The following is a 115,343-nucleotide window of genomic DNA, read 5'->3' on the forward strand; positions in this document are numbered from 1 at the left end:
TCGATTTAGTTGATGGAACTTACTCATTAGCTTTAGCTAAGGAGTTTCCTTGAGTTTAATCTTACTCTAAGAATTACGTTGACTTTAAGTAGTTGTTTCAAACTTTACATTTGTTACAATTACTTACTCACAACTTTCGTTGTGTAAGTTTTATTCAAAACTTCTTAAGTTTCCTCTGTTTAATTTTCAAAGATCTAATAAAACTTGCTTTCACAGTTTAACACTATCAACATCTTTATGTCAACATGTTTTTTTCAACTGTTCTTTGTCTTAGCGACGAATAAAATAGTAACACGATATTTATATTGTAACTCTCTATAATTATATTATTATTCTATTTTAACTTTATATTTCTTAATCTTTCTTTTAATTTCTTAATTTTCCTATTAAAGATACACTAGGTAATGTTTATATTAATCTATTTGTTATTTGCTCAATAATTAACTATAATATAATCATAATAATTACATAACTTACTGGAGGTATTTACTTTGATAAAAAAACTTATGCTCTTTTTATTATGTTCTTTTTCTATTACTTTGTTATCTTGCAGTAATAAATCAACCAATTCAGATAATACTACTCAAAATAACAGTAATACTATAACCATAAAGTCTCCACAATCAAATCAAAACAGTATAGTATTTTTAGGAGACACTTCTTTATCGCCAAATATATTTTATCCTTTTTTAGATAAAAATATATTTGTTGATTGGAGAGATGGAAATAAATTAGCAACTTTTCCTAAAGTTCTTACTAAAGATATGTTTCCTAATTTAAAAAATGAAAATACATATAACATAACATCTTCTTCATCTTCAATAGCTGTTTATGGTGATAAAATAATTTACAGCGATAATATTGGAAGTCTACATACTACATCTCAGGATTTAAAAAGTTCCACTAAATTATCTGATGATTATGCTTATAATCTTATTTTATCTGGTGATGATTTATATTACATAAATAAAAATAATAACAATGTAATTACTAAATATAATCTTAAAAACAATACAAAAACAGCTTTAACTCAAGATAATGCTGGTAAATTCATTATAGTTGGGGATTGGATATTGTATCAAAACCTATCTGATTACTCTAAAATATACGGAGTAAAGTCAGATGGAACTTCCAGAACTAAATTGTCTAATTCATCTGTAGAATCTTTTGCTTTATATAAAAATAATATTATATTTGTAAATTCCTCAGATAACGATAATCTATATTTACTTCTTATAGATAAGTCAGAAGAAAAAAAGATTCTTGATGTAACAGCTCAAGATCTACATTCAATCAATAATACTGTTTTCTTTATAAACAAAAATGACCTTAATTATCTTTACAGTTTAAGTGAAACTGGCGAGCTGAAATTCTCCTCAACTAAGATATCCAAAGATTCAGTAGTAGATTATTATCTTTTTGAAAACTCTATTTTTTATAAGAGAAGTCTTTCTACTGATTCTGAAATACATAGGATAGAGAATGCTTATAAATAAAAGTTTTATTAGCTTTAAATATAAACACCTCAAAGTTCAATATTAAAGAACTTTGGGGTGTTTTACTTTATATACTATTAACAATATCCCTAAACTTATTACCTCTTATTTCAAAGTTAGTAAACATATCAAAACTTGCACAAGCAGGTGATAACGTTACTATATCTCCATCCTTAGCTATATCTTTAGCCTTTTTTACTGCCTCTTCTAAGGATTCTACTATATTTACTGGAACATTTATTCCTTTATCCTCTTTTATCTTATCAAAAACTTCTTTTATTTTATATTTTGTTGCTCCTAATAATATCAATTCCTTGATATACTCATGTCCCTCTTGCGCAAGTGGTTCAAATGGTATATGTTTATCATACCCACCTGCAATTAATATTACTTTTTCGTCAAAAGCCTTTAATCCGGCTAATGTTCTAGTTGGGCTAGATGCTATTGAGTCATTATAGTATTTAACACCTTCAACTTCTCTTATTAGCTCACACCTATGTGCTACTCCCTTGAAGTTTCTTGCTACATTTACCATGCTTTCAATAGATACCTCATCTTCAGTCACTAAAAAAGCTGCAAGATAGTTTTCTATATTATGAGTTCCCTTTATTACAATTTCATCTTTATTTATGATTTTTTTATCCCTTATATAAAGATATCCAGCTTTTAAATACGCTCCATCTTTTAATTCTTCTTTAGAAGAAAATGTTTTTACATGCCCTTTAGCTTCACCTATAAAGCTTTTTGTAATTTCATTATCTATATTTAATACTAATAAATCTTCTTTTTCCTGGTATTTAAATATATTCTTTTTAGCATCAACATACTCATCCATACCCTTATGCATATCTAAATGGTTAGGAGTTATATTAGTTACTATTACTTTATCTATCTTTTCTTTCATTGTCATAAGCTGAAAAGAAGAAAGTTCTAATACTACTCTATCTTTAGTAGTAATCTCTTCTATATTAGAAAAAAGCGGAGAACCTATATTACCACCTACCCATGTCTTAAAACCTTCCTCAATTAGAAGTTTAGATACAATAGTTGTTGTTGTAGTTTTTCCATCGCTTCCTGTTATTCCATAAATCTTAGCAGGACAATATTTTACGAACTCTTCCATTTCTGATGTTATGTGAGCACCCTCATTCTTTGCATTTACAAGTTCAGGTAAGTCTATTCTCATACCTGGTGTTTTAAATATAACATCAAAACCTTTCAGTCTACTTAAATAGTCTTCTCCCAAAGAAAGCTTAACCCCTTTATTTATGAAATCTTTCCCTATATCCCCTAATTGTGTTTCATCTTTTTTATCAAAAGCCGTTACTTCAGCCCCTAATTCTAGCAAAAAATTTATTAATGGTATATTACTAACACCTATTCCTAAAACTCCTACTTTTTTACCCTTTATAAAAACTTTAAATTCATTAAAATCACTTTTCATTAAATATGCCTCCAAAACTATACTCTACTTTAAATCTTTGCCCATTTGCTTTTAATTATAACATTGGTTATATTATAATTCTACTTAGGACGATACTAATTTAAAAAGGAGATTTTACATGTATTATTATGATTTCTTAGAAAGCCCCATGGGTTTAATCAAAATAACTGCTTCTGAGTCAGCTCTTGTTTCTCTTTCTCTTATAATTCAAGCTGACATCATAGCCACTCCTAACATCATAACTGATTTATGCAAAACTCAACTCAATGAATATTTTATGAATCAGAGAAGAGAATTTACACTACCTTTAGAATTTAATGGTACAAAATTTCAAAAAAGTGTATGGAATGAACTATTAAAAATCCCTTATGGTAAAACTGCTAGTTATAAAGATGTTGCTGTCTCTCTTGGAAATCCTAATGCATCCAGAGCAGTTGGCGGTGCTGTAAATAAGAATCCATTATTTATAATTGTTCCTTGTCATAGAGTTATTGGTTCTAATGGTGCACTAGTAGGTTTTGCTTTGGGAATTGATAAAAAAACTTATTTACTAGATATAGAAAAAAATCACCCGGGTAAATAAATCCCAGGTGATTTTTATTAAAATTCTAATTTTTTGCTTATATATGCTTCTAGTTCATCTATCTTAATTCTGATTTGATTCATTGTATCTCTATCTCTAACAGTTACTGATTCATCTTCCATAGTATCAAAATCAACTGTTATACATAATGGAGTACCTATTTCATCTTGTCTTCTATATCTCTTTCCTATACTTCCAGCTTCATCATATTCTATATTAAAGTTTTTAGCAAGTTTTGCATATACTTCATCTGCTTTTTCTGATAACTTTTTAGATAATGGAAGTACAGCAGCTTTAAATGGTGCTAGTGCTGGATGTAATCTTAATACTGATCTTACATCTCCACCATCTAATTCCTCCTCATCATATGCATCGATTAAAAATGCTAATGCAACTCTATCTGCTCCTAATGAAGGTTCTATACAATATGGTACGTATTTTTCATTAGTAATTGGATCTAAATAATTCATATCTTGACCAGAATGTTCTTGGTGTTTTTTAAGGTCATAGTCAGTTCTATCAGCTATTCCCCATAATTCTCCCCATCCAAATGGGAATAAGTATTCTATATCAGAAGTTGCATTTGAGTAGAAAGAAAGTTCTTCCGCTTCATGATCTCTCATTCTTAAATTACTTTCATTTACACCTAAGTTTAATAAGAATTTCCAACAATATTCTCTCCAGTAACTAAACCATTCTAAATCTGTTCCTGGCTTACAGAAGAATTCTAACTCCATTTGTTCGAATTCTCTTGTTCTAAATACGAAGTTTCCTGGTGTTATTTCATTTCTGAAAGATTTACCTATTTGAGCTATTCCAAAAGGTACTTTCTTTCTTGAAGATCTTTGAACAGCTTTAAAGTTTACAAATATACCTTGAGCTGTTTCTGGTCTTAAGAATATTTCTGATTTAGCATCTTCTGTTACACCTTGGAAGGTTTTAAACATAAGATTAAATTTTCTTATATCAGTAAAGTTTTTCTTTCCACATTTAGGACAAACTATATTGTTTTTATCTATATAATCTTTAAGTTCTTCATTGCTCCATCCATCAGCTGTAGCAACTTCTGCTCCATTTTCAGTCATATGATCTTCTATTATTTTATCTGCTCTGAATCTTGATTTACAATCTTTGCAATCCATTAAAGGATCTGAGAATCCACCAACGTGTCCTGATGCAACCCAAACTTCTCTATTCATTAAAATTGCACAGTCTACTCCTACATTGTATGGACTTTCTTGAACGAATTTTTTCCACCATGCTTTTTTTACATTGTTTTTAAATTCAACTCCTAAAGGACCGTAATCCCATGAATTCGCAAGTCCTCCATATATATCAGAGCCTGGGAATATAAATCCTCTATTTTTACAAAGAGCCACTATTTTATCCATAGTCTTTTCTACTGCCATTTTAATACCTCCAAATATTTTTTTATAATAAAAAAAGACCTCTTACCATAAAGGGACGAAAATATCTTTCCGCGGTTCCACCCTTCTTGGCAATAGCCCTACTTTCAAAGTTTAAGCACTCAAAAGCTCCCTTCATCTTAACCACATAATAGCTTTCACCATCCGCTATCTCTCTAAAACATAATTAAGAATACTCCTCTTTATCATCATGCATATTTAATTATATAATAATTTTATCAGATAATACTTTATTGTCAATTTAAATCTGAAATAAAAAAAAGCAGCCTATAGCTACTATTTAGAAAATTTGGCTCCGTGGAGAGGGCTCGAACCTCCAACCTATCGGTTAACAGCCGAGTGCTCCACCATTGAGCTACCACGGAACATTAATCACAAGTATTATTATATCAAGTTATTTGTAAAAATCAATAGCTTTTTTGAAAAATTTTAATGTTTTTTAATAAATTTAATTAAAAAACCGCCGTTAATACGGCGATTTATTAATTTACGATTTATTGTAGTGGCTTCATTGTTGGGAATAAGATTACGTCTCTTATAGACGCTGAATCTGTTAAGAACATTATAAGTCTATCTATACCTATTCCTAAGCCACCAGTTGGAGGCATACCTGTTTCTAAAGCACTCATGAACTCTTCATCTATCATGTATGCTTCGTCATCTCCAAGCTCTCTTTCTTGTTCTTGTTGTTTAAATCTATCTCTTTGAACGATAGGATCGTTTAATTCAGAGTATGCATTACATATCTCTCTTCCAAATACAAATCCTTCAAATCTTTCAGTAAATTCATCATTTCCTCTCTTCTTTTTAGTAAGAGGAGAATTTTCGACTGGATAATCTATAACAAAAGTTGGTTGTATTAATTTTTCTTCACAGAATTCTTCATAAAGAGCATTAAGAACTTCACCCTTAGTAACTTTATCTAACGGTTTCTTAAACTCTAAGTGTTTTTCTTTAGCTATAGCTTGAGCTTCTTCATTTGTAGCTACAGCATTATAGTCAAAGCCAGTATGCTCTTTTACTATATCAACCATAGTTACTCTTCTCCAAGGTGGCATAAATTCTATTTCTGTTCCTTGGTAATTTACCTTAGTTGTTCCATTAACCTTTTGACAAACGTAAGCAACTAAGTTTTCAGTTAGTTCCATCATGTCGTTATAGTCAGCATAAGCTTCATATAATTCTATAGTTGTGAACTCTGGATTATGTTTTACTGACATACCCTCATTTCTGAAGATTCTTCCCATATCATAAACTTTTTCAAAGCCACCTACTATACATCTTTTTAAATGTAGTTCTGTAGCTATTCTTAGATACATGTCTATATCTAAAGTATTATGATGAGTTGTGAATGGTCTAGCAGCTGCTCCACCTGCACTTGTTTGTAACATTGGAGTATCTACCTCTAAATAGCCCTTTTGATCTAAGAATTCTCTTATTCCAGAAACTATTTTTGATCTTTTTATAAAAGTTTCTCTTACTTCTTGATTCGTAATTAAGTCAAGTTCTCTTTGTCTATATCTTAAATCTGGATCTTTTAATCCATGCCATTTTTCTGGAAGTGGTTTTAATGACTTAGATATAAGTTGGAATGCATTAACCTTAACAGAAATTTCTCCAGCCTTAGTTCTAAATACTTCACCTTCTGCTGCTATCCAATCTCCTAAATCATAAGTTTTAAACTCTTTAAGATTTTCTTCTCCAACAGCATCTAATTTAATAAATAATTGCATTTTCCCATCTCTATCATGGATATCTGCAAAAACAACTTTTCCTTGCCCTCTTTTAGACATTAAACGTCCAGCTATAGTTACAGTTTTTCCTTCAAGAGTCTCAAATTCATCCTTTACTTGAACTGAAGTATGAGTTCTTTCAACTTTATATACATCAAAAGGATCTTTTCCTGCCTCTTGTAGTTCTACAAGTTTCTGTCTTCTTAATCTTTCCTGCTCATTAAATTGAGCTTCCAACTGGTTTATACTTATCTCTTCATTTGACATTGGTGGTCCTCCATTAATCTCTTCTAATTCCTAATACTTCAAACTTATTTACCCCTTCAGGTACTGTGATTTCAACAACATCTCCAACTTTTTTACCTAAAAGCCCAGCTCCTACAGGAGATTCATTTGAAATTTTATAATTTATTGGATCTGCTTCAGCTGATCCTACTATTACATACTCAACTTCTTCATCAAATTCATAGTCTTTTATTTTAACTTTAGATCCTATTGATACTCTATCTGTTGATATTTCAGACTCATCTACAACAACTGCATTTTTTAACATGTTTTCTAATTGAAGAATTCTTCCTTCTGTAAAAGCCTGCTCATTTTTAGCTTCATCGTATTCTGAATTCTCACTTAGATCCCCATATCCTAGTGCAACTTTTATTTTTTCAGTTATTTCTTTTCTTTTTACAGTTTTAAGGAACTCTAGTTCCTCTTCTAATTTTTTTACACCTTCATAAGTTAATATAACTTTTTTTTGTTCGCTCATGTCTTTCTCCCCTTCTATATGGTTCATCATATAATATATCATATTTTATCTTTAATTTAATAGTTTTTCCTATATGATTATTTAAAATATTATAAAGCTTACGCTATTACATGTCAATAAGAGTTGATATCAATTTCTTTTTTGCCAAATCTAATCTCTTCTATATTAACTTTATTACTATCAAAAAAATCTTCTACTCTCTTACTAATATTAATATCTGATTTAAGCAAGGCTCCTAGAAGTTCAGGTGAAACCCTTTCTTCATAATCATTTATTGATAATAACACATCATTAACCACTAAATTACCGAATTGTTCTGGCTCATAAAAACTATCTAAATACCAAACTCCTATATCACCATAACTTTTAGCTTTATCACTTATAATAAAGTCTATCCCTTTAGTATCATTAATATTAGTTGTGAATTCAGGTGAAACTCCGTAATTAAGCAGTATGTGACTTCTTATATTATTGACATTTTTAAAATTCCTAGTAACTAACACTATTCTCTTGGTATATTTTGCACATTCCTCAATAAGTGATAGATTATTAGTATTTCCACCATCTTCGATTGCTATAACGGAATTTTTTACAGTTTTTTTATTATTAATTAGTATTATAGACATAGATCTAACAATACAAAATGAAAGTACATTTTTTTGAAAACTATCTAAATAGTCTAAATCGTATAATCTATTACCTCTAACACTAACTGAGCTCCATGTTGCTCTTCCTATAGCTCTCAATATATTATAAGAGTAAGCATCCTTATTATAATTAGGCGGAATACTTACTCGAGTTATTTCTTTATCTAATAAACCTAACTTTTTAGGAATATATGTTTTTGTTTTTAATTTATCTAGTATTTTATTTATAGAGTTATACTTAAAGTATGGATCTCCTTCTCTAAGTCTTATGTCTAAGATAGATTTCATAAATGAACGCCACCCTCAATTACAAATACTCTTAAAGTATATTATTCTAAACTTTTACTTTAAATACCTGCAATTTCGAGTATTTTTATATAATCTTCTAATATAGCTATAGCTTCATTGGAACTTTCCACAGTATTTATTTTGTCTTTTATGTCCGTACAATGAGGCAAACCTTTTATATACCATGCTGAATGTTTTCTCATTTCGCGTATAGCTTTATATTCACCTTCATATTTTAACGCTATCTTATAGTGCCTAATGCACATTTCTATCTTCTCACTAGCTTTAGGGTAAGTTACATCCTCTCCTTTTAGCTTTTGAGAAATAAGCTTAAATATCCATGGATTCCCCATGCTTCCTCTTGCGATCATTATACCATCACAGTTACTTATCTTTTTAATGTTCATTGCATCTTCCGGAGTAAATACATCCCCATTTCCTATAACAGGAATAGATACTGCTTTTTTCACCTTAGATATTATATCCCAATCAGCCTTACCTTCATACATTTGAGTTCTTGTCCTACCATGAACTGCTATAGTATCTGCACCTGCATCCTCCATCCATTTAGCGAACTCAACGGCATTAACATTCTCATCATCAAAGCCTTTTCTAAACTTAACTGTAACAGGGTGCTTGGAACTTTTTTTAACTGCCTTTACTATCTCAGCTGCTAGTTTAGGTTCTTTCATAAGTGCTGAGCCCTCTCCATTTTTAACTATCTTGGGAGCCGGACATCCCATATTTATATCTATTATACATATGTCATCTCTATTATTTAAATACTTGTCTACTACTTCTGCCATTATATTTGGTTCTCTTCCAAATATCTGTACTGCTGCAGGCATTTCTTCTTCTGCTATTCTCAAAAGTTTCTTCGTATTTTCACTACCATAATAAAGAGCTTTAGCGCTTATCATTTCTGTATAAACAAGTTCGCAACCCATCTCTTTACACAGGCCCCTAAAGGATATATCTGTTACCCCTGCCATCGGTGCTAAAAATACAGGATTTTCGAAACTCATTTTTCCTATATTCACTATTATCTACTCCTTATTTTTTTCATAGATTATCTTTAGTCCTTCAAGAGTAAGTTGAGATTCTATTTTATCTATAATATTTGTTCCTTCTGAAATAAGTGAAGCTAGTCCTCCTGTTGCTATAACAAATGGCTCTTCTTCATCTAGTTCTTTCATTTCATTTTTCATCATATTTACTATATATTCAACTTGACCTATGTATCCATAGATTATTCCCGCTTGCATACTTGTAATTGTGTTCTTACAAATTATACTTTTAGGTTTCTCAAGCTCAACTCTAGGTAATTTAGCTGCTCTTTCAAACAAAGCCTCTGAGGATATTTTTATTCCTGGAACAATATTCCCACCTAAATAATTTCCTCGTTTAGTTATAGCACAAAAAGTGGTTGCTGTTCCAAAGTCTATAATTATTAAAGGTCTTTTATACTTTTCATGTGCTGCTACAGCATTTACTATTCTATCTGCACCAACTTCTTTTGGATTATCATACTTGATATTAATACCTGTTTTTATGCCAGGACCTACAACAAGTGCTTCAGTATTAAAACACTTTCTTATCATATGCTCCAAAGAATACATTATATTAGGAACTACAGAAGATATAATTATTCCGCTTACTTCTTTAGGATCTAAAGAGTTTTGATTAAATAGCTGCATAACTTGTATTCCATATTCATCTGAGGTTTTATTAGCATCTGTAGATATCCTCCAGCTAGCTATAAATTTTTCCTCTTTACTAACCCCTAATACAATGTTGGTATTCCCCACATCTATTAATAGTATCATAATTGCACCGCCTTAATATAATTAAAAGTAGCTTTGAAGCTACTAAGATTCTTAAATACTTTTACAATTTAACAATTTAATTTTAGCAATTAATTTTGATTTGTCAAGTTTTTAACATTGTTTTTATATTAACAAAGAATTACATTTTAAAAACTTTTTAATAAAAGAATAATAAAAAAATTAACTTCTCAAATTAATCGAGAAGTTAATTTTTTAGATTATATTTATACATCCAAATATCTGAGTACTTGAGTACTTGAGTGATCAGGTACTCAAGTACTCAGGTTTTTCTTCTTTTATTTTTTAAAACAATCCTAATATTTCTCCATTTTCTAATATATCCATTCTAGCAGCTGCTGGAACTTTAGGTAATCCCGGCATTGTCATTATATCACCAGTTAAAGCTACTATAAATCCCGCACCTTTAGAAACTTTAATTTCTCTAACTGTAATATCAAAATTACTTGCTCTTCCAAGTAATTTAGGATTATCAGATAATGAATATTGAGTTTTCGCCATACATATAGGAAGTTTATCGCATCCTATTCTTTCCAATTCTCTAATTTGATTTAAAGCTTGAGTTGTAAAATTAACACTATTTGCTCCATATATCTCTTTAGCTATTTTAGATATTTTATCTTCAATTGAATCTTCCACATCATATAATACATCAAATTTAGATTCTTCTTTTTCTATTATATCTAGAACTTCATTCCCAAGTTCCATGGCTCCATCTCCACCTTTTGCCCATACTTCTGAAAGTGATACCTTAACGCCAATGGAATGGCAATAATCTTTTATTGCCTTTATTTCATCTTCAGTATCAGTTACAAATTTATTTATAGCAACAATCATAGGAACACCATATTTTTTTATATTTTCTATGTGTTTCCCTAAATTTTCCATACCTTTATCTAATGCTTCTATATCTTCTATATTTAATTTATCCTTAGCTACTCCACCATGATGTTTTAATGCTCTAATAGTCGCAACTAAAACTACACAGTTAGGTTTAAGTTCACCATATCTACATTTTATATCGAAGAATTTTTCAGCTCCAAGGTCAGCTCCAAATCCTGCTTCAGTAACAACTATATCTCCTAATTTTAACGCAGTTTTAGTAGCTATTATAGAATTACATCCATGTGCGATATTAGCAAAAGGTCCTCCATGAATTATTGCTGGAGTATTTTCTAGAGTTTGCACTAGATTAGGTTTAATAGCATCCTTCATTAATAATGTCATAGCTCCATGTACATTTAGATCTTTAGCATAAACAGCATCGCCATCTAAATTATAAGCTACTAATATATTTCCCATTCTTTCTTTAAGATCAGCTAAATCCTTAGCTAAACATAATATAGCCATAATTTCTGAGGCAACAGTTATCATAAAACCATCTTCACGTACAAAACCATTGGCTTTTCCGCCCATACCAACAACTATATCCCTTAAAGCTCTATCATTCATGTCCATGACTCTTTTGAATAATATCCTTCTTGAATCTATTCTTAAATCATTACCTTGGTGTATATGATTATCTATAGCCGCTGATAGTAAATTATTAGCTGAAGTTATAGCATGCATATCTCCAGTGAAGTGAAGATTTATATCTTCCATAGGAACTACTTGAGCATATCCACCACCAGCTGCCCCGCCTTTTATTCCAAAAACTGGTCCTAAAGAAGGTTCTCTTAATGCTATTACAGCTTTTTTCCCTAATTTACAAAGCCCTTGACCTAATCCTACTGTAACAGTAGACTTCCCTTCCCCTGCTGGAGTTGGATTTATCGCTGTTACTAAAACAAGCTTTCCATCTTTATTATCTGATTTATTTAATATATCTAAGGAAATTTTGCATTTATATTTGCCGTATAACTCTATATCATCCTCACTTAAATTTAAATCCTGAGCTATTTTAACTATTGGTAGCATTTTTGCTTCTTGTGCTATTTCAATATCACTTTTCATAAGTAAACACCTCTTTCTTATATTAATAAACACTCTGTAATTCATCTATATTATATCATTAAATATATTTTTTTGAAGCTTTATTGCAATTTTAAAGATATTTTTCGCCTCATAACGAATTAATAATAAAAAAAGCCGTATATAATACGGCTTTTTAATACTAATTATGCATTAACAAATACTTCTTGGAATTCATTTGCTTCAAGTCTTTCTTTTTCAAGAAGAGCTAAAGCTACTGCATGAAGCTTATGAATGTTTTCTGTTAATAACTTTTCTGTTCTCTTATATGCTTCATCTACTAATTCTTTTATTTCTCTATCTATTCTAGAACCAATTTCTTCACTAAAGTTTCTAGATCTCCCTAAATCTCTTCCTAAGAAGACTTCATTTTGATCTGTTCCATAGGTTATAGGTCCTAAGTTATCACTCATACCATATTCCATAACCATTGCTCTTGCTATGTTAGAAACTCTATCAATATCATTTTTAGCTCCAGTACTTATATCTCCAAGAATTAACTTTTCAGCTACTCTTCCTCCTAAAAGACTTACCATATCATCTTTTAACTTTGATTTTGATGTATATGATCTATCTTCCTTAGGTAAATGCATTGTATATCCACCTGCCATACCTCTTGGTATTATACTTATTTGGTGAACTGGGTCTGAATTTTCTAAATACATAGCTACTACTGCATGACCTGCTTCATGATAAGCTGTAAGTTTTTTATCATGTTCACTAATAACTCTGCTCTTCTTTTCAGGACCAGCAATTACTCTTGTTATAGCCTCTTCCATTTCTTCCATAGTGATTCTCTTTTTAGATTTTCTTACTGAAAGCAGTGCAGCTTCATTAGTAAGATTTTCTATATCAGCTCCAGTAAATCCAGGAGTTCTTTTTGCTAAAACATCTAATTTTATATCATCTGATAATGGTTTATTTCTTGTATGAACTTTTAATATATCTTCTCTTCCCTTAACATCAGGTGCTCCAACCATGATTTGTCTATCAAATCTACCTGGTCTTAATAATGCTGGATCTAATATGTCTGGTCTGTTAGTAGCAGCTATCATTATTATTCCTTCATTAAGTCCGAAACCATCCATTTCAACTAATAATTGATTAAGTGTTTGTTCTCTTTCATCATGACCTCCGCCAAGACCTGCTCCTCTTTGTCTACCTACAGCATCTATTTCATCAATAAATATTATACATGCTGGATACTTTTTTGCTTGTTCAAATAAGTCTCTAACTCTAGATGCACCTACTCCTACAAACATTTCAACAAAGTCAGATCCCGATATGCTTAAGAAAGGTACTCCAGCTTCACCAGCAATAGCTCTTGCTAATAAAGTTTTACCTGTTCCTGGAGGTCCAACTAACAAGACTCCCTTTGGAATCCTAGCGCCCATATCTGTATATTTTTTAGGATCTTTTAAGAAATCAACTATTTCTGCTAATTCCTCTTTTTCTTCTTCAGCTCCTGCCACATCTTTAAACGTAACCTTCTTTTTATCTGGAGCTGCCATTTTAGCTTTACTTTTGCCAAAATTCATTACTCCTCTATTTCCGCCTCCGCTTTGTGATTGCTGCATTATTATGAATAAGAAAATTAAAAATACTACTATAAGTAATACTGTAGGGATTAATTGAACCCACTCTTTTGTACTTGTTGGCTGATCAAATAATATATCTACATTTTGCTTAGGATTTTCTGTAAGTAATCCATTAAGAATAGTTAATGGCGCGTATACAACAAACGCCTTTCCATCATTTAAAGTACCTTCTATTGTTATATTATCTTGTTTAACTCTTATTGATTTTACTTCATCTTTAATATAACTTTGTTTAAAATCACTATAGTGAATTGTATCCTTATTTTTACCGCCTTCCCATAGGGCAAATGAGGTTATCATGACCATAACAGTTATTATTAACCAAGTTGCAGTGCCAGAAAATTTTTTCATTCAAGGCCCCCCTCTCTTTCTAGTTATTAAAAATTTTATCACATTTAATTGTATCTAATCAATAGTATTATGGTATATATGCTTATATTACTTTCTATATACCTTTGGATCAAGAATGCCTATGAACGGAAGATTCCTATACTTCTCAGCATAATCTATACCATATCCCACTATAAATTCATCTGGAACTATAAAACCTTCATACTTAACATCCACGTCAACTGCTCTTCTAGCTGGTTTATTAAGAAGTGTCGCTATGCTTATACTATTAGCTCCTCTCCCTTGTAAATACTTAGACAAGTAATTTAAAGTTATTCCTGTATCTACTATATCTTCAACTATTAAGATGTTTTTTCCTTCAATTCCATGGTCTAAATCCTTTAATATTCTAACAACACCAGATGTTTCAGTGGAATTGCCATAGGATGAAACTGCCATAAAGTCTATTTCACATGGTATTTCAATGTTTTTTATAAGCTCTGATGCAAATAAAACTGAACCTTTTAAAACTCCTACCACAACTAATTCTTTTCCCTTATAATCTTTATTTATCTCATCAGCAAGTTCCTTTACTCTTTTAGTGATAGCCTCCTCACTAAACAAAATCTCTTTTACATCGTCCCTCATTCTTACTGTTCCTTTCTAATCAATTTAATTTTTAATATTTTTTTTGTACTTTTATTAATTTTAAATTCTTCAGAAGTTTTGATTCCAACAACCCATGCTATTTCATCATCAAAACAAACTATAGGAATAAAATCTCTATTATCTTTAGGTATCTTAAAATCTATAAAAATATCTTTTATTTTTTTTCTTCCGCTCATTCCTAATGGCTTCATTCTATCCCCATCTTTTCTGAGCCTCACTTCTATATTTTTAGATATTTTATCATAATCAAAATATTTTACAAGGGAATCATCTGAAAACATCAAATTTCCTTCATTACTAGAAACAGTAAATTCCATATCATATTCATTAAATCTTATGATATTATTATTCAACTCTTCCTTTTTCAACAATATATTTGCTTTTTTACTTTTCTCTTCATTATAAGTATTTACAAATCTAATTATTACATTCTTATATACATTTACAGCTTCCAAATTATGCGGAAGTGATAATCTTGTTCCAGTTTTATTTCTTTGTAATGTTATAATATCATAAATATGTTTCATTTCAAAATCAAAATGTTTTTTTGAAAATACTACTAATGCTGATTTTAGTGTCCTTGTAAGTAATGCTTCCTTTTCTAAAAATAGTTTTTCACCTATTTTTAGTTCATCTTTAAAATCACAATATTTATCCAAGCTCTTTTCAACATATTCATTTATAAATTCTTCATCCTTGCTTAAAAGTATACCTAATCTATTAATAGTATTTATAATATCAGAATTAAAATTCTCCTTAATATATGGTATCAATTCTAATCTTACCTTATTCCTAGAATATATATTTTCTAAATTAGTTTTATCAACTCTTGGCTTTAATTTTTTTTCTAAGCAATATTTCTCTATCTCATTTCTTTCTATACACAATATAGGTCTTATGTAAATATCATCACGTTTAGCTTTTATACCAACTAAACCTTCTAACCCAGTTCCTCTCATAAGCCTCATTAAAATAGTCTCTGCCTGATCATTTAAATTATGGGCTAAGGCTATTTTATCATAAGAGTGTTCTTTTTTTAATTCCTCAAAGAATTTATACCTTTCTTCTCTGCCAGCCATCTCAGAGCTTATTCCTCGCTCTTTAACAATCCTATTAATATCAACTCTTTTTACAAAACAATCTATACCAGCTTTTTCACAAAAACTTCTAACATAAGCTTCATCCTCATCTGCTTCTTTTCCTCTAAGCATATGATTTATGTGTGCAGCTGCTATCTTAAGATTATAGTTTTCACTAATCTCTATTAAAATATTAGTCAAAAAAATTGAGTCGGGACCGCCAGAAAGAGCAACTAAAATCCTATCACCAGATTTAATAAGCTCTTTATCTTCAATATATTTAATTATCTTATCTTTCAAATTCAAATCCACCTCAATGTATTAATCAATCTTATTATACTTCTACAATTTAACATTTACAATTATTAAAATCAACTATATATAATAATGTGAAAGAACTAATTTATACTGTTTTTTTAGGTGCAGGAACTAGTATGTCCTGTTTTTTAATGTGAAGGAACCAATTTGTTCTTTCATTAATGTGCATAAATAAAAAACCTGGTGTTAGCCAAGTTTTTTATTCAATAACTTAATATAAAGAATATACTTTTGAAGCCACAACTGTCATATCATCTTTACTTTTGCCTCCAGATAGTTCTTTTGCCTTTTCTAATATATCATGAACCATCTCTTTAGGATTAGTAGACTTACACTCTCTTAGATAGTTTACAAGCCATCCAGTGCTTCCACTCTGATCCTTATTTATTTCTAATATACCATCACTTAAGGTTATTATTATATCTCCGCTCTTAACCTTTCTATTTATAATATCAACATCAACCTTATCTAGCACTCCAAAGGGTAACGTTTTAGAACTTATTTCTTCTACACTATCTCCACTCTTTATAAAACTAGCAACAGCTCCTATCTTCATAAAACTTATATCTCCAGAGTATAAATCAACAGTATTCATATCTAATGTCGCATATTTCTCATCTTCTGCGAATTTCATATTCATTATAGAGTTAACAGCATTTATTGCTGTCATATTGTTAAATCCTGCTTCAGTAAATTTCTCTATAAGTTCCACAGCTGCCTTTGATTCCTCTCCTGCACCTGGTCCTGATCCCATCCCGTCACTAACTAAGGTCATATAACAACCGTCTTTTGTTTTATTGAAAGAATGGCTATCCCCTGTGTACTTTTCTCCCTCCTTACAACTTAAAGCTACATAACTTGCTATATGATATTTAGGTGTTTCTTCTATCAGCACCTTACATTGATTACTCTTTGGGTCAATACTACATCCATCCCCTCCTATACTCATCGGTCTTCCTATTACCTTATTTATTATTGGTAAAGCTTCTTTAACACAATACTGTGCTCCATGACAATTCTCTAAAGTGATTTTTATGTTAATTCTTCCTTTTTTATCTTCATAGCAAAACAAATCTAGGTATTTAAAGTTATTTCTGTTAAGAGTCCTTTTTAAACTTCTTTCGAATTCACCACAGAGTTCCATATCTCTATCTAAGTCTGTTAAAATCTCATCAACAGTATCCGCCATATTTCCTATATGATTTGCTAAAAGCATCCTTCCTTCCTCTAATCTTTTTTTCCACATTTCATTTAATATATGCTTTTCTACTATTTCTTCAGTACTTTTAATAAGTGCATGTTTTTTTACACATTTCTTTTCTAATTCTTCTGGAAATACTAAAACACCTTCTTCTGATGACTTAATTAATTCTGAGAAACTTCCATAGGTACTATATAGTTCCCTTTTCCAACACATGTATTTCATGTCACAATTACTGCAAACTCTATCTGCTAAATTTTCTATTAATGCAGCACTTTTATTTTTTAATAACAGTTTATTATTATCACCAAAACCCTGCATCACCTCTGACATATCTCCTAATAGTTGCGTAAAATCTCTAAATCTTCTTGTAAATTCCTCCTTTATTTTTGACAAGTGAAACTCTGTATACTTATCTTCTTTTTTCTCTGCATCTATTTCTAACATCAATTTATTTATAAAAGTATTTGGTATAGCTAAAAATATGAAAACAGAGATTAAAGCCTCCACAATCATATATACATCAAATACTTGAGCATAGAGATTTAATATAGAATACATTATCACAAAACATACTGCCGAAAATATTTTTCCTATATCCTTAAATACTCCAACCACCAATCCACATACTCCATATAGTGTTACATAAAGCAGCATCTTATCCATGGTTATTCCTATTACAAGTCCCATACTTATACCCATTGCTGCCCCCAAGGCTCCCTGAGATGTATAGGCTATAATTAAAATAAATACAAGGGCAATTATATTTCTTATACTTATGTTAAGTATAGACATTCCCCCTATTCCAGCAACAGATAAAGAAATTAATATACTTATGCTTATAAGTTCCTCTGAAATAAATATATGATTTGTATTAAATTCTTCCAAGCAGCTTACGCTATACTTTACTATATACGATATACCTTCGATTATTATTGTTAATACTCCTGATAAAACAATTGAACTTATTATCCCATTTCCGTCAATAAAATAATTAAAGATCATCATTGAAAGAAATAAAACAACCCCTCTTCTTATCCCCTCACTTTTACCACCTATCTTTATATTAACTAAATCAGTGGATACCAATATACATGATGTTATTATATACATCGAAACATCTTCAACCCTATATACTAAAGTTAGGTACCCTAATATAACTCCTGAAGACCCTAATAATTTATACATTTTATCTTTACTACTTTGTAGTGCTAATATATATGCAATTCCAAAAGGAGCTATACTTTCTAACGTAGAGAGATTTAACACCAAGGATATTCTACTAAGTAATATCCCAACCGAAAAAAATATCCCTAACTTTAAGGGAGAATATACAACTCTTAAATCTTTTTTGTTTTTATTCTTGTTCTCTATTCTTTTATAAGTATCTACTTCTAGTCCATACTGCACGTCTACCCCTCCATCCTATTTTTCCAATAAATGTAATTAGATTATAGCAAGGTTTTTTTGCAATTTGTGTCATTATGTGTTCTACTTAATGATTTTCGTTGGACAAAATTACTTATAATTCACATTATTTATATAAACTCAGCAAAAATCTGTGGATAATATTTAAAGACTTGTGGATTGTTTTATTCCTTAGAAAGACTGGCTTTTCAAAGATTATTTTATCTTTTGAAAGGATTTAATTTTTTGTCGTGTTTTTATTATATTTGAATATTTATATCATACGAATTTAGGAATAAGTCATATTTGTGCAAATAAGAGGAATCTAATTAATTAAGTTTCTATAGTAACACAAACAAAAAAACCTACAATATATTGTAGGTTTTTGGTGCTGAAGACCGGAATCGAACCGGTACGGTGTTTAAGCACCGCAGGATTTTAAGTCCTGTGCGTCTGCCAGTTCCGCCACTTCAGCATGTTATATAATTTTGCGTGGTAGCGGGAACAGGAGTCGAACCTGCGACACTTCGGGTATGAACCGAATGCTCTAGCCAACTGAGCTATCCCGCCACATTATGGTTGCGGGGGCAGGACTTGAACCTACGACCTTCGGGTTATGAGCCCGACGAGCTACCAACTGCTCCACCCCGCGATATTATATTCAGTTTACTCAAAACTATCCCATTACTCATTATATAAATTAAATGGTTGCGGGGACAGGACTTGAACCTATGACCTTCGGGTTATGAGCCCGACGAGCTACCAACTGCTCCACCCCGCGATATTGGTGCTGAAGACCGGAATCGAACCGGTACGGTGTTTAAGCACCGCAGGATTTTAAGTCCTGTGCGTCTGCCAGTTCCGCCACTTCAGCATTTTCTTTTATATAGTTTGTATGGTAGCGGGAACAGGAGTCGAACCTGCGACACTTCGGGTATGAACCGAATGCTCTAGCCAACTGAGCTATCCCGCCGTATTATGGTTGCGGGGGCAGGACTTGAACCTACGACCTTCGGGTTATGAGCCCGACGAGCTACCAACTGCTCCACCCCGCGATATTGGTGCTGAAGACCGGAATCGAACCGGTACGGTGTTTAAGCACCGCAGGATTTTAAGTCCTGTGCGTCTGCCAGTTCCGCCACTTCAGCCTATATTGTCCTATGCCATTCAGCCGGGACAACAAAATTAATTATAATCTAGGATATGATTTATGTCAACACTTTTCGCAAAAAATTTAATTCACATGTTATTATGGCGTAAACAAAGGCTTCTAGTGCACCTAGAAGCCTAATTTAAACAATACTATTTAACCTGAATTTTTTCTTCCTCTACCTTTAAATTCTTGATTTTTCTTAACGTCTTGAAGCCTTTCTTCGCTATCCTTTAAAAACTTTGACATAATATCTTCAAAGTTTTCAGTAGATTGAGATGGCTTCTTTTTATCTGACACCCAATCAATTTCTACTGGTTTTACACTTTTCTTTTGAGGATTAGCTTGTTTAATAGATAAGCTAATTTTTCCATTATCATCAATTGAAATAACTTTAACTTTAACTTTATCTTGTTCTTTTAGATGTTGTCTAATGTCTTTTACAAAAGAATCAGCTACTTCTGATATATGAACTAATCCTGTTTTTCCCTCCACCTCAACAAATGCGCCAAAGTTTGTGATGTTTACTACTGTACCTTCTAAAATGTTTCCTGCCACTAAGGTCATGTTTAAAAGACTCCTCCTTAAAATTATATATATGTTATAAAATAATAACCTTTATTTTGAGCTTGAACTTCCATTACTATTATTGACAACTTTTTCTCCATCTTTAACTAATCCTAGTCTTTCTCGTGCCAATTTTTCTGCAAATTCATCTGTATTTATACTATCCACTTTTTGTTGAAGTAATTCATTCTCTTTTTCTAAAGCTTCAAGCTTATTCTGTCTTTCAGATACCTGCTTACTTAGTTTTTTAATAGCATTTTCTTGTCTTACTACACTAAAACAAAATATAGCAAGCAAAAAAACTATTACTATGTTTTTAAGGGTAATTCGTTTTGCCATACATATTCCCCCGATTTAAAATAATAATGAATCTTATACTCTATTTTAAATACAATGAGGTATATATTCAAGCTATTTTTAAATTTATTTACTTTTTTCAAATATTTTATAAATAATTATCTTACAAATATATATGAAATTTTTTATAATTACTCTCGAGCCTTTACCTGCTTTTCTTGCGCTACTTCTCTCAACTTTCAATATATAGGAGCTTAAGGTTTTCATATACACTATAAACCCCAATACAATACCTATATATACATATAATCCTAGGAAGGCATAATTTGTATATAACAAAAAGGTGAATACTATTAATCCACAAAGCCCTCCAAAAAGCACATCTTCTATAATCACAATAGCCCTAGGAGCCCCAACTCCTCTTATCAGCCTATATCCATCAAATAATACTCCAGTTAAAATTCCGCCCAATATACTAAATAAAACTATATTATATTGGATACTAGTAGGTAATAACATGATCTCCTCCTACTTAAAAAGCCTTTTTAATAAGGCTTCCTTTTCTTTTTTTGCCTCTTTACTTGAATATACTATACTATAAACTAACCCTATTATCATTACATCTCCATTTTGTACATCAAGTTTATTCATTTTAAGCCCTTGTCCTTTTATAATTAACATTCCCCCGTTTGTATTTAGCTCTATTTTTTCTTCATCAAAGCTTAATACTTCCATTACCCCTGTCAAATCTAATCTTTTTCTATTTTCAAGATGTATAGAATTCTTATTTTCTTCAAGATTTAAATCTTTTCTACTTTCCATAATTTCTCCTCTTCATAATATTTCTATAAGAATATATGACTTTCATCTAGTGTATATTCTATTATAGTCATCTTTTATATGTGAAAATTTATAAAAAATAAAAAAATGACCGAATACTAACTTTATATTAAGTCAGCACTCAGTCTATAATTTTATTCTTTATCTTCTTCACCTTCTAATATCTCATACAAATCTCTTGCTTCATCTTTTTTTACATGTTCAGAAACATTCAATATTTTAGCTTTTAACTTTTTATTTGCAAAAGTTATTTCTATAATATCTCCTTCTTTTATGTCAGTAGATGGTTTAGCTACTTTTCCATTAATAGAAACTCTTCCACTTTCACAAGCTTCCTTTGCAACTGTTCTTCTTTTAATTATTCTAGAAACCTTTAAATATTTGTCTAATCTCAAAATTAAATTCCTCCTATAATACAAAAACCCGAGAAATTCTCGGGTTCACAAACTACTATTTGCTAACTGTATCTTTAAATTCTTTTCCAGCTTTGAAAACAGGAACTGTAGAAGCTGGAATTTGGATAGTTTCCTTAGTTCTAGGATTTCTTCCTTCTCTTGCAGCTCTTTCTCTTGTTTCAAAAGTTCCAAATCCAACTAATTGGACTTTTTCTCCGTTAGCTAATGCTTCTTGAACACTTTCTATGAATCCCTTTAAAGCTGCTTCTGCATCTTTCTTAGTTAGTTTGCTTTTTTCTGAAATACTAGTGATTAATTCTGCTTTATTCACGATTACATCCTCCTTAAACATAGAGATATTTAATTATTACTGTAGTCTTTTTTATGTACAATACTACATTATCATATTATATACCTAGTTTTATACCTAGTCTATAGAATAATAGATATTTAATACAAAAAAGGCATATTTATGATTAAGTAGCAATACATTTATTTATTTTAATATATATATTCTCCTTAAAAGGCGGTTTTCCTTCACTATTATACTACTTTTTTAGTTTTTTTGCATCTTCCCACAACTTATTCATTTCATCTAAAGACATTTCTTTCATATCTTTGTTGAGTTCTTTAGCTTTTTCTTCTATAAAAGAGAATCTTTTAATGAACTTTTCTGTGGTTTTATTTAATGCAAGTTCTCCGTCTATATCAAGGAATCTACATATATTTACACAAGCAAATATTAAATCTCCCACTTCTTCTGTTATTATTTCCTTATTTTGCCCATTATATACTTCTTTTATTTCATTTAATTCTTCAATTACTTTATCCATTGCTTCTTCAACTTCATCCCAGTCAAAACCAACTTTTTTAGCTTTCTTTTGAACTTTATTAGCTCTAATTAATGCTGGTAGACTTCTGGCTATAGCTCTCATCTCTTCTGTAATACTATCTATTCCTTTTTCTTTCTTCTTTAGTTCATCCCAATTCTCTAAAACCTTGCTAGAAGTATTTATACTTTCTCCTCCAAATACATGAGGGTGTCTGTATATCATTTTATTACAAATTCCTTCTATAACATCATTTATAGAGAAAAACTCTTCTTCCTTTCCTATACTTGCGTGAAAAACTACTTGAAGAAGCACATCTCCTAATTCTTCTATAATAGCATCATCATCTTCGCTTTCTATTGCATCTATAACTTCATAACTTTCCTCTATTAGTGCAGATTTTAGACTATCATGAGTTTGTTCTCTATCCCAAGGGCATCCATCCACACCTCTTAAAGTTTCTATTATGTTTACTAAATCATAAAAATCTTTTTTGTTGCCTAAATCTTTTGGTATATATATTGAAGTCAAATAGTCTATATCTTCCTGCCTATCTAATTCGTATAAAGGTATTTTTCTTATACTCTCCATACCCTTAATTCCAGCTGCTCTTACAAAGAATATCTGAGTATCATCATTATAATACTCAGAAAGTTTTAATTTAACCTCTGAAGCTATAAACGGGTTATATACTTGAGTTATTATGGTCCCTATTCTCTTGTCAAGAATTTGGCTATCAAGTTCAAAGGCATCAAGAATTTTTAAGCCTTCTATTGGATCTATCTTTAATGCTTCCATCATAACGTCAACAAAGCTTACTGCTGGTATAATCTTGTATTCAATATTTCTTTCTTCACAAATATTTATAATATTAAATACGGACTTTTCTGCAACTAATGGATGCCCTGGCACTGCATAAACTAAATCTCCAATTTTATCATGCTCTTCTATTAAATCTTTAGCTATATTTTCGTATACTTCATCAAAAGATGATCCTTCTTCATATTTTGAATCATAGGTTTCAAACAAAAAATTTCTTTTACTTAAGTATTCTACTGTAGGATGCTTTTCCGTCCTTAGAAATATTCTATTACCATTTTCTAGCACATCTAATGTCCCTAATGTTAAGGCTTCTGGTGCTCCAGGCCCTAATCCAACTATTGTTATCATTAAATAATCTCCTCTTTTCCCTGTATATATTAAATTATAACTTAGGTATTTCTATTTAATCTACTCCTAATAATATCATAATTAAATACTCCAAAAATAATTATTAGTGTTATATATATAATAATACCTAAAAATATTGAAATTAAGCAAGCGAGAGAAGAACTCTTTAAAATATATGCTAAAGGGATATAACTTCCCATTACTCCAACACTCATTATGATGGTTGCAAATGCTGGTTTTACCAATATCTCATAGAATGGAATTTTGACTGACATACTTGTCTTTAATGTAATTAAGTTTAATATAGAGGATATTAAATATGCAGATACACTTGCAATAACCGCTCCATATATATTTATTTCATTTATAGAAACCAAGGTATTGGTTATTACTATTTTAATAACACATCCTATGAATAAATTAATTACAGGCAATATATATCTCCCTATCCCTTGTAATATGGCTGTTGTTGTCTGTGCTAAAATAATAAATGGTATTGATATAGAAAGATATTTTAATATCTCATAACCTTCATATTTTCCTGGAAACAAGATCTGCATTATTGGCTGCGCTAAAAAAAATAATCCTGCAAAACACGGTAGTCCAATTGCAAAAGATAGCTTTAATGACATGTTTACTTTTGATTCAACTTCTCTCTTGTTTTTAAGAATAAAATTTTCTGCTATTATTGGGACTAAAGAGGCACATAAGGCTACAGATAAGGTTAATGGTATATTTGTTAATACAGCAGCCTTGCCCGTTAACTGTGCATATAATATGGTAGCACCCTTTTTATCAAATCCTGCCTCTAATAACCTCTGTGGCACTAATACAGAGTCTATTAAGCCCATCACGCTTCCTACAGTTGCCCCAAGAGATATAGGAATAGATATCTTTAGTAGTCTTGTTAGTATCTCTGGATTAAAGTTAACCTTTTTTACTCCACTTTCTTTCCTAATCTTTCTATATTTGAAGAATAAGTATCCTCCCCCTAAAATCCCTCCAGCTGTGGCTCCAAATGCTGCTCCACCTGCAGAGTATTCTATTCCTCTAGGAAGTAACAATATAGCTAGTCCAACTCCAACTAAGATTCTAGTGATTTGTTCTATTAATTGTGATATTGCTGATGGGGTCATATTCTGAAGTCCTTGGAAAAATCCTCTGTATATTGTCATAAAAGACATAGCCATAGGTGCAAATGCTATTCCCATTAAGGAGTAGTAGGCATTATCTTCCCATTTTAATAATGTTATAAGAGGTTTCGCTCCAAAGAATAAAAACAAGCTAGTACCAACCCCTAAAATTATCATTAACAAAAAGGCTTCCTTTATAATCTCAAAGGCTGCCTTATCATTTCCAAGTGCATTATTCTCAGAAACCATTTTAGATATAGCAACAGGCACACCAGATGCTACTGCTATAAAAAACATATATAAAGGATATGACATTTGATAATATCCTACACCTTCGTCTCCAATTAACATAATTAATGGCCATCTAAAAAATATCCCTAAAAACTTTGCTAATATTCCTGCCATGCCTAAAATAATACTTCCTTTAATAAGGGATTGTTTCTTCATATAAAAACCTCCACATTGATACTATTACTAATAATTTTTATTTCAATGGTGGAGGTATTATTCTACTTTAACATAAATAAAATTAATTTTTCTATTGTTCCATTTGTTTTCCTAAAAACGATGCAGCTGTTTCTGCTATTTTCATTTCTAAATCTCCTAGTTTTTCAGAACTATCTTTAGAAAGAATGATTACGGCCCCAATAGCATCTCCCTCAGCAATTATAGGAGATATAACTTGATAATTATATTTACCTTCTTCTTCGTCATTGTAAAGCGGTATTACCTTACCTCCTTCTCCTAATAGCACTGGCTTTCTATCTTCCATGATTTTTTCTAAATCATTAGATATTTTCTTTTCTACATATTCTTTCTTTGAACTACCACTAACTGATATAAAAGCATCTTTGTCAGCGATAAGTATTATATGACCTATAGATTGTTGTAGTGATTCTGCGTATTCCTTTGAGAAGTCTGTTAATTCCCCAATAGGAGAATATTTTTTTAATATTACCCCACCTTCTCTATCTGTGAAAATTTCAAGAGGGTCTCCCTCTCTTATTCTCAAAGTCCTTCTTATTTCTTTTGGAATAACTACTCTACCTAAATCGTCAATTCTTCTAACTATGCCTGTAGCTTTCATCCTTAGCGTCCCTCCTATTTATATTTATATTTTTTATTTACAATACTATTATTTTTCTAAATGAGATTTTTATACGTAAAAATGGTTATATTTATTTTTATTTACAGTGCTCATTGAAATTTGTCAATTATGGAATATAAAAAAAGGCATAATTAAAGAGCCCATGCAAATAATTACAATGAGCTCTTGATTATTAATTTTATAGTTTATCTTCATAAGTTTTAACGTTAAGTTCTTTTTTCCACTCTTCTAACTTACTATTGTATGCTTCAGTCTGTTTTTGTTGAGTTAATGTTTGGGTTATCTTATCTTTCACTGCATCAAATTCTTGAACTTTATCTTCACTTTGAACATTAGTTACTTTTATTATATGATATCCAAATTGACTCTTAACAGGAGCTGATACCTCTCCTTCTTTTAAGTTCTTAAACCCTTCCATAAATTCTTTAACATATTGAGTTGAAGAATAATCAATATGACCTAAACTTCCTCCTGAAGTTGCTGAGCCAGTGTCATCTGATTCAGTTTTTGCAAGCTCCTCAAAATTTGCACCACCATTAAGCTTAGCCTTTATTTCATCTGCCTTAGCCTTAGCTTTAGCATCTTCTTCTGCAGTTGCTTCCGCATTGGTATCATTAAACTTAGCTAATATATGAGCCACAGTAGCTCCAGCACCTTGTGTATAAGTTGCTTTATTTGCTTCATAGTATACTTTAGCATCGTCTTCAGTTACTTTTACATCTTTAGTTATCTCATCATAAACCTTATTCATTGTTTCATTTTCTTTAATCATCTTCTTAAGAGCATCCATATCTAGTCCATAAGCTTTAAGGGCTTCATTTAATTTATCTTCTCCACCATAAACTTCTTTATATTGTTCTAATTGCTCATCTACCGCTTTACTTAATTCATCTTCTGTTGGAGCGACACCTAGTTCATTAGCCTTATTTAATAGAATTTTTTGTTGAACTAATTGCTCTAATGCACTTTTTCTTTGTTCAGTTAAAGTACTTTTAGCAGTTTCATTGTTCTCATAATCATCCCCATACTGTTCTTTAAGTTGAGTGATTACAGATTGAATTTGCTGATCTACATCCCCTAGTGTTATCTTTTCACTTCCTACTTTTGCTACAACTGTCTTCTTTATAGCCTCTGGTGTTTTCTGTATCATGCTACATCCAGCTACAGATACACCTATAACTCCTACTATTAAAAGTCCTAATATTTTTCTGAATTTTTTCAACTTCTCCCTCACCTTTCATTATATAAGTTAAAGTAAACATAACCTTAGTATAACAATATTATGTGTCAAATTCAAAACAATAAGAAAATATTTCTTTATCCTAAATCTTCAGTTAATGAATTTAATAACTCTTTTATATCTAACAACATGTTTTCATTTTTAGCTTCATTAACTTTATACACAAAAGATGGTTTTTCTCCTAAGCGTATATAAACTTCTTTTTTGTAATTATCAAGTATTCTTTTGTAAACTGAGCTTTTAATCCTATCTCTGTTTTGGAACATGAAATGAATATCTTCATTTTTTTCCTTAACTTCTTCAACCCCTAAAGATTTAGCTTTGCTTTTTATATATGCTATATCCATTAAATTATATACAGGTTGTGGAATAGCTGAATATCTATCCTCTAATTCTTCTTTAATATCATCATAATCCTCTTGATTTTCTATAGCTGCTATTTTCTTATATATAGATATCTTTTGTATCTCATCCTCTATATATTCTCCTGATATAAAAGCATCCACCTTCACATCTACGGTTGTTTCAATAGGCTCTTGTTCTATATCGCCCTTAATTAACTTTATAGTATCTTCAAGCATTCTGCAATATAAATCATATCCAACTGATGCCATATGACCATGCTGAGCTGATCCCATCATGTTTCCAGCTCCTCTTATCTCTAAATCTCTCATTGCAATCTTAAAGCCTGAACCTAATTCTGTAAAGTCTTTTAGCGCTTTTAATCTCTTTTCTGCCACCTCAGTTAATACTTTATCCTTTTTATAAGTAAAATAAGCATAAGCTATTCTATTACTTCTTCCAACTCTTCCTCTTAACTGATAAAGCTGCGATAAACCCATTTTATCTGAATCATATACTATCATGGTATTTACATTTGGGATATCAATTCCTGTTTCAATAATTGTAGTACACAAAAGTATATCATATTCTCTATTCATGAAAGCAACCATTTCTTTTTCTAATTCTTTCTCTGTCATCTGTCCATGAATTATTGTCACCTTGCCTTCCGGCACAAGATCAGCTATATATTTAGCCATTTTTGATATATCTTCAACTCTATTATAAACAAAGAAAACTTGCCCTTCTCTATTTATTTCTCTAAGTATAGCATCTCTGATTAACTGATCATTTTGTTCAACTACATAAGTCTGAATAGGATATCTCTCCTCAGGAGGTGTCTCTATAACAGATATATCTCTTACTCCAGTTAAAGACATGTGAAGTGTTCTTGGAATTGGAGTTGCACTTAAAGTTAATACATCAACATTTTTTTTCACATTTTTAATTTTTTCTTTTTGGGTAACACCAAATCTCTGTTCTTCATCTACTATTAATAAACCTAAGTCTTTAAACTCTATATCTTTAGAAACAAGTCTGTGTGTACCTATTAATATATCTACATTTCCTTCTTTTAAAGCTTTTAAGGTTTCCTTCTGCTGCTTAGTAGTTCTAAATCTGCTTACCATATCAATCTTTATAGGAAAATCCGAAAACCTTCTCTTCATATTATTATAATGTTGATCTGCTAAAATTGTTGTAGGAACCAAAAAAGCAACTTGTTTCCCATCCATAACCGCTTTAAACGCTGCTCTTATAGCTACTTCTGTTTTCCCATATCCAACATCTCCGCAAAGAAGTCTGTCCATAGGTTTATCTGATTCCATATCCTTCTTTATCTCCTGTAATGATGTTAATTGGTCAGGTGTTTCCTCATATGGAAATTCTTCTTCAAATTGATTTTGCCACTGTGTATCCTTAGAATACTTGTATCCCTTAAGGGTAGATCTTGCAGCATAAAGTTTTACTAATTCTTGTGCTATATCATTAATTGAATTTTTAACCTTAGCTTTAGCTTTTTGCCACTCATTTCCCCCTAACTTATTTACCTTAGGAGATTTACCTTCACTACCGATATACTTTTGTATCATATCTAATTGATCTACAGGAACATATAACTTGTCACCTTTGTCATAAAGTATATCTAAGTAATCCCTTTTATGCCCACCTACTTCTATTTGTTTGATTCCCTTATATACACCAATACCATGATTTACGTGAACTACATAATCTCCTGGTTTTAAATCAGCAAAACTTTTTATTTTGCCTATACCTTTCTGTTTAGAAGGTCTTTTGGTAAGTTTTCTTTTAGCCTCTCCAAATACTTCTTTATCAGATATAACACATATTCTAAGGTCGGGATATTCAAATCCTTTTATAAGGTTTCCAAAGGTTATAACAACTTCACCAAATTCTATAGAAGATATATCATCTTTATACACACTCTCTATTCCTCTATCTCTAAGAGTTTGTACCAAACGTTCTCCTCTACTTCTTGTGCCTGATAAAATAACTGTTTTATATCCCTTTTGTTTTTTATCTTTTATATCTTCAATTAAAAAATCTAATTGCCCTTGATAATTGTGAAGTGTAATTTGTGAAATATTTTTTATATCTAAAGGCGCCAAAAATGTTCTTCCTTTAGTTAAAGCATCTATAGTAACAACCTTACTATTTTCAATCATACTATTAAGGATATCTTTTCCTAACAGTAAATTCCCTTGTGATGGTAATATATCTCCTCTATACAAGAACCCCTCATAATTCTCTTTAAACTCAAAATATAAACTTTCTAATTTGCCTTCACACCTCTGAGTATCATCCATAATAATTAAATAATCTTCAGCATATTGGAATAGATTCCACGGTTTTTCATATAAAAAAGGCAAATAACTCTCGATAGTCTCAAAGCTATACGATTCCTTTAAACTCTCAAGATTACTTCTAATTATTCCTGTTAATTTCTTTACTATATCCTTTTCTTCTTTTCTATTTCCTACAACACTTTTAAACTCTGTCTCAATAGCCTCAACAGCACTATTTAAGACCTCTGAATTCACAATTATCTCTTTAGCAGGAAACACTTCTATCTCTTTAACCTTAGAAATACTTCTTTGTGTTTCTATATTAAAACTTCTTATAGATTCTATCTCATCTCCAAAAAACTCTACTCTATAGGGGATTCCATATTGAGGTGGAAATATATCTAATATTCCTCCTCTTAATGAGAACTGCCCTTTTCCTTCTACTATATCTACTCTTTCATAACCACTTTCAATTAAAAGGTTTACTAGTTCATCTGTATTTACTTCCTCTGAGGTTTTTAGTTTAATAAAATGTTTTAAATATAGTTCCTTTGGAGTATACAAAGCAGCAAGACTATCCACAGATGTTACTATGATTTTCTTTTTGCTATCTAACATCTCTTTTATAACCTTGAGCCTTGCCCACCTTAAGTCACCTGAAATAGCATCTATATTATAAAAAACTACTTCTTTTGCAGGCAAATAGAACACATCCAGTTGAAAAAGATTCAAATCTTCATATAAGTTTCTAGCTTCAATATCGGAATGTGTTACCACTAATAGTGGCTTATCTTGAGTTTCATATATTCCATTGATAAAATAACTTTTTCCTGATTCTCCTAATCCATATACTCCTATAGGGTAAATATCTTTCTCTATACTTTTTATAATACCTTGAAAATCCTTATAGGATTTCAGAGGTTCCATTAACCCCCCTAATCGCATGTCACTACACCACCATTCAAATACTTCTATATAGAAAAACTATTATATTTGTTCATAGCTTCAACTTCGTCGTTTTTAATTATCTCTTCAGTTGCTAAAGCTGATACTTCTATGACTTTTTGTAATTTCTCCATCTCTTCTTGAGAGAACTTTCCTAATACATGAGATACTAAGTCTCCTTTAGGTTGTCCTACACCTATTTTAATTCTTGGGAATACATCGCTATTTAAGTGTGCAACTATGCTCTTTATCCCATTATGCCCACCAGCGCTACCTTTTCCTCTTATTCTGACTCTTCCAACTTCAAGACTTATATCATCATATATCACTATTACCTGTTCATTAGATATCTTATAAAAATCTACTACTTCTCTAATACTCTCTCCACTTAAATTCATGTAAGTACTAGGTTTTAAAAGTATAACCTTTTCTCCGGATATCCTACCTTCCCCATACTCACCTTTAAATTTTTTCCTATTAATCTCTATATTATACTTTTCTCCTAAATAATCTATAGCATTAAATCCAATATTATGTCTTGTATTTCTATATTCTGCTCCTGGATTACCTAATCCAACTATTAAATACATGTAAATATCCTCCAAAATAAAAAATCAACTATATCTATAATATAATATTCATAGATAATAATAAAGAGACTTCATTCAAAGTCTCTCATAAAACTAATTTGTATTTTACAAGTGTGAGTACTAAATCTATGTTCTCAGCACCTCTTAATACTCTACAGCTAATATTATCTCCAATATTATGTTTTTTTATTATATTGTCTATATCATCAATACTTCTTATTTTTTGATTATCTAGCTCTATTATTATATCAGTTGGTCTTATACCAGCATTAGCAACACTACTTTCGGGATATACCCATTCAACATATATTCCATTAATTCCTTCTTCATTTAATGAACTAGTTGCTCCTCCAATAAAGCCTAAATCCATTTTCTCAGCGTTACCAGTATCAATTATAGATCTTACTATAGATTCTAGCTCGCTTCCTCCAACTACAACACTTAATCCATACTTTGAATGTTTATCTATAAAGTCCAAAGAATTAATCCCTATTATGTCACCATTTAAGTTACAAAGGGGACCTCCATTATTCTCTTCATTTACAATTGTGTTATTTTGGATGCTTTTAAATATCTTTTGTTCTTTGCTACTGCTTGACGTATCTAGAGTTAAGCTGGTTGAATTAATTATTCCAGAGCTAACAAATCCTACATAATCATTTGCACTAGCATTTCCAAGAGAAACTACCCTGTCTCCTGCTCTTATATCCTTATCATTTGCAAATTTACTAACTGGATAATTACCGCCTTCAATTTTAATAACAGCTATATCTAATTGTTCATAAGAACCAATTAACTTAGCCACTTGTGTGCTAGAAGCCACTGAAGAAAGCTTAACATATATGTTACTAAAACTTTTTATAGAACTATAGCTTGTGACTATATACCCCTCATTATCTATAATAACTCCAGTAATATTTTGTTGATTATAGCCATTTTTCTTCAATTTATCAGTATCGTCTGATATGCTAACTAAAGATGGTCCAACCTTAGATATTATTTCAGATAAATAGACATAATTTAAGTTTTGTTCTTCTACTGTAATATCCTTTTTAATTGAACTAGTTAATCCTAATTCCTCAATTTTTTTATCAACTATCACATTCGATGTAATAATTCCTGTTGCTATAGAAACAGCTACAAGAGCTGCACTTTTAGAAAGTAATTGTATTGTATGCTTCTTTTTATTTCTTTTGAAACTTATAGGTGCTTCATCATTCTTATTAGCATAAGTATGTGAATATTTTTCATCTTTAGACATTTAGCACCTCACTTTAATTAGATTTTGATAGTGTAAAAGTAAAAACTACACCAGAATTATCTTTTTCGTTTTCCACCCATATATCTTGACCATGTTGAGTGATTATTTCTCTTACTATAGATAATCCAAGCCCTGTACTCATTTTGTTAGTTCTAGATTTATCAGCCTTATAAAATCTATTCCATATATTATGTATCTCTGAATCTTTTAATACAATACCTTCATTCCCTACACTTATATAGATTTTATTTCCTTTACTTCTAGTAGTAATTTTAATATTTCCACCTTCATTAGCATACTTTATTGCATTATCAACAATATTAGTTATAACTTGAATTATCCTATCTAAATCACCTAAAACGAAATCTCTTTTTCCTTCAAAAACAACTTCAACTTTAACCTTCTTCTCCAAAATCTTACTTTCAAGATTCATGACTACAGTTTTTATAATATCATTAATCTCAATTTCTCGTATTTTAAGTTCCATCTTTCCAGCTTCCATTGCTGATAAATCTAATAGCTCATTTACTAATCTTGTAAGTCTTTGTATTTCATCATAAACAATCCTAAGATAATAGTTTTCTTTATCTTTAGGTATTACTCCGTCTAAAATCCCAGCTATAAATCCCTTTATTGAGGTTATAGGTGATCTAAGTTCATGGGAAACATTAGATATAAATTCTCTTCTATTATTATCAACCTTTTCTAAAGACTCAGCCATAAAATTGAAAGATTCGGCAAGTTCCTGCATCTCATCTTTAGACCTTATATCAACTCGCTGTCCAACCTCTCCTTTTGCTAGTCTTTTTGCTGCTCTATTTATTTCATCCAATGGATCTATTAATATTTTCTGTGCTAACATATTTATGACAATTGCTGATACGGTTACTGCTATTATTGCAGATAGCCAAATTATAAAATAGAACCTATTTAGTGGAGCTTTTATTTTCTCCAAAGGTGTTACCATTGCAATAAATCCATAATAATAGTTATTACTTATTATTGGCTTATAATAAATATAATCTGAAACATCGAGAAACTTGTTAGAATTAGTTCTATCCTCAATAGAATTTCCTTGCTTTAATTGTTCAATCTCTTCTGATGATAAATACATCTGTTGATACTTCATATTGATATAATTATCGTTTGAAACCTTATAAATATATCCTAAACTATCAACTAAAATTATGTCTATTGACAAAGTATCTGAAACATTAGTAATAGCATAATTTAAACTGTTCACAGAATCTGTTTTATTATTTGCATAATAATCTGTAACAGCTGAAGAAATACGTTGAGCTTGCTTATCTAATAAGTCCTTTCGTTGATCAAAATAATATCCTTTAAACCAAAAGGATAAAACTGCCGCAATTATTGTAAAGGATAATGCTACAATTAGAGTTACTGTCACAAGTAGTTTAGATACTAAACTATTTTTCTTCATCAATTATTTCACCTCGAATTTATAGCCAACCCCCCAAACAGTTTCTATCTGCCAATTAATACCCTCTGGAAGTTTTTCTCTTAATCTTTTTATATGAACATCTACAGTTCTAGAATCTCCTGGATAATCATATCCCCAAACTTCACACAATAACTGTTCTCTTGTAAAAACCTTATTTTTATTTGATGCTAAATAATATAATAATTCAAATTCCTTAGGAGGCATTTTTATCTCTTCTCCTCTATAAAGAACATTATAAGAATTAGCGTCAACATTTAAATCACTATAATCAATTACCTCTTTATTAGTTGAGTCAGTATTGTACCTTCTCATTACAGCCTTTACCCTCGCTAATAATTCCTTAGGTTCAAATGGCTTAACTATGTAATCATCTGCTCCAAGTTCTAAAGCCAAAACTTTATCAAAAGTATCACCTTTTGCTGTAAGCATTATTACTGGTACTTCACTTTCTTTTCTTATCCACTTAAGAACATCTATACCATCTATATTAGGTAGCATAATATCTAGTAGTACTAAATCTGGCTTATACTCTATAAAAACATTCTCTACATCTTTCCCATTGTTTACTATTCTATTATCATAATTTGAACTATTTAAATACATTCTTATAACTTCGCAAATATTCTCATCATCATCGACAATTAAAATTTTACCTATTGTTCCTTCCATTAAAAACACTCCTTTCATATTATTAATTTACCACAAGCTAAAATAATTAAATATAGATTTTAATAAAAGTTACAATTATTTAATGATGTTAGAAAAAATCCCCTTAGAAATTTTCTTCTAAGGGGATTAATTTTATACTTCAAATAATTTACTTAATGGCTCTTCATCGTATATTCTCTTTATTGCTTCTGCAAATAAAGCAGCTACTGATAAAGACTTGAATTTATGTAAGTCATCTCTTTCAGGTAATTCTATTGTATTTAGCATTACTAATTCTTCAATTGCACTAGAATTAATTCTATCTAAAGCTGGTCCTGAAAGAACTCCATGTGTACAGCATGCATATACATTTTTAGCACCTAAATCTTTTAATGCATTTGCAGCATTAGCTATAGTTCCAGCTGTATCAATCATGTCATCGATAAGTATGCAAACTTTACCTTCAACATCACCTATTATGTTCATGATTTCTGAAACATTTGCTTTAGGTCTTCTTTTGTCAATTATAGCTATTGGTGCATGTAATCTATCTGCAAATTTTCTTGCTCTAGTTACACTACCTAAATCTGGAGATACTACCACTACGTCTTCTCTCTCATCAAAGCCTTGTTCAACAAAATAGTTTGCTAAAATAGGTGCACCTAATAAATGATCAACTGGGATATCGAAGTATCCTTGTATTTGTGCTGCATGTAGGTCCATTGTTAATACCCTATCAGCTCCTGCTGTAGTTAAAATATCAGCAACAAGTTTTGCAGTTATTGGATCTCTAGATTTTGCTTTTCTATCTTGTCTTGCATATCCATAGTAAGGAATAACAGCTGTTATTCTACCTGCTGAAGCTCTTTTTAAAGCATCAATCATTATTAATAATTCCATAAGGTTATTATTAACTGGAGAATTAGTTGATTGAATAATAAAAACCTCTTGTCCTCTTACTGTTTCATTAATATCTACTGATATTTCTCCATCACTGAAGGTTCCTACCTTCGCACTACCCACTGGGACCCCTAATATGTCTGCTATTTCTTTGGCTAATTTTGGATGCGAGTTTCCAGTGAAAATTTTAATATTTCTTCCATGGGTAATCATTTTTTAGAAAACCTCCTTATTTAATTAGAATACCTCAATTTATTTCAAAAAGTGCTGTTATATGTTACTTTTTTAAGCCCTTTTTATTGACCCAACCTTCGATATTTACTTGTTTTGCTCTTGCAATAGCCAAGCTACCTTCTGGAACTTCTTTAGTTATAGTAGATCCAGCCGCTATGTAAGTATTGTCTTTCACCTCAACAGGTGATACTAGATTTGTATTACAGCCTATAAATGAATTATCTCCAATTATAGTTTTATTCTTATTTTTTCCATCATAATTAACCACAACTGTTCCACAACCAAAGTTGCAGTTTTCACCAACTTCAGCATCTCCTATATATGTTAGGTGAGATACCTTAGTATTGTTTCCAATTGTAGATTTCTTTATTTCAACAAAGTCACCTATTCTAACTTTATCACCGATATTTGATTCAGGTCTTACATAGGCAAAAGGTCCTACAGTAGTATTGTCTCCTATTTTACTTTGTAAAATAACTGAACTTTGAATTTCTACCTCATTACCAATAACTGAAGAATCTATTCTAGAATTCGGGTAAAGTACACAATCAGTACCTATTTCGGACTTTCCTTCTAAAACATTGCCTGGATATATTATTGTATCCTGTCCAATAACAACGTCTACTCCTATATATGTATTACTAGGGTCTATTATAGTAACTCCATTATCTAAATGTTTTTTATTAATTACTTTTCTCATAATTACTTCTGCTTGAGCTAACTCAGCTCTTGAATTAACTCCAAGAGTCTCGTCGAATTCAGTAATAACTGCTCCAAGTTTTTTACCTTCAGACTTTAATATTGAGATTACATCTGTTAAATAATATTCCCCTTGAGCATTATTATTAGATAACTTTTCTAAAGCTCCTAAAAGGGCTTTAATATCGAAACAATACATACCTGCATTTATCTCATTTATCTTAATCTCATCTTCGTTACAATCCTTATGTTCAACTATTCTCTCAATTTCATTTCCATTTCTTATTATTCTTCCATATCCTGTTGGATCTTGTATTAATGAAGTTAATAAGGTTCCAGTATTCCCATTTTCTATGTGATTATCTAAAAGTTTTTTTACTGTTTCTTTTCTTATTAGAGGTGCGTCTCCAGTAAATATTGCAACTACGCCATCCTTGTCCTTCAAGAATTCTTTAGCACACTTTACCGCATGACCTGTACCTAATTGTTCTTCTTGTAGTGAATACGATACATTTCTACTTTCAGTAGCTTTTTGTACTAATTCAGCACCTTTACCTATAATTATATTTACATCTTCAATGTTTGCTTCTCTCATGGTGTCTATAACGTGATTAATCATTTCCTTACCACATACTTTATGAAGTACTTTAGGAAGATTTGATTTTATTCGCTTTCCTTGTCCTGCTGCTAATATTAAAGCACTTTTAAACATCCATTCCACCTCAACAATTTTTGCATATTAAAATAAAATTTTAATAATTTCTAAATGCATCTATTACATTATAGGGTATTAAAACTACTATTTCAACCTAATAAATATAATTAGAATTATCCCTAATTTTCTGAATTTTCAATAACAAACCACACAGTAAAAAAAGGAAGCACTGCCTCCTTTTTTACACGTAATTATTCCTCTACGATTTCTTCTACTTTAGCTTTTTCATATTCATCTAAAATAGCGTTTTGGATCTTTTCTCTGGTATCTGTATTTATTGGATGCGCTATATCCTTAAATTCTCCATCCGGAGTCTTTCTACTAGGCATTGCAATAAATAGACCATTTTGGCCTTCAATAACTTTAATGTCATGTACAACAAACTCATTATCAAAGGTCACAGAAACTATAGCTTTCATTTTGCCTTCAGCAGCTATTTTTCTTATTCTTACGTCTGTGATTTGCACTTCACTACACCTCCAGTTGTTTATTGTAGTTAATATTCTATAAAAGTTAGTAAAATCCTCTTTTTTGTAGAAAAATTAATATTTTTTTAACATTAATTTTAATTTTTCTATTTATATATTTTTATTAGTCGAGGGTTGTAAATCAACCACGCCATTTTTGTCTACATTTTTTAAATCTATAATCGAATAATAGTTTTCTACAAGCTTTGTTTCAGCACCAGTATGATCAACTAGTACCCCAATACCAACAAGCTCACAGTCAAACTCCTTAAGCAAATCATTAATTCCTTTTGCAGTTCCTCCACCTTTTAGAAAATCGTCTACAAAAATACATTTACTTTCTTTCTTTAACGACTTTTTAGAAAGAGACATTTGTTGAATTTTGCCACTGCTTCCAGAAACATAATTTATGGTAACTGTTGGTCCTTCTGTGACTTTATTGTTATCTCTTCTAGCTATTACTAGCTCAACCCCTAAATTTTTAGCAACTTCATATGCTAAAGGAATCCCCTTAGTTTCAACAGTAACAACATAATCAACTTTTTCTTTTCCTAAATACTCTGATAATATAACCCCAGCCTTACCTATAATCTGTGGATTATACATAAGATCTGTCATGTATATAAAATTACCTGGAACAATTCTAGATGGATCTCTTAAAAGTTCACATAATTGTTCTCCAAAGTTGTCCTTATTTTCTTCACTGATTCCATTTATAAATCTTATTCCACCAGCTGCTCCTGAAATAGTCTCAACTCTACCCATGTGTAACTTTTCTAAAACTTCTCTAACTATTACTATATCTTCACTAATAGTCGACTTAGCAGCATTTAATAAATCCGAAAATTTATTAAGTCCTATCACTTTATTAGGATTTTCTATTAACGATTTAGTAATAGCTACAACTCTACTATTTCTACTTAATTTTTCCACTCTAATCACCTACAATTTTTAATATAATTAACGAATTTTCTCTCTCTTAAACACTCTTAATATTCATATTTTATTCCATATTATATCCTTTATCAATACAATTTAATCAATTATTATGGATATTTCATAATTTATATAAAATTTCTTTTAATGTGATTATTTTTCATAGGTATATGTTAATACTTTCTCATATAAGAATTTATTCCAAATAACGAAAAAGAACACTCTTACGAAACATAGACGAACTTTTTTCATGGATTTTGCATATAAATACATGTAAAGGTGTGTTCAATTCTGTAAAAATGTATATAATTAAATAATGTAGTTAACAAAAGGAGTTGATATTAGTGTCTTTTGATTTTTTAAAGGATAAGCATATGAAAGTGCATTTTATAGGTATAGGCGGAATAAGTATGAGTGGTTTAGCTGCAGTACTTTTAAACGGAGGATATAGAGTATCTGGTTCTGATGCAAAAGCATCTAAGATAACTGAGTCATTAAAGAGTAAAGGCGCAGAAGTATACATAGGCCACAATAGTGATAACATTAAAGATGCTGACCTAGTTGTTTATACAGCTGCTATCCCAAAGGATAACCCTGAATTACTAGAGAGCATATCAAAAAATATACCTTTAATGGATAGAGCTGAGTTCTTAGGGCATATAATGAATGGTCATAAATATAATGTAGCTGTAGCTGGAACACACGGTAAGACTACAACTACATCTATGATATCTCACATTACATTAGAAGGTAACTTGGATCCAACAATTTTAGTCGGCGGAGAATTGGACATCATAAATGGTAATTATAAAGTGGGAAATTCCGAATATTTCATCACAGAAGCCTGTGAATACAAGGAATCATTTTTAAGTTTTTATCCTTATATAGGAATAATATTAAATATTGATGCTGACCATCTAGATTACTATAGAGATATAAATCACATTCAAGAAACTTTCGAAAAATTTATAGATATTATACCAAATGACGGTTATGTAATTGGTAATGCAGATGATGAGAGAGTTAGAAAGGCAATGTCTAAAGCTGAATGTAATGTTATAGGTTACGGAATTGACAATGGAGATATTTTGGCTAAAAATATCAGCTATGATAATAAAGGTTGTGGAACATTTGATGTTTATAAAAATGATACTAAATTATTCACTTTATCTTTAAGTGCTCCTGGTAGACACAATGTATTAAATGCCCTTTCAACAGTAGCTGTAGGTCTAATATTTAACTTATCAGATGATGCAATCATAAATGGTTTAAAAGCCTTTGGGGGTGCCCATAAGAGATTTGAATATAAAGGTGTTAAAGATGGAGTTACTGTAATAGATGACTATGCTCATCACCCAGTAGAAATACAAGCTACCTTAAGCACAGCAACTAAAATTCCTCATAATAAAACCTATTGTGTTTTCCAACCACATACTTATACTAGAACAAAAACATTATTTAAGGAATTCACAGAATGCTTCGACCATGCTGACGAAGTAATATTAATGGATATCTATGCTGCTAGAGAAAAAGACCTAGGAGAAATAAGTTCTAAAATCCTTGGTGATGCTTTAAGAGAAAAAGGTATAAAATGTACCAATGTATCTTCTCATAAAGAAGCTTTAGATTACGTTAAAACTATAGTAAAAGATAAAGATCTTCTTTTAACTGTAGGTGCAGGAGATGTAGTTCAAGTTGGAGAAATGTTTTTAAATGAATAACCCTTAAATAATAAAACAGCTGTTTTTATACAGCTGTTTTATTATTTAAAAATATCTTTCATTAAACCTAATATTTCTCTCAATCCACCATAAATTTCAGTATACCACTTATCTTTTACAAAAATGCCTGAGAAACTTGCTTTCAAACCTAATTTATCACTAATTAACTTTGCTCTTCTAAGATGGAACTTGTTAGATACAATAAGAACATCTTTAAAATTTTTATCCTCTACTATCTTCTTTGAATTAACCAAATTTTCATAAGTATTTGTAGATTTATCTTCTAGTATAAGTTTTTCACCATCTATTCCTTCATTTATAAGTATTCTTCTCATACATTCAGCTTCTGATATATTCTCACCCTGCCCTTTACCACCAGAAAGGATTATATACTCTGAGTATCCCTCTTTATAAAGCCTACTTGCTAACATAGTTCTTTCATATAAAAATCTAGTAGGATTTTCTCCATTAACCTTACAACCTAAAACTATAATAGCATCGCTCTTTTGTGGTTTATTAAAATAGTCTGTTGAGAATATAAAGGTTTCAGTTAAAATCAATAGAACTATTAAAGATCCAATCATTTTAAAAATTCTCTTCCTCATAAAGTTCTCCTCAATAAATATTATTTTTTATGCTGGTTAATTGTTACCATTTAATTATACTTAATTTTTAAGGAATATCATAATATCTATTGATTTTTACATAGAACTATTGTAAATTGAACTTAAAATAAAACCATTTTTCCATGGTCAAAACTTAGGAGGAGTTTAGATGGCAGCAACAATTAGTGATATAGCTAAGGCAGCAGGAGTTTCTTTAGCTACCGTATCAAGGGTTTTGAACAATTCTGGATATGTAAAAGAGGAAACGAAAGAAAAAATACTTAAAGCCATTAAAGATTACAACTATACACCATCTGCTATAGCTAGAAGTTTATCAAAAAAACAAACTAATACTATAGGAGTAATTGTTCCTGATATCACTAATCCCTTTTATGGCGAGATGATACGTGGAATTACAAAAGTGGCAGAAGAGCACGGATTAAATATACTTTTATGGGATTCTCATGAATCAGTAGAGAGAGAAATTAAAAGCATTCAAGCCCTTAGAGAACATAGAATTAGAGGAATATTAATTACACCAACTTCTTCTGAAGATGATAGAAATGCTGAATGCATTAAAAATCTAGAAAACTTAGGGATTCCAGTAGTTTTAATAGATGGTCATTTAAAATATTCTAACTTTAGCGGTATATTTGTGGACAACATTCAAGGAAGCTACGATGCTGTAAATGCTTTAATTAAAGAAAATCATAAAAAAATAGCCATAATTACAGGTAGAATGAATTCTAAAACAGCTCAAGAAAGACTTGAAGGTTATGAAAGAGCCCTTTTAGAAAACAATATTTCTGTAAACAAAAATTACATATTATATGGTGACTATAGCCTAGAGTCTGGTTATAATTTAACTAAGGATATACTTTCAATGAAAGATAAACCTACAGCTATATTTACTTCATCAAATCAAATGACAGTAGGTGCTCTTAAAGCCTTGTCGGAACATAATCTTAAAACCCCTGAAGATATTTCTTTAATTGCTTTTGATAAAGTTGATATTTTTAATATATTGGGGTTAAATATTAGTTATGTAGATGGGCCAAGCACTGAATTAGGTGAAATTGGTATGAGTTTACTATTAGAATTTCTAAATTCTGAATATAATAATAAAGAAGAGAAAAAAATCACTCTAACACCCACTTTAATTTTAAAAGGATCAGAGAAGCTAATAAAAAAATAGAGATTTATTCTCTTTTCTTTTTAGAAAAACAGTAAAGCGTTTCCATAAAAAAATAAAAACTTACGGAGGTATTTTATGATAAAAAGAGTTATTCTAATAATCCTAGACAGCGTAGGAATGGGAGCACTTCCAGATGCTGATAAATACGGAGATGTAGGTGCAGATACCATAGGTCATGTTGCTAAATTTAATGGTGGTTTAAAACTTCCTAACATGGAATCTATAGGACTAGGCTCAATTGAAGGAATACAAAATATAAATAAAGTTAGTAATCCTTTAGGCTGCTATGGTAAATTCTATGAAGCATCTAATGGTAAAGATACTGTAACAGGTCATTGGGAAATGGTTGGAGTAAAATCTGAAATCCCACTACCTACTTATCCAAATGGATTTCCAGCTGAAATCATTAAAGAATTTGAAGAAAAAACAGGTAGAAAAGTAATAGGTAATAAACCTGCTTCTGGTACAGAAATATTAGATGAATTAGGAGAAGAGCAATTAAAAACTGGCTCACTAATAGTTTATACTTCTGCTGACTCTGTTTTTCAAATAGCTGCTCATGAAGATATAATTCCTATTGAGGAACTATATAAATATTGTGAAATCGCTAGAGAAATGCTTACTGGTGATAATGCTGTAGCTCGTGTTATTGCTAGACCATATCTAGGCGAACCTGGAAACTTTATCAGAACTTCAAACAGAAAAGACTATGCTTTACTACCACCTCATGCTACTGCTTTAGATAAGTTACAAGAAGCTGGCGTTAAAGTAATGGCTGTAGGTAAAATTGAAGATATCTTCTCTGGTAAAGGTATCTACTCTGCTGTTCATACCAAAGACAATATGGATGGCGTAGATAAAACCCTTGATTATATGAAAACTGAAAAAGAGGGTCTTATTTTCACTAACTTAGTTGATTTTGATATGAAATGGGGACATAGAAATGACCCTAAGTCTTATGGTAAAGGTCTAGAAGATTTCGATGTTAGACTTAAGGAAATCATGCAAAACATGGAATCTGATGATATACTATTTATAACAGCAGACCATGGATGTGACCCCACATATCCTGGAACAGACCACACCAGAGAATATGTACCTTTCTTAGCTTATGGAGAACCACTTAAAAAAGGCTATAATTTAGGAACTAAAGTAGGATTCTTCAATATGGGGCAAACTATTTGTGATATCTTTAATAGTGAAACAATAATAAACGGGGATAGTTTCCTTGGTGAAATTTTAAAATAATAGGGAGATGTTAAGATGGATTTAGATTTAAGAATAAAGGAAGCCGCTGAATATATATTATCAAAAAGTAAATATAAACCTGAAATTGGTCTTATTCTTGGTTCAGGACTCGGTGCAATAGCTGACGATATAGAAGATGCTGAATACTATGACTACAATGATATACCTCACTTTCCTGTTTCAACAGTAGAAGGTCATGCTGGAAGATTAGTAATAGGAAAACTTCAAGGTAAAGACGTATTAGCTATGCAAGGAAGATTTCACTTTTATGAAGGCTATAAGATGCACGATGTTACCTTTCCAGTAAGAGTAATGCATTTATTATCAGTAAAAAAATTAATTGTTACAAATGCTGCTGGTGCTGTTAATACATCCTTTACTCCTGGAGATTTAATGTTAATCACAGATCACATTAATCTATCTGGAGATAATCCTTTAATAGGAAAAAATCTTAAAGATTTCGGAACTAGATTCCCAGATATGTCGACTGCCTACGATGTTGACTTAAGAAATACAGTTAAACAAATAGCTACTGACTTAGGAATAGATCTTAAAGAAGGAGTTTATTGTATGATGAGTGGTCCAACTTATGAAACTCCTGCTGAAATTAGAATGATTAGAATAATTGGTGGAGATGCTGCTGGAATGTCAACAGCGCCTGAGGTTATAGTTGCTAAACATCAAGGTATGAAGGTTTTAGGAATATCATGTATGACTAATATGGCTGCTGGTATATTAGATCAACCATTAAGTCATGAAGAAGTTATGGAAACATCTGAAAATGTAAAAAGTAAATTTATAACTTTAATGAATAATATAATAAAAACAATTTAAAACATTTGCAATTTTCCACATATGAATTTATAATATTTTTATGTGGAAATTTAATGCCAGATCGTCTAAGGGTAGGACAGCAGACTCTGACTCTGCACGTGTGGGTTCGAATCCTACTCTGGCAGCCAATTATAAGCTATTACAGTTTTGTAGTAGCTTTTTTATTTATACAAACTATAATTAAAAATACAGCGGCTCGTAGAGCCGCCTGTATTTTTATAGAAAAGTCATAAAGTCATACAATCTAATCCTGTTAGTCTCAACAGGACAGAGGTCTATAAAACTATTAACTCCTTAGTAACTTTATTTAAAACTTCTACTCCATCTTCAGTTACTAAAACTAAATCTTCTATTCTCACGCCTACATCTCCAGATAAATATATACCTGGTTCTACTGAAAATATATTTCCTACTTGTAACTTATCATTGTTCACAGAGCTAACATCACCGTAATCATGAACTTCTATACCTATTGAGTGCCCTGTTCTGTGGGTAAAATATTGTCCATATCCATAAGATTCAATTGTACTTCTAGCACCTCTGTCTACCTCACTGAAAAGTGCTCCTGGCTTTACAGCCTTTATTCCTTTTTCATTTGCCTCTTTTACTATGTTATATACTTCTCTTCCCTTAACGCTTGGTTCTCCATAAAATACTGTTCTAGTCATGTCAGAACAATAATGGTTATATAAGCACCCTATATCTATTACAACCCCTTCCCCTTTCTTTAAAAAGGATCTATCAGGTTCATGGTGAGGGTCAGCAGCGTTAGCTCCATAAGCTATAATTGGAGAAAAAGAAAAACCATCTGCTCCTTCCTTTTCATAAAGTTCTCCTAAAAGACTACACATTTCTTTTTCTGTTTTTACTTCCCCGACACTTCTCCATATTTCTTTCATAGCTCTATCATTAAGTTCACTTGCTTTTCTCATTAATTCAATTTCTTCTAAGTCCTTAACTGCTCTAGCCTTATCTATGATTACGGAGCCATTAACAAATGCTTTACCTCCACCTAACTCCATAAGCTTAATTAAAAAATGAGCTGGCCAATTTTTATCTATTCCAACTGCGCTATTTTTGTTGATAAATTTACTTAATAGAAGTACAGGATTTTCTATATCCTTATACCAAACTATATCTAAACCTAAATCCTCATTAACTGGAAACAATTCATTTATAATAAGTTTAGGTGATGATTTTGTACTAATATAAAGAGCAATCATTCGCTCTCCTGGCTCAAACCACTTACCAGTTAAATAAAATATTGCCGCTGGTGATGAAATTACCATCTGCTCTAAACCTTCAGCATTCATCTCTATAAGAATCTTTTTTAATCTACTATCTTTCATGGATTTTCCTCCTTAAATATTTACTACCTCAATATTACTACTACATGAAATAAAAATCAAAAACACATAATATTTTGTCATTATAAGCCTGACTGGGTGTTATAATAATATTATTAGCTAGATTAGGAGGATTAATATAAATGAGAATAGCAGTTATATCCGATATACATGGGAATATTTATGCACTAATGAAAGTTTTAGAAGAAATTGATAGCGAAAATATAGATTTTATAATGTGTTTAGGAGATCTTGTGGGGTATGGTCCTCATCCTAACGAGGTTATAGCTTTAATGAAAAGAAAAAGAATTCCTTGTCTAAAAGGAAACTATGATGCTTCTGTAGTAGACAATGAATATAGTTATATAAGAAACACCTCAATAAATTCATTTTCACTCCCTTGGACTGTAGATGAACTTAGGGCCTCCAATAGGCACTATTTAAATAATCTACCTTTATCTATGAGTATGGAATTTGAAGGCAAGAAAATAACTTTTGTACATGGAAGTCCAAGAAAAATAAATGAATATCTATTACAAGATGGTGAAAACACCAAAGAGATTATGGAAACTTTTGATGGAGACATTCTAGTGTGTGCTCATACTCACATCCCATCCTATAAAGAGTTTGGAGATAAGTTATTTATAAATGGTGGTTCTGTTGGAAAACCTAAAATAGGCAATCCTAATGCAACTTATGCAATACTTGAACTTGAAAATGGCAGTAAACCTACAGTAAAGTTTAAAGAAGTTCCTTATGAATATAAGCGTATTATTAAAGATATGGAAATATTAAAATTCCCTTCTCAGCTTATATATACTTTTGAAACGGGAAATGAATAAGTGGATTATAGAGAATTGATACCTTATATCAATTCTCTATTTTTTATCTATATTTTATTCTTCATTTCTTCAAGATCATTTAATCTCATTTCTAGTAACTCCATGATTACCTCCCTAGAATCAGGAGCAACCATTAGCATTGCTTTTATAAGTTCTACTTCCTTTAATAACTCCTGTACAATATCTTGATTCGTCAATATCCTCTCCCTCCTTAAAATAACTGTATGTCCATATACATTATTATGAGATAATGTTTGCAAATATTAAATTTTTGCGGTAGAATCATTATGAGTTTATTATAATTTGGAAATTATTCTTTCATCATTTTTGATGAAGGCTTTTTTTATTTTAAAATATTAAGGAGGTTCCTTATGAATAAAGATGTTTTAGTGAAATCTTTATATAGAGATTCACATGAATTTATTAACAAGCAAGTTACAGTAAGTGGATGGGTAAGAACCCTTAGATCTTCTAATGCATTTGGCTTTATTGAACTTAATGATGGTTCTTTTTTTAAAAACTTACAAGTAGTTTTAGATGCTACTAAACTTGAGAACTTTAAAGAAATAGCAAAACTACCTATAAGTTCATCAATATCCGTTACCGGTACCTTAATAGAAACACCAGAGGCTAAACAACCTTTTGAAATTCAAGCTGAAGTGATAACGATTGAGGGTATGAGTTCTTCTGATTATCCACTACAAAAGAAAAGACACACGTTTGAGTACCTAAGAACTATAGCTCATTTAAGACCTAGAAGTAATGCTTTTTCTGCTGTATTTAGAGTTCGTTCTGTAGCAGCTTATGCTATACACAAGTTCTTCCAAGAAAGAAACTTTGTATATACACACACACCAATAATAACTGGTTCTGACGCTGAAGGTGCTGGAGAAATGTTTAAAGTTACTACTTTAGATTTACATAACATACCTAAGACAGAAGAAGGTAAAATAGATTACTCTGATGACTTCTTCGGAAAAGAATCTAATCTTACAGTATCAGGTCAATTAAATGGCGAAGCTTACGCTTTAGCTTTTAGAAATATATATACCTTTGGACCAACTTTTAGAGCAGAAAACTCTAACACTGCAAGACATGCAGCAGAGTTCTGGATGATTGAACCAGAAATATCTTTTGCAGACCTTAAAGATGATATGGAACTTGCTGAAGATATGCTTAAGTATGTTATTAGCTACGTAATGAATGAATGTCCAGAAGAAATTGAATTCTTCAATCAATTTATAGATAAAGGTTTATTAGAGAGATTAAATCATGTTGTAAATTCTGATTTTGGTAAAGTGACTTACACAGAAGCTGTAGAATTACTACAAAAATCTGATAAGAAATTTGAATACCCAGTTAAATGGGGAATAGATCTTCAAACTGAACATGAGAGATATTTAACTGAAGAAATCTTCAAAAGACCTGTATTTGTAACAGATTATCCTAAAGAAATAAAAGCCTTCTACATGAGACTTAATGATGATGGAAAAACTGTTGCAGCTATGGACTGTTTAGTTCCTGGAATAGGAGAAATAATAGGTGGTTCTCAAAGAGAAGAAAGATTAGAAGCTCTTAAGAACAGAATGTCTGAACTTAATCTACGCGAGGAAGATTACTGGTGGTATTTAGAACTTAGAAAATACGGAGAAACTCCTCATGCTGGATTTGGTTTAGGTTTCGAAAGACTTATAATGTATATAACAGGAATGTCCAACATAAGAGACGTAATACCATTCCCAAGAACTACAGGGCAAGCAGACTTTTAATAGGCTAATGGCTTAGAAGTGGCTTATTTTAAGGATATATTAATTAATCTATCTTTAAATTTTAGTAAAATAACATAACCTGAAAATAATAAGAGGAATAGCTTTATATTTTGGCTATTTCTCTTTTTTTACTTCATTTATTACATTCCTTTTAGGTAAGATAAATACAATTTGTTTCCTTTCCTATTTCTTAGGTTTAAAATTACTCTTATATAAAGCATAAGCAAGTGCAACTAAATTTAAGCCAATAAAAAATATTATAATTATTGATAAAAATAAAGGTTTATATCTACTTGCAACTTCTGGATATTGACCATCTACTTGTACAAACATAATAATAGTTCCTAATAATAAAGTTGTCATAATTACCAATCCATATAGGTACGATATCTCCTTTTTACTTCCTTTATATTTTTTAACAATTATAAAACCTATTATCATGCATAACCCTATTATTCCCGTAATAACAGGCAATGGTATTCCTTCTATTCCTATTGTTCTAATAGCGAATAATGCTATTGATATTAGAACAACTGCCCAAGCATTTTTATTTTTCATTATTTCTCCTTTATTTTTATACTACTTCATCCAAATACTTCTGAGTAACTATATTACTATTAAAGCTATTATATCACCTAGTAAGCTTCTTATATAGTTAAAAGCATCCTAATGAAATTCTTCGAATTTCTATAAAGCATAGGTGTACTATTTTTCGACTTTATGGTTAATCTACTATACAGCTAGTCGACTTTATGGTTGTTCTACTATATGGTTAGTCGACTTTATGGCTTTCCTTTTTCTCAACTAAATGATTAGACTGGCGCTGAAAGACACGCCTACCGATTAGGAGTGTATGGTTTTTCTACTATACAGCCTAAAGTTTAGCAGGATTCTAATGAAGTTCTATAGGACAACTCTCCAATGAATTTATGGATAAAAAATAGCACTGACGCCATTTAATAGCTCAGTGCTTATATACTATTTGCTATATTAACTCAAAAGCCTTCATAGCATTATAAATTCCATCATCAAATATATTTGAAGTTATGTAGTCAGCTACTTCCTTAAGTTCTTCTACTGCATTTCCCATTGCTATTCCTGTGTTTACCTTCTTTATCATTTCTACGTCATTATGTCCATCTCCAAAGGCATAGGTGTTTTCCATAGGTATCTCTAAATGTTTGGTTATATACTCTATAGCTTCTGCTTTTCCCCAGTCCTTAAGGGATACGTCTGCTGACATATCTGCTCCATGTGCATTGAAGATGAGCATGTCCTTAAAATATTCACGGCATTTTTCTAATACTGAATCATCCTTATAAAATATATCTAAAGAACTTGCTTCTACATCTTCTAACTTCCACTCTTCTAAAATATATGCTTCTCCTGGGAATTGTGAATTATATCTATCAATTCTTCTTCTATCCATCTTATAAGAATATCCTTTATAGCCTCCAGCAAAATTACAAGAAACACCTAGCTCATCAAAGGATTTTATAAGAGATGTTAACATATTCTGAGATAAATTTCTCCCATAAACCTTCTCCCCTTTAAAAAATATCTCTGTTCCATTTCCAGATATATAGCCATCAAACATATCTGTTCCAAATTTATCATTTATAAATCTTATTTGTCTTCCACTGCATATAAAAGCTAAATTTCCTTTTTCTCTAAATTTTTTTATAGCTAGTTTTGTACTTTCTGGCATTATTAAAACATTTTCTTTATGTTCAACTAATGTTCCATCTATATCAAAAAATGCTATTTTGTTTCTCATAAGTTCTCCTCCTCTTATATAATTAAAATCTTCTCTACCTATAAAGTATATCATAGTTAAATACAGCCTTAAATTCCTTAATAAATACTTTGACATAAAGCAATATTTTCTTTAAAGTATAAGTAATAATAATTCTTAATTGGGAGGTATTAATGAAAAATCAAGCGCAACAGCTTACATTAATTGCTATAACCATAGCCCTACTCATAGTTGGGGGTGGGGTTATCTACTCAGCTAGCTACCTTTTAGGTGGTTCACAAATAATCAAAATACTTCTAATGTCGCTTTATTTTAGTGTTCTTTTATATTTACTTATTCTTAGATGTAGTGATATTGGAACTTTAACTACTTTATCAATAGTATTAGGCCTTATTCTATCTGTATTTAGTCCATTAATGACTTTAGCAATAATTCTTTCTGGAGTTTTTACTGATTTGACTAGCTATTTAATATTTAAGGGATATGGAAAAGGCAAGCAAAAAATTATAAGTATCGGTTTTTACCCTTTATACTCTGTAGTATTTTCCTTATTAGCTACTTCTGCTTTAACAATTAGATTTCATAACACTATGATCGTTTTTATAGTCTATGTCTTAGGTGGACTAGCTGCATTTATACTAGGGATTATTGGTGGCTACTTAGGCTATTATTTAAATAATAAATATATACATGTTGAAAAACAATTTAACATACAAAAATAAAAAGAGGCTAAGCCTCTTTTTTTATTAAAACATATCTTTTTTCTTTAAGTATAAAGTTGAACCTACACATAGAAGAACAATAAACAACACTACAGATAAAAGACCATATGGACTTTCTAGAAGAGGGTTCCCCCCTACGTTCATTCCAAATATTCCTGATATCATATTAGGAATAGACATTACTATTGTTACAGATGCTAACACCTTCATAACTATGTTAAGATTATTAGCAATTACTGATGCAAATGCATCCATAGTCCCTGCTAATATATCACTATATATCCCTGACATCTCTATGGCCTGTTTATTTTCTATAATAACATCCTCTAAAACATCATTGTCTTCAGGATACTTTTGCATGATCTGCATCTTAAGCATTTTTTCTAGAGTTATTTCATTAGACTTTAATGAAGTTGAGAAATAAACCAATGACTTCTCTAAAGATAATAACTGAATAAGTTCTTTATTTTTCATGGATTTATGAAGTTTCTTTTCAACCATTACACTCTTTTTATCTATTTGTCTTAAGTAAAGTAAATAATATGTTGATATTCTATTTAATATTTGAAGTATAAATCTAGATCTCTTAAAGGTATAAAAACTTCTAATATCACCTTTCGCAAAATCAGTTAATATTTTTGAATTCTTTAAACAAACTGTTATAATTTCTTTTTCTGTATGAATTATTCCTAATGGATAAGTATCATATGTTAGCGAATTATCTTCCATCTCCGTAAAAGGTATATCCACTATAACTAAAATATTATTATCTATTATATCAATTCTTGAAGTCTCCTCATCATCTAGAGGCGCCTTTAAAAATTCAAGAGGTACCCCAGTTTTCTTAGACAATAGTATTATTTCCTGTTCCGTGGGAGCTACCACATTAATCCAGCATCCTGGTTCTATATTTTCTAAGGCTCTTAGGGTTGTATTAGTTTCATTAGTAGTTCTATATATGTTTATCATAATAACTACCTCCTCTCTTTTTTCCACATTCATTATAACAGGTAATAATTAAAAAGAACATGATAACTATAAAAAAGCTATCATGTTCATAAAAATTTATTTTTTCTCTGTACTTCTTCTCTTAACTAATTCATATATTGTTCTTACTGGTTCTCCAGTACCACCTTTTGGAGAATATTCTCTAGGGGAATCACACCATGCTGTTCCAGCTATATCCATGTGTAACCAAGGTTTATCTTCCACAAATTCTCCTATAAATAATCCAGCTGTTATAGTGCCAGCCATTCTTCCACCAGTGTTCTTTAAATCCGCTATATCTGATTTTATAAGTTTCTTATATTCTGGGAAGCTTGGTAAGTTCCATACTCTTTCACCAGTATATTTAGATGCCTCTTCTAACTCTTTATAAAACTCTTCATTGTTAGTGATTACAGCTGTAGTTGTTCCACCTAATGCTACTAAAGCAGCTCCAGTTAAAGTTGCTAAATCTATAACTTCTTTAGCTTTTTCTTCTCTTATAATATAAGTTACTGCATCAGCTAAAGTTAATCTTCCTTCTGCATCTGTGTTTAATACCTCAATTTTCTTTCCAGCCATAGAACCTATTATTTCTCCTGGCTTATAGGCATCTCCAGATATTAAGTTTTCGCAGGCTGCAACTACTCCAACTACATTTATTTTAAGCTTGCTTTTTGAAATAGCAGCTAAAGCTCCTATAACAGCTGCTGAACCACCCATATCTGATTTCATAGTTACCATTCCATCATTTGGTTTAATAGAATATCCGCCTGAATCATAAGTTAATCCCTTACCTACAAGTCCGAATATCTTATCCTTATCTTCTTTGTTTCCAAAGTATCTCATAACTATTAATCTTGGTTTATTTGCTGATGCTTTAGCAACTTGTAAAAATGCTTCCATACCTAAAGCTTTTATTTCTTTTTCTTCTTTAACTTCAACCTCAAATCCATACTTTTCTCCAACTTCTTTAGCAGCCTTTGCTAAAGTTTCAGGATATATAACATTTGATGGTTCATTAACTAAATCTCTAGCGATAATAGTAGCTTCAACTAAAAGCGATCCTTCTTCTAAAGCTTCTTTAATCTGACTTGAATTTTCTTCATTTATTAAAGCGCCCCCTATAGAAAATGTTAAACATTCAGTTTTGCAATCACTTTTATATTTATCAAAAGAATAACAACCTAATCCTAGACCTTCTACTACTGCTCTAGTAGTATCATATGGACTGATTTCCTCATTTAATGGCAATCTTACAAATATCTTTTTGCATTTTAATTCCTTTGCCTTTTTAACCCCACTAGCTAAAGCTACTCTTACAACTTCTTCGTTTAACTCTTTTTCTTTTCCTAGCCCCACAATAACAGCATCTTGAAGACTGCTATTAGTTTTTCTAATAAAACTGAAAATCTCGCCTTTAGCACCTTTAAATTGCCCTTTAGATTTCATACTTTGTATATAATTATTAGTTTCTTCATGATGTACCTCTGCCTTTTCTTCAAAAAGTGGTATTATAACTAAATCTGCTTCTTGGCAGGTAAATCCTTTTAATGTTATATCCATTTTATCACCTCGTTATTTTTAATACTTCTATAATTTTCCCCAATTAATACTTACAATATAGCACATTTCTTAATTAAATACTAATTGCTACCCAAATTAAAATAAACAGTTATAAATTTGTATAACTGTTTATTTATAAAGTTATATAATTATAAAAAGTTATAAAGTTATAAAAGTTGAGAACTTACTAAAGATTTTGTATATTCTTCCTTAGGATTATTTAAAATCTTTGAGGTTTCCTCAATTTCCATTAAGCTTCCCTTATACATAACTCCAATTCTATCACATATATGTTTAACAACTTTAAGATCATGAGATATAAATAGATATGTGAGATTCAATTCTTTTCTTAAATACATTAAAAGATTTAATATTTGACCTTGAATAGAAACATCTAGGGCAGAAACAGGTTCATCACAAACTATGAAGCTTGGCCTTGTTGAGATTGCTCTAGCAATACCTATTCTTTGTCTTTGACCTCCACTTAACTCATGGGGAAGTTTTTTCTTAGTACTTTCAGTCATTTCTACTAAACCTAAAAGTCTTTTAACTTCCTGATCCAATTTGCTGTTATCAACAACTTTATGAAGTTTCAGTGGTTCTTTTAGTAGTTCTTCTATTGTCCTCTTTGGATCTAAAGCTCCTTGATTATGTTGAAAAATTATTTGAAGTTCTTTTCTTAAATTTCTCATCTCATATTCTTTTAGGTCTATTAGATTTTTTTCTTTATAAAATATACTTCCTTCATCAGCTTTTACAAGATTTAGAATTAAAGAAGCTGTAGTAGTTTTTCCACATCCACTTTCTCCTATTAATCCTAAAGCCTCCCCTTTATTGATATTAAAGCTTATATTATCAACAGCTTTAATTACAGTGCTTTTAGAGAAAATATTTTTCTTTACCACATAATGCTTAGAAAGATTTTTAACTTCTATAAGTACATCTTTATTCAAAATCTTCACCAACCTTCTCTAAAACACATCTGAATTTTCTATTCCCTACTATTTTAAAATCTGGTATCTTTTCTAAGCACTTATCATTTCCATACTTGCATCTATCATAAAAAGGACATTTATTCTTAAATTCCTCTGGAGATGGAGCTTTACCATCAAGAGAGTATAACTCTTTCTCATTTTTATTTAGCGACTCTACACACTTAATTAATTCCTTAGTATAAGGATGTTTAGGAGATTTTAAAACCTCTTCTGTTTCTCCTTCTTCCATAACCAATCCCCCATACATTATAACTACTTTACTACATGTATATTTAACCACATCAAAATCATGGGTTATTATTATAATAGAAGTATTATTCTTTTTGTGTATATCTTTAAATAAATCTAATACCTTTTTTTGAAGAGAAGCATCAATAGCTGCCGTAGGTTCATCTGCAATAATTATTTCTGGAGAACATAAGGTACTCATGGCTATAACAACTCTTTGACAAAGACCTCCGCTTAACTGCCATGGATACATATTATAGATAACTTCTCCATTATCAATTCCAACTTTTTTTAATCCTTGGATAATTTTCTCCTTACTAAAACTTTCTCCATGAACTTTTAGCACCTCTTTTAACTGCTTTCCTATACTCTTATAAGGATTTAATGCGCCAGTTGGGTCTTGAAAAACATAAGATATTTTTCTTCCTCTTATATCTCTCATCTCTTTATCATTTAACCCAATAAGTTCTTTATTATTAAATACTATGCTTCCTGAATCTATTCTATAGGTATCATCTTCTATTAACCTTAATATAGTAGAAGCAGTTACTGTCTTTCCACTACCTGATTCTCCTAATATTCCAAGTATTTCTCCTTCATTAAGTTCTATATCTACACCTCTTATTACTTGAAGAAATCCTCCATTATTTCTAAAGGATACCTTTAAATCTTTTATATTAAGTGCTGAATTATTCTCCATATTCTCACCCCCAACTAATAATTTGTTTTCGAAATTGAAGATACTAATACATCTACAAATTTTTTCTCTATAAGATTCTTGTTTGTATTATTCTCTTCACTGCCTAACATTGATATTGTAGGTACTGCCCCCACATAATACATTACCTGCTGAGAATTAGGATTTTTAACAATTTCAGCTACCTTTTTCTTATTGACATATTGATTAATATTAAATCCTTTTTCCTTAAGATTTAATTGGAATTGATGGTTAAATCCCCATGAAGAATACTTAGTTACTGGAACCTGAGCTTCATCAAAGGTTAGTGTATCTCCTTTTACATCCATATTGGTTAAATCAACATTAATATTTGCAAATCCTAATGATTGAGCTGGCTTCGCTACATACTTCTTTACTCCAGAATATTCTTCTGTTAAATTACCATCCCAAAAGGCAAACATTATACTTCTTCCTTGATTCTCTTTATTATCATATAATCTTTTAGCTATCTCTAGCATCATGTCCATCTTTTTAGCTGAGGACTCCTTATCAGAAGCTAAATAATTATAACCCATGCTAATAATTATTACCTGCTCAGAAAGATTTTTATTACTGCCTGGAATCATTGCTAAAACATTTTTTCCAGAGCCTTCTAAAGTTTTAGTTTTTATAGATATAGAAACATTCCTATCATGTTTTAACTTTTCTCCTGAGTCCTTAGTTAAATATATTACGTTATCCTTACTTTCTTCACCAGTAATAGAATTCGGTAATTTTTCATTTTTTGATATTACATCTATTACCCCTAGTGCCTTTGACTTCTCTTTAATTATGTTTGAAAAATCTGCTATAGTTTCTCTCGAATAAACATCCTCATCTAAAACTAATAGCTTTCCATCAAATATGCTAAAATCTTTTATAGTAAATAAGTCTAGAGCCTCATCTTTATAAACTTTTCCTTCTATTGAAAAGTCTTTATTGGAAATGACAGAAAAATCTTTTCCTAATACAAAACTATCTGAATCTACTTTAAAAGAGTAACTATCTATAACTTTTAACTTATCAATATCATATTTACTTATATACTCTTCACCCACCGGACTTAATCCTATTTCTTGTAGGGAATTTTTAAGATTATTAGCTGTATACTCCGCTTCTTCACTTCCTATAACTACCTGATCCTTAAACTCCCAATCCATAATAGATGAAAGTTGTTTTTTAACCTTTCCAGTTTTATAAGTATTAACTCCAAAATTAAATATACCTACTATTAATATTGCTGCCATAAATGCTGCTATAGGTTTATAAACTTTCTTAGGAATATTTCTTATCCCAACTTTAGAATTTTTTCCTTGAAGTTTTTCCCTAAGACCCTCTCCAAAGAGATTAAATCCAAATATACTTATAAAGAATGTTAATGCTGGTGAAATTACCATCCAAGGGAATTTAGTTATATATGGTAAAGAAGTTGATAGCATGCTTGCCCATTCTGGCTCAAAGCTTATATTTATAGGTACATTTGTATCCTGAAATACTCTTAAGTTACCTACATATATTCCAAAGTAACCAAGCTCCATTATCATTGATAGGGCTAATGCCATTTCCATAAATACTAGGACCATTATCTCTGCTGAAAGATGGGGTAAAACATTTTTCATAGCTATAGCTAAATTGCTTTTACCTATAGCTTTTTCTCCATCTATAAATGATTTTGACAATATTCCTTGTACTCTTTCTCTTATAAGTTCAGCTAACTTACCAAAACCAACAATAGTAAGAACTACTACAAAGGCTAATATTGACTGATTTTTATCTAAAGATTTAAAGAAACTTATATTAAGGACAAAAAGACTTATAATTAATGCCGGTATAGCACTAAATATTAAGCTAAAGAAATTTATTATGGATTTGCATAAGTTATTGCCAAATCCAGCTGCTATACCTAATGGTATTGCTACTAAAAATCTTCCTAATACTATAAAAAATCCTAATTCTAAAGTTAGTCTTGTCCCATAGATTATAAGACTAAGTATGTCCCTTCCAAGCTGATCTGTTCCTAATAGATTTTCTTTAGATGGTGCAAAAGGTGCTCCTTGTAATGATAATCCAACATTTTTTTGTATAGTAGCCCTAACTCCTTCCATTACATAAGGATTGTCACTTGTAAACCATCTTGGAAATACTACTACTACTGCTAAAATTACTATTATAAAACCTCCAAATATAAGAGGTAGATTACGCTTTTTCATTTTGCTTACCTCCAATCATAGCACGTCTTTTAAATGGATTAATTAATATGGATAAACCTTTAAATATAGCAGTTAGAATAAAATAGACAACTCCTATTCCAATTATTAATCCAACACAAGTCCTAATATCATAATCCTTAAAATAACTAAATAACTGATATACTATTCCTGGATATGAAAATACATACTCAACAATTATTACATTTGATACTATGATATTTAATACTGAAGGTAAAGTCTCAACAACCTTTATAGCTACACTTATTAACAAATGATCCTTTAGAATATTAAAAGTTGATAGTCCTTTGGCCCTAGCTGCCATTATATAATCTTTAGTTATTTCTTCCTTTACTGCAATCTGAGCAATTCTCGATATATATGCTGTTGGAATTATTGCTAAAGATATAAATGGAAGTAAAAATTTGGTTATCTCACTACTACCTGAGTGCAGTATGTTGTTCTGACGAAGTATTATAAATAAAAGCTGAACAGATATAGCTATTAAAACATCAGGTAAAGACAACATTGCTATTGGACCTATAAAACTTATATTTCCTCTTTTTTTGTTTTTAAAAGAACTTATTATCCCTATGGAAGTTCCAACTATAAAAGCTAATATTACCGAACTTAATATTAAGCCTATACTTTTTATTATTGAAAAGCTGATGATAAATGCTACAGAAAAACCACTATCTGTTTTTCCTAAACCTTTTTCAAAGAAATTTCTTATATATTCAATAGTACTTTCAAAAGAAAAATATATAGAATGATTTGATATATAGCTCCCATTGTATTTAACCAAATCAAAGCTACTTGGAATATAAACAATAAATGCAGTTATAAATATTATTACCCCTACTAGAGCAGCCCCATTTACTATTTTATCTATAACATTAAATATACTCGAATAATAAATATTCTCTGCGCTTATTCCTAATAACTTGATTGAGGGCTTAGTTTTATATACAGATTTAAATAGGTACATTATTAAAAATACTATTACAAATGTTATTATATAGCTTTTTTCTTTGCTTTGAATCATTCCCTGTGACCAATCTTTATATATATCTCTTTGAATATAGTTTAAAAGTACTTGTCCTGCATCCGCAAAGTCTCCTTGCTGAAAAAATTCATAACTACTAACTTGTCCACCTGATCTATCTCCATTTATAAGAACAGCTGGAGTATCTTTTAATAAAAAAGTCTTGCTATCATTATATAATATGTCATTTGTCACATTGGGTCTAATCCCCCTATGCATTGCATAATCTGATAATTTGTTCATTATGAATTGTCCGGCTTTCCCATAAGTAGAGATATTCATTACTCTACTGTTAAGTGAAGCAACATCATCTAAAACAAATACTTCTGTTTCCTTTAATGGATATATTGGATTTTCTACATAATAATTAGAGCCTTTCATTCCTTCATCAAAGCTATTCCAAACAGCAAAAACAATAGTTTTCTCAGGAGTATTATCCTGCATCTTAAGTACTCTTGCATATTCCATTAATAATGCTATCCCTGAATTATCATCAGATATATGAGCTGATATTATACTATACCCAGCACTTTTGCTCTTTCCTTGGATTTTAGAGAGAATATTAGGAGTACTCTCCATCTTAAAAGAAACATCAACCTTTAAGTGAGCATCTAAATTATTTATATAGTTACTACTAAGCTCACTAAATAATCTTTGTGATACTCTATAAATAATAGTAGACTTGGCTTGCTTTAACCTTGTATCTACACTCTCTTTTTTACTTACATCTGGATCTATCATCATTATTGCCTTACATCCATTATTAACAGCATAATCTATATCTTCATCTGTTAGCGCTCTACTACTAAGGATTATGTTATTTTTTAATATATCTTTAGACAATGAAGACATATTATCTTCAAGTAAATATATTTTCCCACTAACATCTCCATTTCCACCAAAACCTAATAAAGATTCCCTGAAATCCTCACCATACACAAAACTTCTAACTACAGAATCATTATTTTTTATATAAAGTGATGGTGTAGAATTATATACTGGAATCATTGTATTAAAATTCTGAACATAACTCCCTTCCTCACCACCAGGAGATGTACCTAACTTCTCAAAATAATTTTCTATATATTTAACCTTATCTTCATTAGTTTCTAATTTTGATAACTCTTCTGTATTTTTAGCTACATTATTTACTTCAAATGCATTATTAAACTTATGTATATTTATTTGAACCAGCACTACCGCAACAATAATTATACATGCAAAAAATCCTGCTAGCCCTCTGCCCCACTTTAACACAATATCTCCTCCTAATTAGTCCTATATTTCTATCTCTATTATCTCACCTATCTTTAAGCTTTTTTTCACATCTATTATCCTTTGATTTGATGACCCTTTAAATCGCAATCCATCTTTCTTATTCTCAAGTTCAAACCTTCCATCTACAAGCACATCTAAACTGTTAATTAAATCTCTCCACCCTTCTCTCCTATCTAAGCGGGCTAATATGTATTCAAATTTATAGCCCGTATAAGACCATATATTTAATCCTAAATCTCTGAATTCCTTAGCCATATATGAAAATTTATCTGCTTGCTCAAAAGGATCTCCCCCTGAGAATGTAATTCCTTTTATCATAGGGTTCTCTTTTACATCTTGTATAAGTTCATCCATATCTCTAAGTTCTCCACCTGTGAAAGGATGAGTATCTGGGTTAAAACACCCCTTACAATTATGTATGCACCCCTGTGAAAAGAATACTCTTCTAATCCCAGGACCATTAACTAATGACTCGTAGGCTATGCCTGATAATCTTATGTTTTTATCCATTTTCTTCACTCCATGCTCTAAATTGTATTATTTAATTTTAGCATAAATTTAAATAGAAAAGAGAATACCCTAGAAATTTTAGTTTTGGCATTCCCTTAATTATCTTAAAGTTTTTTATCTATATGCTTATCTAACTCTACGGTTTGTATATCCTCTTTTTCTACGCCGTCTATGGTGTAATTAAATTTTACTTGAATTTCTTTGGCTTTAGTTATTTTTTCTTTTGTTGATGATAATTTATCGCTAAACAATTCATAATAATCGTCTCCACGTTTTATATCAGTCATCACTACATTTTCTTTTTGGAAACTAAAACCTGAACTCATTAATACTTCAGTATCTCGATATATCTCTAAAACACAATTATTTATTTCACTTTTTGACACACTTCTCTTCTCTATTCTAGTATCACTCGTAATATAATACTTATTTTCAAATGTAACTAAGGTAAAGTTCCTAAGTATTAAATCTTCTCCTATTACATCAAAATTATAAGTAACTACCTCATTATTCCTTGCTCCAATATAACTTCCTACAATTATACCCGTAATAAATACTAATATAATTACACATATCAACCGCATTCTTTTACCCACTAAAAATCCCCCTCATAATTATATTCCCCTCTAAATACAACACTACCAATATTATACTATATTTCAAAACAAAAGAACCTAGATTTCTCTAAGTTCTTCTTAAATATTAAAGCAGCGCTTCTAATCTAGCTCTTACTTCTTTTATAAATTCTTCTGTGTTTACTGTTTTTATGTTTTCTATAGAAGATAATGATGCTAAATCCTTAGTCATTACTCCTTCTTCTATCGTTTTTATTGAAGCTTCCTCAAGTTTATCTGCAAAACTTATTAACTCTGGAATATTATCAAGCTCTCCTCTTTTTCTTAAAGCTCCAGTCCATGCATATAATGTAGCCATGGAGTTTGTTGATGTTTGTTGCCCTTTTAAGTGGTTGTAGTAATGTCTTTGAACAGTTCCATGGGCTGCTTCATATTCATAATAGCCTTCTGGTGATAATAAAACTGAAGTCATCATAGCTAAAGAACCAAAGGCTGTAGCTACCATATCACTCATAACATCTCCATCATAGTTTTTACAAGCCCATATAAATCCGCCTTCTGATTTCATTACTCTTGCAACTGCATCATCTATTAGAGTATAGAAATATTCTATCCCTGTTTCTTCAAATTTAGCTTTATACTCTGCTTCATAAATCTCTTCAAATATATCTTTAAAAGTATGGTCATATTTTTTAGATATAGTGTCTTTACTTGCAAACCACAAATCTTCTTTTCTATCTAAAGCATAGTTAAAACATGCTCTAGCAAAGCTTTCTATAGATTCATTAGTATTGTGCATTCCTTGAAGAACTCCAGGTCCTTTGAAGGTATGAATTACTTCTTTAGTCACCTTTCCATCTTCAGATGTAAATACCAGCTCAGCTGTTCCTTTTCCTTCTGCCTTTATTTCAACACTTTTATAAACATCTCCATAAGCATGTCTAGCTATAGTTATAGGTTTTTCCCAAGTTCTTACGAAAGGTTTTATAGAATCAACTATTATAGGACTTCTAAATACTGTTCCGTCTAAAATAGCTCTTATAGTTCCATTAGGACTCTTCCACATTTCCTTTAAGTTATATTCCTTAACTCTAGCTGCATTAGGAGTTATTGTTGCACATTTAACCCCTACACCATATTTTTTTATAGCTTCAGCAGCATCTACTGTTACCTTATCATCAGTTTCATTTCTATATTCTAAACCTAAATCATAGTATTCTGTCTTTAAATCTATAAATGGAAGTAAAAGTTCATCCTTTATCATCTTCCATATGATTCTTGTCATTTCATCTCCATCCATCTCAACTAATGGAGTTATCATAGCTATCTTTGTCATTAATTTATCCCCCACTTCTATGAACTCATTTTTACGTAGTTAAGTCTTCCGCCTGCTTCAATTACTTCTATTTCTTTTGGAGTTAATTCTACATTAACCTTAAAGCTGTAATCTCCAGTCTTATTAGTGATTTCTAGTACTCCGGATTTTAATCCTTCTTTAACATTTTGTATAACAAATTCATCAAAGTGGTTTATTTTATCATAATCCTCTTCATTAATAAAAGTCATAGGAACTATTCCGTTATTTATTAAGTTAGCTTTATGAATTCTAGCAAAACTCTTAACTAAAACTCCTTTTACCCCTAGATAAAGTGGTGCTAACGCAGCATGTTCTCTAGAAGAACCTTGACCATAGTTACTTCCACCTACTATAAATCCACCATTATTTTCTTTCGCATACTTAGGGAAATTTTCATCTACTGTATTAAAGCAGTAGTCTGCTAAATATGGAATATTAGATCTATATGGAAGTAGTTTAGAGTTTGATGGCATAATATGATCAGTTGTGATATTATCTTCAACCTTTAATATAGCCTTTCCTTCTAAAGCTTCTCCTAATGGTTTGTTAACTGGGAATGGTTTAATATTAGGTCCTCTTAAAATCTCAACCTTACTTCCATCCACTGCGGGTGGGATTATCATACTGTCATCTATTAAAAATCTTTCTGGTAATTCTACATTTATATCAACATCATAGGTTGAAGGATCTGTTAAATATCCCTCTATAGCTGATACAGCAGCCGTTTCAGGTGATACTAGATATACTTTTGCTGTTAAGGTTCCACTTCTTCCGTAGAAGTTTCTGTTAAAGGTTCTTAAAGAAACCCCATTAGTTCCTGGCGCTTGACCCATACCTATACATGGTCCACAAGAATTTTCAAGAATTCTAGCTCCTGCACTTATTATATCTCCTAAAGCACCATTTCTAGCAAGCATCTCCATAACTTGTCTTGAACCTGGAGCTATTACTAAACTAACCTCTGGATGAACTTTTTTGCCTTTAAGAATCTTAGCTACTTTCATTAAGTCTTCATAAGAAGAGTTTGTACAGCTTCCTATAGCTACTTGATCTACTTTTATCTTACCTATAGTTTCAACTTCTTCAACATTATCTGGTGAATGAGGTTTAGCTGCAAGTGGCTTAAGTTCATCTAAATTAATAGTTACTTCTTCATCATAAACGGCATCCTCGTCTGGTTTAAATTCTATCCAATCTTCTTCTCTTCCTTGAGCTTTGAAATACTCTAAAGTTCTCTCATCACTTGGGAATATAGAAGTAGTTGCTCCAAGTTCAGCTCCCATATTAGTTATAGTTGCTCTTTCTGGAACAGATAGATTTTTAACCCCTTCTCCAGCATATTCAAACACTCTTCCAACTCCACCTTTTACAGTAAGTTTTCTAAGTACTTCTAGTATGATATCTTTAGCAGCAACCATTGGGTTTCTCTTTCCAACTAAATTTATCTTACATACTTTAGGAGTGTTTATATAATAAGCTCCGCCGCCCATAGCTAAAGCTACATCTAATCCACCAGCACCCATAGCAAGCATTCCTACTCCCCCTGCTGTTGGTGTATGAGAATCTGATCCTGTTAGAGTTTCTCCTGGTGTTGAAAATCTTTCTAAAAATACTTGATGGCATATACCATTACCTGGTTTTGAAAAATGAACCCCATATTTTGAAGCTACTGTTTGAATAAATGCATGATCATCTGCATTTTCAAAACCTTGTTGAAGCATGTTATGGTCTATAAAAGCAACACTTCTTTTAGTTTTTACTTTATCAATACCCATAGCTTCTAGTTGAAGATATGCCATAGTTCCTGTTGAGTCTTGAGTTAATGTTTGATCTATTTTAAGACCTATCGGTTCACCTACTACTAAATTTCCTTCTACTAAATGTGATTTTAGGATTTTATAAACTAAATTGTCCCCCATTTTCATTCCTCCTTGCTTATTGCTATTTTGTGACTTTTTTGTATTCTCTATAAAGCTGAACTAACTCCTTATCAAAAAGACTTCTCTTAAGATTAACAGAAGTTTCTCTTACCTTTTCTAAAAGCCAATCAGCAGCTTTATTGTCAAGCTCTTCACCATACTCTTCAAACTTCTTTAATATGCTAGCTCTACCTGAATGTTTACCTATTACTAATTGTCTTGCAAGACCTACTTCATCTGGTGAAAAAGCTTCATAGTTCTTAGGATTCTTTATAGCTCCATCTGCATGTATTCCTGATTCATGAGCAAACATATTAGTCCCAACTATAGCCTTCCATGATGGAAGTTCTCTTCCTGAAGCTCTTGATACATACTCTGAAAGTTCTCTAAATCTCTTAGTATCTACATCTAATTCATATCCATAAACATGTTTAAGTGCCATAAACACTTCTTCTAATGCAGCATTACCAGCCCTTTCCCCAAGTCCATTAACAGTAACCCCTACATGAGTAGCGCCTCCAAGAATTCCTGCAATAGCATTAGCAGTTGCCATACCAAAGTCATTATGAGTATGCATTTCTATATCAAAGTTTGTAGTTTCTCTTAAGTCTTTTATTACATTATTTATTTTAAATGGCTCCATTATTCCTACAGTATCACAATATCTAAATCTATCTGCTCCCGCCTTTTTAGCCTCAGTTATAAATTGAACCAAAAAGTCTCTGTCTGCTCTTGAAGCGTCTTCTCCATTTACGGATACATATACACCATTTTTCTTTGCATATTCTACAGATTTAAGCATACTTTCTAAAACCCATTCTCTAGAGGTTTTAAGCTTATGCTCAATATGAATATCTGAAACTGAGATAGAAATTGCTACTGCATCAGCTCCACAATCAATTGATTGCTCTATATCTGATATTACAGCTCTATTCCAAGCCATAATAGAAGCTTTTAAGCCTCTTTGTGCTATTTTCTTTATGGCAGCTTTTTCATCTCCACCCATAGTAGGAATTCCTACTTCTAACTGATCTACTCCGATTTCATCTAATAAATCGGCAATAGCTATCTTTTCATGATTAGAAAAAACCACTCCTGCTGTTTGCTCTCCATCACGTAATGTAGTATCAACAACAATAATCTCTTTTCCTGTCCTTGGATCTTTAATAGGCATTTTAATCCCCCTCTTTTAAATAATTACTAAACCCCAAATTTGTAAATAATGTAATTTCCAGTTCCCCAAATGCAATAAATATACTTTTTCTTTCATTATATTCAATTCTATCATAACTAATAATCAATAACAAGATTTTTTATTTTCGCCCTAAGGCCTTTGTTTTCAACGTTTTCAAGCATTGTTTATAGTTTTTTAATAATAAACAACTCCATTTTTTTTGCAAGTTTTCATTTATTTCTTTCAGTCATTAGAATTTTTATGTGCACAAATTTTAATTTTTTTATAATAATATACTTAACTTATTATAATAACAAAAGGCTAAATCTACATAAATGTACATTTAGCCTTTTAAATCCACTATACTCGATGATAGTTCTTGTTATGTTTTTCTGTATGGGTTATTCTGTCTTCTCTTTCATCATATTTTCCAGGACCAAATCTTTCATCTAGGCTCAAGTAACCTGTAACTCTAGATACTCCTTGAATATCAGTTGAACCACATTTAGTACATGCTCCCTCATTACTATGAAGATAAGTTCCACAGCTCTTACAATATCTTATATGAAAGTTAATTCCTAGATAACTTATATTAGTGTTTTTATAAGCATAATCAAGTATATCCATAATAGCTTCTCCAGTCGGACAATCATCAACTTCAAGATAACTTATATGTCCCCCATTACAAAGCTTATGGTATGGAGCTTCTATATCTATTTTAGATTTTATAGAAATAGGATGATAAACAGGTACATGATAACTGTTAGTATAATAATCCTTATCTGTAACACCCTTTATCTTACCAAATACTTTTTGATCTTGTTTTATAAATTTACCACTTAGTCCCTCAGCAGGTGTTGCATAAGCACTCCAGTTTAATTTATATTCTTCACAATATCTATCTACAGTTTCTCTTAAGTGAGTTATTATTTTAACTCCAAGCTCTCTAGCTTCTTCACTTTCTCCATGATGTTTTCCTGTTAATGCTATAAGTGTCTCAGCTAAACCTATAAATCCAATTCCCCAAGTTCCTTGTTTTAGTATAGGTTCTATAGAATCATCTGGCGCTAATCCTTCTGCACCTTTCATTAGGTTTTGACCAGCTACAAAAGGTAGATCTTTAACCTTTAGGTGTTTTAATACATTATATCTATGAAGAAGAGATTCCTTAGCTAATTCCATACGTGCATCGAATATTTCAAAGAATTTATCAATATCACCTTTAGCAAGAATTCCTATTCTAGGAAGATTAATTGTAGTAGGTGCTATATTTCCTCTTCCTTTACAACCTGGTTCTCCATTTACATTCTTCATTAGATAAGTTCTACATCCCATAGTAGCAGGCATATGTCCTTTATCATAATATTCTTTATTAAAGTCTGCATCTATATTCATAAAAGTAGGATTCATTCTCTTAGCTGCAACTCTACAAGCTACTTCATATAAATAATGATAAGGATCATTTTTCTCCCTATTTACGCCCTCTTTAACTCTAAATATTATATTAGGGAATATAGGTTGTTCTCCCTTACCTAATCCTTTTTCATATTCTAATAAGAATATTTCACAAACTAATGCTGCATCATGATTAGCAGGTATTCCTAAGTTTATAGATGAGAAAGGTACTTGTGAACCAGCTCTTGAATGCATTGTATTTAAGTTATATACAACACCTTGCATAGCCTGATGTACTCTTTCCTTAAGTTTCTCTTCAGTAACCTCTGCTAACTTATCCCCTTCTAAACCATATCCCATCAACTCTTCTTTAATTTCTTGTCTTGTAGGGTCGACAAAAATAGACATATCGTTGTCAAAGTCTGGATGTGATTGGCCTCCAAACATATCATTTTGAGTTGATTGTAATAATATACATGAAAGTTCTGCAGCTGTCTCAATTCTTCTAGGTTTATTTATAGTTCCATATCCAGTATTGAAACCATTTTCAAGCATTTCCCTAGTAGGAATATGAAGACAGTTTGTAGTTAAATTATATGAATCTAAATCATGATAATAAACATCTCCATTTTCATGAGCCTTAGCTAAATGCTTAGGCATGTTTGAAAGATTATGCCACTTGTTAGATTCTGAAGCAATCCTAAGAAGCTTAGAGGAAAAGTTATTACCAACATTGGCGTTATCTCTATCAGTTTCTATTCCTATTCTTTTTATAGCATTCATTAAATCTGATTTTATTTCTCTAACTTTAGTTCTTTCATTTCTATAAGTTGAATAAATACTTGCTATATCTTGAAGTCCACTATCCTTTAGTGCTCTTTCCACAAGATTTTGAATTTCTTCAACAGTTACCTTCTCTTGTTGTGACATTTCTATGTAAGTTATAACCTTTTGAATAAGATCTATAACTTGACCTTCCCTTAATGGGCTTCCTAGTTCTTCAGCCGCTCTCTTAATCGCATTAGATATCTTCTCAGTATTGAATTTCACTTCTCTACCGTCTCTTTTCACAACATCTAGCATTCTTTATACCCCCGTTACACTATATCTTGTACCTGGTTTATTATATATTAGGAAAAATTTATTTACAATTTTAAAATTTACCCTTTTTAGGTTATAGCATTTACTATATTCTATTTACTCTCTTTTTTAAGTTTTTTTATAGTTTTTCACACATTGACATTTTAAAATTATGAGAGTAAATGCTAGCAAAAAAATGAAACATTTTTCTTTTATACCACACTACATATACTCGAAAAGTATCGTATAAAATTAAATTCTCCACTCTACCTATGCATAAATAAATATAATTACAATATTATTGTAATATAGATTATGTAAATGCATTGTTATAAGGAGAGTACTATGATTAAGAAATTGTTACCACTAATACTACTAGTCATTATTCCACTTACAGCGTGTTCCAATTCATCACCTAAAAAAGTTGAAGAAGAAAATACTTCTACTGACCCTGTAGTTGCTGAACAAAAATACTATTCTCCATATACAGGTGAAGAAGTATCTGAACAAGTTTTAAATAATAAACCCTATATGGTTATCGTAGAAAATTCATCTTCCTCAAGACCCCAAAGTGGATTAAGTGGTGCTGATATAATATACGAAACCATGGCAGAAGGGGGAATCCCTAGATTCATAGCCCTATTCCATAAAAATTCTGTTGAAAAAATAGGTCCAGTAAGAAGTGCAAGACCTTATTTTATTTCTATTGCAAAAGATATTAATCTCCCATTTGCTCATTGTGGAGGAAGTCAAGAAGCACTAGATACCATAGCGAAAGACTCCACCTATATGAGCATAAACGAAATGGCTCAAGGCTCTTATTTCAGTAGAGACAACAAGAGAAAAGCACCTCACAATTTATATACCTCCTCAGAAAAACTTTTGAAATATATAAATGATAAAAAGTTGTCCTACACTCCAAATAATAGTCTTGTTTTTAGCAACGAATATTGGGATAACTCCCTTTTAGACCCACTTGATAGGATAATTTTGAAATTAAATAAATACTATTCCACATCTTATGTTTTTAAAGATGGCTACTATGTAAAATCAATGGATGGAACAGAAGCCATAGATACAAATACAAATCAAGCTTTAAAATTTACTAATATAGTGATACAAAAAACAAATATAGTAACTAGAGAAGATGGTCGCTTAAATATAAAATTAGATGGCTCAGGTGAAGCTTATGTACTTTCTAAAGGGAAAATAGTAAAGGGTACTTGGAGGAAAGATTCTTCTAAAACTATGCTTTTAGATTCAAACAATACAGAGATTCCTCTTTCAAAAGGTAATACTATATGGCATATAATTTCTAACGATGTCACTATCCCAATTGAATAATTTTTTATTATAAACTCCTTAATTATTAGGAGTTTATTTAGTTTACTATAAAGAATTCCATAATTTTTAACAATTATCAATGCAGAATTTATAAATAACTTTCACCTCTATAAGAGCTTATACATATAAAGATTTTCTATATAGGTTAGACATTTTCCTATAATATCTATATAATATTATTAAAAAAGAATTGCAGAAAACGTATTTTACATATCTAAAACTTTCAACTATCAGACCTGGTCTTATAGGAATAACTTTGGAAAAGGAATAATTTAATGAAAAATTCAAGCTTTAATACTAAAGAAGATATTAGAGCAGAAGAAAAGCGGCTCTATAATGAGTATAAACAAAAGCTATCTGAATTAAAAAAAGTGCATAAAGAAAATAATGCTGTTGGGCAAGTTTTTACTAAAGGCCTTTTACCTATCTATGTACTATACATCTTAAGTGAATCTCCTTCTAACGGAAATGATATATCTCATAAGATTGGTGACAAAACAAAAGGTTTATGGGTTCCATCAACCGGAGGAATATATCCAATATTAAAAAAATTCGAAAAAGAAGGTCTTATAGAGGGTCAATGGGATGATCCAAAAAAGAAATTTCAAAAGATATATACCCTTACCCCTTTAGGCGAATCAGAGTTTTTAGAAAGAAAAGAATTGCTTAAGCCCAAAATTCAAGAAGCTTTAAAAGTATTTAAAATAATTTACTCAGATTTATATTAAATGTATATAAAAGTCTCCTAAGATAAAGAATATTAAATGTATATTCTTATTTTAGGAGGCTTTTATTATGAAAGGTAAAATTATTGATATGAGTTCCAATGATGCTGTAATTCTACTTGAAGATGGCACAAGCGTTAATGTATCCATTTCTCATCTTCCTTACGGAAGCAGAGTTGGTTCTGAAGTTAACCTAAATCCATCAAACATTTACGGCATAGAGGAAAGTACTGTATCTCAAAATAAAATAAGTAATGATAAGTTAGTTGATTTTTTCTAATTTCTATTATATTATAAGCATATAATAAAATAATATGTGCTAGGGGTGCCTTAATGGCTGAGAGATGTCTTACATTAACCCTTTTACCTGATCTGGTTAATACCAGCGTAGGGAAGCGATAGTATCTAAAGTATAATATGCCGCAACCTTATTAGGTTGCGGTTTTTTGCTTCTTCGCTTTAAGCACAAAAAGAAGGAGGTTTTTATGAATTATTTATCTGATGCTTTAACTTATGTTAAAGATATATTTACAGAATTTTTTCAAAGCTTGGCAGAAATTTTTATTAATCTACCAGCAAATACTAGCGAGATAGTTAAACATCCGCTATCTTTAGTTGCACTTATAGGGTGTGTAATTATTTTAATAGTACTTATAAAGGCTAAAAAAATCGAAATAACTACACAATTAATAACGAGGATTGGAATAGCCTTGGCTCTTGCAACTGTTCTTAAGGTATTTAGGCTTTATCACTTCCCTCAAGGAGGTAGCGTAACCTTAGGAAGTATGGTTCCAATATTAATAATAGCCTTTATGTATGGTCCTTTAGTAGGATTTTTGACTGGATTCTTATATGGAATAATAACCTTGTTTATGGATCCATATATCCTACATCCTGTACAAGTCCTATTTGACTATCCACTTCCATTTTTAGCTCTAGGACTAGCTGGATTCTTTAAGCAAAATAAGCTACTCGGAACTTCTGTCGCCATATTTGGCAGATTTTTATGCCACTTTATATCTGGCGTTGCTTTCTTTGGAAGCTTTGCTCCAGAGGGAATGTCTCCAATAGTCTATTCACTTTTTGTAAATGGACTACTAGTAGGGGTAGAAGGTATCATATGTTTAGTTATAATAAAATTTTTACCTATAGACAGAATAGTAAAAGCAACTAACAAAAACTACCTAGCATAAAATAGCAAAAAAGCAACCTTACGGTTGCTTTTTTATTATTCTATGCTAATTGCATTAACTGGACAACTTTCTTCAGCTTCTTTTGCGCTATCTTCTGCACCTTCTGGAACTGGATCTGAGATAACTCCTGCCTTTCCATCATCCTCCATATCAAAAACTTCTGGACAAATTGATGGACATAATCCACAACCTATACAAGTATCTTTATCTACTATAGCATTCATATTTTTCCCTCCTGTGATATTACTAACAAAATTAGTATGTCATCATAAAGGAAATATTATTCAATAATTTTAATATAATCCTTGGAATACCGATGTATAAAGTGGATCTTCCTTAACATACTCTTCAGCTGTACCATTCTCCAAAGCCTCTGTTAAATCTAAATTAATAGGAAGCTCAGCTAAAAGTGGTAGCCCTAAATATTCTGCATGTTCTTCAGCAGACTTTTTGCTAAATATTTTTATTTTATGATCACAACTATCACAATTAATATAAGACATATTCTCTACTACTCCCCTTATGCTAATTCCCATCTTTTGTGCCATAATAACTACCTTCTTAACTATCATAGAAACCATATCCTGAGGCGTAGATACGATTATAATTTCTTTTAATGGGAAACTTTGCATTACAGTTAATGCTATATCCCCTGTTCCTGGAGGCATATCTATAAGTAAATAATCTAAATCCCCCCACTCTGTATCAGTATACATTTGGTTTAATACTCCCGTTATAACAGGCCCCCTCCAAATAACTGGTTGATCTTCTACTGGAGTAAGTAAATTCATAGATATAACCTTTATTCCTAATTTACTCTCTACAGGCTTAAACTTAAAGTTTGAATTATTATCCAGCGGAATCATCTCTGCTCTTTTATCATTTATACCAAAAAATCTTGGCATAGATGGCCCTGTTATATCTCCATCTAAAACACCAACCTTATATCCTCTATTAGCTAACTGAGTTGCAATAAGTCCTGTAACCGTAGATTTACCTACTCCACCCTTACCACTTATCACTCCGATAATATTCTTTACTTCTCCATATTTAGGTAATACTTTCATACTCACTGTATTTGTTCCACATCCTTTGTCTTTTGTATTGCAACTATCCTTGCTTGCACAACTTGAACAACTTGACATAAAAAAACTCCTCCTTAGTCTATATACTACCAATCTTTCGGTTTTGTAGTGCTTGTTTGAATGCTCCATGCTTTAAGGTCATAATCTCCCCAAACATAATAAATCTCATAGCTATGGTCATTCTTATTTTCAATAGTTATGTTAGTTTTGAATTTTTTTGATGTATACCCTTGATTTCTAACGGTTATTATCACATCAAAATCCTGCTTATTCCCATTTATTATTTTAACATTATTAGTTATCTTAGCCATATCGCTATTAAAAGACTCTATATCCCTAGATAATATGTATTTAGTACACTCTACATCTCCCAATATATCTATACCTATTTTTTTGTTGCCATCATTTAAATAACTCTTCTTCTCTTCAAGAACTTTCAATATGCTTCCATAATATATGGTGCTAAAATCTCTTGGTTTTCTTACAAAAGATAGATTTTGAATTATGTCATTATCGATTCTACTAGAAACATAATATACTTTATTCTCATCATAAAAATTCCCTTTAGATTTTTCATCTACCCCTACCACATAGTTAAACTTTTTTACCTCTTCACCTACATATACTTCAAAAATGTAATCTGATTCAAGGTCCACCTTTTCACTCATCTCTTTTGCAGAAGAAAGTAGATTATATACATCCTTAATAGTTTTATCATCTGTTACTACAAATCTAAAACCCTTATCTCTAGTACTTTGTATTACTATTTTATCAACCTCATAATTTTTTATATACTCGAAGTCCTCATTTTTAAGTCCTAATTTAAGTTTCCCTTTATCTACTATAGAACACCCCGTAAATAGGGTTAATATTACTAACATTAACAAACTAAACTTCGTGATAGACTTTCCCATACCTAAACTTTCTCCCTCTTAACTTATTTAATTATGTTAATAATAACAATAAACATAATTCTAAATAAGGAGAAGCTAAGCTTCCCCTTATCATAAATAAATTATAATACTTAATACTTTTTATATCAAATTTATTTCACTGAATCCACCAAAACCTTAAAAATATCTTGATAATTAGTTTTGTAATACTTGCCATCTACCATAAAGCTAAGCTTAACTAATTTTTCACCTTTTATCTTTAAATAATATACATCATAAAATGTCTCTCTTTTATTTTCACCCGTAACTATAAAAGAAGTCTTATAACCTTTATAGTTTTTACTTTGATAACTATCTAAACTATAGTTCCCTATCTCCCCTTCTATATATTCCTTATCTTTTTCTATAAGAGCTTTATCATCCCCCTTATAGTTTATTAACTGCACATATCCTGTAATACCTAAAGAGCTGTCAGAAAAACTCTTATAATATGTTATATAATTCCCTGGTAAGCTTCTATCACTGTTTTCCCATTGACTAGGTAACTTAAAAGAAATTTCCTTATCCTTGTCTGTATACTCTGTGAAATCTGTTATATTATTATTCATTAATGAAATCGACTGAAATCTTTCATTGAATATCCTTTGTCCTACAAACAATAGCCCCATTAAACATATAAGTACTATAGTAACGCCTAACTGCTTTCTATTCATAAAAACCTCCTAGATAATCCTTAATAATTTATTTATACTCTCTTTAACATAAATCTATGATTAAAGATTTATAAATAAATTATGATCCTAGAAATAAATACATACTTCTAGGATCGTATCTTATCTTTCTGCTGGTATTACAATAACAGAGTTTCTGAAATCATAGAACATTAACCAATAACCCATTCCATCTCCTAGGGTTTCATCTTCCATCCATGTTACAAAACCTGTCTTTCCTCCATATGGTTGATCTCCCTTATCCTTTTTACCTGGAATTCCATATACTATATATTTCATCTTTCCTTTATCATTACATTTATAGCCTATACAATAATGTTTATGTTTTTTAAAGTAAGGATAATAATTTATCATTGGATAGTATATTACTGTGTACTTATTATAATCAGCTATATTACACATCTCATCTAGATTATCTACAGGTACTTTATACCATTTACAATGTTTTATATCCTTCTTTTTGTTCTTGTGTCTATCAAGTTCGAAGTCTTCAGCCAAAGATTCAAAAAATTCTCCAACAGATCCTCTAATCTTGAAGTTTTCTTCACTATAATCATCTACTATCTTGTTTTCATATTCGTCAAACTCACTTCTTACCTCAATAGTATCCTCTTCAACTATCGGCGGCTTAGCCCCTCCAATATTTCTTCCTATTGTGGTATAAGAACTATCATATAAAGGTTTATTATCAATTTCTACATTTCGTGGTGAAGTAGTGTTATACATATTTCCACCTTGAGTTCCTGGTGTACTATATATTGGCTGATTTTGCATATTTCCTGTGCCATTCATCATACCACCTTGGTTTCCCATAGTACCTACTTGCCCAGTTGTCATTCCTCCTTGGCCTCCCATGGTGCTTCCTGGACCATTCATTGTAGTTCCTGCTCCCATGGTAGGAACTGCATCTTCATATAAAGGTGCCTCTCCCATACCATCATATGGAGTTTCATAAATACCATTTCCTACTTCAGGTGTTGTTCCATTTTCTTCAGTCATTGTTCCTGGTGATTGCATTGCTCCTGGTGTTTGTGTAGGAGCTTGTGCAGCTGTTGGTGATGTAATTTGTGAATATAGGGTTGAACCTGTAAACTTACCTAAATCAACACTATTAACCACAGGGTACTGTTTCCAATCATCCTTTGGCATTTCATTACTCATAAAGCCACTTATTAAAAATTCTAACTTATCCCCAACTTTTTTTACTATAGCTGCCCCTGATATTTTGTCATAACCTAGTCCCATACCTCCAATGTTATTAACGCTAAATTCTTTATAACCATCTACCTTTCCTATATCAGTTATGTTCACTTCTCCTAAATTCATAAGCTGTCTCATGTCTTTTTTTGCACTCACTATCATCATGAAGTGTTTATGTTCATCTTTTTTAAGATTCTGTGCGTAAAAAGATATTTTACATTTATCGTCTTTAGCCTCAACCTTTGCATAGCCTGATAGAGGTTTATCTTGAGCTGTTGAGTGTCCCCTTTCATCCTCTTGTAATATTATAAAGTTTCTATATAATTTTCCATGCGCCAACTCTACGGTCCCTCCACTTATATTTATTCGTTACATTATATGATTAAATAGTTAAAATATGTTCAAAAGAATTTCCTTTAGACGAAATAAAAAAGTGGCCTAAGCCACTTTTTACTTGAAATAATTATCTATTAAGTTTTTCATACAGAGAATTTGCCAAAGCACCAAACTCTTCTATGCTTAAGGTTTCTCCTCTTCTCTTTTGATCTATACCAGCCTCTTTAAAGACACCTTCCATACTTTCCTTATCTAATCCAAAAGATTTTAAAGCATTCCATAAGGTTTTTCTTCTCATATTAAAAGAATTTCTAACTATATCAAAAAATAGTTTTTCGTCTTTTAGTTCAACTCTAGGTTGCTCTAATCTATCTAGTCTTATAACTATAGAATCAACCTTAGGTCTAGGCATAAAACTTGAAGGTGCTACTTTTCTTATAATTTTAGTTGTGCAGAAATATTGAACTAAAACAGATATTGAACCATACTCCTTGCAGTTTGGCTCAGAGTTCATCCTTTCTGCAACTTCTTTTTGAATCATTATAGTAAGAGACTTAAATTTATAACCTCCATTTAAAAGCTTAGCTATAATAGGTGTAGTAACATAATAAGGTAAGTTTGCTACTAGTTTAACACTTTTCTCTCCAGCCATTATTTCATCAAAATTTACTTTTAGTGCATCATTATGTATAAGAGAAAACTTCTCTTCATTTCCGAGCTCTTCAGTAAGTATAGGTATTAAATTTGAATCTAATTCTATAGCTACTACTCTCTTTGCCTTCTTAATGAGCTCTCTAGTTAACGTCCCTACCCCTGGACCTATTTCTATTACTAAGTCCTCCTCAGATACCTCTGCACCTTCCACTATATCTTCAAGTACGCTATCATCTATTAAAAAGTTCTGACCTAAACTTTTAGAAAACCTAAAATTATATTTTTTTACTAACTCCTGTGTTTTTACATCCATAATATTATTCTTCACTCTCCATGATTTTCTCTACATTTTTTACAGCATGTATAAATTCTTCTCTAGATATTCCATAATTATTCAACCTTGATATTAATTGATTTGTGTTACCATAACCTACTCCTAATTCTTTCCCTAAAAGATGTCTTCTCTCTTTAGACTTTATATCTGCTGTAAGTTTAAAAAAGAGCATATCTTCTACATTAAAAAAGTCTCTTCTCTCTGTAACTGTTGCCTTAGCCCTGTTTAATGCTCTTAATATAGACTCTGGTGTAGCATTTTCAACCCCTATGTCCCCGTCTTTTGTACCTTCATCTCGTCCTATATAAGCATGTTTTATCCCTGGAACTCTTTTAGCTATTATATTTCTTATACGCTCTCCAGCAAAATCAGGGTCAGTTAATACTATAACCCCTTGTCTCTTTTGAGCCTCTTTAATTCTTTTTATTACTTTATTATTAATTCCAAAACCTCCAACAGGTATTACCTCTGAATCCACTGCTTTCTTAACAGCAGTAACATCATCTCTACCCTCAACTACAATAACTTCCTTTATCACAAACTTTTCTTCCTTTCACATTATACTCATATATGTAATCTAAATAATACTCTTCCCTAAACGATAAAAAGATGACTCATTATCTGAGTCACCTTCTTATTTTACCACTGTCCTGGATACGCTACAACATAAAGATTAACTGTTCTTACTCCCCATTGATAACACTCTTTTGTGGAATTCATAAAAATATCTATTTTGTTATTCTTTATTGCACCGCCTGTATCCTCTGCAACTGCGTAACCATAGCCTTCAACATAAACCTTTGTTCCTAAAGGAATGACCCTTGGGTCAACAGCTATAGTACTCAATCCAGATGGATTTCTCTTAGGCACTGTTCCTGTTGCAGTTATACCATCACCAGCATAAGCACTCGCTTTAACAGAAAGAGCTTGTTTGTAGTAAAGTTTAGAATCTCCACCTCTGGAGAGAGCAACGTAGCTAAGAGTTCCCTGATGAACCACTTTACTAGTAGGTTCCTTAGTTATCTTTTCACCAACAACTTTTCTCTCAACTTCTACGCCATCTTCATATATCACCTTTACTGTAACTTCTTTTTCTCCTTGAGTACCCTCCTGAACAACTTTTGACATCCCCTTATCCATACTATCATCATTTTTAACAACAGTTTGATAATCTAATGCCTGAGTTTCAACAATATCTTTTGTTTCTACTCTTGTTACTTTAAGTTTTAAATCTTCTGTTATTAGGGTATCTGCTGAAATGCTTAACTTGTCATCCTCATTAAGAGTGATGTTTTCAGCTTCTAGCATATCCTCTATGTTGCTCTCTGCAGTTTGTATCTCTAGGGTCTCACCATCTACATAGACCTCAATAGGCACAGCTCTTTTAATTGAAATGATATCATCATCATTAATTCTATCTTCTAATTGAGGGGATACCTTATCCTTTTCACCTAGAGTTATGTCGTTACTTTGCAACGCCCCTTTAACAGTCCCTTTGTATGTCACTATTCTTTGTTCTTCATTATCTATTCGAACAATCACTGTCGTTCTCATGTTGTAAATTGTAAGTATTAGCACTGATGTTACTATTGAACACAACACGATTTTTGCCTTAGGACCATTAGAAAAAACTCTTTTAAAATGCTGTTTGAATTTTTCTACCATTTTATTCCCTCCTTTGGCAAGAGTGTCTTTTGCATTATAAACAAAATATTAAAGCTTGTCAAATTGACATCTCCTGCATTTATTGTAACTGTTACGAAATGCTCACTTGGCATAAGTTAAAATTATATTGAATGATAGCTTTAATCCATTAACAGTCACTACTGGGAATATGTTTTCTGACTCCTATCCTAATTCTTAACTATCCTTTGTTGTATACCACCAAATTAAACTTGCAAGAACTATTTTACCTTATTTTTCCATTTTAAACAACCTTACAATATTATCATTAATCTTCTTATTTGCCTCAAAAGGGTCGATTTCCTTGATTTCTGCCAATTTTTCTATTATATATTCTATATAGTCTGATTTGTTTCGTTTTCCTCTATAAGGTGTTGGTGCCATGTATGGGCAATCAGTTTCTACTAACATTCTATCTAAAGGTACATCTTTTGCTACTTCAAGAATCTTTTTTGCATTTTTGAAGGTTACTACTCCAGTAAAACCTATGTAATATCCTAATTTTAAACATTCTCTTGCAAATTCCACACTACCAGAAAAACAATGTACTACCCCTGTAACCTTTGGAAATTCTTTTAGTATATCTAAAGTATCTCCATGTGCATCTCTGTCATGAATTACTACAGGTAAATTCAGTTCTTCAGCTAACTTCAGCTGTTGTCTGAACACCTTTTTTTGAACTTCTCTAGGCGGATTTTCCTCCCAATAATAATCCAGTCCTATTTCGCCTATTGCCTTAACTTTAGGATTTTTGCTTTTCTCTCTTATGAAGTCTATTACCTCATCAGTTAGCTCATTAGCATTAGATGGATGGATTCCTAAAGCTGCATAGAAAAACTCATATTTATTGGCTAATTCATAGGAGCCAACTAACCCCTCATAAGAAGAGCCACAATTCAAAACTCCCGTTACTCCATTTTCTTGTATCTGTTTTATTACTGTATCTCTATCCTCATTAAAAGACTCATCATCATAATGAGCATGAGAATCTATTATGTTATATTTGTTACCCAATACGTCCACCTCTTATCTATAAATTATTGCATATTTTTTACATTTTATTCACATAATGTAATATTATTTAAACAAGCTTGATAATACAGGGGTTAGAATCCCCATAATTCCACCTAATAAAGCACCGAGCCAAGTAATAGCTTTAAGTTCTTTATTTGCAATTTCTATAATTAATTCCTCTGCATATTCAACAGGGAAAGACATTATTTGCTTCTCAACTATTTTAGCTATATTTAGCTTCTCTATAAAATCTCCTCCACTGCTTTTTAAAAGGTTTCCTGCTAACTCTTGAAGTTTGTTAAATACGGCATCTAAGCTCTCATTATTACCCTCTGGTATTACTTCTTTTAATCTTTTATTTTCTACAGAAACCACCAATTCATCTATAATTTCTTGTATTTTTTCCTTTAAGGATTCACTATTTACTAAAGTCTTAATTGCGCCTTTAACTTCTATGGATATTTTTAATTCATAATCTGGATTAAAGAAGGTTAATAACTCATCTATAGTAGTGAATTTTTCTAACTTTCCATTTGTAAAGTTTATTATTTTATTAGTAAACTCTTCTCCATTTAATAAATCTACTATTTTTTTCTGTAAATCTTTTATTATTTCATCTTTAGCATGCTGAGGTATTCCTTGAACTATAGAACTTATCTCTTTGTTGCCAAAGTTTTTTATCATATTTCCAATCATCATAGCTATTTCTTGTTTATTTTCTTCTTTATTTAAATAATCATCTACTATAGTAGTAAATTTTGCATAAAGCGACTCAGTACTCATAAACATAGAAACTAAGGGATTCATATTACTAATAACATTTTTCTCTATTATGTCTTTTATTTTATTAGCAGCTTCTTCTTGTCTTAATAAACGTCTTAAATAAAAAGAAATTTCATTTCTTTCATTATATGTATAAACTTCAATCCCTTGAAAAAATCCTTTTGGTATTACGTCATTTAATGTTTTACCTTCTTGTCCTAAACTATCTATACCATAGTTTAATACATTACCTATATCATTTTTCAAAGCTTCAGACTTCAAAGTTTTATCTAATATATCTTTTATAGGAAGTTTATTAAAAACATCCACTGGACTTTTTTTGAGCATATCTTTTAATACTAGTTGTATTTCTTTAGTTACTTTATCAATCATATCTTCGCTTGAAATTTTATCAATTAAATATGTGGATGATTTTTCTTTTATAGAATATGTAAAAATTTCATATTTTCCTTCTAATAATTCTTGTCCTAATGTTTTTATATTTTTATTAGATTCTCTAGCAGTCTTAACTTTTTTTATAAATATATCATGTAAATAGCTTTTCATCTCTTGAGATTCCATAGCTTCCATCATATTTTCTCCAGTCACAAGATGACGCCCAACAGTATCTCCAACACTTTTTGCTATTCTATCTCTTTCCTTTGGTATAAGTCCTGGTGTAAAAGGTAATTTAATCCCACCAATTCTTTTTTCAGTATGTGGTTTAAAAAGCATCTTTATAGCTAACCAGTTTGTTATATATCCTATTACAGCTCCTATTAATATACTTATGGATAAATTCATTTTATCTCCTCCTGATAATATATGTAGTCTATACTAAATCTCATTATAAATTTACCATATTGCTTTTTCAATAAATATTAAGGATAATAATTTAAAGGCGGTGTTTTTTTATGAATAATTCTCATGCTCTTGAAGGAATAAGAATGTGTAAGTTATTTAAATCTTTTTCTGATGATGAAGCCTCTGAATTGTTTAATGCTAAAAATAATTCAACTAAAACTTATTCAGCTGGAGATATTTTATTTATGCAGGATGAATCTTGTGATTATCTTAGTGTGGTGTTAGATGGTGTTATAGAAATCCAGAAGCTTGATGCTGATGGCAATATATTAATAGTTGCCAGTTTAGAGAAGGGAAATGTTTTTGGAGAAAATCTTCTTTTTGGAGATAGGCAATTTTATCCCATGTCAGTTGTTTGCAAAAATTCATCCACAGTTTTACATATACATAAATCTTATGTGGAGACCTTGCTTCAAAAAAATCATGAGTTTCTTGTAATTTTTTTAAGAATCTTATCTAATAAAGCAATGGCTTTAAGTTCCAAACTTAAGCAAGTAAGTATGAAGTCCTTAAGGCAAATGATATGTAATTATATTTTATCATTATATAAAAAAGATAAGTCTTTAGAGATAAACCTAAATATGTCTAAAAAAGATTGGGCTGATAAGTTAGGGGTTCAACGTCCATCTTTATCTCGCGAGCTTATTAATATGAAGAAAGATGGATTAATTGATTATGACAGGTCTAAAATAATTATTTTAGATTTAGAAGAAATAAAAGATAATGCTTAATTAATTTCTTTTTAATAATGTTTATAATTTGTTTCGTATTTTGTCATAGAACTGACATATTGGTTCTATATACTTAATCTTGTAAAGTTGTTAAAGCATTATTATTTACCCCTAAAAACCATCATGTAAAAGGCCCTTGTTGTTATCTCGTCCCCCTTTGACTAAGATAAACAAGGGCCTTTTCTATTTATATTTTTTCTTCTTTAAGTTTAACAACCTCTTCTACAGCCTTTTTCTTATCAATTCTTTCAAAAAGTATTTCTAAGTCTCCTATTTTAGGATTTTTAATCTCAATAAAACTCCAAGTTCTCTCCTCAATTCCTAAAAAAACCTTTATCTTATCACAAGAGTATGGAATAAAAGGTTCTAGTAGGTTAGATAAATTAGCTATTATTTGAACACAAGTGTATAAAGTTTCTATGCACTTATTTTTATCTTTCTCTACTGTAATCCAAGGTTTTTCATCATCAAAAAACTTATTTACTTTTTTGATAAATATAAATATATCCTCTAAGGCATCCTTAAATTCTCCTGACTCTATTTTATCTCCAACCTCTACATATAAATCAAAGAAATCCTTCTTCCATCTAGGATTTAATCCACAATTAGGCAGACTTCCATCAAAGTATTTGTGGATAAAAACTAAAGACCTGTTGACAAAATTCCCAAAACTTCCGAGAAGATCATTATTAGTTGAATTTATAAATCCCCTCCATGAAAAATCAGAATCTTTTTTCTCTGGCCCATTTATAGTTAAATAATATCTTATAGCATCAGGGTTATAATTTTCTATCATATAAGGCATCCATACTGCCCAATTTTTTGTAGTTGAAAACTTTTTACCTTCAAGGTTCATGTACTCTGAAGAAATCATTCTTAAGTTAGGGTTTTTAATGCCTATTCCACTTAATAAGGCAGGAAATATTACAGTGTGGAAAGGAATATTATCTTTTCCATGGATAAAGTATACTCTCGAATCTTCATCTTCCCAGTACTCTCTCCAATCTTCTCCTCTTTCTTCACAAACTTTAATGCTAGCTGTAATATAAGACATAACAGCCTCTATCCAAACATATATCCTCTTATCCTCATATCCCTCTAAAGGAACATCAACTCCCCAAGAAATATTTCTAGTTACTGCCCTATCTCTAAGACCTTCATCTAAATATCTCTTAGTTAACTTTATAGCATTATCTCTCCAACCATCTTGCTTTATCCATATCCTTCTTACATCATTTTCAAACTTTGATAAAGAGAAAAATAAATGCTTAATCTCCTTAACTTCTGGTTCCTTGCCACAGTTTTTACACTTCTTATCTATTAAATCCTCTGGATCTAATATTTCTGCACACTCTTCACATTGATCTCCCCTAGCTGCTCCATGACAATGTGGACATGTACCTTCAATAAGCTTATCTATTAAAAATTCCCCACATTCCTCACAATAATATTGAGTAACTAATTTCTCATAGATATATTTATTATTATAAAGTTCTAAAATAAACTTCTTAACAGTTTCATGATGATGTTCTGAACTAGTCTTTCCAAACAAATCATAAGAAAAACCTAACTTCTCAAAACATTCCTTAAATTCTTTATGATACTTTTCAGATATTACCTCTGGGGTTGTTCCCTCTTCTTTAGCCTTAATTAATATAGGGGTGCCGTTACAGTCACTTCCAGATACAAAAATAACTTCGTCACCCATTAGTCTATGGTATCTTGCCAAAATATCACCTGGCATTAAAGAAGATAATCTCCCAACATGTAATGATCCATTTGCATAAGGCCATGCATTACCTATTACTACTTTCATATTGCCCCTCGCTTCCTGAAATTTAAAGCTAGTAATAAATTAAATTATCACTAGCTCTAAATCACTAAAAATTATCTAACTTCACTTCCAGTTGGTAGTTCACCTGGGTTTACTAAAAATAATTGAGCATCATCATCACTTGAAGCAGCTAAAAGCATACCTTGTGATAATTCTCCTCTTAATTTAACAGGTTTTAAATTAGCAACAAGTACTACATACTTTCCAACTAAATCTTCTGGTTTATAGTACTTAGCTATTCCTGAAACTACCTGTCTTTCCTCACCATTTAAATCTACCTTAAGCTTTAATAACTTCTTAGCTCCCTTTATAGCCTCGGCACTTAATACCTTAACTACTCTTAAATCCACTTTTTCGAAGTCTTCTATAGTTATTTCCTCTTTAATAGGTTTCATAGTTTCTTTAACTTCTTCTACAACTGGTTGTGGTTTTAAAGCTTCAAGCTCTTTAAGCTTAGCTTCAACATCTATTCTTGGGAATAAATTATTTCCCTTAACTACCTTAGTTCCAGCAGCAGTTCCATCAAAAGCTGATAAAGAATTCCAAGTAGTTATCTCTGTATTAATCTGCTCATTTATCTTGCTAGCTGTATCAGGTAAAAATGGTGATATAAGTACAGCTATAAATCTTAAACTTTCAGATAAGTTATATAATACGGTACCTAATCTATCCTTCTTACTTTCATCCTTAGCTAATATCCATGGAGTTGTTTCATCTATATATTTATTAGCTCTACCTACAAGTTCCCATACTTCTTCTAAAGCTTCTGGAATCTTAAGATTATCTATGGCTCTCTCAACTTTTACAGGAGTTTCTAAAGCTAATTTAATAAGCTCATCATCAACATCCTCTTTATCAAGAGGTGCTGGAATCATTCCTCCAAAATATTTTTCAATCATAGCTACAGTTCTAGATAAAAGATTTCCTAGATCATTACAAAGGTCTGAATTTATCTTCTTTATAAATATTTCATTATTAAATAATCCGTCAGCTCCAAAAGGAATCTCTCTTAATAAGTAGTATCTAACAGCATCAACCCCAAATTCGTTAACTAAAACTACTGGGTCTACTACATTTCCTTTAGATTTAGACATCTTACCACCATCAACTAAAAGCCATCCATGCCCAAATACTTGTTTAGGTAGTGGAACATCTAAAGCCATAAGCATAATTGGCCAATAAATAGTGTGGAATCTTAATATATCCTTACCTATTAAATGAACATCTGCTGGCCAATATTTTTTATAAAGCTCTGTGTCTTCACTTCCATAACCTAAAGCTGTAATATAGTTAGATAAAGCATCAATCCAAACATAAACTACATGTTTTTCGTCAAAAGTAACTGGAATTCCCCAGTTAAAGCTTGTTCTTGATACACATAAATCTTGAAGCCCTGGTTTTAAGAAATTATTTAACATTTCATTTTTTCTTGATTCAGGTTGAATGAAATGTGGATTATCCTCTATGTGTTTTATTAATCTATCTGCATATTTACTCATTTTAAAGAAATATGCTTCTTCCTTAGCCTTTTCAACTGGTCTTCCGCAGTCTGGACAATTTCCATTAACTAGTTGAGTTTCAGTCCAAAAGGATTCACAAGGTGTACAATACCAACCTTCATAAGAATCTTTATATATGTCTCCTTGATCGTAAAGTTTTTTAAATATATCCTGTACAGCCTTTATGTGATAATCATCAGTAGTTCTTATAAATTTATCATAGCTTATATTCATAAGCTCCCAAAGATCCTTTATTCCAGCCACTATTTCATCTACAAATTCCTTTGGAGTTACACCCTTCTCCTCTGCCTTAAGCTGAATCTTTTGTCCATGTTCATCTGTACCAGTTAAGAACATAACATCATAATCAGTTAATCTCTTAAATCTTGCTAATGCATCTGCTGCTACTGTTGTATAAGTATTACCTATATGTAAATTAGCAGATGGATAATATATTGGTGTAGTGATATAATATGGTTTTTTCTCGCACATAAAAATCTTCCTCCTAAAATAAAAAAAGCCTCTACATAGGGTATCCCCTATATAGAGACGTATTATACGTGTTACCACTCTATTTTATGCCATTGTTACCAAATAGCACCTCATTAAGTACTTAATATACTTTGCAATATAACGGTTGCCACCGTATTCTCCTAACCCTAAGGCTCAGAAAACCCGCTCCAAGACCATCTTCATAACACTTTCAGTTACTGGCTTTCACCTATCCCAGCTCTCTATAAACTTTCCATATTATTACTCTTCTTTTCCTCGCATTTAATTATAATATTATTCCAAAATCAATTTTCTGTCAATATTTATTAATAGTTTCCTAGATTTGATCATTTTCTTTTAAAATCTTTTCTATAAATGTGTTTGTAATATTAATATCAAATTTCTTGCCACGATACATCTTTAACTTTTCAATTGCTTCCTCTTTACTGTAGACTTTTTCTCCATTACGTGGATTTATTAGATTATCATAATAATCTACTATACTAAGTATTCTTGATTGAATAGGAATACTTTCACCTATTAAACCTTTGGGATATCCGTTACCATCTACACATTCATGATGATACAATATGTATTCAGCTATATTACTAAACTCATCAGAAGATTTTAGTATCTTATATCCGATTTCAGAATGTCTCTTATATTCATTATTTTCTGCTTGAGTCAACTTTTCAGACTTAGAAAATGCCTTTTCTCCAACAGCTATTTTACCTATATCATGAAGCAATCCAGCAGTTATAATCTCATTAACTTCATTAACATTCATATCAAGTAAATCTGCAACTTCCCCACAAAGTTTACTTACTCTTTTACAATGACCTTCTTCTTGATTATTTTTTTCATATAAGGTTTTAATTATAAATTTTACTGTTTTACTTCTATTACTTCTACTATCTATTAACTTATTTTTATACATATAATTTTCAGCTTCAATAAAAAGATCAATAATATTTTGGTCTAAATGGCTTTTCACTGCATATCCAAAAGAAGTTGATAACTCCATATTTCCTATCTTTTTAGCGGATAATTTCTTTTTAATATCATCAATAATTTTTTTTGCTTTTCTATTATCGGTTTTAGCAAGTAAAAGTACGAATTCATCTCCACCAATTCTAGCCACAATATCATTTTCCTTAGTTACGCTATTTAAAACCTCAGCTGTATAAATAAGAAGTTTATCTCCAACTAAATGTCCAAAAGCATCATTAGTAAGCTTAAGTCCGTTTACATCTGCTACTACCAAAGTCATGGGCATATTTTCAGCTTTATCTATTTCTGTGATTTTTTCTTCATAATATCTTCTATTATAAATTCCTGTTAGCTGATCATGGTAACTTAGATAAATTATCTTTTCCTCTGCTTTTTTTCTCTCACTTATATTTCGTGACACTCCTACAATTTCTATTTCATTTCTATTGTTTAATCTATATTTTCCAGCGGTTTCTACCCATACTAAATCCCCATTTTTATGAATGCTTTTCATTTCTAAGATATATGATACATCTTGTTTTGAATCTTCTAGAAAAACTTCTATCCTTTTATTAAAGCGCTCATCTAAATCACCTAAAAAATCTTTAGTTAAAAATTCTTCTAAAGTAATATCCAAAGCTTCTTCTTGAGTATATCCTAATAAATTTTTAATAGATGGACTCACATATGTAAAACAATATTTAGTATAATTAAAAACCCATATTACATCGGATGTTGATTCAGTAATCAATCTATATTTTTCTTCACTTGCTTTTAATGCATTTTCTACTTCTTTTTGTTTACTTATATCTAAAAAATTTACTGCAAAGTAATATTTTTTGTCAGAGTAAACTTGAATCCTATACCATTTATCTAAAGCCTTAGAATATTCTTCATACTCTACTATGCCACCATTTAAAGCTACCGATCCATAAGAAGAGATATAGTTTAAATTGTCTTCTTTTATATTAGGAATAACTTCTGTTAAAGATTTACCTATGATGTCCCTACTTTTTAAACCAGTCATTTCTTCAAAAGCTAAATTAACTTCTATAAATATATAGTCGCAAGGTAACCCTTTATCATCTAATATTATTTTATGATATGCAAACCCAACTGGAACATTTTTAAGTATTGATTCATAAGAAATATTTGTCATAAGTTATAAAACCCCATTCTCTAAAATTACTTTATATATTCTACTATAACAAATAGAATAACTTTATTAAAATAATATTACACTATCTAAATATATTATCCCAAAAATAATTTTAAAAAACTTGAACAATAATTCCCCTTTAAATTATTACTATAATATTTATGCTCTAATATTTTATACTCCTCTAAATATTTATCTATAAGCTCCTGAGAAATTTTTTCTGACTTAGTTTCATTATATAAAAACCTCTCTTTTAATATTGCTATATATAAACCACTCTCTTCGTAAAAATCACTCATCTTCACTAAATCAGTATGGAAATCATAAGAGGTCATTATTTTAATGTTATTATTACTTAAATATCTCTTTTTATATCTCAACAAATTATCTTTAACTTGCTCATAATAACAATCCTCTTCATCCAAAGCAACATAAACCTCGACATTTGTAGTTATAACAGCATCTACTACACTATCTGTTAGTAGAACACCATTACCCATAATATTAAATTCAATATTACTACCTTTAGGATTAAATCTATTTATTATCTTAATGATATCTTCAATATGATTTAATGCATCTTCACCACAAAAAGTAATTACTTGCTTTTGAAACCTATTTTTATATTTATCTAAAATTTTATTTAGTCTATAGAATATTTCATCGCTATTTATATTGTAACCTTCGTTAATACTATTAAATATTATATGTATTGTGTCTCTACTGCTTATGATATTAATATCCCTATCATCTGTTTCTGAAAAACAAACTTCATCTTCATTTTTCATGATTAAATTTATAAAATCATCCATATATTCATAAATAAAATAACTATCTTTATCAGCCTCTGTTTTTAATACTTCAATACTTAAATTCATTTTTACCTAAATAGTAAATTTTTGTGATAGTTCATTTAAGTTTTGAGATATCTCAGCTTGTCTTTGAGAAGCTTTGGCTGCATCTACTATCGCTTCTGTTACTTCATTTATACTTACTGTTATATCTTCTGAATTTTGAGCTGATTCTTCTGCAGTAGAAGATAAATTTTGTATGGCACTTCCTATCTGATCTATAACTTGACTTATTTGCGTCGATGATTTTAATACATCCTCAGCCATTTCATTTATAATTTCTGAATCCTTCTCATACTGAATTCCTGTATTCATAAGTAATTCGTAATTAGGTTTAACGCTATTTTCGATATATCCTAAAATATCTTGTCCACTTTTAGATAAATCTTTAAAAGCATTTTGAACCTGCTGAACCATTGATTGAATGTCATTAACTGCATTAGAAGAATCCTCTGCAAGTTTTCTTACCTCTTCAGCTACTACAGCAAATCCCTTTCCAGCTTCTCCTGCTCTTGCAGCTTCTATAGCAGCATTAAGTGCTAATAGGTTGGTTTGTTCAGCAATTGATCCTATTGAGTCAGCCATGATTTTAACATCTTCAACTACTCTACCATTCTCTATTGCTACTAAAATATTACGCTTATTCTCCTCATATATACTATTTCCCTCTCTTATACTATTATCAGCCTTTTCTTTTACTTCTATTGCTCTGCTCTTTATTTTACTAACAGCTTGTAAGCTTATACCACTTCTATTAGCTAATTCTGTTGTAGATGCTCCTATCTCTTGAGTTGATGCACTTACTTGTTCACTTGTTGCACTCAAGTCTTGAACTGCCCTATCTATCTGCTCAATTGCAGCATTAACAACTTCAATCTTCCCAGATATTTCTTCCATAACAGCAGATAATTCTTCACTTCCAGAACTAATCTCCTCAGAGCCATTCATTATTTCAGAAATTAGTAGCTTAGTACTATCCTTTGCTTTATTTAAAGATTCACCCATTTCTCCTATTTCATCTTGTGAACTTACAATTATCTCATTGGTTAAATCTCCATTTTCCAAAGCCTTAGCAAAGTTAACCACCTTGGTTAATCTCTTTGCAATAGATAAGGATATACTTATACCTATTATTATAGCTGCTATAAACCCAATTACAGTTACACCTATACTCATATTCGTAGCATATGTAAATTGATCCATATTTTTATCATTAGCTTCTTTTGCCTCTTCAACGTTATGGTTTACAAGTTCATCTATATTACTATATGTTCTCTCTCTTATAGCCCCTAACTCTCCCATTGATTTAGTTGCGTCTTCCTTATTTCCTTCTTTATTATATTTTATAACCTTCTTTAAACCATCATAATATGTACTAGTATCTTTTTGGATATTACTAAAAAAATCTCTTTCATCTTGATTATCTAAAAAACTTTTTTCATATTCACCTGAAATTTCATTACTTTCATCTATTAACTTAATAATTTTATTTTCAAGTTCCACATCAGTTTCTACTTTATCATCTTGATATACTAATATTATAGTATTAGCTCTTAAATCAGCTATCTTTTCTTTTAGATCTTCTATCATTTCAACAGATTTAAGATTCTTATTATACATAGCTATAGCATTGTCATTTATCCCTCTCATACTATTGATTCCTATAAATCCTACAATAATTATGAACATAGCCACAGTGATAAATAATGCTACTATTTTAGGTGCCATTTTTAGATTGTTAAAAAATTTCATAAAATTACCCCTTTCAAGTATGATTTTTAAAATATCCTACAAAATGAATATTTTGTTGTATATTGTCATAGATAACAAGTATTTTATTTAATCAAAATCCTTAATAATTATATTTATCATTATTTTTACACATAATAAGTGCTAAAAAATGAAATAATTTGTAATTTAATTGGAAACATGATAGAATAAATGAAACAAAATATTCATATTGTTTTATTTTATATATTTAACTCTCGCAATACACATGCCAAAACACTAATAATGCCTATATTGGCTTTTTTAGCCAGTATATTTGCTTAGTGTTTAACAAATATATTAAGTGTTTAAATATATTAAACGCTCACTATAATTGTTATAAGTATTTAAAAGAAAAAAACAGAGCACGACCAAAACTTATCATACTCTGCTTTTTAAAAATATTATTTATTCTATCCTTTAAAATATTCTTCTATTTTAAGGTCTAACTCACCATTTTCCTTAATGTCTAATATCTCTTTATCAAGGGATTTTATTTAATGCTTCCTTTATCTTATTATGATTTGATATCTTTCTCTTAATATCTATAGCTTTATATTTAGTTATAGAAACAATCCAAGATTTTAGGCTTCCCTTTTTATCATCAAAACAATCCATATTAAACCATAGAGATATAAAAACATCATCATAACACTCATCTAAATATCTTTTCTCATGTGACTCAGTAAGTATACTATTAGCTACATAATAAACTAACTTTCCATATAAGCTTATAAGTTCATCTAGTCTCTCTTTATCCCCTTTTAAAATTCCCTCTATAATTTCCTTTTCATTTATCTCATTTACCATATCTCCTCCATAATAATTTCAAAATTGAAGCTTCTATCTATAGTTCGTTCTAATCCCTCAATAACTGTCACTTATTTTTTGTTTTTTATACACAATAATCTAATTATGTAAATTAACATAAAAAAAAATTATATTAAAGAAAATTTCCTATCATAAGTTTACTTTATGGTGAATAACTTTATTACGTGTATAAAACTTAACTAGAATAATTTTAATTGGTACAAAAAGAGAATAAAAAAATAGCACTAATTAAAGTATATGGAAATAATACATAATTTTCATAAGAATAAGGGGGAAAAATAATGTCATTATCAAAAAAAATTTTAAGCTTTCTATTACCATTACTCATGCTGATCTCATTTATAAAATTACCAGCAAGTGCAACAGAAGTATCAGCTAATTGTCTGCCACCAGAACCAACAACAAGGGTTACAATTCATAAAGTTGTAGGTACATCAGAATTTACTTTGAGAGATCACAATGGATCACAACTTAGTACTCAGCAGATAGCTGCTTTAGGTACAAATGCTGTTGAAAATAATACAGGAGTTGAATTCACTATTTGGAAAGTTCCAGCTGGAACACTAGTAACTGACCTTAATGGCAAGGAAATTAATGAATTAAATAGTATTTACACAACAGCACGTCCACAAGTAGTTCAAGCAGGTAGAGAATATTCTATTGTAAATGGAACTTATTATGTAAGAGAAACCAAGCACCCAGCTACACTTAAATCCTCATCTGGTGTTCCATTTATCATGGAACTTCCAGCACTTAATGTTAATAGTAATGGATATCTTTCCGATTTACATCTATACCCTAAAAATGTAATAGAAAATGATATGCCTGAGATTGATAAAGATGTGCAAACAAAAGATAACGATCATGCTAGTTACGATGTTGGTGCTAGCTTTGATTACTTGATTTATCCTAAGGTACCAAAAGGAATAGAAAGTTATACTAAATTTGAAATCAGAGATACTTTAGATTCTAAATTAGATTATTTAGACAGTATAACAGTAACTTACAATAATATTACTCTCTCTAAAGGAAGTGATTATACCCTTACACAAAGCAATAGCGGTACTGCAGGTGGCAACTTCACTTTAACATTTACGGCCACAGGATTACAAAAATTAGCTAAAAATAGACCAGGCACCGAAACCTTAAAAGACTTAGAAATTAAATATAGAGCAAGAATAAATAATACTGCAACTATGGGTGAAAATATCTATAATAACGCTACGTTGATATATAACAATGGATATAATTCTTGTGAAAAAGATGTTCCTGATATTAAACGTCCAGAAGTTCATACAGGTGGACGTCAATTTATTAAGGTTGATAATATAACACAAACTTATCTCGAAGATTTAAAAACTGCAACCTTTGTCGTTAAGAATTCTGAAAATAAGTATATGAAAGTATATCAAGGCAAGGTAAGCTGGGTACCAAACATTTCAGATGCAGCTAAAATCTCACTTAATCCCACTGATGGTAGCTTTGAAGTAACAGGACTTGCTTATGGTAACAATGGTGAAGAGTTTACTTATTCACTAGTGGAAGTAGACGTACCTGTTGGTTATATCAAAATGAATGATTTTAGTTTTAAAATCAGCGCAAGCTCATATGGTGATGGGACAAGCATTTATGATAACACTAAGGTTACTAATACTAAAAAACCTAATATACCTCAAACAGGCGGTATTGGATCAATTATTTTCTTAGCAGCAGGTTTACTAATAATGGGAAGTGCTGTAGTAGCTTTAAAGAGAAAAAAGAAACTTGAAAATTAACTTTACCTAAACAGTGTAAAGGGTGAGAATAATCTCGCCCTTTTATTCCTTGAAAAATACATAAAACTTAGCTTAACCATATCAAATTATGTCCTATCTTTCGTTAAAGGAGTAGATAAAATTATGGATAAGAACGATAAACATGTCAGTACCATTAATAATTGCAAAAAAAATGGTGTGTTCAAAACTATAATTATTTCAATAGTCTTTATTCTAGGTCTAGGGATTTTTTCCTTTCCTATTGTAAGTAATTTAATATATAAAAATGCTGCTAAAAGGGTTGTTCAGAATTTTGATGAAGAAGTTAATCAAATTGAAGATACTGAAATCAGTAAAAAACTAAATCTAGCCTACTCCTATAATGAATACCTATTTGGAGCAAATAATATTAGCTCATTAGAAGACCCCTATACTCAAGAAAATTTAAGTGCTGGAGTAGAAGAATATGCTAAAATGCTTAAAGTCAATGAGCAGATAGGTTCTATTATTATTCCTAAAATATCTATAAACGACCCTATTTATGCAGGAACATCTGAAGTTGTTCTTCAGAACGGAATAGGACACTTAGAAGGAACTTCTCTACCTGTTGGTGGTAAAAATACTCATACTGTTTTAACTGGTCATAGGGGATTGCCTACTGCTAAGTTCTTTACTGAACTAGACAAGCTAGTGGTTGGAGATAAATTTTATATCAAAAATATAGGAGGTACTATAGCTTATGAAGTAGATCAAATTAAGGTAGTAGAGCCAACAGACTTTAATGACTTAGTAATAACTCCTAATGAAGACTACTGTACGCTTTTAACTTGTACCCCCTACATGATTAATTCTCATAGACTTTTAGTTAGGGGCCATCGCATAGAATATAAGGAAGAAGTGCTGAATACAGAAATAGAAGTTAGTAATACTACAAACAAAAATAATAAAATACTCTTTATATCTATTACTTTAGTTATCATTGTTTTGATCTATACATCATCTAAATATATTAAAAAGCGAAAAAGTTTGAAGGAGAAGATAGTTTTCACCGAAGATATTAATCAAGAAAAAGAGGGGTTTGATTAAAATGAAATCTAATAAACTCTTAGGGAAAAAGAGATATATCTTCATATTTATATTGGGTATGATTATATTTCTATACCCAACCTTATCAAATCTCTACTATAACTATACAGCTGTTAGTTATACTTATATGGAGTATTCTTTAAATAATCAAACCTCTAAAAATGAAGATTTGAAAGATGCTCCTAAATCAGAGCTTTATTTAGAAAATAATGATGATACAATATTTGCTTATATTAATATAGATAAAATCCACCAAACCCTTCCCATTTATTTAGGAGTCACTGAGGAACATTTAAATAATGGAGTAGCTGTAATTAAAGGAACAAGCATACCAGTTGGTGGGGAGAATACTAATTCTGTTATAGCAGGTCACACTGGACAGGTGAAAAAGCTTTTCACTGATTTACCTGAACTTGAACCTGGAGATGAGATCACAATTACAAATAAAATAGAAACACTTTATTATAAAGTTACAGGAAATAAGCTAATAATGCCTGATCAAGAGGAATATCTTTCAATAATTGAAGGCAAGGATATGATAACTCTTCTTACCTGTTATCATGGTACCCTTGCAAATGATCGTCTTTTAGTATTTGCTGAAAGATATAATCCAGACAACAAAACAGATTCTATAAAAGAATCCATAATTAATCAGGATAAATACTCCTACCTGTCAAAAGTAGAGCTGGAGGAAAAACCAATACACAAAATGGTAGATCCAGTTGTTATAGCTTGTGCTATAATACTTATCATACTTTTTGTTTATACCTTTAGTAAAAAGAAAGATAATAGCAAGTGAGTCTTAAGGAAACTCACTTGCTATTCTTTAATTCCACCACTTTCTTTTGTTGCTTCATAATAATGTCTTATAGCGTTATCTACTATTTCACTAGCACTTACACTAACATTGGGATGCATTAATTTAATCTCATTAAGAATTCTTGCTGTAGAAATTTTTATCTTATAAGTTTTAGTTATCTTCTCTTCACTTATTTTTTTCATATATACTAATCCTCCAAATAATCATTTTTATATTTCCTCCTCTTGTGAGGCCCCATCTTCAATAATATGTTTATAATAATACCTTATCGCCCGGTCTATTATCGTATTTGCTCTTATATTTACATTCGGATGTACAAGTTTTAATCTAACAAGCAGTCTAGCTGTTGATTTTCTCATAGTAAATGTCTTTCTTATAGAAAAATCTTCTTCTTTTTTAAAGACTTCGCTGTAGGTAAAGGTATCTACTATCTTCTGACCTTCTACTTCGTCTTCTGAATAAACTCTAATATTTCTTTCCTTTAAATCTTCAACAATATCAAATTCCTTAATTACAACCTCATCTAATACATCTCCATCTGTCCAAATTGCACCCTTAGGATATTCTTCCTTCTTTCTCCTTGTTATCTCTTCATTTTCTTCCATTTTACTCATATAAAAACCTCATAATTTTATCTTATGCATAATTATATGAATCTGTTTCTTCACAAATGCATATTTGCTCAAATGTTTAATTGATTACCTGCTTAATTGTTTATTTGCTTATTTGCACATTTAAATACTTATTTATATATTTAAATATTTATTTTAACTTTTAGGTTATTCTTCAGTATTAAAGAATAAACAACCATTTTTTCAACAAATATCATCACAATTCTTGGTTGTTTTGTATATTCTAAATAACATAGGTGCAAGCAAAAAGTTCTTAGAATGAGCGTGTCTACCTATAATAAATTTAGGAGGAAAATCACATGGCTGTCATTAAAAACTTGCGGACAAAATCCCTAATTGTAGAGATGGAGTCCGGAGTAGATAAAAACGGTAAAACCACTTTTAGAAAAAAGACTTTTTCTAATATAAAGCTCGATGCTACTGATGAAAGCATATATGCTGTAGCTAATGCCATTTCTAAGATTTTAGCTCCAGAAACAAATGAGTATCTATTAGACGAACTGTCAGTATTATCAAAGAGTGAATAGCATGAAAAATCTTTTAGCAAAGGTGGTGAAAATATGGATTATTCCCTTAGCCTTTCTTTTATAACTGAAAGTGGGGCTAAAACCAATATAACAATTGCAGATGTTAGAAGCGATGTAACTAAGGAGGAAATAACAGAGTTGGTTACAGAAATATTGAGACAAAATATATTTACCAGTAAAAATGGATCTTTAGTTTCCTTCTACTCTGCTAAACTCACAGAGAAAAATGTCAAAGAATTTGACATTACCTTAGAATAAAATATTAGGGCTCAGCATTTTTTGCTGAACCCTTTTGTAATCTTATCAATTCTCTTCATAACCCAATAGTAAACTATTAAAGACTTCTCTATCTAAATTATCCCTTATAGTCCTTAATCTTAAAGATTTCCTTCGCATAGTTTCTATATAAGGAAGCATAAACAGTATACCAATAAAGGTTACTAGAGAATATAACTCTTGAGTCATAGGAACAAATGAAAAGATCAAACATATTAAATATCCTATAGATACAAATATAATATCCCTTTTAAAGATTCTTTTACCTTCTTCTTTATCTAGAAAATAAGCCTCGTAATTTTTGTGAGCGGTTTTTATAAACCATCTAAATACTAATAACGAAATAATAACAGGTACAAAACTCAACTTTGTTGTTCCTTCCATGTTTTTAGTAATAGGTACAGACAAAGCTCCACCTGAAAATGCCAATATAGAAAACATTCCCGAATTTATTGCTAAAGTAAAATTCCTAAGATTTTTCTTCTCTTCACCACTCAAAACAAGTTCTTCTTTAACAAACTCTTGATGAGTGTTCATTAATTTCTTATTCATTTTGTATTCAATAATAATATTGACTACTAGTGCTATTAGTACTAAAAATTTCATGTAATGCTTGTCCATATTCATTAATGTAATTCCAAAGGCTGCTATTCTTACGACCCAATCCACTATAGCTTCCTTCTTAATAATTTTAAACTCTTTAAAAATATCAGTTACAAGTATAAATGATGTACCCGCAATTAATACTAAAGGCATATTTCCTAAAACAAATTTAAATCCATTATCTAAGTATCTAACCAAATCAGTAATCCTTATGTAGGTTAATAATCCCATTACTACATAGCTGATTATATTCAATATAGCTAATATCTTTATCTTCTTATTCATATTTTCTCCTTTTCTACTTACTGAGCTCATACTCAACTTATCCCTGCAAAAATTAATTTCACTATCATAATAACTATGGTAATTGAATTCCAATATAAATGACTAAGTATAGCTCCTAATATGGATTTTGTATAAATATATGACATTCCGAAAGAAAAACCTAAAACTACAAATACAATAAAGTATACAAATGATCCAAGCCCAAACTCATATCCTTTAACATGTCCTATACTAAAAATTACCGATATAATTAAAAGAGAGAGGTACTTGTTTTTAAATTTCATTACATTTAACATAGCACCACGAAAAACCAATTCTTCAACTACAGGCGCATACACAATTGCTGAAAATATAGTTAAAAATATATTTCTCGCTTCATATTTCTCCATCATGTTTAAAGATATTTTTATATCTAATACCCAAAATATAAAGAAAATTATTCCTATTACCATTCCTGCAACTAATAAGATTGAATACGCGTCTTTAAAATGCTCTTTCTTAAAATTATAAAAACCTTCTTTAATCAAGGGATACATTCCCCATACTGAAATAGCTATAATGACACAATATAAAAGATCTGTATAAAAGGATTAATATAAGTTCCTCCACTATCCTCTAGCTTAATGGTCAAATATATACCTAACTTTTTATATCCCCCAAGAACTGCAATTAAATAATTTATCAGTACAATTCCAACCTTTATGCTGGATAAATTCTGCTCCTCCAAATACTCAGTGTCCATTTTTCTCAACCTCATGATTTATTTCAAACTTTAATATATTTTATCACGTTCTTTATATTTTCAGTTACTTATGTAGTGAACGTATTAAATTTACGATTAATCGTTAAAAAAGAAAAACAGAAATAGCTTCATACAAAATCCATGAAGCTACTTCAAACGCTCAACCTTTTGGTTGAACCCTTAACATATTATTTCTATTTAAAATTAAATTCATCTTCCCAGTTAAAGAATGCTGATTCTTCTAAACTCTTTGGCCAGTGTGAGCACCACTTAGGTACTTCTGGAGATTCCACTCTATCAAGGCTTGGAGTATAAGGTTTTATATCTATAACTGGAGTTTCATCATAGGCATCAATATATGGAATTCTAATAATTCCTTTTTCATAGTCAATGCTTAAAATACTAACTACAGTTAATGCAATTGGATTAGGTCTAAGTGGGGATCTAGTTGAGAATACTCCCATAATATCTGGTGATTTTTTATAAGGTTTTTGTGTTTCAATTGTTTCCCTTGCTTCTTTATTATCAAAATCACTAAACCACCATATAACATCAATATGGCTAAATCCCTCTAAGGCTTTCAGCCCTTCGCCATACTGTTTGTCAAGTTCTATAAACGTTCCTTCTTCTCCTACTTTAACCTTCCCAATAGAATTCACTTCAAATAATTTCATAATACATACCTCCCAAATAATGTTTATTTATATCACAAGTTCAGTGTATAACCTACCATTATGTGAGAGTCAATAAAAAACACTTATATTTTTTCTTCTAATGCAATTTGAATTTCTATTAAGTAATCCTTAGGATTTTCTTCATTCCATGGACCTCTATGAACTATTTGTCTACTTTCTCCTGTCATTTTATATTTTTTATGCTCTTGAAGCCAATTCCCAAAAGAAAGGTATGCTTTGCCAATGTTTTTAAAATCTCCATATACCATGGTAGAAGCCATTAATGGAACTGCTTCGGTATGTCTATATACAAATCCATCTTTATCTTCTCTAAAATTTTCAACAACTGCACAAAGTTCAATATCTACTTCTTTTTCTTTATATTCAGTATCATGATAAATTGAAAAAGTGTTCTCAGATATTGATATATTATTTTCTTTTGCAAAGTTACTCATCTCAATCCACATATCGCCTTCTGAATAATAGTTTGGGACAACTTTTCTTAAGGAGAGTACCTTATAACTAGGGATGTTCTTAATTAAAACACTATAGTTAATATGGATTTTTTCTCTTTTTATATCTTCCATTGCTATTTCAATTTTGGACAGTTTATCCCTCTCTGCCTCAATGATGTCCATTATTTCTTTTTGTTTCTGTTGCAGCTCATTAGCTATAAAATTATCATCCCATTTATTAATAGCCGTTGTGATCTCAGCGATACTAAAACCTAAGTCTCTTAGAAATATTATCTTATTAACTTTAGGTATCTGATCTATTGAGTATAATCTATAAGAAGAAAACCTATCTATTTCTGCTGGTTTTAATATACCTATTTCATCATAATATCTAAGCATTCTTATGGAAACCTGTGTTAGTTTTGAAAACTCACCTATTTTAAACATCAATATCCCCTCTTTAACTCCCAATAATTTCATTAAGTATATTATAACATTATGTTTTCACTTTAGTCCCAAGGGTGTATTTTAATATGGATTTATAGTATTATTTAACTATAACTTTGTAACTAATGATTTTCTTTTTTAGGAGGTAAATATGAACTTTAAGATAAATAAATTGCCTAAAATAGGACTTAGAAATCTTAAAACTGCTCTATCTGTATTAGCATGTATTTTATTATTTGAGATTTTAAATAGAGAACTTCCTTTTTATGCTTGTATAGCTGCTGTTATTTGTACAGGAGATTCTGTTAAGAATTCTGTACTCGCAGGAAAAAATAGATTAATTGGAACTTTGATTGGTGGTTTACACGGAATACTTTTCATTTTTATTGAACCGTATATTCCTATTCCCACTTCTGTTTTAATAAGCCTTGGAATAGTAATTGTAATATATACGGGAGTGATATTAAAAAAACAGCCTTCTATATCTATTAGTTGTGTTGTTTTTCTAGCTATAATGATAAATATTAGAGGTGGTGTAACCTATCTTTATGCAATAAATAGAATTATAGATACCGCTATAGGAATCGTTATAGCTGTTTTGGTTAATAAATATTTTAATCCAACCTTAGATACGGATGGGGATTTGGATGAAGATAATTAAAAAAGAACTATTGTACATTTTAATCTTAAATTAATCTATTATAAAATATAAACTAAAAAAGAGACTATCATTAACAGAATTTTAATCTGCTAATTCAATAGTCTCTTTTTATTTCGCTCATATTCTTTTAAGCTTCAATATCTGCAATAACTCTAAAAAATTTATCTCTAGCCCATAAGGTCTCAATTACCTTGTAATCAAAATTCTGTTCATATTTATCTAGTTCTATGGTTATCTTACCTGTTAATTGATTATATATCATCCTTCCATAATCATATATACTTAAATCCATAGCTTCATCTTTGCTTAACTCTAACCCCTTATTTATGTGATATAAATTTTCTTTGTCTATCCTATAGTGTAAGTACATTTTAGTTTCTATCCCATTTACTTCTACATCTTCTCCTGAAAAATAAATTACATTTTTCATCTACTAATCCCTCTTTTCAACCTTAATACTTCTTGGTGATGCATCTATTCTAGATATATACCCTTTTTTCTCTAGTCTCTTAATATATTCGTGGATAGTAGAAGTAGACTTTAGTCCAACTAGCTCTTGAATCTCTCTAATTGTAGGTGAAATTTTATTTTTCTCTATATACTCATTTATTATATCTAAGACTTTTTTCTGCTTTATAGTTAACATTAGTATCTTTTCCTTTCTATGACATATGCTATTATAAGCATAGCAAACATATGTTCTTTTTTCAAGAAAAATAAACTCCTAAACTAATCTATGAATATTTCCGTCTAAACTTAAAGAAACTATATAAAGTGAGGTGCATATGATGAAACTAACTTTATTAATACCAATTATTTTATCAACTTTTATGAATTTTACTGAAACACCAAAAATAATTTCTGAATCAAATACTTACAAAGAGGGTGTATATGATATTACAAATGCTATACAAGTTAAGGCTAGTGCTACACTTGTGAGCCAAAACACCTCTGTAAGTCTAGCTATAATTGATGCTAATGGTAACCAAACCTTCTTTAAAAAATTTGATAACATAAACGATACAGTAAACTTAGGAACTATTCTAGATGATGACCGTGTTGCAGTAGTTGGTGCTGGGGAAATAGCTTTAATTATTGATAATTCATAGATATAAGTACTTCTTATATTATAATATATAAATAAAAACACCTTTTTATTTAACTAATAAAAGGTGTTTTTTCTGAAATATTCAGAGTAAGGCTTAATATTTATAATTTTTTATTTAGTTTATAACGATAATACAATCCGTAAGCAATAATAAACAAATATGCAAAAACTAAAAGAAGAATAGCTATCATATCAATTCTCATCAAAGCAAAAGTAAGCATTAAAGCTCCAAATATAAATACCATCATGTCATATGCTTTTGCTTTTGCACGACTTGTAATTAAAATATTTCGTTCATCTAATTTTTCAATGTTTATTTGTTTTCTAATATCAGGGGAATTTTTTAATGCCTTATAACTTATAATCTCGCCTATACCATGACCTAATATTCCACAGCCTAATCCTATGCATACATATGGTAATGCTCTCATAATTCCCTCTGCTTCAATAATTGTTTTACTTAAATATAACCCTAAACCCAATAATATAAATCCAAATACTGATAAATAATAATACTTCGCTTCTTTTTTCATTTTACTTATTCCTCCTCATAAATAAAAATTTCTTCTATACTCATATTAAAGTACTTAGCAATCTTAAAAGCTAATATAATCGAAGGATTATATCTGCCATTCTCTAAGGAACCAATAGTTTGTCTTGATACTTCGAGTATAGTAGCCAAATCCTCTTGCTTTATCCCCCGCTTTTTTCGTATTTCCTCTAAACGATTTTTCACCCTACCACTCCTCTTAATGTTAAGTTTACTTTCCATATCTAAATACTAACACTCTCTTTCATCAATATCAAGCTTACTTTCCATTTTGTAAAATTCTATATTTACTTAAAAAATAAAATAACCATATAAATAGAGAAACACCTCTTATTAACTCAATTAATAAGAGGTGTTTCTCTTAATATACTTAACAATGTTTATTAGTTTTTTAATCTAGTTGCATTTATTTACATACAAAATACAACTATAATCTAAATATCTTATTAACCCATACTTCCTCTTAATTTACCCATTCTTATAATCCACTCATTTAGAATCTTAAGTTCTTCTGTTTTATTTTCTAATAAATCTTCTTCTGAACCTATTAGGTGCATTATGATTGGACGTGTTGTTTTAAGTAATGTATGGTAGAATTCATTATCATTTAGGTATTCAAAATCAATACCTAAGTCTAATATTTCATTTACTAATTCTAAATCCTCTGCATATTCTAATCTTGCAGATTCATCTATTATTCTTTTTGAAACTTTAGGATTAGCAAATAAAGCTGCAAATCTAAAGTCTTTTTTTATTTGAGGATAGAATTCTTTTAGTTTATCTATCCCTTCTTGTCCATACTTTTCTTTTATTTCTCTAAGACCTCTACCCATTCCTACGAATTCTGGTGGTATTCCTAGGGTATACATAGCTCCAGTGTAAGAAATAGCTCTTGGCACTGAATATTCTACGTTTAGGTCTATTGATAATAATTCATTTTTTAATTTCTCATCTTTAACCCAGTTTGCTATTTTATCTATTTCTGGAAGATCCCTTGTATAATCTAAACCAGTTTTACTCTTAGTAAGTCTATCTCTGTTTTTAGGGATAAAGTCTGATACAAAGCTTACTGTGTTTATTATTTTTAAGAAGGTTTGAAGATAATATTTTGAAAATATTCCTATGAATTCTTTCATAAGTTCTATATCTTCTTGATTAAAGTTTCTATGAACTGATTTATCTATATTATCATTTAATTTATTTACTACTTCTTTTGCTTTATCTCTTCCATGGTCATATCTTAAAGCTGATTGTAGTGTAAAAGTCTTAATACCTGAGTAAGTTTTAATCATGCTTTCAACATTATCATTAGTGAAATGTCCTCTAAATGGAAGTGAGCCGCAACCTAGGATTGGATATACTTCTACTCCATGGTCTTTTCCCCACTTATAAGCTGTATCTATTGCAAGTATTACAGATAATACTCCTGATATTAATCCATAAGACATAGCAGAATCTGAACGTGCTAGCATAAATCTTAAAGATTCAAGCTTATCTCCTTTATCTTCTGAGGTATGATAAAACTCATCAAATATTGTATCTATATTTACTAATGAAGGAACCCCTTCTACTAGTGGAATTATTCTTATACTATTTAAATCGAATTTAACATCATAGTTTTTGTTTCCAAGTTCAATAACAGAGTTTACTCTATCTTGAAATTGACAAACTTCTGCTCCAGTCTCAACCATAGGTACTACAACCTCTTTTATAGCCTGCACACCTGTGTTTTGATAAGCTTGAACATTGGTTTCTACTATTGACATTATACTCATTAATTGTCTAAATACTGATTCCTTATTCGCATTAGGAATTCTTGGCGTTATAGCTACATCCTTTCCTGGAATTATACCATTGGAGATTAATCCTAAAGCCACCTGAGAAGTTTGATGATATGGTGTTAACTTACCTTCAAAGTCAATCATTATCTCATTTATTCCGAGTCCACCTTTCTCCTGAAATGTAAGACCGTCAATTGCTTCTTGTGGTTCTTGTTGTATAGATACATAAGTATCTACGTTGTCTGGATGTTGCGTCATCATAGAACTAGGAATTTTATACATTAAATATACCCCCAAATGAATTTTTATTTACCGCCTAATTTCAATTCTAACATAAAATGTTGTAATGTAAATATATTTCTATTTACAAATGCAAGTTTTTTATTTTTCACTTGCACATCTTTTCTTTTATGTTTATTAATTAAGGCTGTTATTATCTAAAAGTGTTCCCCAATACTCTAAAGAAAAAAGAGCCTTGGAGTAATCCAAGGCTCTGTATGTACTGAATAAATATCAATAACAGTTTCCATTGAATAGCTCTCCACAAACATTATTTGTGACAATCTTATATATATTCTATATAAGACCAGTTGTATAGTCTTAAAGCATTAACTACACACTTCGGCAATGTTTCCTTTCTCTTCACTTCTCTGTGCTTAGCTCCATGAAGATACTTTTAAACCTTGCGCCTCTATCTCTAAAATATTCACTTTTATTGAATTATACATTGTAGCAAAATTTTTATCAAGAATTATTTTAGATATTTCCAGATCTTATTATGCTTATAACAAGCCAAACTCCTAATATAGCAGCTATAAAAAATCCAAATAAACCTATTACTGAGACCCCATGAAATTGCGGAGCACCATTATAATCTATTATTAGTGATGAACCTACTATCATAGCTGAGATTATCATGGAAAACACCATTCTATTCACCATTTTACTGAATCTATCCATTGATTTATCTAACTCATTTATCTGTAGGTTAATTTTTGCCCTTCCGCCTTTTACGCTATCCATAAAACTAACAGCTTTTTCAGGAAGCTCCATAGAACTTTCAATGAATTTATAAAGTTTTAATGCTATGTCTTCTTTGCTTAAATCATTTAAGAAAAATAATTTACTATCATTTCCCATTATAGCTATAACCATAGTTAATATGTCTAAATCAGGAGATAACTCTGCAATCACCCCTTCAAATATTACCATGCTTTTAGCTAATATTACTAAGTCTGTTGGCATTAAAATATTGTTTTTAGATGATATAGCCATTATTTCTTGAAGCATCCTAGATATTTTTATATTTTTTAATGAAGTACCTAAATAAACATCTAAAAACCCTTCTATATCTTCATACAAGTTACTTTTATTTATAGTTCCATTTTTTATTCCTATTGCTAATATGAAGTCAACTAGCTTATTTATATCTTTTTTAGCTAAAGCTATTATTACCTTATTAAACCATTCTCTTAGGTAAGGGCTTATTTCTCCCATTATCCCAAAATCTATAAAGCAAATTTTGTTGTCAGATACTAGAATATTACCTGGATGAGGATCCCCGTGGAAAAAACCATCCTTAAAAATATGCTTAAAATATATAGATACCAATTTTTTAGATATGTCTTCTAGTTCATAGTTATCTTGAATTAAGCTATATTTATCTGTTATCTTATACCCTTCTATTTTCTCCATAATTAAAATTCTAGCAGTTGAATATTCATCATAAACTTCTGGAACATGAAGTGGTACTACATCTCTATTATTTCTCTCAAATCTCTTTAAATTGTCTTTTTCTATCCTAAAATCTAATTCTTTTTCTGTAATGTTCTGTATTTCTTTTAAAGCTTCCATTGGATCAATTAAAGTTTCTTTAAACTTTCCTTTTGCCATTCTAGCAAGCCTCATTAAAATCCTCATGTCTTGGCTCATAAGTTCTTTTATGTTTGGTCTTTGAACTTTTATTACAACCTTTACTCCGCTTTTTAAAACTCCTTCATGAACTTGAGAAACAGATGCAGAAGCTATAGGTTCTTCATTAAATTCTAAAAAACATTCATTTATATCTCTTCCTAGTTCCTCTTGAAAAGTTCTTTTAATATCCTCTATAGGAACCTTAACCACATCATTTTGAAGCTTTTTTAATTCTTCAATATATTCTTCTGAAATAATATCTGGTCTAGTACTAAGTATCTGCCCTATTTTTATGAAAGTTGGTCCTAAATCTTCAAAAGCTTTTCTAAAGTTTTCAACCTTCTGTTTTTTATTTAGTATTTTTTCTTCAACAAAATACCCAAAACCATAATAGGTAAGTACTCTAATTATCTCTCTAAACCTATTAAAAGTACTTCTATTCAAATAAATCACTCCTGTTTCCCTGTCACTAAGCAATAATTAATAAATAGACTAAAGGGAAACCCTTTAGTCTACATTTGATCTAGTTTATTTTCTAAAAACTCTATTCTTACTTTTAGTTTATCTATCTCTTCTTTTTTAACATATCCAAGTTCTGAAATAACCTTTTCTAAACTCTCTTTATTTACTGATTTTATTTCATTAATTTTTTCTGTAGCTTTTGTAGTGAAGTTTCTTTTTAATTCTTCTGAAAGCTCTTTACCTTCATCTACAGTTAATCTGCCTTTTTCAACTAACTCATCTACAACCTCAGATGCTTTTTCATAAGTTGTAGCTACGGCACCCACTCCAGCTAACAACAATTTCTTAAGATCATTTATCATTTAAATCATCTCCCATACATTCTTATTAATATTATTATACCATTTAATTCTAATATTACTCTAATATTAATAAACACTTAATAATTAACGATTTCTGAAGAATTCTTCTATTTCACTAACTTCTTTAATCATTGCCTTAGTTAATATTTCATTTCCATCTTCAGTAACTAATATATCGTCTTCTATTCTTACGCCTATCCCCTCTTCTGCTATATAAATTCCAGGTTCTACTGTATATACCATTCCAGGTCTTAGCTCAACATTTCTTTTACCCACATCATGAGTATCTAATCCCAGGCTGTGACCTATAGAATGCCAATAGTATTTTCTTACATCTTTTTTATCGTCTATTAATCCTAAAGCTATACATTCTTCTGCAACCCAATCTGTAGCTTTAGTGTTTATGTCTCCCCAATTAACTCCTGGTTTAATCTCATCTATTACCTTTTTGTTTACTCTAAGTACAGCTTCATAAACTTGTTTTTGTCTTTCTGTAAACTTACCATTTGCAGGGAAAGTTCTTGTTATATCTGCATTATAATATTCATATTGTGAACCTAAATCAAATAATATTAAGTCTCCATCATTAATTATAGAATTATTATCAACATAGTGAAGTATTGTAGCATTAACTCCAACAGCTGCTATTGTCTTAAATGCAACGTCTGTTGCTCCTCTTCTCTTACAACTAAAATCATAATAAGCTTCAAGTTCATATTCCATCATACCCGGTTTAGAATTCTTCATTAAAGCTTCTACCCCTTCAATGGTAATATCTATAGCTTTTTGCATGTTTTCTACTTCTTCACTAGACTTTACAAGTCTAAGTTCTGCTATACTGTTGTATATATTTTTTACTGAAACTTGAGGATATTTATTCTTTAGATTTCTTGCAAACTCTTCAACTAAAGTTTCTCTTTCAGAAAAACCATCTTTTTCTAAATCAAAATATACTTTCTCTATTTCTTCTTTAAATATAAGTCCATGTATAGTTCCTTCAAATTCTTTAGTATATAGAACTTCTGTAAATCCACCTTTTTCTTTTGCTTCATTCGCTCTTATACTTTTCCCAACCCATTTTTCCATTTCTAAGTCTGGTTCTTTTACAAATAATATTGTTCTTTGCTCATCCTTCTTTTTTACCAATATTAAAGTTATTTCTTCTTCATCTATTCCAGTTAAATAATAAAAATTTCTATTAGGTGTAAAACTATATGCTTCATCAGCTGTTTTTTTAGGTGCTTTTCCTGCAAATAATATTACCGCACTATTTTCTTCCACAGCTTTAAATAAATTCTCTCTATTTTTTATAAAAACTTCTGCCTTCATAACTTATCTCCTTTGCTTCTTTAATACTTAACTTAATTATATCATACTATTCTACAAACAAAACTCTGGTTTTAACAACATTAGGAAGCGCATCTATACTTTCAAGTAAGGTTTTTGCTTTTATAGTTATATTGGATACATCCACAGTTATTGTTACATTGGCAGTTAAATTTATAGGTATATCTTGATTTATCGTAAGTATATTTCCCTTATATTCAGCTATAAGATCTAATACTCTAGATAAGGCTCCTGCTTCATGAGAAAGCAATATATTTAATATAACTTTTCTGCTATTAATAGGCTCATTCATTGGGTATATTGCATCCCTATATTTATAATAAGCACTTCTACTTATCCCAACTTTCTTAACTCCCTCAGTAATATCTTTTACTTGTTCACTGTATATAAGCTCTTTAACCTTCATAACCTTTATAAATATATCAGGCAATATCTTTCCATTTACTATATAAAACTTCTCTTCATTCACTTTATCACTCCTTTGTGTTTCTCAGAGAAATACATTTGTCCTCAATTTGTGTTTCTGCATAAATTATAACATTTGAATAATAATAATAATAGGCTAAATTAGGCCACTTTATGAAAATATACTTGTTTTTATATGGCATTCTTTGTTTTTCTTGATATCTTGTCTACTTTTTAAGTTTGAAGATGAGTTAGTATATTTTTGTGATACAATACATTCATGCCTTAGGCATTTAAGGGGGCTATTATACATAATTTCTAAAAGCATCTCAGGCATGGGGCTAAGCCCTGAGAAAAAGCTTTTAGAACCCTTATACCCATAAAACAAACAATTAATTAGTCTCTAAATAAAATTTAAGATAGAGAAAATATCCCAATGATTTTAGGATTTTCCTTATGGAATTTCCTTATTTTTTTGCCTTTTTATTAGGTTAGTATATAATAGTTAATGTTGGTTTAGAAACTGTTTTGAAAGGAGTTTTTATGAACATTAATAAAAATACTATTGGTGAAGTATTAAGACTTGCCTTACCTGCTGTAGGCGAAATGATACTTTACATGATGATATGGGTTTTCGATACCATGATGGTAGGAAGATATGGAGGAAATCTTGCTGTAAGCACTGTTGGTCTTGGTTCAGAAATAATCTCAACCTTTTCTAACATACTTATAGCTTCTGGTATATCTATAGGTATAACTTCCTTAGTTGCTAGAAATATTGGAGCAAATAAAAAAGACAAGGCTGAAGAATATGCTACCCTAGGATTTGCTTCTGGGTTAGTTATAGCTCTTATATTATCCTTAACCTTTTTCTTGTTCTCTGAGAATATTTTAAAGTTAGCCGGTGCTGATAATGAGGTTATAAATTTAGGAAAAGCTTATTTAAAGATTGCTTCTATAGGAATATTTTTCTCTATGCTTATGAACGCTTTAAATGGTGCTTTAAGAGGTTCTGGTAATACTAAAATTCCTCTTTTAGCTTCTATAATAATAAATCTTATTAATATACCTTTTGATTATCTGCTTATATTCGGAAAGTTTGGATTTCCTGAGTTAGGAGTTAAAGGAGCTGCTATTGCTACCTCTTTTGCTCAAATTGTAGGCTTTATATTCATCCTAATTTATATTTCTAAATACTCAACTATTAAACCTAGATTAAAATATATAACAGAATTTAAGTTTGAAAGATTTTCTTCACTTATAAGATTATCTATCCCATCTTCCCTTCAAGAAGGTGCTTTCAGTATAAGCAGACTTTTGAGTAATGTTTTTATAATTTCTCTTGGAACCATAGCTTTTGCTTCTAATCAAATTACAACCACTATTGAATCTATAAGTTTTATGCCGGGTTGGGGGTTTGCTGTTGCTGCTACAACTTTAGTAGGTCATAAGGTAGGACAAGGCGATTATAAAAAAGCTAGAGAATATGCTAATACCTCTATTTTTCTAGGTGTTATAGTTATGCTATTTTGCTCAATTTTATTTTTAGTAATCCCAAATCTATTAATACGACTTTTTATAACTCCTTCTGAAACCGAGGTTATAAAATTAGGTACTTATTGTTTAATGATAGCAGCTATAGAACAACCTTTTATGGCAATATCTATGATTGTTGGTGGTAGCTTAAAAGGGCTTGGAGATACAAAAACTCCCTTTAAGGTTGCATTGTTCTCTTCATGGATAATACGACTTCCTTTAATGTTTATAGTTATTTATACACTTAAACTATCAGTTGTTTATGTTTGGATTATAACAACTCTTCAATGGATAATAGACGGATCATTGGTTTACTTATTATATAGGAAAAAATTTAAAAAAGTGGCTCAAAAATAAATAGGCAGCTTTAAGATTTTTATTCTTAAAGCTGCTTCTTTATATTAATAATCATTACTCTTTGCCTTTTTTACTTTTTACTACAAAGTTATATACAATGGATATTAGGATACCGCTGACCCCTCCTAATGAAAATCCTAGAGGAACATTGCTTATAACTGCTCCTAATACTACTCCTATACCTGATCCAAAGGCTATTCCATAACTTATTCTTGTGATATCATCATCTGTAGAGTTCAACTTATCCCTTTCCATTTCCCTCTCCTCTTTTTTTATTCCTTCATATATATAGACGATTAAAGTCTCATAAAAGTTCTCTTTTTATTCAAGTTTTTCAACTTTTTTTGTAGCCTTGCTTATTAGAAGTTTATAACTTACCCCTATTAATATTATTAAGTATATTAAAATACCTAATATACCAATCACATTAGAAATTAAATTACAAGCAACAAAAATTACTAAGCCTAAAATTCCTATAACAATACCTATTCCCATAACCTTTAAGGAATTTAAGTTGTTTTTAACTGCCTGCTGCTCATTTTCCCAATAAAGTTTAGGACTATAGCTGTCTACTATAACTCCAATAATACTTATTAAAGTTATTACAACCTCACCCATTAATAGTGATAATAGAATTACATACACATCTACTTTAAACACTACTAGCGCTACACTACATATTATATTTGTAACACTGCTTAAAAGTATGCCTACAATAACCTTAGCAAACAACTTAACTCTTGTATCTGTAGGTAGATATTTTATTATAAGAAGTTCTCTACCCTCTCTAGATATTGAAGTTGCAGCTATTGAATTTGCACTTACTGAAAAAGCTAAAAACGCCATGTATATTCCTACTATTATAATTTTGTTATCTAAGCTATTTATAAAGTTAGAAACTTGGTATATTCCTTCAGAGCCTGTACTTAACATTGGAATAACGAATATAATTATAGGTAGTATCAATGTTGATATACAATTAACTACATAGGACGGAGTTCTAAATAATATTTTTATTTCTCTCATAATCCAAGCTTTAAGAGCAGAGTTTTGTTTTATAAGACTTTTTTGCTCCTCATTAGTTAACTTCTTTTTAGTTGAAGAGGATTCTGATAATCCAACTACTCCCTTTATATAAACTTTTTCTGCTAAAACATATAGTACTATCATTACTAAAGAAACAATTAAAATCAGTAGTCCTAAATTAATAAATCCTTTAGATGTTCCACTTTCACTTAAAGCATAAGCAGAAACTTTAGTGTTTATAAATACTGTATTCATTTTGTCTAAAAGAGACCCTTGCCCAAATATTTCTTGAATATCTTGAGCATTATCTATAGTCATTGCACCATTTCCTATCCTCTGACCTAAGAAATTAATTCCAAGACCTAAAAACAATCCAATTAAACCTGTAACTACCTTAAATGCATCCTTATATTTAGAAAGATTCGTAAATCTCATCAATATAAAACTCAATATAACTCCATAAGCTATAGGAATAACTGGAATAGTAATATAGACTATTAATGCGGTTATGTAATAAAATATACCGCTACCAGATAATACACCATAAGCTATAAGTGCTGGAATTATAACTGACAATATTATATATTCATAAACTAGTAAGGTTAGAAATTTTCCTATGACTATATGAGATGCTTTTATGGGTAATGGAAGTATCCATTCTATATCATTATTAAAATAAAATATGCTCATTACTCCAGCTATCCCAAATAAAAATATAATTGTGGAAGCTCCATTAAACAAGGTTCCTAAAATTAGCTCACTTTGATTAAAGTGGTCTAATACTCCATAGCTTACTGTTACAAAAAGAGTAATTGGAACAGCAAGCATTATAAGAATAAATCCCATGGCTACTATAGTTAATGCCTTTTGTCCACCTGACTTTACATTAGATGTTAAACTCTCATAGAAACTTCTTAAAAAAAACTTGGTTATAGTAACTAATTTATTCATTTTCAGTCATCTCCAAGAACATTTTTTCTAAGGATTCATCTACCTTAAATTGATTTTTTATTTCTTCGAGAGTTCCACAAAATAATAATTTTCCTTTATTTATAATAGCTACTCTATCACATAATTTTTCTGCTACATCTAAAACATGAGTTGAAAAGAATACTGTTTTTCCCTCTTCAACATGTTCCTTCATCATTTCCTTAAGTATATATGCTGATTTTGGATCTAAACCAGTCATAGGCTCATCTAATATCCAAACATCTGGTTTATGAAGAAGTGCTCCCATTAACACTATTTTTTGTCTCATTCCATGAGAGTAACTTTGTATCTTATCCCTTAAAGCAGTTTCCATAGAAAACCTTGTTGCTAATTCAGAAATTACTTTTTTTCTCTCATCTGCAGAAACATCATAAACATCTCCAATAAAGTTTAGATATTCTATTCCCTTCATTCTTAAAAACATATCTGGATTATCTGGAACATATCCAAACTGTTTTTTATAAAGTATAGGATCTTTAGTTATGCTTATTCCATTTATTAAAATCTCACCTTTTGTAGCCTCAGCTATGCCTGTAAGCATCTTTATCGTAGTTGTTTTTCCTGCTCCATTTGGTCCTAAGAAACCAAATATTTCTCCATTGTTAATGGTAAGTGATATGTCATCCACGGCATTAACTCTACCATTATAACTTTTAGTTGCATTGATTATTTCTATCACCCTAATCACCTCATAATTATAAAATTATTAAATATTATCCGTAATCTTATAATAAGGTAATCTATACCTTTTGTCAATAATTTTACAGTATTATTTTTACAACTATTAAAGCCATAATTATAGCAGTCATATCTGCCATAACCGCTGCCCATAGAGTATGTCTTATCTTTTTTATTTTTACAGCTCCAAAATATACTGTAATTGTATAGAAAATTGTCTCTGTTGTTCCCATAATTACAGAAGAGACCAAACCTATATAATTGTCTACACCATAGGTTTTAAGAATATCTGTAAATACTCCTATAGCTCCACTTCCTGAAAGAGGCTTAATTAGGATTAAAGGGAGTATCTCTTTAGGTAATCCTATTAATACTGTTATCGGAGATAATAAAAAATTCAATATATCTATTAGTCCTGCTTCTCTAAATATTTTTACTCCTACTACCATAGCTAAAAGGTATGGAAATATCCTAATACATACACTTAAGCCATCCTTTGCCCCTTCTACAAACCACTCGTAAACTTTTCTATCTTTAATCATTCCATAAGTTATTATAATAAATAATATTATAGGTATTATACTCAAACTTAAATATCTCAGCATGACTCCTCCTAAAAATATCTCTGTAATATTTTACAGCATATTATTCCTACCAATGCTGCGCTGCCAGTTGCTATCATTGCAGGAATTATTATAATTGCTGGGTTCTCTGAATTAAGTGATGCCCTTATTGATATGATTGTTGATGGTACTAACTGTATACAAGCAGCATTTAATACTAAAAACAATGCCATATCATTGGAGGCTCTACTTTTATCTTTATTTAATCTTTGCATTTCCTCCATAGCTTTTATTCCAAAAGGAGTAGCTGCATTAGATAACCCAAACATATTTGCAGTAATATTCATAACAATAGCTCCAAGAGCTTTTTCATCTTTGGAGGCTTCCTTAAAAATTATTCTCAAAAATGGTTTCATAACTTTAGCTAATTTTTCTGTTAATCCACTTTTTTCGGCAACTTTCATTACTCCACACCAAAAACACATCATTCCTACTAGTCCAACAACTATTTCTACTGAGGATGCTGATGAGTCCACTATCCCCTTACTTATATCTGCACCTTTTCCTGTCACCATTCCAACTATTATTCCTAAGGCTATCATAAAGAACCATATATAATTTATCATTTTGTACTCCTTTCTACTAATTCTGGACATAATAATCTATATGCACCTTAGTTGTTTTATAGAATAATTTCTTGAAGCACTTATTAATACGTGATAGGATAAAATTGCAGATATATTTAATTATTAATATTAACCCAAAGAAAAAAAGGAGATTTCAAATGGAAGAAAGCAAACTAAAATTAGCTCAACATGAAGTTGACGAAGCTTTAAGAACTGTAGAAGATATAGAAAAAGTTATTGATGACAATAACTCAAAAGATGTACTAAAAGAAAAGTTTATGACTCTTTCCCAAAAAGTTCAAGAACTTGAGGATATATTAAAAACTGAAGGAATTCTTTAGTTTAGTTGAGAGTTGAAAATTGACAATTTACAGTGAATAACAAATTCAGTAAAATTGAATTTGTTATAATATTGTTCCTCAATTGTCAATTGCACTTTGTCAATTTTCAATCATCTTAAACTTCATAATTGTGTCCAAACTTTTTTAGATGTTCTAAATAAACTTTATAATTAGGTATTATATTGGAGACCTCTCTCCAAAATTTTTCTGAATGATTCATTTCTTTTAAATGACATAATTCATGAACAATCACATACCCTATAACCTCCTTAGGTGCCATGATAAGTTTATAACTCAAATTAATATTTCTTTTTGAGGAACAGCTTCCCCATCTAGTTTTTACATCTTTAACTCTTACACTGTTTACTGTAAAGTTGTATTTCTCAGCCATTTCAATTGTCAGCCTTATTAGATACTCTTTGGCTATTTTTTTATACCATTTTTTATTAATTCTCTTACTTCATCTTGATTGTGATTAGGATTCATAGATAAATAGACTCTTTCCCCATCATATTTTAAACTTATTTCCTCTTCTTTTTTCTCAATTATAGTTATAGGAACTTTTTCACCTAAAATATACAACCAACCTCTTTCTAGTATGGATGGTCCCCTAAGCTTTGCTAGTTTGTCTATAAGTTTTTCTATTTGTTTTATATTTGAATTAATTATAGCTTCTGCTTCCTTATTGCTAATTCTATAAGGAGAATATATGATTACTTCTTTTTCTGAGGCTATTTTTACTCTTACTGTTTTTCTTCTCTTACTTACAATTACCTTATAATTAAAATTCATTTTAAAATTTCTCTCCAAAATATTTTTATAAAAAAATCGCTAAGGCGACTATGAGCCGTCGATTTTTTTTGCGCATCTGCCTTTCCAAACGCATGTGAGGAAAGCTGGCAGGCGCTCAATTTTCTTGTTTTTTATTCTTTAGGAGTAGTTCATTTATAGTAAATGAATTTCATGAAGCTGTAAAAAGCTTCTACAGCAATAATGTGTATAATTTCCTAAAGAATAAAAAGGAGCCCCAAACTTTTGGAACTCCTAAATGCTATTTACAGCTATCTCTTTCAATTAACTCATGTTCTAAAACATAATGTCCTTGTTCTAGTTCTTTTTGATTTATAAGCTTAATAAGCATTCTCATAGCTACTGATCCCATATCATACATAGGTTGAGCTATTGTTGTTATCTTAGGATAGAAAACAGCTGATGAGTAGATATTATTAAAGCCCATAACTTTAACGTCTTCTGGAACGCT

The 115,343-nt window shown here is 30.4% G+C and carries 109 protein-coding genes, 10 tRNA genes, 1 pseudogene, 2 riboswitches and 2 other annotated features (1 of these 124 only partly in view); of the genes and pseudogenes, 24 read left to right on the forward strand and 96 right to left on the reverse strand.

The window, feature by feature from the left end; all coding sequences use genetic code 11:
- Positions 1 to 491 precede the first annotated feature (491 nt).
- On the forward strand, positions 492 to 1,496 hold the full coding sequence (locus P8F83_RS16200; protein ID WP_326511884.1) for a DUF5050 domain-containing protein: 1,005 nt from the start codon (positions 492 to 494) through the stop codon (positions 1,494 to 1,496).
- Between the two features lie 67 nt (positions 1,497 to 1,563).
- Here the strand turns inward: P8F83_RS16200 and murD are convergent, their stop codons facing one another.
- The gene (gene murD / locus P8F83_RS16205) at positions 1,564 to 2,940 is read right to left on the reverse strand and encodes a UDP-N-acetylmuramoyl-L-alanine--D-glutamate ligase (RefSeq protein WP_326511885.1); all 1,377 of its coding nucleotides are present in this window, start codon (positions 2,938 to 2,940) and stop codon (positions 1,564 to 1,566) included.
- Positions 2,941 to 3,058: 118 nt separating this feature from the next.
- On the opposite strand from murD, the gene P8F83_RS16210 reads away from it, so the two are divergent.
- Entirely contained in the window at positions 3,059 to 3,523 is a 465-nt protein-coding gene (locus tag P8F83_RS16210) for a methylated-DNA--[protein]-cysteine S-methyltransferase (RefSeq protein ID WP_326511886.1), read from the forward strand.
- Positions 3,524 to 3,540: 17 nt separating this feature from the next.
- Here the strand turns inward: P8F83_RS16210 and P8F83_RS16215 are convergent, their stop codons facing one another.
- From P8F83_RS16215 to purR, 39 genes are all read right to left on the reverse strand, one after another.
- The gene (locus P8F83_RS16215; protein ID WP_326511887.1) at positions 3,541 to 4,932 is read right to left on the reverse strand and encodes a glycine--tRNA ligase; all 1,392 of its coding nucleotides are present in this window, start codon (positions 4,930 to 4,932) and stop codon (positions 3,541 to 3,543) included.
- A gap of 48 nt (positions 4,933 to 4,980) precedes the next feature.
- Positions 4,981 to 5,148, reverse strand: a binding site (T-box leader).
- 92 nt (positions 5,149 to 5,240) lie between these two features.
- Positions 5,241 to 5,315, reverse strand: a tRNA-Asn gene (locus P8F83_RS16220).
- Between the two features lie 129 nt (positions 5,316 to 5,444).
- Positions 5,445 to 6,950: a lysine--tRNA ligase gene (gene lysS, locus P8F83_RS16225; protein WP_326511888.1), complete on the reverse strand. Its 1,506-nt coding sequence runs from the start codon at positions 6,948 to 6,950 to the stop codon at positions 5,445 to 5,447.
- Between the two features lie 13 nt (positions 6,951 to 6,963).
- Positions 6,964 to 7,446: a transcription elongation factor GreA gene (greA, locus tag P8F83_RS16230; protein WP_073020421.1), complete on the reverse strand. Its 483-nt coding sequence runs from the start codon at positions 7,444 to 7,446 to the stop codon at positions 6,964 to 6,966.
- Between the two features lie 113 nt (positions 7,447 to 7,559).
- Positions 7,560 to 8,381: a hypothetical protein gene (locus P8F83_RS16235; protein ID WP_326511889.1), complete on the reverse strand. Its 822-nt coding sequence runs from the start codon at positions 8,379 to 8,381 to the stop codon at positions 7,560 to 7,562.
- A gap of 59 nt (positions 8,382 to 8,440) precedes the next feature.
- Positions 8,441 to 9,421 (reverse strand): tRNA dihydrouridine synthase DusB, encoded by a 981-nt coding sequence (dusB, locus tag P8F83_RS16240; RefSeq protein WP_326511890.1) that lies wholly within the window; start codon positions 9,419 to 9,421, stop codon positions 8,441 to 8,443.
- Between the two features lie 6 nt (positions 9,422 to 9,427).
- Positions 9,428 to 10,207 (reverse strand): type III pantothenate kinase, encoded by a 780-nt coding sequence (locus P8F83_RS16245; protein WP_238903214.1) that lies wholly within the window; start codon positions 10,205 to 10,207, stop codon positions 9,428 to 9,430.
- Between the two features lie 303 nt (positions 10,208 to 10,510).
- Positions 10,511 to 12,178 carry a formate--tetrahydrofolate ligase gene (locus P8F83_RS16250; protein ID WP_326511891.1) on the reverse strand — a complete coding sequence of 556 codons (1,668 nt, stop codon included), beginning with the start codon at positions 12,176 to 12,178 and terminating at the stop codon, positions 10,511 to 10,513.
- 164 nt (positions 12,179 to 12,342) lie between these two features.
- Positions 12,343 to 14,145, reverse strand: a complete 1,803-nt coding sequence (gene ftsH, locus P8F83_RS16255; protein ID WP_326511892.1) for an ATP-dependent zinc metalloprotease FtsH — start codon at positions 14,143 to 14,145, stop codon at positions 12,343 to 12,345.
- A gap of 87 nt (positions 14,146 to 14,232) precedes the next feature.
- Entirely contained in the window at positions 14,233 to 14,772 is a 540-nt protein-coding gene (hpt, locus tag P8F83_RS16260) for a hypoxanthine phosphoribosyltransferase (protein ID WP_286910198.1), read from the reverse strand.
- Between the two features lie 2 nt (positions 14,773 to 14,774).
- Positions 14,775 to 16,172 (reverse strand): tRNA lysidine(34) synthetase TilS, encoded by a 1,398-nt coding sequence (tilS, locus tag P8F83_RS16265; RefSeq protein ID WP_326511893.1) that lies wholly within the window; start codon positions 16,170 to 16,172, stop codon positions 14,775 to 14,777.
- 229 nt (positions 16,173 to 16,401) lie between these two features.
- Positions 16,402 to 18,801, reverse strand: coding sequence for a stage II sporulation protein E (gene spoIIE / locus P8F83_RS16270; RefSeq protein ID WP_326511894.1), 2,400 nt, complete (start codon positions 18,799 to 18,801; stop codon positions 16,402 to 16,404).
- Positions 18,802 to 19,184: 383 nt separating this feature from the next.
- Positions 19,185 to 19,273 (reverse strand) — tRNA-Leu (locus P8F83_RS16275).
- A gap of 18 nt (positions 19,274 to 19,291) precedes the next feature.
- A tRNA-Met gene (locus P8F83_RS16280) sits at positions 19,292 to 19,368 on the reverse strand.
- Positions 19,369 to 19,374: 6 nt separating this feature from the next.
- Positions 19,375 to 19,450: transfer RNA gene (locus tag P8F83_RS16285), tRNA-Met, on the reverse strand.
- A gap of 53 nt (positions 19,451 to 19,503) precedes the next feature.
- Positions 19,504 to 19,579: transfer RNA gene (locus P8F83_RS16290), tRNA-Met, on the reverse strand.
- Between the two features lie 4 nt (positions 19,580 to 19,583).
- Positions 19,584 to 19,672: transfer RNA gene (locus tag P8F83_RS16295), tRNA-Leu, on the reverse strand.
- A 22-nt stretch (positions 19,673 to 19,694) separates the two neighbouring features.
- Positions 19,695 to 19,771, reverse strand: a tRNA-Met gene (locus P8F83_RS16300).
- A gap of 6 nt (positions 19,772 to 19,777) precedes the next feature.
- A tRNA-Met gene (locus P8F83_RS16305) sits at positions 19,778 to 19,853 on the reverse strand.
- A gap of 4 nt (positions 19,854 to 19,857) precedes the next feature.
- A tRNA-Leu gene (locus P8F83_RS16310) sits at positions 19,858 to 19,946 on the reverse strand.
- A gap of 158 nt (positions 19,947 to 20,104) precedes the next feature.
- The gene (locus P8F83_RS16315; RefSeq protein ID WP_073020437.1) at positions 20,105 to 20,515 is read right to left on the reverse strand and encodes a S1 domain-containing RNA-binding protein; all 411 of its coding nucleotides are present in this window, start codon (positions 20,513 to 20,515) and stop codon (positions 20,105 to 20,107) included.
- A gap of 51 nt (positions 20,516 to 20,566) precedes the next feature.
- Complete coding sequence (locus tag P8F83_RS16320) at positions 20,567 to 20,854, reverse strand: FtsB family cell division protein (protein ID WP_238903217.1); 288 nt, start codon at positions 20,852 to 20,854, stop codon at positions 20,567 to 20,569.
- 84 nt (positions 20,855 to 20,938) lie between these two features.
- Positions 20,939 to 21,331, reverse strand: coding sequence for a spore cortex biosynthesis protein YabQ (yabQ, locus tag P8F83_RS16325; RefSeq protein ID WP_073020441.1), 393 nt, complete (start codon positions 21,329 to 21,331; stop codon positions 20,939 to 20,941).
- Positions 21,332 to 21,340: 9 nt separating this feature from the next.
- Entirely contained in the window at positions 21,341 to 21,634 is a 294-nt protein-coding gene (gene yabP / locus P8F83_RS16330; protein WP_073020443.1) for a sporulation protein YabP, read from the reverse strand.
- Positions 21,635 to 21,786: 152 nt separating this feature from the next.
- Positions 21,787 to 22,047 carry an RNA-binding S4 domain-containing protein gene (locus tag P8F83_RS16335; RefSeq protein WP_073020445.1) on the reverse strand — a complete coding sequence of 87 codons (261 nt, stop codon included), beginning with the start codon at positions 22,045 to 22,047 and terminating at the stop codon, positions 21,787 to 21,789.
- 55 nt (positions 22,048 to 22,102) lie between these two features.
- Positions 22,103 to 22,378, reverse strand: coding sequence for an HU family DNA-binding protein (locus P8F83_RS16340; protein WP_021804417.1), 276 nt, complete (start codon positions 22,376 to 22,378; stop codon positions 22,103 to 22,105).
- A gap of 217 nt (positions 22,379 to 22,595) precedes the next feature.
- Positions 22,596 to 24,047: a bifunctional methyltransferase/pyrophosphohydrolase YabN gene (yabN, locus tag P8F83_RS16345; protein ID WP_326511895.1), complete on the reverse strand. Its 1,452-nt coding sequence runs from the start codon at positions 24,045 to 24,047 to the stop codon at positions 22,596 to 22,598.
- Between the two features lie 41 nt (positions 24,048 to 24,088).
- Positions 24,089 to 25,627, reverse strand: coding sequence for a putative polysaccharide biosynthesis protein (locus P8F83_RS16350; protein ID WP_326511896.1), 1,539 nt, complete (start codon positions 25,625 to 25,627; stop codon positions 24,089 to 24,091).
- A 91-nt stretch (positions 25,628 to 25,718) separates the two neighbouring features.
- Complete coding sequence (spoVT, locus tag P8F83_RS16355) at positions 25,719 to 26,267, reverse strand: stage V sporulation protein T (protein WP_326511897.1); 549 nt, start codon at positions 26,265 to 26,267, stop codon at positions 25,719 to 25,721.
- Positions 26,268 to 26,466: 199 nt separating this feature from the next.
- A complete protein-coding gene (locus tag P8F83_RS16360) occupies positions 26,467 to 27,510 on the reverse strand; it encodes a peptidylprolyl isomerase (RefSeq protein WP_326511898.1) in 1,044 nt (347 codons plus the stop codon).
- A 95-nt stretch (positions 27,511 to 27,605) separates the two neighbouring features.
- Positions 27,606 to 31,118: a transcription-repair coupling factor gene (gene mfd / locus P8F83_RS16365; RefSeq protein ID WP_326511899.1), complete on the reverse strand. Its 3,513-nt coding sequence runs from the start codon at positions 31,116 to 31,118 to the stop codon at positions 27,606 to 27,608.
- Positions 31,119 to 31,144: 26 nt separating this feature from the next.
- Positions 31,145 to 31,708: an aminoacyl-tRNA hydrolase gene (gene pth / locus P8F83_RS16370; protein ID WP_073020456.1), complete on the reverse strand. Its 564-nt coding sequence runs from the start codon at positions 31,706 to 31,708 to the stop codon at positions 31,145 to 31,147.
- An 85-nt stretch (positions 31,709 to 31,793) separates the two neighbouring features.
- The gene (locus P8F83_RS16375; RefSeq protein ID WP_326511900.1) at positions 31,794 to 32,969 is read right to left on the reverse strand and encodes a S1C family serine protease; all 1,176 of its coding nucleotides are present in this window, start codon (positions 32,967 to 32,969) and stop codon (positions 31,794 to 31,796) included.
- Positions 32,970 to 32,982: 13 nt separating this feature from the next.
- Entirely contained in the window at positions 32,983 to 34,413 is a 1,431-nt protein-coding gene (locus tag P8F83_RS16380; protein WP_315115096.1) for a sensor histidine kinase, read from the reverse strand.
- 3 nt (positions 34,414 to 34,416) lie between these two features.
- Positions 34,417 to 35,103, reverse strand: coding sequence for a response regulator transcription factor (locus tag P8F83_RS16385; RefSeq protein WP_326511901.1), 687 nt, complete (start codon positions 35,101 to 35,103; stop codon positions 34,417 to 34,419).
- Between the two features lie 132 nt (positions 35,104 to 35,235).
- Positions 35,236 to 36,195, reverse strand: coding sequence for a ribose-phosphate diphosphokinase (locus tag P8F83_RS16390; RefSeq protein ID WP_073020460.1), 960 nt, complete (start codon positions 36,193 to 36,195; stop codon positions 35,236 to 35,238).
- Between the two features lie 64 nt (positions 36,196 to 36,259).
- On the reverse strand, positions 36,260 to 37,627 hold the full coding sequence (gene glmU, locus P8F83_RS16395; protein WP_326511902.1) for a bifunctional UDP-N-acetylglucosamine diphosphorylase/glucosamine-1-phosphate N-acetyltransferase GlmU: 1,368 nt from the start codon (positions 37,625 to 37,627) through the stop codon (positions 36,260 to 36,262).
- Positions 37,628 to 37,821: 194 nt separating this feature from the next.
- Positions 37,822 to 38,097, reverse strand: coding sequence for a septation regulator SpoVG (spoVG, locus tag P8F83_RS16400; protein WP_021804406.1), 276 nt, complete (start codon positions 38,095 to 38,097; stop codon positions 37,822 to 37,824).
- Positions 38,098 to 38,208: 111 nt separating this feature from the next.
- Positions 38,209 to 39,030, reverse strand: coding sequence for a pur operon repressor (purR, locus tag P8F83_RS16405; protein ID WP_326511903.1), 822 nt, complete (start codon positions 39,028 to 39,030; stop codon positions 38,209 to 38,211).
- Between the two features lie 347 nt (positions 39,031 to 39,377).
- Here purR and murC point away from each other — a divergent pair, with 347 nt between their 5' ends.
- The gene (gene murC / locus P8F83_RS16410) at positions 39,378 to 40,754 is read left to right on the forward strand and encodes a UDP-N-acetylmuramate--L-alanine ligase (protein ID WP_326511904.1); all 1,377 of its coding nucleotides are present in this window, start codon (positions 39,378 to 39,380) and stop codon (positions 40,752 to 40,754) included.
- 41 nt (positions 40,755 to 40,795) lie between these two features.
- On the opposite strand, the gene P8F83_RS16415 is transcribed toward murC, so the two are convergent.
- The gene (locus P8F83_RS16415; RefSeq protein WP_326511905.1) at positions 40,796 to 41,359 is read right to left on the reverse strand and encodes a YdcF family protein; all 564 of its coding nucleotides are present in this window, start codon (positions 41,357 to 41,359) and stop codon (positions 40,796 to 40,798) included.
- A 169-nt stretch (positions 41,360 to 41,528) separates the two neighbouring features.
- Here P8F83_RS16415 and P8F83_RS16420 point away from each other — a divergent pair, with 169 nt between their 5' ends.
- The 4 genes from P8F83_RS16420 (at position 41,529) to P8F83_RS16435 (ending at position 44,764) form a co-directional block, all read left to right on the forward strand.
- Positions 41,529 to 42,554 (forward strand): LacI family DNA-binding transcriptional regulator, encoded by a 1,026-nt coding sequence (locus P8F83_RS16420; RefSeq protein ID WP_326511906.1) that lies wholly within the window; start codon positions 41,529 to 41,531, stop codon positions 42,552 to 42,554.
- Between the two features lie 75 nt (positions 42,555 to 42,629).
- Positions 42,630 to 43,802, forward strand: a complete 1,173-nt coding sequence (locus tag P8F83_RS16425; protein WP_326511907.1) for a phosphopentomutase — start codon at positions 42,630 to 42,632, stop codon at positions 43,800 to 43,802.
- Between the two features lie 15 nt (positions 43,803 to 43,817).
- The gene (locus P8F83_RS16430; protein ID WP_326511908.1) at positions 43,818 to 44,636 is read left to right on the forward strand and encodes a purine-nucleoside phosphorylase; all 819 of its coding nucleotides are present in this window, start codon (positions 43,818 to 43,820) and stop codon (positions 44,634 to 44,636) included.
- Between the two features lie 54 nt (positions 44,637 to 44,690).
- Positions 44,691 to 44,764, forward strand: a tRNA-Gln gene (locus P8F83_RS16435).
- Positions 44,765 to 44,911: 147 nt separating this feature from the next.
- Here the strand turns inward: P8F83_RS16435 and P8F83_RS16440 are convergent.
- Complete coding sequence (locus P8F83_RS16440) at positions 44,912 to 45,985, reverse strand: M24 family metallopeptidase (protein ID WP_326511909.1); 1,074 nt, start codon at positions 45,983 to 45,985, stop codon at positions 44,912 to 44,914.
- A gap of 140 nt (positions 45,986 to 46,125) precedes the next feature.
- On the opposite strand from P8F83_RS16440, the gene P8F83_RS16445 reads away from it, so the two are divergent.
- Complete coding sequence (locus tag P8F83_RS16445; RefSeq protein WP_238903228.1) at positions 46,126 to 46,824, forward strand: metallophosphoesterase family protein; 699 nt, start codon at positions 46,126 to 46,128, stop codon at positions 46,822 to 46,824.
- Positions 46,825 to 46,871: 47 nt separating this feature from the next.
- Here the strand turns inward: P8F83_RS16445 and P8F83_RS16450 are convergent, their stop codons facing one another.
- The gene (locus P8F83_RS16450; protein ID WP_156337883.1) at positions 46,872 to 47,021 is read right to left on the reverse strand and encodes a hypothetical protein; all 150 of its coding nucleotides are present in this window, start codon (positions 47,019 to 47,021) and stop codon (positions 46,872 to 46,874) included.
- Between the two features lie 174 nt (positions 47,022 to 47,195).
- Here P8F83_RS16450 and asnS point away from each other — a divergent pair, with 174 nt between their 5' ends.
- Positions 47,196 to 48,593: an asparagine--tRNA ligase gene (asnS, locus tag P8F83_RS16455; protein ID WP_326511910.1), complete on the forward strand. Its 1,398-nt coding sequence runs from the start codon at positions 47,196 to 47,198 to the stop codon at positions 48,591 to 48,593.
- 183 nt (positions 48,594 to 48,776) lie between these two features.
- Here the strand turns inward: asnS and P8F83_RS16460 are convergent, their stop codons facing one another.
- Positions 48,777 to 49,151, reverse strand: a complete 375-nt coding sequence (locus P8F83_RS16460) for a hypothetical protein (protein WP_326511911.1) — start codon at positions 49,149 to 49,151, stop codon at positions 48,777 to 48,779.
- Positions 49,152 to 49,578: 427 nt separating this feature from the next.
- Entirely contained in the window at positions 49,579 to 50,370 is a 792-nt protein-coding gene (locus tag P8F83_RS16465) for a Cof-type HAD-IIB family hydrolase (RefSeq protein ID WP_326511912.1), read from the reverse strand.
- Between the two features lie 152 nt (positions 50,371 to 50,522).
- Between P8F83_RS16465 and P8F83_RS16470 the strand changes: the two genes are divergently transcribed.
- Complete coding sequence (locus tag P8F83_RS16470) at positions 50,523 to 51,071, forward strand: hypothetical protein (protein WP_326511913.1); 549 nt, start codon at positions 50,523 to 50,525, stop codon at positions 51,069 to 51,071.
- A gap of 24 nt (positions 51,072 to 51,095) precedes the next feature.
- Here the strand turns inward: P8F83_RS16470 and P8F83_RS16475 are convergent, their stop codons facing one another.
- The 12 genes from P8F83_RS16475 to P8F83_RS16530 form a co-directional block, all read right to left on the reverse strand.
- On the reverse strand, positions 51,096 to 52,040 hold the full coding sequence (locus tag P8F83_RS16475) for a magnesium transporter CorA family protein (RefSeq protein ID WP_315110194.1): 945 nt from the start codon (positions 52,038 to 52,040) through the stop codon (positions 51,096 to 51,098).
- A 96-nt stretch (positions 52,041 to 52,136) separates the two neighbouring features.
- On the reverse strand, positions 52,137 to 53,621 hold the full coding sequence (locus tag P8F83_RS16480) for a leucyl aminopeptidase (protein ID WP_326511914.1): 1,485 nt from the start codon (positions 53,619 to 53,621) through the stop codon (positions 52,137 to 52,139).
- A gap of 167 nt (positions 53,622 to 53,788) precedes the next feature.
- The gene (locus P8F83_RS16485) at positions 53,789 to 54,574 is read right to left on the reverse strand and encodes an ATP-binding cassette domain-containing protein (RefSeq protein ID WP_326511915.1); all 786 of its coding nucleotides are present in this window, start codon (positions 54,572 to 54,574) and stop codon (positions 53,789 to 53,791) included.
- A complete protein-coding gene (locus tag P8F83_RS16490) occupies positions 54,567 to 55,544 on the reverse strand; it encodes an ABC transporter ATP-binding protein (RefSeq protein ID WP_326511916.1) in 978 nt (325 codons plus the stop codon). The genes P8F83_RS16485 and P8F83_RS16490 overlap by 8 nt, the downstream gene beginning before the upstream one ends.
- 14 nt (positions 55,545 to 55,558) lie before the next feature.
- Complete coding sequence (locus P8F83_RS16495) at positions 55,559 to 57,772, reverse strand: ABC transporter permease subunit (protein WP_326511917.1); 2,214 nt, start codon at positions 57,770 to 57,772, stop codon at positions 55,559 to 55,561.
- Entirely contained in the window at positions 57,759 to 60,071 is a 2,313-nt protein-coding gene (locus P8F83_RS16500; RefSeq protein WP_326511918.1) for an ABC transporter permease subunit, read from the reverse strand. Before P8F83_RS16500 ends, P8F83_RS16495 begins: the two co-directional genes overlap by 14 nt.
- Positions 60,072 to 60,092: 21 nt before the next feature.
- Positions 60,093 to 60,602 carry an anaerobic ribonucleoside-triphosphate reductase activating protein gene (gene nrdG, locus P8F83_RS16505; protein WP_326511919.1) on the reverse strand — a complete coding sequence of 170 codons (510 nt, stop codon included), beginning with the start codon at positions 60,600 to 60,602 and terminating at the stop codon, positions 60,093 to 60,095.
- 104 nt (positions 60,603 to 60,706) lie between these two features.
- A complete protein-coding gene (locus P8F83_RS16510; RefSeq protein ID WP_326511920.1) occupies positions 60,707 to 61,198 on the reverse strand; it encodes a hypothetical protein in 492 nt (163 codons plus the stop codon).
- Positions 61,199 to 61,304: 106 nt separating this feature from the next.
- Positions 61,305 to 62,513 carry an NADP-dependent isocitrate dehydrogenase gene (locus tag P8F83_RS16515; protein ID WP_326511921.1) on the reverse strand — a complete coding sequence of 403 codons (1,209 nt, stop codon included), beginning with the start codon at positions 62,511 to 62,513 and terminating at the stop codon, positions 61,305 to 61,307.
- A gap of 17 nt (positions 62,514 to 62,530) precedes the next feature.
- The gene (locus tag P8F83_RS16520; RefSeq protein WP_326511922.1) at positions 62,531 to 64,453 is read right to left on the reverse strand and encodes an aconitate hydratase; all 1,923 of its coding nucleotides are present in this window, start codon (positions 64,451 to 64,453) and stop codon (positions 62,531 to 62,533) included.
- 22 nt (positions 64,454 to 64,475) lie between these two features.
- A complete protein-coding gene (nifV, locus tag P8F83_RS16525; RefSeq protein ID WP_073020499.1) occupies positions 64,476 to 65,627 on the reverse strand; it encodes a homocitrate synthase in 1,152 nt (383 codons plus the stop codon).
- A 360-nt stretch (positions 65,628 to 65,987) separates the two neighbouring features.
- Positions 65,988 to 68,105, reverse strand: a complete 2,118-nt coding sequence (locus tag P8F83_RS16530) for an anaerobic ribonucleoside triphosphate reductase (RefSeq protein WP_326511923.1) — start codon at positions 68,103 to 68,105, stop codon at positions 65,988 to 65,990.
- Positions 68,106 to 68,447: 342 nt separating this feature from the next.
- On the opposite strand from P8F83_RS16530, the gene P8F83_RS16535 reads away from it, so the two are divergent.
- The 4 genes from P8F83_RS16535 (at position 68,448) to thiT (ending at position 71,364) form a co-directional block, all read left to right on the forward strand.
- On the forward strand, positions 68,448 to 69,446 hold the full coding sequence (locus P8F83_RS16535; RefSeq protein WP_326511924.1) for a DUF3048 domain-containing protein: 999 nt from the start codon (positions 68,448 to 68,450) through the stop codon (positions 69,444 to 69,446).
- Positions 69,447 to 69,721: 275 nt separating this feature from the next.
- Positions 69,722 to 70,174, forward strand: a complete 453-nt coding sequence (locus P8F83_RS16540; protein ID WP_073020502.1) for a PadR family transcriptional regulator — start codon at positions 69,722 to 69,724, stop codon at positions 70,172 to 70,174.
- 67 nt (positions 70,175 to 70,241) lie between these two features.
- Positions 70,242 to 70,451: a hypothetical protein gene (locus P8F83_RS16545; protein ID WP_073020503.1), complete on the forward strand. Its 210-nt coding sequence runs from the start codon at positions 70,242 to 70,244 to the stop codon at positions 70,449 to 70,451.
- A 31-nt stretch (positions 70,452 to 70,482) separates the two neighbouring features.
- Positions 70,483 to 70,582: riboswitch (TPP riboswitch) on the forward strand.
- A gap of 74 nt (positions 70,583 to 70,656) precedes the next feature.
- Complete coding sequence (gene thiT, locus P8F83_RS16550; protein ID WP_326511925.1) at positions 70,657 to 71,364, forward strand: energy-coupled thiamine transporter ThiT; 708 nt, start codon at positions 70,657 to 70,659, stop codon at positions 71,362 to 71,364.
- 35 nt (positions 71,365 to 71,399) lie between these two features.
- On the opposite strand, the gene P8F83_RS16555 is transcribed toward thiT, so the two are convergent.
- The 10 genes from P8F83_RS16555 to P8F83_RS16600 all read right to left on the reverse strand — a co-directional run bounded on the left by P8F83_RS16555 (position 71,400) and on the right by P8F83_RS16600 (position 80,860).
- Positions 71,400 to 71,588 (reverse strand): ferredoxin, encoded by a 189-nt coding sequence (locus P8F83_RS16555; RefSeq protein WP_073020505.1) that lies wholly within the window; start codon positions 71,586 to 71,588, stop codon positions 71,400 to 71,402.
- Positions 71,589 to 71,657: 69 nt separating this feature from the next.
- Entirely contained in the window at positions 71,658 to 72,509 is an 852-nt protein-coding gene (locus tag P8F83_RS16560; RefSeq protein ID WP_326511926.1) for an Mrp/NBP35 family ATP-binding protein, read from the reverse strand.
- 26 nt (positions 72,510 to 72,535) lie between these two features.
- Positions 72,536 to 73,363 carry a YhfM domain-containing protein gene (locus P8F83_RS16565; protein ID WP_326511927.1) on the reverse strand — a complete coding sequence of 276 codons (828 nt, stop codon included), beginning with the start codon at positions 73,361 to 73,363 and terminating at the stop codon, positions 72,536 to 72,538.
- Between the two features lie 131 nt (positions 73,364 to 73,494).
- Positions 73,495 to 74,055, reverse strand: a complete 561-nt coding sequence (locus P8F83_RS16570; protein WP_315110180.1) for a hypothetical protein — start codon at positions 74,053 to 74,055, stop codon at positions 73,495 to 73,497.
- Positions 74,056 to 74,175: 120 nt separating this feature from the next.
- A complete protein-coding gene (locus P8F83_RS16575) occupies positions 74,176 to 75,612 on the reverse strand; it encodes a DUF7922 domain-containing protein (RefSeq protein WP_315110179.1) in 1,437 nt (478 codons plus the stop codon).
- Positions 75,613 to 75,736: 124 nt separating this feature from the next.
- The gene (gene rsmA, locus P8F83_RS16580) at positions 75,737 to 76,576 is read right to left on the reverse strand and encodes a 16S rRNA (adenine(1518)-N(6)/adenine(1519)-N(6))-dimethyltransferase RsmA (protein ID WP_326511928.1); all 840 of its coding nucleotides are present in this window, start codon (positions 76,574 to 76,576) and stop codon (positions 75,737 to 75,739) included.
- Between the two features lie 4 nt (positions 76,577 to 76,580).
- On the reverse strand, positions 76,581 to 77,135 hold the full coding sequence (rnmV, locus tag P8F83_RS16585) for a ribonuclease M5 (RefSeq protein ID WP_021804367.1): 555 nt from the start codon (positions 77,133 to 77,135) through the stop codon (positions 76,581 to 76,583).
- Positions 77,136 to 77,236: 101 nt separating this feature from the next.
- Positions 77,237 to 78,262 carry a ubiquitin-like domain-containing protein gene (locus P8F83_RS16590; RefSeq protein ID WP_326511929.1) on the reverse strand — a complete coding sequence of 342 codons (1,026 nt, stop codon included), beginning with the start codon at positions 78,260 to 78,262 and terminating at the stop codon, positions 77,237 to 77,239.
- A 249-nt stretch (positions 78,263 to 78,511) separates the two neighbouring features.
- Positions 78,512 to 79,294: a TatD family hydrolase gene (locus P8F83_RS16595; RefSeq protein WP_315110177.1), complete on the reverse strand. Its 783-nt coding sequence runs from the start codon at positions 79,292 to 79,294 to the stop codon at positions 78,512 to 78,514.
- Between the two features lie 63 nt (positions 79,295 to 79,357).
- Entirely contained in the window at positions 79,358 to 80,860 is a 1,503-nt protein-coding gene (locus P8F83_RS16600; protein WP_326511930.1) for a DUF445 family protein, read from the reverse strand.
- A gap of 110 nt (positions 80,861 to 80,970) precedes the next feature.
- Between P8F83_RS16600 and P8F83_RS16605 the strand changes: the two genes are divergently transcribed.
- Complete coding sequence (locus tag P8F83_RS16605) at positions 80,971 to 81,651, forward strand: Crp/Fnr family transcriptional regulator (RefSeq protein ID WP_326511931.1); 681 nt, start codon at positions 80,971 to 80,973, stop codon at positions 81,649 to 81,651.
- A gap of 187 nt (positions 81,652 to 81,838) precedes the next feature.
- Here P8F83_RS16605 and metG (P8F83_RS16610) read toward each other — a convergent pair whose 3' ends face one another.
- From metG (P8F83_RS16610) to P8F83_RS16635, 6 genes are all read right to left on the reverse strand, one after another.
- Positions 81,839 to 83,467, reverse strand: coding sequence for a methionine--tRNA ligase (gene metG, locus P8F83_RS16610; RefSeq protein WP_326511932.1), 1,629 nt, complete (start codon positions 83,465 to 83,467; stop codon positions 81,839 to 81,841).
- 71 nt (positions 83,468 to 83,538) lie between these two features.
- Positions 83,539 to 85,476, reverse strand: a complete 1,938-nt coding sequence (gene metG, locus P8F83_RS16615) for a methionine--tRNA ligase (RefSeq protein WP_326511933.1) — start codon at positions 85,474 to 85,476, stop codon at positions 83,539 to 83,541.
- A 50-nt stretch (positions 85,477 to 85,526) separates the two neighbouring features.
- Positions 85,527 to 85,762 (reverse strand) — a binding site (T-box leader).
- 51 nt (positions 85,763 to 85,813) lie between these two features.
- Positions 85,814 to 87,625 (reverse strand): HD domain-containing phosphohydrolase, encoded by a 1,812-nt coding sequence (locus P8F83_RS16620; RefSeq protein WP_326511934.1) that lies wholly within the window; start codon positions 87,623 to 87,625, stop codon positions 85,814 to 85,816.
- 95 nt (positions 87,626 to 87,720) lie between these two features.
- Positions 87,721 to 88,503: a hypothetical protein gene (locus P8F83_RS16625; RefSeq protein ID WP_326511935.1), complete on the reverse strand. Its 783-nt coding sequence runs from the start codon at positions 88,501 to 88,503 to the stop codon at positions 87,721 to 87,723.
- Between the two features lie 6 nt (positions 88,504 to 88,509).
- The gene (locus tag P8F83_RS16630; protein WP_073020533.1) at positions 88,510 to 90,228 is read right to left on the reverse strand and encodes a methyl-accepting chemotaxis protein; all 1,719 of its coding nucleotides are present in this window, start codon (positions 90,226 to 90,228) and stop codon (positions 88,510 to 88,512) included.
- 498 nt (positions 90,229 to 90,726) lie between these two features.
- Entirely contained in the window at positions 90,727 to 91,053 is a 327-nt protein-coding gene (locus P8F83_RS16635) for a sigma factor (protein ID WP_326511936.1), read from the reverse strand.
- A 302-nt stretch (positions 91,054 to 91,355) separates the two neighbouring features.
- On the opposite strand from P8F83_RS16635, the gene P8F83_RS16640 reads away from it, so the two are divergent.
- From P8F83_RS16640 to P8F83_RS16650, 3 genes are all read left to right on the forward strand, one after another.
- The gene (locus P8F83_RS16640) at positions 91,356 to 92,849 is read left to right on the forward strand and encodes a SpaH/EbpB family LPXTG-anchored major pilin (RefSeq protein ID WP_326511937.1); all 1,494 of its coding nucleotides are present in this window, start codon (positions 91,356 to 91,358) and stop codon (positions 92,847 to 92,849) included.
- Between the two features lie 123 nt (positions 92,850 to 92,972).
- Positions 92,973 to 93,914, forward strand: a complete 942-nt coding sequence (locus P8F83_RS16645; RefSeq protein ID WP_326511938.1) for a class C sortase — start codon at positions 92,973 to 92,975, stop codon at positions 93,912 to 93,914.
- A 1-nt stretch (position 93,915) separates the two neighbouring features.
- A complete protein-coding gene (locus P8F83_RS16650) occupies positions 93,916 to 94,713 on the forward strand; it encodes a class C sortase (RefSeq protein WP_326511939.1) in 798 nt (265 codons plus the stop codon).
- 20 nt (positions 94,714 to 94,733) lie between these two features.
- Here the strand turns inward: P8F83_RS16650 and P8F83_RS16655 are convergent, their stop codons facing one another.
- Positions 94,734 to 94,916, reverse strand: a complete 183-nt coding sequence (locus P8F83_RS16655) for a hypothetical protein (RefSeq protein WP_326511940.1) — start codon at positions 94,914 to 94,916, stop codon at positions 94,734 to 94,736.
- 27 nt (positions 94,917 to 94,943) lie between these two features.
- Positions 94,944 to 95,348: a hypothetical protein gene (locus P8F83_RS16660; RefSeq protein ID WP_326511941.1), complete on the reverse strand. Its 405-nt coding sequence runs from the start codon at positions 95,346 to 95,348 to the stop codon at positions 94,944 to 94,946.
- Positions 95,349 to 95,665: 317 nt separating this feature from the next.
- On the opposite strand from P8F83_RS16660, the gene P8F83_RS16665 reads away from it, so the two are divergent.
- On the forward strand, positions 95,666 to 95,893 hold the full coding sequence (locus P8F83_RS16665) for a DUF1659 domain-containing protein (RefSeq protein ID WP_021804353.1): 228 nt from the start codon (positions 95,666 to 95,668) through the stop codon (positions 95,891 to 95,893).
- A 33-nt stretch (positions 95,894 to 95,926) separates the two neighbouring features.
- The gene (locus P8F83_RS16670) at positions 95,927 to 96,151 is read left to right on the forward strand and encodes a DUF2922 domain-containing protein (protein WP_021804352.1); all 225 of its coding nucleotides are present in this window, start codon (positions 95,927 to 95,929) and stop codon (positions 96,149 to 96,151) included.
- A 45-nt stretch (positions 96,152 to 96,196) separates the two neighbouring features.
- Here P8F83_RS16670 and P8F83_RS16675 read toward each other — a convergent pair whose 3' ends face one another.
- The 5 genes from P8F83_RS16675 to P8F83_RS16695 all read right to left on the reverse strand — a co-directional run bounded on the left by P8F83_RS16675 (position 96,197) and on the right by P8F83_RS16695 (position 99,375).
- Positions 96,197 to 97,057, reverse strand: a complete 861-nt coding sequence (locus P8F83_RS16675) for a hypothetical protein (RefSeq protein ID WP_326511942.1) — start codon at positions 97,055 to 97,057, stop codon at positions 96,197 to 96,199.
- A 32-nt stretch (positions 97,058 to 97,089) separates the two neighbouring features.
- Entirely contained in the window at positions 97,090 to 97,584 is a 495-nt protein-coding gene (locus P8F83_RS16680; RefSeq protein ID WP_326511943.1) for a CPBP family intramembrane glutamic endopeptidase, read from the reverse strand.
- 26 nt (positions 97,585 to 97,610) lie between these two features.
- The gene (locus tag P8F83_RS16685) at positions 97,611 to 97,799 is read right to left on the reverse strand and encodes a hypothetical protein (RefSeq protein WP_326511944.1); all 189 of its coding nucleotides are present in this window, start codon (positions 97,797 to 97,799) and stop codon (positions 97,611 to 97,613) included.
- Positions 97,800 to 97,993: 194 nt separating this feature from the next.
- The gene (gene tsaA / locus P8F83_RS16690; protein ID WP_326511945.1) at positions 97,994 to 98,473 is read right to left on the reverse strand and encodes a tRNA (N6-threonylcarbamoyladenosine(37)-N6)-methyltransferase TrmO; all 480 of its coding nucleotides are present in this window, start codon (positions 98,471 to 98,473) and stop codon (positions 97,994 to 97,996) included.
- A gap of 83 nt (positions 98,474 to 98,556) precedes the next feature.
- A complete protein-coding gene (locus tag P8F83_RS16695; RefSeq protein WP_326514853.1) occupies positions 98,557 to 99,375 on the reverse strand; it encodes a MerR family transcriptional regulator in 819 nt (272 codons plus the stop codon).
- A gap of 151 nt (positions 99,376 to 99,526) precedes the next feature.
- Here P8F83_RS16695 and P8F83_RS16700 point away from each other — a divergent pair, with 151 nt between their 5' ends.
- On the forward strand, positions 99,527 to 100,036 hold the full coding sequence (locus tag P8F83_RS16700) for an FUSC family protein (protein WP_021804346.1): 510 nt from the start codon (positions 99,527 to 99,529) through the stop codon (positions 100,034 to 100,036).
- A 127-nt stretch (positions 100,037 to 100,163) separates the two neighbouring features.
- Here P8F83_RS16700 and P8F83_RS16705 read toward each other — a convergent pair whose 3' ends face one another.
- A complete protein-coding gene (locus P8F83_RS16705; RefSeq protein ID WP_326511946.1) occupies positions 100,164 to 100,466 on the reverse strand; it encodes a hypothetical protein in 303 nt (100 codons plus the stop codon).
- Between the two features lie 3 nt (positions 100,467 to 100,469).
- Positions 100,470 to 100,682: a LexA family protein gene (locus tag P8F83_RS16710; RefSeq protein ID WP_021804344.1), complete on the reverse strand. Its 213-nt coding sequence runs from the start codon at positions 100,680 to 100,682 to the stop codon at positions 100,470 to 100,472.
- A 139-nt stretch (positions 100,683 to 100,821) separates the two neighbouring features.
- Between P8F83_RS16710 and P8F83_RS16715 the strand changes: the two genes are divergently transcribed.
- Complete coding sequence (locus P8F83_RS16715) at positions 100,822 to 101,145, forward strand: hypothetical protein (RefSeq protein ID WP_326511947.1); 324 nt, start codon at positions 100,822 to 100,824, stop codon at positions 101,143 to 101,145.
- Between the two features lie 100 nt (positions 101,146 to 101,245).
- Here the strand turns inward: P8F83_RS16715 and P8F83_RS16720 are convergent, their stop codons facing one another.
- The 7 genes from P8F83_RS16720 to P8F83_RS16750 all read right to left on the reverse strand — a co-directional run bounded on the left by P8F83_RS16720 (position 101,246) and on the right by P8F83_RS16750 (position 108,029).
- Positions 101,246 to 101,677 (reverse strand): DUF6442 family protein, encoded by a 432-nt coding sequence (locus P8F83_RS16720; RefSeq protein ID WP_315110159.1) that lies wholly within the window; start codon positions 101,675 to 101,677, stop codon positions 101,246 to 101,248.
- A gap of 5 nt (positions 101,678 to 101,682) precedes the next feature.
- Positions 101,683 to 101,880: a helix-turn-helix transcriptional regulator gene (locus P8F83_RS16725; RefSeq protein ID WP_315110158.1), complete on the reverse strand. Its 198-nt coding sequence runs from the start codon at positions 101,878 to 101,880 to the stop codon at positions 101,683 to 101,685.
- 260 nt (positions 101,881 to 102,140) lie between these two features.
- On the reverse strand, positions 102,141 to 103,757 hold the full coding sequence (gene ppcA / locus P8F83_RS16730; RefSeq protein ID WP_326511948.1) for a phosphoenolpyruvate carboxylase: 1,617 nt from the start codon (positions 103,755 to 103,757) through the stop codon (positions 102,141 to 102,143).
- Positions 103,758 to 104,001: 244 nt separating this feature from the next.
- A riboswitch (Lysine riboswitch) is annotated at positions 104,002 to 104,177 on the reverse strand.
- 54 nt (positions 104,178 to 104,231) lie between these two features.
- Positions 104,232 to 105,833, reverse strand: coding sequence for an ABC1 kinase family protein (locus tag P8F83_RS16735; RefSeq protein WP_326511949.1), 1,602 nt, complete (start codon positions 105,831 to 105,833; stop codon positions 104,232 to 104,234).
- 68 nt (positions 105,834 to 105,901) lie between these two features.
- Positions 105,902 to 106,213 carry a phasin family protein gene (locus tag P8F83_RS16740; RefSeq protein WP_073020364.1) on the reverse strand — a complete coding sequence of 104 codons (312 nt, stop codon included), beginning with the start codon at positions 106,211 to 106,213 and terminating at the stop codon, positions 105,902 to 105,904.
- 84 nt (positions 106,214 to 106,297) lie between these two features.
- Entirely contained in the window at positions 106,298 to 107,542 is a 1,245-nt protein-coding gene (locus P8F83_RS16745) for an aminopeptidase P family protein (RefSeq protein ID WP_326511950.1), read from the reverse strand.
- A 46-nt stretch (positions 107,543 to 107,588) separates the two neighbouring features.
- The gene (locus P8F83_RS16750) at positions 107,589 to 108,029 is read right to left on the reverse strand and encodes an ACT domain-containing protein (RefSeq protein ID WP_073020360.1); all 441 of its coding nucleotides are present in this window, start codon (positions 108,027 to 108,029) and stop codon (positions 107,589 to 107,591) included.
- A 479-nt stretch (positions 108,030 to 108,508) separates the two neighbouring features.
- On the opposite strand from P8F83_RS16750, the gene P8F83_RS16755 reads away from it, so the two are divergent.
- The gene (locus P8F83_RS16755; RefSeq protein WP_326511951.1) at positions 108,509 to 109,858 is read left to right on the forward strand and encodes an MATE family efflux transporter; all 1,350 of its coding nucleotides are present in this window, start codon (positions 108,509 to 108,511) and stop codon (positions 109,856 to 109,858) included.
- 54 nt (positions 109,859 to 109,912) lie between these two features.
- Here P8F83_RS16755 and P8F83_RS16760 read toward each other — a convergent pair whose 3' ends face one another.
- The 5 genes from P8F83_RS16760 to P8F83_RS16780 all read right to left on the reverse strand — a co-directional run bounded on the left by P8F83_RS16760 (position 109,913) and on the right by P8F83_RS16780 (position 113,741).
- On the reverse strand, positions 109,913 to 110,113 hold the full coding sequence (locus tag P8F83_RS16760) for a hypothetical protein (protein WP_315110153.1): 201 nt from the start codon (positions 110,111 to 110,113) through the stop codon (positions 109,913 to 109,915).
- Positions 110,114 to 110,179: 66 nt separating this feature from the next.
- Positions 110,180 to 111,835 carry a putative ABC transporter permease subunit gene (locus tag P8F83_RS16765; protein WP_326511952.1) on the reverse strand — a complete coding sequence of 552 codons (1,656 nt, stop codon included), beginning with the start codon at positions 111,833 to 111,835 and terminating at the stop codon, positions 110,180 to 110,182.
- Complete coding sequence (locus P8F83_RS16770; protein ID WP_326511953.1) at positions 111,828 to 112,553, reverse strand: ABC transporter ATP-binding protein; 726 nt, start codon at positions 112,551 to 112,553, stop codon at positions 111,828 to 111,830. Before P8F83_RS16770 ends, P8F83_RS16765 begins: the two co-directional genes overlap by 8 nt.
- Before the next feature lie 82 nt (positions 112,554 to 112,635).
- A complete protein-coding gene (locus P8F83_RS16775) occupies positions 112,636 to 113,157 on the reverse strand; it encodes a spore maturation protein (protein ID WP_073020349.1) in 522 nt (173 codons plus the stop codon).
- Between the two features lie 8 nt (positions 113,158 to 113,165).
- On the reverse strand, positions 113,166 to 113,741 hold the full coding sequence (locus P8F83_RS16780; protein WP_238903290.1) for a nucleoside recognition domain-containing protein: 576 nt from the start codon (positions 113,739 to 113,741) through the stop codon (positions 113,166 to 113,168).
- 158 nt (positions 113,742 to 113,899) lie between these two features.
- Between P8F83_RS16780 and P8F83_RS16785 the strand changes: the two genes are divergently transcribed.
- Entirely contained in the window at positions 113,900 to 114,082 is a 183-nt protein-coding gene (locus P8F83_RS16785) for a hypothetical protein (protein WP_238903291.1), read from the forward strand.
- A gap of 115 nt (positions 114,083 to 114,197) precedes the next feature.
- Here P8F83_RS16785 and P8F83_RS23580 read toward each other — a convergent pair.
- Positions 114,198 to 114,874, reverse strand: a pseudogene (locus P8F83_RS23580) (M48 family metallopeptidase).
- Between the two features lie 259 nt (positions 114,875 to 115,133).
- Positions 115,134 to 115,343, reverse strand: the 3' end of a protein-coding gene (locus P8F83_RS16800; protein WP_238903293.1) for a LacI family DNA-binding transcriptional regulator. Its footprint extends 789 nt past the window's final position; 210 of the gene's 999 nt are visible here — the last part of the coding sequence; its start codon lies beyond the right edge, outside the window — the gene reads right to left on this strand; its stop codon occupies positions 115,134 to 115,136.

Origin of the sequence: Clostridium intestinale (genome assembly GCF_035905475.1) — a bacterium.
Taxonomy (GTDB): Bacteria; Bacillota; Clostridia; order Clostridiales; family Clostridiaceae; genus Clostridium_T; species Clostridium_T intestinale.

Coding starts and splice junctions, on each gene's coding strand:
- P8F83_RS16540 (WP_073020502.1), top strand. CDS start 69,722: ATGAAAAATTCAAGCTTTAATACTAAAGAAGATATTAGAGCAGAAGAA.
- P8F83_RS16600 (WP_326511930.1), bottom strand. CDS start 80,860: ATGAATTTATCCATAAGTATATTAATAGGAGCTGTAATAGGATATATA.
- P8F83_RS16780 (WP_238903290.1), bottom strand. CDS start 113,741: ATGATAAATTATATATGGTTCTTTATGATAGCCTTAGGAATAATAGTT.
- P8F83_RS16655 (WP_326511940.1), bottom strand. CDS start 94,916: ATGAAAAAAATAAGTGAAGAGAAGATAACTAAAACTTATAAGATAAAA.
- P8F83_RS16775 (WP_073020349.1), bottom strand. CDS start 113,157: ATGCTGAGATATTTAAGTTTGAGTATAATACCTATAATATTATTTATT.
- P8F83_RS16645 (WP_326511938.1), top strand. CDS start 92,973: ATGGATAAGAACGATAAACATGTCAGTACCATTAATAATTGCAAAAAA.
- P8F83_RS16620 (WP_326511934.1), bottom strand. CDS start 87,625: ATGACAAATATTTCTTATGAATCAATACTTAAAAATGTTCCAGTTGGG.
- P8F83_RS16670 (WP_021804352.1), top strand. CDS start 95,927: ATGGATTATTCCCTTAGCCTTTCTTTTATAACTGAAAGTGGGGCTAAA.
- P8F83_RS16215 (WP_326511887.1), bottom strand. CDS start 4,932: ATGGCAGTAGAAAAGACTATGGATAAAATAGTGGCTCTTTGTAAAAAT.
- P8F83_RS16630 (WP_073020533.1), bottom strand. CDS start 90,228: ATGAAATTTTTTAACAATCTAAAAATGGCACCTAAAATAGTAGCATTA.
- P8F83_RS16530 (WP_326511923.1), bottom strand. CDS start 68,105: ATGCTAGATGTTGTGAAAAGAGACGGTAGAGAAGTGAAATTCAATACT.
- P8F83_RS16320 (WP_238903217.1), bottom strand. CDS start 20,854: ATGGCAAAACGAATTACCCTTAAAAACATAGTAATAGTTTTTTTGCTT.
- P8F83_RS16675 (WP_326511942.1), bottom strand. CDS start 97,057: ATGAATAAGAAGATAAAGATATTAGCTATATTGAATATAATCAGCTAT.
- nrdG (WP_326511919.1), bottom strand. CDS start 60,602: ATGGATAAAAACATAAGATTATCAGGCATAGCCTACGAGTCATTAGTT.
- P8F83_RS16495 (WP_326511917.1), bottom strand. CDS start 57,772: ATGAAAAAGCGTAATCTACCTCTTATATTTGGAGGTTTTATAATAGTA.
- P8F83_RS16460 (WP_326511911.1), bottom strand. CDS start 49,151: ATGAAAAATAAAAATGCTTGGGCAGTTGTTCTAATATCAATAGCATTA.
- P8F83_RS16470 (WP_326511913.1), top strand. CDS start 50,523: ATGAAAAATCAAGCGCAACAGCTTACATTAATTGCTATAACCATAGCC.
- P8F83_RS16420 (WP_326511906.1), top strand. CDS start 41,529: ATGGCAGCAACAATTAGTGATATAGCTAAGGCAGCAGGAGTTTCTTTA.
- P8F83_RS16515 (WP_326511921.1), bottom strand. CDS start 62,513: ATGACAAAGATAGCTATGATAACTCCATTAGTTGAGATGGATGGAGAT.
- P8F83_RS16565 (WP_326511927.1), bottom strand. CDS start 73,363: ATGGGAAAGTCTATCACGAAGTTTAGTTTGTTAATGTTAGTAATATTA.
- P8F83_RS16250 (WP_326511891.1), bottom strand. CDS start 12,178: ATGAAAAGTGATATTGAAATAGCACAAGAAGCAAAAATGCTACCAATA.
- metG (WP_326511932.1), bottom strand. CDS start 83,467: ATGAAAGTAGTAATAGGTAATGCATGGCCTTATGCAAATGGATCATTA.
- P8F83_RS16520 (WP_326511922.1), bottom strand. CDS start 64,453: ATGGGGGACAATTTAGTTTATAAAATCCTAAAATCACATTTAGTAGAA.
- P8F83_RS16245 (WP_238903214.1), bottom strand. CDS start 10,207: ATGATACTATTAATAGATGTGGGGAATACCAACATTGTATTAGGGGTT.
- P8F83_RS16440 (WP_326511909.1), bottom strand. CDS start 45,985: ATGAAAGATAGTAGATTAAAAAAGATTCTTATAGAGATGAATGCTGAA.
- P8F83_RS16745 (WP_326511950.1), bottom strand. CDS start 107,542: ATGAAGGCAGAAGTTTTTATAAAAAATAGAGAGAATTTATTTAAAGCT.
- P8F83_RS16480 (WP_326511914.1), bottom strand. CDS start 53,621: ATGGATATAACATTAAAAGGATTTACCTGCCAAGAAGCAGATTTAGTT.
- P8F83_RS16715 (WP_326511947.1), top strand. CDS start 100,822: ATGATGAAACTAACTTTATTAATACCAATTATTTTATCAACTTTTATG.
- P8F83_RS16720 (WP_315110159.1), bottom strand. CDS start 101,677: ATGAAAAAAGAAGCGAAGTATTATTATTTATCAGTATTTGGATTTATA.
- P8F83_RS16765 (WP_326511952.1), bottom strand. CDS start 111,835: ATGAATAAATTAGTTACTATAACCAAGTTTTTTTTAAGAAGTTTCTAT.
- P8F83_RS16635 (WP_326511936.1), bottom strand. CDS start 91,053: ATGGTAAATGAGATAAATGAAAAGGAAATTATAGAGGGAATTTTAAAA.
- glmU (WP_326511902.1), bottom strand. CDS start 37,627: ATGTTTAAAAGTGCTTTAATATTAGCAGCAGGACAAGGAAAGCGAATA.
- P8F83_RS16210 (WP_326511886.1), top strand. CDS start 3,059: ATGTATTATTATGATTTCTTAGAAAGCCCCATGGGTTTAATCAAAATA.
- ppcA (WP_326511948.1), bottom strand. CDS start 103,757: ATGTATAAAATTCCTAGTTCTATGATGACGCAACATCCAGACAACGTA.
- P8F83_RS16560 (WP_326511926.1), bottom strand. CDS start 72,509: ATGTCAAGTTGTTCAAGTTGTGCAAGCAAGGATAGTTGCAATACAAAA.
- P8F83_RS16710 (WP_021804344.1), bottom strand. CDS start 100,682: ATGTTAACTATAAAGCAGAAAAAAGTCTTAGATATAATAAATGAGTAT.
- P8F83_RS16705 (WP_326511946.1), bottom strand. CDS start 100,466: ATGAAAAATGTAATTTATTTTTCAGGAGAAGATGTAGAAGTAAATGGG.
- P8F83_RS16685 (WP_326511944.1), bottom strand. CDS start 97,799: ATGGACACTGAGTATTTGGAGGAGCAGAATTTATCCAGCATAAAGGTT.
- P8F83_RS16640 (WP_326511937.1), top strand. CDS start 91,356: ATGTCATTATCAAAAAAAATTTTAAGCTTTCTATTACCATTACTCATG.
- P8F83_RS16375 (WP_326511900.1), bottom strand. CDS start 32,969: ATGTCTAAAGATGAAAAATATTCACATACTTATGCTAATAAGAATGAT.
- P8F83_RS16590 (WP_326511929.1), bottom strand. CDS start 78,262: ATGGTAGAAAAATTCAAACAGCATTTTAAAAGAGTTTTTTCTAATGGT.
- P8F83_RS16760 (WP_315110153.1), bottom strand. CDS start 110,113: ATGGAAAGGGATAAGTTGAACTCTACAGATGATGATATCACAAGAATA.
- P8F83_RS16535 (WP_326511924.1), top strand. CDS start 68,448: ATGATTAAGAAATTGTTACCACTAATACTACTAGTCATTATTCCACTT.
- P8F83_RS16350 (WP_326511896.1), bottom strand. CDS start 25,627: ATGAAGAAACAATCCCTTATTAAAGGAAGTATTATTTTAGGCATGGCA.
- P8F83_RS16490 (WP_326511916.1), bottom strand. CDS start 55,544: ATGGAGAATAATTCAGCACTTAATATAAAAGATTTAAAGGTATCCTTT.
- P8F83_RS16555 (WP_073020505.1), bottom strand. CDS start 71,588: ATGAATGCTATAGTAGATAAAGATACTTGTATAGGTTGTGGATTATGT.
- P8F83_RS16695 (WP_326514853.1), bottom strand. CDS start 99,375: ATGTTTAAAATAGGTGAGTTTTCAAAACTAACACAGGTTTCCATAAGA.
- pth (WP_073020456.1), bottom strand. CDS start 31,708: ATGTATTTAATAGTTGGATTAGGTAATCCAGGAGCAGAATATAGAAAT.
- thiT (WP_326511925.1), top strand. CDS start 70,657: ATGAATTATTTATCTGATGCTTTAACTTATGTTAAAGATATATTTACA.
- P8F83_RS16465 (WP_326511912.1), bottom strand. CDS start 50,370: ATGAGAAACAAAATAGCATTTTTTGATATAGATGGAACATTAGTTGAA.
- P8F83_RS16740 (WP_073020364.1), bottom strand. CDS start 106,213: ATGATAAATGATCTTAAGAAATTGTTGTTAGCTGGAGTGGGTGCCGTA.
- P8F83_RS16415 (WP_326511905.1), bottom strand. CDS start 41,359: ATGAGGAAGAGAATTTTTAAAATGATTGGATCTTTAATAGTTCTATTG.
- yabQ (WP_073020441.1), bottom strand. CDS start 21,331: ATGTTATTACCTACTAGTATCCAATATAATATAGTTTTATTTAGTATA.
- P8F83_RS16430 (WP_326511908.1), top strand. CDS start 43,818: ATGGATTTAGATTTAAGAATAAAGGAAGCCGCTGAATATATATTATCA.
- P8F83_RS16650 (WP_326511939.1), top strand. CDS start 93,916: ATGAAATCTAATAAACTCTTAGGGAAAAAGAGATATATCTTCATATTT.
- murD (WP_326511885.1), bottom strand. CDS start 2,940: ATGAAAAGTGATTTTAATGAATTTAAAGTTTTTATAAAGGGTAAAAAA.
- rsmA (WP_326511928.1), bottom strand. CDS start 76,576: ATGGATGTAAAAACACAGGAGTTAGTAAAAAAATATAATTTTAGGTTT.
- P8F83_RS16660 (WP_326511941.1), bottom strand. CDS start 95,348: ATGAGTAAAATGGAAGAAAATGAAGAGATAACAAGGAGAAAGAAGGAA.
- asnS (WP_326511910.1), top strand. CDS start 47,196: ATGAATAAAGATGTTTTAGTGAAATCTTTATATAGAGATTCACATGAA.
- P8F83_RS16700 (WP_021804346.1), top strand. CDS start 99,527: ATGAACTTTAAGATAAATAAATTGCCTAAAATAGGACTTAGAAATCTT.
- metG (WP_326511933.1), bottom strand. CDS start 85,476: ATGTGCGAGAAAAAACCATATTATATCACTACACCAATATATTATCCA.
- P8F83_RS16545 (WP_073020503.1), top strand. CDS start 70,242: ATGAAAGGTAAAATTATTGATATGAGTTCCAATGATGCTGTAATTCTA.
- P8F83_RS16625 (WP_326511935.1), bottom strand. CDS start 88,503: ATGAATTTAAGTATTGAAGTATTAAAAACAGAGGCTGATAAAGATAGT.
- ftsH (WP_326511892.1), bottom strand. CDS start 14,145: ATGAAAAAATTTTCTGGCACTGCAACTTGGTTAATAATAACTGTTATG.
- P8F83_RS16445 (WP_238903228.1), top strand. CDS start 46,126: ATGAGAATAGCAGTTATATCCGATATACATGGGAATATTTATGCACTA.
- P8F83_RS16425 (WP_326511907.1), top strand. CDS start 42,630: ATGATAAAAAGAGTTATTCTAATAATCCTAGACAGCGTAGGAATGGGA.
- mfd (WP_326511899.1), bottom strand. CDS start 31,118: ATGCGATTAGGGGGGTTAATGGAACCTCTGAAATCCTATAAGGATTTT.
- tsaA (WP_326511945.1), bottom strand. CDS start 98,473: ATGAAATTATTTGAAGTGAATTCTATTGGGAAGGTTAAAGTAGGAGAA.
- hpt (WP_286910198.1), bottom strand. CDS start 14,772: ATGAGGGACGATGTAAAAGAGATTTTGTTTAGTGAGGAGGCTATCACT.
- P8F83_RS16785 (WP_238903291.1), top strand. CDS start 113,900: ATGGAAGAAAGCAAACTAAAATTAGCTCAACATGAAGTTGACGAAGCT.
- P8F83_RS16475 (WP_315110194.1), bottom strand. CDS start 52,040: ATGATAAACATATATAGAACTACTAATGAAACTAATACAACCCTAAGA.
- greA (WP_073020421.1), bottom strand. CDS start 7,446: ATGAGCGAACAAAAAAAAGTTATATTAACTTATGAAGGTGTAAAAAAA.
- P8F83_RS16665 (WP_021804353.1), top strand. CDS start 95,666: ATGGCTGTCATTAAAAACTTGCGGACAAAATCCCTAATTGTAGAGATG.
- yabP (WP_073020443.1), bottom strand. CDS start 21,634: ATGGAAAGTAGAAAAGATTTAAATCTTGAAGAAAATAAGAATTCTATA.
- P8F83_RS16380 (WP_315115096.1), bottom strand. CDS start 34,413: ATGAAGAAAAATAGTTTAGTATCTAAACTACTTGTGACAGTAACTCTA.
- P8F83_RS16390 (WP_073020460.1), bottom strand. CDS start 36,195: ATGATTACCCATGGAAGAAATATTAAAATTTTCACTGGAAACTCGCAT.
- P8F83_RS16605 (WP_326511931.1), top strand. CDS start 80,971: ATGAATAATTCTCATGCTCTTGAAGGAATAAGAATGTGTAAGTTATTT.
- nifV (WP_073020499.1), bottom strand. CDS start 65,627: ATGCCTATTAAAGATCCAAGGACAGGAAAAGAGATTATTGTTGTTGAT.
- P8F83_RS16235 (WP_326511889.1), bottom strand. CDS start 8,381: ATGAAATCTATCTTAGACATAAGACTTAGAGAAGGAGATCCATACTTT.
- P8F83_RS16385 (WP_326511901.1), bottom strand. CDS start 35,103: ATGGAAGGAACAATAGGTAAAATTTTAATTGTCGATGATGATGAGAAT.
- P8F83_RS16755 (WP_326511951.1), top strand. CDS start 108,509: ATGAACATTAATAAAAATACTATTGGTGAAGTATTAAGACTTGCCTTA.
- yabN (WP_326511895.1), bottom strand. CDS start 24,047: ATGATAACAATAGTTGGATTAGGGCCTGGAGCACCAGAAGCCTTAACA.
- P8F83_RS16315 (WP_073020437.1), bottom strand. CDS start 20,515: ATGACCTTAGTGGCAGGAAACATTTTAGAAGGTACAGTAGTAAACATC.
- lysS (WP_326511888.1), bottom strand. CDS start 6,950: ATGTCAAATGAAGAGATAAGTATAAACCAGTTGGAAGCTCAATTTAAT.
- P8F83_RS16570 (WP_315110180.1), bottom strand. CDS start 74,055: ATGAATAGAAAGCAGTTAGGCGTTACTATAGTACTTATATGTTTAATG.
- spoVT (WP_326511897.1), bottom strand. CDS start 26,267: ATGAAAGCTACAGGCATAGTTAGAAGAATTGACGATTTAGGTAGAGTA.